We start from the raw sequence: 113534 nt of genomic DNA, 5'->3' as shown, positions 1-113534 counted from the left end.
AAGCCGCAGGTGTTGACCACCACCACGTCGGCATCGTCGTAGCTGTTGACCAGGTCGTAGCCTTCGACCCGCAGCTGGGTGAGGATGCGCTCGGAGTCGACCAGCGCCTTGGGGCAACCAAGGCTGACGAAGCCGACCTTGGGTCCGGCGGCGGCGGGATTCTGTCGGGGCATGGCAAGCGATCCGCGCAAGGGCCGCGGATTATAAGCCGCCGCAGGCGCCGGCCCCGGCGTAGGATGGCGTGGGAGGTACGCCATGGGCGATTGGATCCAGCTCGATACCGCCGCCGGCCCGGTGCGCGCCTGGCGGGCAAGCCCGCGGGCGCCTGCGCGCGGCGCCGTGGTCGTGCTGCAGGAGATCTTCGGGGTCAATCCGCACATCCGTTCGGTGGCGGATGGATTCGCGGACGAGGGCTACCTGGCGCTGGCCCCGGCGCTGTTCGATCCGGTGGAGGCCGGGGTGGAACTGGGCTACGACCAAGCGGGGACCGAACGCGGCGTGGCGCTGCGCAACGCCGTGGGCTTCGAACGCGCGGTGCAGGTCGTCGACGCCGCCGCAACCTTGCTGCATCGCGGAGGGTTGCGGGTGGCCGTGGTCGGCTACTGCTGGGGCGGCAGCGTCGCCTTCCTCGCCAATACGCGACTCGGGCTTCCCGCCGTCAGCTACTACGGCGCCCGGACGACCCCTTTCCTGGACGAGGCCGCGCACCCATGATGTTCCATTTCGGGGCGGACGACGCCAGCATCCCGCCCGAGGCGATCGCGCTGCACCGGGAACGCCAACCCTCGGCGCAGGTCCACGTGTACGCAGGCGCCGGCCACGCGTTCAACCGCCAGACCGATCCAGCGCACCATGATCCAGGCAACGCGGCGCTGGCACGCACCCGGACCCTCGCCTTCCTCGCGGAGCACGCGGCATGACTCCCTGGCAACTGCACCCCCAACTGGCGAACGACACGGTGCCGGTGGTCGAACTGCCGCTGTGCGAAGTGCGGCTGATGGACGATGCCAACCATCCTTGGCTGGTGCTGGTGCCGCGGGTGGCCGGCATGGTCGAGATCATCGACCTCGACCCGGTTCAGCGCACGCAGCTGGCCAGCGACATCGATGCCGCCAGCCGTGCGCTGAAGGCGCTGTTCAAGCCCGACAAGCTCAACGTGGCCGCGCTCGGCAACCTGGTGCCGCAACTGCACGTGCACGTGATCGCGCGCTACCGCGACGACATCGCCTGGCCGCGCCCCGTCTGGGGCGCCGCCGACGCGCGGCCCTACCCGCCCGAGTCGCTGGTGGAACGGGTGGCCGCCTTGCGCGCCTTGCTGCCGGGCTGACCCGGCCACGGATGGATCAGCCGCGCACCACGCGGGTGCCCGCGATCAGGTCGTGCCCGCAGCGACGATCCGCGCGGAAGATCAGCAGGACATTGACGATGCCGAGCAAAGGGCCGATGAAGGGGATATTGCCCACCAACTGCACCGGGAAGTAGCGCATGCCCAGGATCCGGCCGATCGGCGGCTTGTTGCCGGCCATGTCGACGATGCGGATCTTGAGGAATTTCTTGCCCCAGGTCTGGCCGGTCGCGTTCAGCGGCACGAACTGCACGGCGGCGAACACACCGAAGCCCACCAGGGCCCACATGAGGGTCGTGCCGAAGCCGACTTGCCCGCCGTTTTCGAGCGCCGCCCGCCAGTAGCCGCCCACGAACATCAGCGGCACCAGGATGGCGAGCATGATGAGGCCATCGATGATGGCGGCGCCGAGCCGCGTCCCGCGATCCGCCAACTCGCCATCGGCGATCTCGGCGACAACGGCGTCCGGCGTGCGATACGGATTCTGGTCTTCCATGCTGCCCTCCCCAAGTGTGGATGATGTGGGCCCGGTGCGGGCCGCGGCACGGACGACCTCCCCGGCCCTCCACGCGCGCGATCGAGTCTGTCAGGTTTCCCGCGCGCCTGCAGGGATGTGGATCTTGAACAGCAGGCGGACCGTGCCGGAATCGGCTAGGCTGGAACCCGTGCGCCGGGGGGCGCACCGGACCATCGACTCCACTCTCGCAAGGCGGGCCTGCATGCTGTTGCGCCGCTTCGTCGCCCATGCTCGCAAGCAGGACTGGATGGCCATCGCCATCGAGTTCGTGCTGCTGGTGCTGGGCGTGTTCCTGGGCATCCAGGTCTCCAACTGGAATACCGAACGCGAGAACCGACAGAAGGCCGCCATTTTCACCGAGCGCCTCAAGGCCGACCTGCGCGGGGAGGACTGGACCTACCAGTTCCTGCTCGCCTACTACCGGGAGGTGCTGGCCAACGCCAACCGCGCGGCCCAGGCACTGGAGGGCCGGACGACGCTGTCCGACGAGGCCTTGTTGATCAGCGCCTACCGTGCCACCCAATACCGCAACCGCAACCAACGCGGTTCCACCTTCGACGAGCTGATCTCGACCGGCAACATCGACCTGATCCGCGACCGCACCCTGCGCGACACGGCCATCCGCCTCTACAACCTGTCCGTCTTCGACAACCTGGTGCAGGAAGGCATGCGCTCGCGCTATCGCGAGGCCTTCCGCATGCGCCTGCCGAACGACGTGCAACGTGCGTTGGGCGCGCAGTGCGGCGATCGCGTCAGCATCCCCGGCGACTACACGACCATCCACGCCAAGCTCGACTATCCCTGCCGCACGGGGCTGCCCGCCGGGGTCATCGCCGATGCCGCGCGAGCGCTGCGTTCGGATCCGGACATGCTGCGATTCCTGCGCTTGCGCATCGCCGACACCGAAACACGGATCTTCGACCTGACCCGCAACAACCGCAGCGTCATGGACAACCTGCGCACGATCGCCGGGGAGACGCCATGAGCGGACCGGACACGGAACCTGCAGGCGCCACGCACCGCGCGCGCTGGCGGCGCTTCTCGCCCTCGATGGGCTGGCGCGCGTTCTGGAGCGAGATCGTGATCGTGGTGCTGGGCGTGGTGATCGCGCTGGCGGCCAACGAGGCGGTGCAGGAATGGAACTGGCGGCAGAAGGTTGCCGACGCCGAAACGCGCCTGCAGGGCGACATCGCCTGGGCCTTCCTGTGGGGCGCGGAAGCCTACGTGAGCCAGCCGTGCATCGACGCGCAGCTGGCCGCGCTGAGCCGCAACGTGCTGGAGAGCGGCGACACCCTGGTGCCGCAACCGGTGATCACGGCGAACACCTCGCTGCAATACGTGGTGCGCATGCCCAACCGCCCGCATCGATTCCCGGTGTGGGACACGCTGGTGGCCGACGGCACCGCCTCCCACTTCGCGCCGCGGCGCCAGGCCTACCTGGGCCGCATCAGCAGCGAGTTGGCGCTGGCCCGCGACGGTACGGCGGAGGCCCGCCACCTCAATGGGCGCTTGATGGTGATGCGCGACCCGATCCCGCTCGACCCTGCGGTGCGGTCGGGCCTGCTCGCCACCATCAACGAGCTGCGTTTCATCGGCAGGTACGAAGCGGTCGCCGCGCAGCAACGCCTGCGCAGGATCGCCGATGCCGGCGACGCGCCGCCAGCCGCCATCGTCGAACGGTTCCTCAACGCCTCCGGCAAGTATCCTTCGGGTTCCGACTATTCCGGCATGGCCGGGTTCTGCACGGCGCGCGGCCTGCCGATCGCGGATTGGCGCGATTACCGGAAGATCTCGGTCGCCATCGGTCCTCCCGGCATGGCGATCGGCAAATGAAGACGCCGGGGACATCGCCATGAGCCCGCGCCGCCTCGCCCAATCGCTGCGCGAGCAGAACTGGACCACGATCCTGGTCGAGTTCGTCCTGCTCATCGCCGGCGTGTTCCTGGGCATCCAGGCCGCGAACTGGAACGAGGACCGCCAGCTGGAGGTGCGCCGGGGCGCGGCGCTCACCCGCCTGCATGCGGAGAGCGAAGCCGCGATCGCCTACCTCGAACGCCGGATGGGCGTGATGGCCGGCGAGGCCGAACTGCGGACCGAGGCATTGCGCCGCCTGTCGGACAACGATTGGGCCGGCGCGGATTCCGCGCTGATGGCCCGGGCGCTGGACTCGCTGCAGTACGCACCGGCCGTGTCGCCGCCACGCGGGGTGTACGACGAGCTGATCAGCACCGGGCTGTACTCCGAACTCGGCGACCCGCGCCTGCGCAAGGCGGTGTCGGACTACATCGCGCAGCTCGCCTACCTCGAGCGACAGGTCGACTTCATCCGCGCACGCCTGGTGGCGCGCAACGACGGCCGCATGTTCGATGGCGCGACGCCGACGTTCGATCCCGGCGAGCGCCGGCAGATCCGCACGGCCTACGACTTCCCCGCCCTGTCCGCGAATCCGGCGTTCGTGGCCAACACCGTCGAAAACAACGCCGCCACCATCGCCCAGGTGGACTGGACCCGCGACCTGCTCGACAAGGCCCGGGTGATGTGCGCGGAGATCGCGCGCATCGAACGCAAGCCCTGCACCACGGGCAAGGAGCCTCGAAAGTGATCCTGCGCCGTTTCTCGCAATCACTGAAGGAACAGAACTGGACCACGATCCTGGTCGAGTTCGTCCTGCTCATCGCCGGCGTGTTCCTGGGCATCCAGGCCGCGAACTGGAACGAAGACAGCACCGAGCGCGCCTTGGTACGCGGCCACTTGACCGAGATCGCCTCGGACCTGCGCACGCACGAGACCATCGACGAGGCGCTTGCCGAGCCATGATCCCCCTCCTGCGCAACGCCCGCCACCGCCTGCTGGCCGAGAACCGCTTGACCCGCTACCTGGCCTACGCGGTGGGCGAAATCGTGCTGGTGGTGGTCGGCATCCTCATCGCGCTGCAGATCAACAACTGGAGCGACACGCGCAAGGACCGCCAGAAGGAACTCGTTCACCTGGCCAACATCCGCGCCGACCTGGTGGCCAACATCGCCGCGATGGACCGCACCCTGGAGGTCCGCACCGCGCGGATCGCGGCGGCGCGCAGGATCCTCGACCACTTCAACGGCAAGCCGATCGAGGACGCCAGCGCATTCAACGCCGACGGTATCGGCATCTACAACTGGGAACGCTTCTACCTCGGCGACAACAGCTATCAGGAACTGGTGAACTCCGGCAATTTCGCGCTGCTCCGCAACCACGCGATCAAGGACCAGTTGCTGGACATCCAGGCGCTCTACCGGAGGATGAAGGGCGAGGAGGACCACTACCGCTTCGACACCGAGACCGCGCTGTACAAGCCGCTGTACGAGACCATGGACACCGAGGCGCTGGTCGCCGACTACGAATACGCGGCATCGGGCGGCAGGTCCGGGCGCAAGGGCGCGGTGGACGCCGCGACGTTCGAGGCCTACCTGCGCAACCGCACGCTGAAGAACGGCTTCATGATGACCATCCTCGAGTACGGGACGATGAACGCGCAGATGGAAGAGTTGCGGCGACGCTGCCGCACGCTGATCGAAGCGATCGATGCGAAACCAAGCGCGGTTGAATCCGCGCCTCAGGTCTTCGGCAGGGTGACCCCGGTCTGGCCCTGGTACTTGCCGCCGCGGTCCTTGTAGCTGGTCTCGCAAACGTCGTCGGCATCGGCCTGGAAGAACAGCATCTGCGCCACGCCTTCGTTGGCGTAGATGCGCGCCGGCAGCGGCGTGGTGTTGCTGAACTCCAGCGTGACGTGCCCTTCCCACTCGGGTTCCAGCGGGGTCACGTTGACGATGATGCCGCAGCGCGCGTAGGTGCTCTTGCCGAGGCAGACCACCAGGGTGTCGCGGGGAATGCGGAAGTACTCGACAGTGCGCGCCAGCGCGAACGAATTCGGCGGGATGATGCACTCGTCGGCCACCACGTCGACGAAGCTCTTCGGGTCGAAGTGCTTGGGATCGACGATGGTGGAGTTGATGTTGGTGAACACCTTGAACTCGCGCGAGCAGCGCACGTCGTAGCCGTAGCTGGAGGTGCCGTAGCTGACGATGCGCTGGCCGTCGACCTGCTTCACCTGGCCCGGCTCGAACGGCTCCAGCATGCCGTGCTCCAGCGCCATGCGGCGGATCCAGCGATCGCTCTTGATGCTCATGCGGGTCTTCGTCGGGACGGGGCCGCCATTCTAAGCCAAGCCCCCGTCCCCGCCTCCCGGGATGGCGGGGACGCCCGCTCAGCCCAGCAATTGCGCCAGGATCCCGCCACGCAGCTTCGGGCGCTGGTCGATCTCGGCCAGCAAGGCTCGCGCGACCGCGCGATACGCCCGTGCCGCCGCCGAATCCGGCCGGGCGACCACGATCGGCGCGCCGGCATCGCCCTGCTCGCGGATGCCGATCTCCAGCGGCAACGCGCCCAACACCGGCACCCCGTGGCGCGCCGACATCCGCGCCGCGCCGCCCTCGCCGAACAGGTGCTCGGCATGGCCGCAGGCGCTGCAGACGTGGACGGCCATGTTCTCCACCAGGCCAAGCACCGGGATCGAGACCTTCTCGAACATCTTCAGCGCCTTGCCCGCGTCGAGCGTGGCCACGTCCTGCGGGGTGGTCACCACCACCGCGCCCGCGACCGGGATCTTCTGCGCCATGGTCAACTGGATGTCGCCGGTCCCGGGCGGCAGGTCGACCACCAGCACGTCGAGGTCGCCCCAGCGGGTATCGTTGAGCAGCTGGGTCAGCGCGGAGGTCGCCATCGGCCCGCGCCAGATCGTCGGCGCGTCCTGGTCCACCAGCAGGCCGATCGACATCGCCGCCACGCCATGCGCGCGCATCGGCTCGATGGTCTTGCCGTCGGGGCTCTCCGGACGCCCGGACAGGCCCAGCATCATCGGCACGCTGGGGCCGTAGATGTCGGCGTCGAGCAAGCCCACCGCCAGGCCCTCGGCGGCCAGCGCCAACGCGAGGTTGACCGCGGTGGTGGACTTGCCCACCCCGCCCTTGCCGGAGCCGACGGCGATGATGTTGCGGACGTTGGCGAGCGGCTTGAGCTCGCCCTGCACGGCGTGGGGAGGAAGGCGTGGCATCGCGGTTACTCGTGGTTCCAAGCATCGGATTTTAGCCGAGCGGCCTCCCGCTGCCCTTTGTCCTGAACCGGTTCATGCCAAAGTGGGCCGTCTTGGCTTGCGCCTTTCCATACCGCGGCGGATGGCGGTATAAAGCGGGCACGGGCGCATGCCGCGCCCCACAGCTCCCTGGGAGGGGACACCATGCGCAAGATCATCCTGGCCGGCGTGCTGGCCACCGTCGCCTTCTCCGCCAACGCGCAGAACGCCGCTTCGCCGGTCGGCAAGTGGAAGACGCTGGACGACAAGACCGGCAAGGCGATGACCGTCACCGAGGTCTACCAGGCCAAGAACGGCACCCTCGCCGCCAAGATCACCGAGAACCTGGGCCTGCCGGCCACCTGCGCCGACTGCAGCGGCGAGCACAAGGGCAAGCCGATGGTCGGCATGGTCACCCTGTGGAACCTCAAGCCGAACAAGGACGGCGGCTGGAGCGGCGATGGCTACAAGCCGTCCGAGGACCGCAAGTTCACCGCCAAGTCGGTGAAGCTGATCGACGGCGGCAAGAAGCTCGAGGTCAAGGGCTGCGTGGCCTTCATCTGCCGCACCGCCACCTGGGTCCGAGCGGACTGAGCGCACCCCGGTCCCGCATGATCGCAACGGCCCGCGCACCGGGCCGTTGTCTTGTTGCCCCCCCACGCACAGGACGCCCACCGCATGCGCCTTCGCCTCGCCGCACTCCTCGTCGCCGGACTCGCCCTGCCTGGCCTGGCGGCCGCGCAGCAATCCGCGCTCGGCCGCTGGAAGACGATCGATGACGCCACCGGCAAGCCGAAGTCGGTGGTCGAGGTCTACCAGGCCCGCGACGGCCGGCTGGCGGGCAAGGTGGTCGAGATCCTGGACCTCAAGGACGGCCCCAACCCGGCCTGCGACAAGTGCACCGGCAACAACCGCGGCAAGCCGATCAAGGGCCTGGTGATCCTCTGGGGCCTGTCCGCGGATGGCGCGGGCAAGTGGTCCGGTGGCCGGGTCATGGATCCGGAGAACGGCAAGGACTACAAGGCGCGGCTCGAACTGCTCGACGGCGGGCGCAAGCTCGGCATGTCCGGCTGCATCGCCTTCCTCTGCCGGCAGCAGGTCTGGCTGCGCGAATAGTCGCAGCTGCCACGCCACCGGCATGGCCCCGCTGCGGCGGGGCTTTTCGTGAGCAGGATCGTGGGCGTGCTCGCCCGGGCAGCGCGCCGGGCGGGGTTTGTCGCCATGCGATAATCGCCGCCCCCTCGCAAGCCCCGCGTCCATGGCCCGTCCCGCGCTCGTCACCAACGCCCTGCCCTACGCCAACGGCCCGCTGCACCTGGGCCACCTGGTCGGCTACATCCAGGCCGACGTGTGGGTGCGGGCGCGGCGCATGCGCGGCGACACGGTGCATTTCGTCTGCGCCGACGACACCCACGGCACGCCGATCATGTTGGCGGCGGAAAAGGCCGGGCAGACGCCGGAAGCCTTCATCGCCGGCATCCAGGCCGGGCACGAGCGCGACTTCGCCGCGTTCGGCGTCGCCTTCGACCACTACGACTCCACCCATTCGGCTGGCAACCGCGCGGTGACCGAGGCGATCTACGCGCGCCTGAAGGCGAACGGCCACATCGCGCGGCGTTCGGTCGCGCAGTTCTACGACCCGGCCAAGGGGATGTTCCTGCCCGACCGCTACATCAAGGGCACCTGCCCCAATTGCGGCACCGCCGACCAGTACGGCGACAACTGCGAGGCCTGCGGCGCGACCTACGCCCCCACCGAGCTGAAGGACCCGCGCTCGGTGCTCTCCGGCGCCACCCCCGAGCTGCGCGATTCCGAGCACTTCTTCTTCGAGGTCGGCCGCTTCGAGGCCTTCCTGCGCGACTGGCTGGCCGGCGACGTCGCCGTGCCCGGGGTCAAGGCCAAGCTGATGGAATGGCTGGATGCCGAGGGCGGCCTGCGCGCCTGGGACATCTCGCGCGACGCGCCTTACTTCGGCTTCGAGATCCCGGGCCAGCCCGGCAAGTACTTCTATGTGTGGCTGGACGCGCCGATCGGTTACCTCAGCAGCTTCCGCGCGCTGTGCGCGCGCATCGGCATCGACCCCGAGGCCTACCTCGCGGCGGGCAGCGAGGCCGAGCTGCACCACTTCATCGGCAAGGACATCGTCAACTTTCACGGCCTGTTCTGGCCGGCGGTGCTGCACGGTTCGGGCCATCGCGCGCCGACACGGCTGCACGTCAACGGCTACCTGACCGTCGACGGCGCGAAGATGAGCAAGTCGCGCGGCACCTTCATCATGGCCCGCACCTACCTCGACGCCGGCCTGGACCCGGAGGCGCTGCGCTATTACTACGCGGCGAAATCCTCGGGCGGCGTGGACGACCTCGACCTCAACCTGGCCGACTTCACCGCGCGGGTGAACAGCGACCTGGTCGGCAAGTTCGTGAACCTCGCCAGCCGCTGCGCCGGCTTCATCGAGAAGCGCTTCGGCGGCGCGCTCGCCGCGACCCTGCCGGAGCCGGCGCAGTACGCGCACTTCGTGGCCGCGCTCGGCCCGGTGCGCGAAGCCTACGAACGCAACGATCCCGCCGCCGCGCTGCGCGCGGTGATGGCGCTGGCCGACGAGGCGAATAAGTACATCGACGATCGCAAGCCGTGGGTGATCGCCAAGCAGGACGGCGCCGATGCCGAGCTGCAGGCGGTCTGCACCCAGGGCCTGAATCTCTTCCGCGTGCTCGCCGCGGCGCTGGCGCCGGTGCTGCCGCGCACCTCGGCGCAGGCGGCGGCCTTCCTCGGCGCGCCGGTGCTGGCCTGGGGCGACCTCGAGGCACCCCTCACCGGTCGCAACATCCAGCCTTACACCCCGCTGTTCACCCGCATCGACCCGAAGCAGATCGAAGCCATGATCGACGCCAGCAAGGACACCCTCGCCGCTCCCGCGCCTACCGAAGCCAAGCCGGCCAAGGCCGCCGACGCCGCGCCCGCGTTGGCGAACAAAGCAAGCGAGACGCCCCCACCCCAACCCGCCCCCGCAAGCGGCGGAGGGAGCAATCTGATCGGCATCGACGATTTCGCCAAACTCGACCTGCGCATCGGCAAGGTGTTGGAGTGCGGTTTCGTGGAGGGCAGCGACAAGCTGCTGCGCTTCCTGCTGGATGCCGGCGACCTCGGCCAGCGGCAGATCTTCTCGGGCATCCGCGCCAGCTACGCCGAGCCGGACCGGCTGGTCGGACGCAGCCTGGTGTTCATCGCCAACCTCGCGCCGCGCAAGATGCGCTTCGGGGTGAGCGAGGGCATGATCCTGTCGGCCGGCTTCGACGGCGGCGGCCTGTTCCTGCTGGATGCCGACGGCGGCGCGCAACCCGGCATGCCGGTGCGCTGAGGCGCTCGAATTGCTGCGTGCCGTGGCGTCCCCTCCGCTCCCGCGAATGTCCCCCGATGCCGCCCGATGGCCGGCATCTCCTCCTTGATTTCGCGGTAACGGAGGGGACGCCATGCCCGCCGCATGCCGAGCGCACGCATGACCAGCGCCGATCTCGATCGAATCATCGAACGCCTCGACCGGCTGCTGCCGCAGACGCAGTGCGGGCAATGCGGCTACCCGGGTTGCCGGCCGTATGCGGAGGCGATGGCACGCGGCGAGGCCGGCATCGACCACTGCCCCCCGGGCGGCGATGCGGGCGCACGCGCCCTGGCCGCCCTGCTCGGCGTCGCCCCGCGGCCCTACGACCGGGCCCGCGGCATCCAGGCCGCGCCGCACGCGGTGCGCGTGGTCGAGGCCGACTGCATCGGCTGCACCAAGTGCATCCAGGCCTGCCCGGTGGACGCCATCATCGGCGCCGCCAAACACATGCACGTGGTGGTCGAGCCGCTGTGCACCGGCTGCGACCTGTGCCTGCCGGCATGCCCGGTGGACTGCATCGTGGCCGTACCCGCGACGGCCTGAGCGCTCAGGGCGCCGGCGCCTCGACGCAGGCGTCGCAGATCCGCTCGACCGTGTAGCGTCCGGTCGCGCGCAATTGCTCGACCAGGCCGTCGCTGCCCAGCAGGTGCAGGCTGCCGACCACCACCAAGGTGTCCTGGCCTGCCGGCGCGTCCAGCCGGGCCTCGACCTGCGGCAGCCAGGCCTGGTTGCGCTCCACGTCGAGCAGCCGGTACGACGCCGACGTCTTCTCGGCCATCTCGGCGCGCATCTCGCCATCCAGTTTGGCGACGTCGCCGGCCCGCCACCAGGCATGCATGTCGTCCAGCTGCCTGACCGCCTTCCGCGGATCGCGCACGAAGTCGTCGAGGCTGCGGACCTGCTCCTCGCGCGGCACCGCATCCATCGCCTGCATCTGCGCGTCGATGGTCTCGAGCCCGCCGGCAGGCATGCCGGCCGCTGCCGCGCGCGCCATCAGGTGGCGGTCGAGGCCGAGGTCGGCGCGAAAGCCCATCCCCTGGCTCACCCCGAGCACCAGCCCCATGCTCACCGCCCACGGCTCCTGGTGCTCCAGCGCCTCCATCGAACCGCCGCTGGCCTTCACCAGGGTCTCGAGGCGATCGCGCGTCGGCTTCGGCAGCACCTGACTCAAGGTCAGCGCGTCCTCGCCGTAGCCCATGTAGGCCTGGATGCGCACGAAGGTCTCCGGGGCGACCATCGCCGCCGGGTCGATCTCGAACAGCACCGATTCCGCATCCTCGAAGGCGCGGTCGATCTCCGCCGGCAGCGGGTAGTCGGTGTCCTTCAGCAGGTGGAACGAGCCGAGCAGGTACACGGCGTTGTCGGCATCCGACACCTTCCACAGCAGCGGTCGCCTGGCCTCGACGGGCGTAGTCGCCGCGACCTGGGCGGCCTGGACGCTCGCCACGCAACCCGCGAGCGCGAGGGCGAGCCACGCCCTGCGACGGCGGGTCATGGCGCGGCTCCGGCGCCGGCATCCGCATGCTTCGCGTAGGTCTTCTCGCCAGCCTCGACTGCGACATCCAGGCGATTCTCCGGCGGCGCCAGCGGGCAGGTGGCGAACGGGGTGAACGCGCACGGCGGGTTGTAGGCCTCGTTGAAATCGATCACCACGCGCCCCTGCTTGTCCGGCATCGGCGCATCGATGAAGCGGCCCGCCGGGTAACTGCCATGCCCGCTGGTGCGGTCGGCGAACACGATGAACAGCGTGCCCTCGCCCTCGTCCAGCGCCTCCAGTCGCAGCGGCTTGCCGCCGAGTTCGAATTCGAGCACGCCGGGATTGGCGATCTGCTGGGTGTTGCCGAGCACGTCGAGCACCGGCAGGGTCTTGCCGGGCGGGTGCGCGACGAAGCGCGCGGGCACCTGCCAGGCCATGCCGCCGAGCCAGTAGTCGAGGCCGGCGAAATTGCGCCGGGTTTCGGCTTCCGCATGCTTCACCCGCAGGGCCAGGCGCCCGCCGCGTTCGATCACCGTGGCCAGGCCGTTGCCGCCATCGAAGCCGATCGCGCTGGCGCCCGCTGGCGACGTGTCGCTGCGCAGCGCACCGCCACGGCTCGGCTGTCCATCCACGGTCACCTCGGTGTCGGCGACGAAACTCGCCTTGCCGTCGCGCACGGTGAACACCCCGAGGTGCGCCGGCCCCATCGCCAGGCGGATGCCGTTGTCGGGATCGCTGCCGACGCGGTGCACGCCGGGATCGAGCCAGTGCAGTCCGACCAGGCTGGTCCAGCCATCCGGCCGGTTGAGGTCGATGATGCGCTTGGCGCGCCACAAGTACTGCTCGCGCGCATAGGCCTTGGCCGCCTCCTGCTGGGAGGACGCGGGCGGGGCTGTCGGCACCTGCGCCTCGCGAGCGCACGCGGCGACCGCCACCAGCAAGGCGGCCATCGACACCATCCACTTCATCGTCCGCGCAGGAACCATCGATCCATCTCCGCCAGTGAAAAGCGCGTCCAGGTCGGACGGCCGTGGTTGCATTGCCCGGAGCGCTCGGTGGCTTCCATTTCGCGCAGCAGGGCGTTCATTTCCGGCAGCGTCAGCCGCCGGTTGGCGCGGACCGCGCCATGGCAGGCCATGGTCGCCAGCAACGCATCCCGGGTGTCGTCGACGCGGCGCGTGCTGCCATGCTCGCGGAGGTCGGCGAGCACGTCGCGCAACAGCGCTTCGACATCGCCGTGCGCCAGCAGCGCGGGCACGCTGCGCAAGAGCAGCGATTGCGGCCCGCTGCGCTGCACCTCGAAGCCGAGCCGGGCCAGCGTGCCCGCCTCGCGTTCGGCGACATCGGCTTCGCGCTCGGACACCGCGAGGCTGGCCGGGACCAACAGCGGCTGCGTGCGCAAGCCGGCGCCATCGTGCGCGGCCTTGAGTTTCTCGTAGCCGATGCGTTCGTGGGCGGCGTGCATGTCGACCACGACCAGGCCGTCGGCGTTCTCGGCGAGGATGTAGACGCCGTGCAGTTGCGCGACTGCGTACCCCAGGGGCGGCATCCCGCCTAGCGCGTCCTGCGGCATCGCCGGCTGTGCCGTTGGCGGCAGCGCCCCGTCGCGCGGGGCGTACAGCGCGGCATACGCGGCGGGCGCGTCGCCGACCCGCAGGCCGATCGCCTGCTGCTGCGGTGGCGGCATCGACCAGCGCGCCTCGTTGGCGGCGGCCAGCGACGGCATCGGTGCCGCGGTGGCGCCCGCGCGGGTCTCGGCGAGCGCAGCGTGCAGGCTGCGGTAGACGAAATCGTGGACCAGGCGCGATTCGCGGAAGCGCACCTCGTGCTTGGCCGGGTGCACGTTGACGTCGACGCCGCGCGGGTCGAGTTCGAGGAACAGCACGTAGGCCGGGTGGCGGCCATGGAACAGCACGTCGCTGTAGGCCTGGCGCACCGCATGAGCGACGTTGCGGTCGCGCACGCTGCGCCCGTTGACGTACAGGTATTGCTGGTCGGTGCTGGCGCGGTTGTAGGCCGGCTGCGCGATCCAGCCATGCAGGCGCAGGCCCGCGCCGGCATGGTCGACGCGCAGCGCGTTGCGCGCGAATTCCTCGCCCAGCGCCTCGTGCAGGCGCACCTCCGAGAGCAGGTCGCCCTCGCCCTTCCAGCGCCGCGACGGCTTGCCGTTGTGGGTGACCCGCAGCTCCACGTCCGGCCGCGCCAGGGCGAGCGAGCGCAGCCACTCCTCGATGTGCGACAGCTCGGTGCGCTCGGCGCGCAGGAACTTGCGCCGCGCCGGCACGTTGTAGAACAGGTCGCGCACTTCCACCGTGGTGCCGTGCGGATGCGCCTGCGGCACCACTTCGCCGAGGCGGCCACCCTCGATCCGCAGCTCCGCGCCATGCGCCGCGTCGCGCGGGCGCGAGGCGAGCCGGAAGCGGCTCACCGAGGCGACCGACGGCAGCGCCTCGCCACGGAAACCAAGCGTGGCGACCGCCTCGAGGTCGTCGATGCTGGCGATCTTGCTGGTCGCGTGCCGGCTCACCGCCAGCGGCAGCTCCTCCGGCCCGATGCCGCCGCCATCGTCGCGGATGCGGATCAGGCGGACGCCGCCTTCCTCGAGATCGATGTCGATGCGGCGCGCGCCGGCATCCAGCGCGTTCTCGACCAGTTCCTTGACCACCGACGCGGGTCGTTCGACCACCTCGCCGGCTGCAATCTGGTTGATCAGGGTGTCGGGCAGTTGGCGGATCGTCACCCGCCCAGTCTACCGGGTCGCGTCAGGGGCTTCCCCCCGCACCGAACGCGCCCTGCGGGACACTGGAAACCGCGGTGGCGTCCTGCGCCGCCTGCGCACGCAAGGCATACAGCGTGCCCGGCGGCGGCTGGCGGGTGAAGTAGCGGTCGATGCCGTCGAGGATGGCCGAGGCCAGGGTGCGCTGGAAACCCGGGTCGGCGAGCCGCTTCTCTTCGTCGGGATTGGAGATGAAGGCGGTCTCGACCAGCATCGCCGGCATCTTGTCGGACGTGCGCAGCACGGCGAAGTTGGCGCGCTCGATATCCGGCTTGTGGTTGTTGCCGACCCGCTTGAGGCCGCCCAGCACGTGCCCGGCGGCGTCCTCCGACGCGCGCATGTTGCCGCTCTGGGTGAGGTCCAGCAGCACCGAGGCGAGGGTGTCGTCGGCCACGCGGACGCGCCCGCCGCCGATCACGTCGGCAGCATTTTCCTTGTCGGCCAGCCAGCGCGCGCGTTGCGAGGAGGCGCCGCGGGTGGACAGCACGTACACCGACGAGCCGCGCGCGTTGCGGTTTTCCGCGGCGTCGGCGTGGATCGACAGGAAGATGTCGGCCTTGTTCGCGCTGGCCTTGCGTGCGCGCTGGTTGAGCGGGATGTAGTAGTCGGACTCGCGGGTGAGGAAGGCCTTCATCCCGGGCGTGGCATTGACCTGCCGCGCCAGCTCTCGTGCGATGGCGAGGGTGACGTCCTTTTCGCGGGTCCCGTTCAGCCCGTGCGCGCCCGGATCCTGGCCGCCATGGCCGGCATCGATGGCGATCACCAGCGGGCGGGTGCCGGACGGCAGCGGCCGTGCCGGCCGCACCGGCACGTCGGTCACCGACGGCGCGGAGGTGTTGCCCAACGGCACGTCAGCCGGCTTGGGGGCCACCGGCGCCGCCTCGACCTTGGCGGGCGTGGGCTGCGGCGCGGCGTTGACCGGGGTGGCGCTTTGCGCGGGCGCGGAGGACTGCGCCGCCAACGCGGCGATCGGATCCGGTGTCGCCTGCGGCGCGGGTTCGCGCGCGGCGGTCGCGGCATCGCCATCGCCTGGCCATTCCAGCACCAGGCGCGGACCACCGACCCCATCCTCGATCCGTGGCGGCAGCGGCCGGGTCGAGGTCGCAAGGTCGAACACCACGCGGACCGTGCCGGCTTCGGGCTGTCCGGTGCGGACCGCGCGGATCGCACCGGTCGGCGTCGGCAGGCCCAGGCTGCGCCCCAGGCGGCTGCCCGGGAAATCGACGACCAGCCGCTCGGGGTTGTGCAGTTCGATGACCTTGTAGGCCCCGGGGCGGTCCAGGTGGACTTCGGCACGAGTGCCGGTGGCCCCGGCATCCACACGCAACTGCTTGATTTCAGAGGCGTTTGCAAGGTTCCAGCAGAGCGCCGCCACCAGCATGGCGGCCATCAGCAACTGCTCGACGCGGATCCCCTTGACGCGCATGGCCGGGAGTTAAGCACCAGCCAGCCGATGATGCAAGAGGTTTTCCCTTAATAATCCGTAACCTGCCGAACTTTCCTCAGCCCGGCCGCAACAAGGTGCGGCAAGCCTCAGGCCAGGTGTGCAGCGTCGATCCATCCCTCGCCGGCGGGTGAGCCCGACTCGATCCGCGCCAGCCTGCCCTCGCCCGCCACCGCCAGCTGCACCCGCAGGTCCGGCGCCGGCAGCCCCCCGGCCCCGCGCTCGGGCCACTCGACCAGCCACAAGCGCGCGGAATCCTCGTCGAGCCCGAGGAATTCCAGCTCGCCGGGATCGCCGATCCGGTACAGGTCCAGGTGCAGGGCCCGGCCGCCGCCCGGCAACGCGTACGGCTCGACCAGGGTGTAGGTCGGGCTGCGGATGGTCCCGGCCACGCCGAGCGCGCGCAGCATTGCGCGGGCGAAGGTCGACTTGCCCGCGCCGAGGTCGCCGTGGAGATGGACGACGGCACGCATCGGCAAGTGCGCGGCCAGCCGGGCCGCGAGCGCCTCGGTCGCCGCGGCATCCGCCAGCGCCAGCGTCGCCAGCACGCCATCGTCCCCGCTCAACGCCGCACCGGATTGGCCAGCCGGCGCAGCCAGGGCAACAGGTCGGAGGGCAACAGGCCGCGCTCGCCCTCGTCGCGGGCCGCGGCATCGCCCGCCGCGCCGTGCAGCAAGGCACCGGCAACCGCGGCATCATGCGGCGGCAGGCCTTGCGCGCGCAGGGCCGCGATCGCGCCGGCCAGCACGTCGCCCATGCCGCCGGTGGCCATGCCGGGATTGCCGGCGCAGACCACCGCGATCGGTGCCCCTGCCGACGCAACGAGGGTGCCCGCACCTTTCAGCACCACGGTGCAGCCGAGCCTCGCCTGCAACGCGGCGACGGCAGCGAAGCGGTCGCGCTGGACCGTCGCGGTATCGACGCCGAGCAGGCGCGCGGCCTCGCCGGGATGCGGGGTGGCGATGTCGCCTTCGGCCAGGGTCCACTGGTTGGCGGCGAGCAGGTTCAGGGCATCCGCATCGACCACGCGCGGCGTCGATTGGCCCAGTACGACCGCCAGCAGGCCGTGGCCCCAGGCCTCGCGCCCGAGGCCGGGCCCGATTGCGATCACGTCGGCCTGCGCCAGGGTCGGCAGCAGGTCGCCGACGCCCTCCACCGCATGCGCCATCACTTCCGGGCGGCGCGCCAGCACGCCCGGCACATGCACGCCGCGGGTGGCCACGCTGCCGAGCCCGGCACCGCAGCGTAGCGCGGCTTCTGCGGCCATCAGGACCGCGCCGCCACCGCCGGCATCGCCGCCGATGCAGAGCACATGGCCGTTGCGGCCCTTGTGCGAGTTGCGCGCGCGCAACGGAAAGAAAGCGGGCAAGGCATCCGCGCGCCAGGCCAGCGCGTCGGGCGCGATGCCGTCGAACACGGCCTCCGGCAGGTCGAGGCCGGCGAGTTCAAGCTCGCCCGCGTGGTCGAGCGCCGCGCCGGTGCGTAGCCCGCGATGGCGCGCGATGAACTGCAGGGTGCGGTCGGCGACGACCGCCACGCCCGGCGCATGCCCGCGATCGGCATCGACGCCGCTCGGCACGTCCAGGGCAAGGACCGGCGCCGGATGCGCATTGATCGATTCGACCAACGCTGCGCCGGCCCCGTCGGGCGCGCGCGACAAGCCGATCCCGAACAGCGCGTCGACGATGAGGTCGGCGTCGCCCAAGGCCGTGTTGCCCGGTGCGACGACGCCGCCCGCCGCGACGAATGCGTCGCGCGCATGCCGGGCGAGGTCGGTCGCGGGTTCCGATAGCACGATCACGCGCACGCTGCGGCCGGCCTCCAGCGCATGCCGCGCGAGCACGTAGCCATCGCCGCCGTTGTTGCCCGGGCCGCAGGCCACCACCAGCCGATGCGCGCGCGGCCAGTGCCGCAACACGCTGCGCCAGGCCGCCTGCCCGGCGCGCGCCATCAGGGCGAAGGCATCGCCATCGCAGGCTGCGATGCCGCGGGCTTCGAGGCGCCGCAGCGTGGCGGTGTCGTGCAGCGGGAGCGGGCTGTGCATCCGGGGATTCTAGAACGCGAACCTATACTGCACGCATGCCGATCGCCCCTCCCGACCCCGCCGCGCTGGCCGCGCGGATCCGCGCGCTCGCCACCGAGGCCGGGTTCCAGCGGGTCGGCATCGCCGGCGTCGAGCTCGGCGACGATGTGGCCCACCTGCGCGACTGGCTGGCGCAGGGCCAGCACGGGACGATGGACTGGATGGCGCGCCATGGCGAACTGCGCGAACAGCCTGCGGCCCTGGTACCGGGCACGCTGCGGGTGGTGTCGGTCGGCCTCGACTACGGCCAGGACGAGGCGGCGGCCTGGGCCAACCTGCACGACGGCGAACGCGCGTACGTGGCCCGCTATGCGTTGGGTCGCGATTACCACAAGCTGATGCGGCACCGCCTGCAACGCCTCGCGGATGCGGTGGCGGCGACCATCGGGCCGTTCGGCCACCGCGTGTTCGTCGATTCGGCGCCGGTGCTGGAACGCGCACTCGCGCGCAACGCGGGGCTGGGCTGGATCGGCAAGCACAGCTGCCTGATCGATCGCGATGGCGGCAGCTGGTTCTTCCTCGGCGAACTGTTCGTCGACCTGCCGCTGCCGGTCGACCCGCCCGCCAGCGCGCATTGCGGGACCTGCACGCGCTGCATCGACATCTGCCCGACCGGCGCCATCGTCGCGCCCTACCGGGTGGATGCGCGGCGCTGCATCAGCTACCTGACCATCGAGCACGCGGGCAGCATCGACGAAGAACTGCGCCCGCTGGTCGGCAACCGCATCTTCGGTTGCGACGATTGCCAACTGGCGTGCCCCTGGAACAAGTTCGCGCGGCGCACCGACGAAGCCGACTTCCGCGCGCGCAACGACCTCGACCGGGCCACGCTGGTCGCATTGTTCGCCTGGGACGAAGACGAGTTCCTGCGCCGCACCGAAGGCTCCGCGATCCGCCGCAGCGGGCACGAACGCTGGCTGCGCAACCTCGCAGTGGCGCTGGGCAATGCCCCGACCACGCCGGAGGTCGTCGAGGCCCTGCGCGCGCGGCGCGCGCATCCGTCGCCCATCGTGCGCGAGCACGTGGCATGGGCGCTCGAACAACACACGAAGGATCGCAGGGTGGTCGTCGAAGGGCCGGACGATCCCCCTTCACTCCGGGACACGCCGTGAATGCGTCCATGCAGGCTCATCGGCGGCATCCATGCCGCCGATGGTCCCGGCGCAAGCCGGGCCCGTCCGTCCTGCCGGTCAGCCTCGCGTACTGAATTCCCGCAACAGTTCGCGGGTCACCACGTCGCCGGCTTCGCCCTCGCCGTGCAACGCGGGCAACAGGCGGCTGGCGACCTGCTTGCCGAGTTCGACGCCGAACTGGTCGAAGGCGTTGATGCCCCACAGCACCGACTGCAGGTACACGCTGTGCTCGTACAGGGCGACCAGCATGCCCAGCGCATGCGCATCCAGGCGGTCGAGCAACAGCAGCGTGCTCGGGCGGTCGCCGGGATAGCGGCGATGCGGATCCTCGGCGTCCTGGCCGTTCGCCAGCGCCTCGGTCTGCGCCAACAGGTTCGCGAGCAGCGCCGCGTGGTTGCCCGCATGCGCATGGTCGGCCTGGAGCACGCCGATGAAGTCGGCGGGCACCACCTGCGTGCCTTGGTGCAGCGCCTGGAAGAAACTGTGCTGGGTGTCGGTGCCGGCGCCGCCCCACCACACCGGCACGGTCTGCGCCGCCAGCGGGCTGCCGTCGAGCGCCACCGACTTGCCCAGGCTCTCCATCACCAACTGCTGCAGATAGGCCGGCAGCAGCCGCAGGCGTTCGTCGTAGGGCAGCACCGCCTGCGCGGCGGCGTGCAGCCCGTTGCGGTTCCACACGGCGGTGAGGGCGTGCCACACCGCGAGGTTGTCGCGCGGGGTGGCGTCGCGCGCATGTCGGTCCATCGCCGCGGCGCCTTCCAGCAACGCCTCGAAGCGCGGCATTCCCAGCGCCAGCGCGATCGGGAAGCCGACCGCCGACCACAGCGAGTAGCGACCGCCGACCCAGTCCCACATCGGCAGGGTGCGTTCCGGCGGGATGCCGAACGCGGCGACGCGTTCGAGGTGGCTGCTGACCGCGTACAGGCGGCTGTCGTCGCCCAGCCACGCGCGGACGATGCCGCCATTGAGCAGGGTTTCCTGGGTGCCGAAGGTCTTGGAAATGACGATGGCCGCGGTGCGCGCGGGATCCAGCCCGGCGAGCACGCGCTCGGCCGCGTTGCCATCGACGTTGGAGATGAAGTGCAGGCGGAAGCGCGCGTCGCGGGTGGCCAGCGCATCGACGATCAGCCGCGGCCCGAGGTCGGAGCCGCCGATGCCGATGCTGACGATGTCGGTGACCTCGCTCGCCGCCAGCGCATCGGCCAGCCCGCGCATCCGCCATTGCGCATCGAGCGCCTGCCGGCGCGCGTCGCGCGCCGCTGGCGCATCCGAGGCATCGCCGCGCAGCGCGGTGTGCAGGGCGGCGCGGCCTTCGGTGGGGTTGACGATGTCGCCGTCCAGCAGGCGCCGCATCGCGCCCGCGAGGTCACGCGCGTCCGCCAGCGCGAACAGCGCGTCCAGCGCGAGCCGGTCGTAGCGCTGGCGCGCGAAATTGGCGTACAGCGGGCCGACCCGCAGCGAGAAATCGCGCGCGCGCCGCGGGTCGTCGTCGATCAGGTCGGGCAGGCTGGCCCCGGCGAGCCGCCGGGCGTGGGCATCGAGTCCGGCCAGCGCCGCGCTCATGCGGCCTGCTTCGGCATCGAGCGGTTGGTGTGGGTCATCGCGTTGTCGCGATCGACGTACACCAGGGTGGGCTTGAACCTGGCCGCCTCGGCTTCATCGCACTGGCCGTAGGCGCAAATGATCACGAGGTCGCCGACCTGCGCCTTGTGCGCGGCGGCGCCGTTCACCGAGATCACGCCGCTGCCTTCCTCGCCGCGGATCGCGTAGGTCGCGAAGCGCTCGCCGTTGTTCACGTTGTAGAGCTCGATCCGCTCGTATTCGCGGATGCCGGAGATGTCCAGCAGGCGGCCGTCGATCGCGCACGAGCCTTCGTAGTGCAGTTCGGCGTGGGTGACGGTGGCGCGGTGGATCTTGGCCTTGAGCAAGGTCAGCTGCATGGGTTGGCTCCGGGGGAACGATGCGGGCTGGCGCCCGGCAGCGCGCAGTATAGGCAGCGCATGGCGCGCCGCAACATCGCATGGATCCCGTTCAGCCGGCGTCGAATTCCAGGTTGTCGATCAGCCGCGTCCGCCCCAGCCGCGCGGCCACCAGCGCCACCCGCGGGCCGGCTTCGCCATCGCCGGGCAGGCTGAAATCCGGCGCCCGCACGGCTGCGTAATCGGGCTCGAAACCCGCCGCGCGCAAGGCGGCGTCGGCCTCGGCCTCGACCCGTGCGCGCGGCGTGCCGGCGCGGGTGGCGTCGCGCATCGCCAGCAGCACGCGATGGATGACCGGGGCGGTGGCGCGCTCTTCCGGCGAGAGGTACTGGTTGCGCGAGCTCATCGCCAGGCCGTCGGCCTCGCGCAGGGTGTCGCCGGCGAGCAGCTCCAGCGGGAACGCGAGGTCGCGGACCATGGTGCGGATGACCGCGAGTTGCTGGTAGTCCTTGCGTCCGAACGCGGCGACATCGGCCTGCACCTGGTTGAACAGGCGCGCGACCACCGTGGCCACACCATCGAAGTGCCCCGGGCGGTGCGCGCCCTCCAGGGTGTCGGTGACGCCGGGCACGTGCATGCGCACGCAGCGCTCCGGGCCGTAGGGATACATCGTCTCCACCGACGGCAGCCACAGCGCGTCGCAACCAGCCGCCTGCAGGCCTTCGGCATCCTGCCCGGGGGTGCGCGGATAGCGCGAGAAATCCTCGTTGGGCCCGAACTGGGTCGGGTTCACGAATACGCTGGCGACCACCCTGTCGGCGTGCCGGCGCGCGAGCGCGACCAGCGAATGATGCCCGGCGTGCAGGTTGCCCATCGTCGGCACGAAGCCGACGCGCAGGCCGGCGCGCTTCCAGTCGCCCACCTGCGCGCGCAGGGCCGCGAGTTCCCGGTGGATGGCGATCATGCGTAGCTATGCCCGGCGTCGGGGAAGCTGCCGTCACGGACGGCATCGACGTAGGCGCGCACCGCGCCGGCGATCGAGCCGCCGGTGGCCAGGAAATCGCGCACGAAGCGCGGCTTGCGATGGCCGGTATCGATGCCGAGCAGGTCGTGCAGCACCAGGACCTGGCCGTCGCAGCCGGCACCGGCGCCGATGCCGATGGTCGGGATCGGGCTGGCCGCGGTGAGCGCGGCCGCGAGCGCGGCGGGCACGCCCTCCAGCACCAGCAAGCCCGCGCCCGCCACGGCCACGGCCCGGGCATCGGCGCGCAACTGCGCGGCCGCGGCCTCCTCGCGTCCCTGCACCTTGAAGCCGCCGAAGCGCAGCACAGACTGCGGGGTCAGCCCGAGGTGCGCGCACACCGGGATCTCGCGATCGACCAGGTAGCGGATGATCTCCAGCTTGTGGCCGGCGCCCTCCAGCTTGACCATCGCCGCGCCGGCCTGGATGAAGCGCACCGCCGCGGCATGCGCCTGTTCCGGCGTGGCGTCGGCGCCGAACGGGAGGTCGGCGATCTTCAGCGCGCGCCGCGCGCCGCGCGCGACCGCGGCGACGTGGTAGGCGATGTCGCCGACCTGCACCGGCAGGGTCGAGTCGTGGCCCTGCACCACCATGCCCAGCGAATCCCCGACCAGGATGAGGTCGACGCCGTTGTCGTCGAGCACGCGCGCGAAGCTGGCGTCGTAGCAGGTGAGCATCACCAGCTTGCGCCCCGCCTCGCGCGCCTCCGAGAGCATCGGCACGGTCCAGGGCTTGCGGTCTGCACTCATCGCGGGCTCCGGTGCGTGGGGCGGCTAAGGTAACGCCTCGATGCCCTCGCCCGCCATCGCGCCGAGGCAGGCCTGCGCGCCGCCGATGCCGGGGATCACCGCATCCGGCCACGCCTCGACCAGCGGCACCAGGGCGAAGGCGCGTTCGTGCAGGCGCGGATGCGGCAGCTGCAGGCCCGGCACATCGAGCTGCGCCTCGCCATGCAGCAGCAGGTCGAGGTCGAGGGTACGCGGTCCCCAGCGTTCGCCGTCGACGCGCACGCGGCCGAAGCGGCGTTCGATCGCGAGCAAGTGTTCAAGCAACGCCATCGGCTCGAGCGTCGTCTCGACCACGGCGACCGCGTTGATGAAATCGGGCTGCGCGGTCATGCCCCAGGCCGGCGTGCGATAGAGCCGCGAGGCGCGCAGCAGGCGCGTGCCGGGCAGTGCGCCGAGGGCCTCGATGGCCTGGCGCAGGGTCGTCGCGGCGTCGCCGAGGTTGCCCCCCAGCCCGATCGCGGCACGGGTCATGCCGGGGCGTCGGCAGCCGGCTTGCGACGCCGCTTGCGGCGCTTCTTCGGGGCGGACGGATCGCCGGCATCGGCCGCGTCGCCGCCCTCCGCGTGCCCGTCGGCGTCCACTGCGGCCACGGCGGCCGCCGGATGCGCCTGCGCCTCGCGCCAGAACGCGACGTCCTCGGCATGCGATTCGGAGGCGACCAGGCGCAGCTCGAGGAAATCGAACGCGGCGCGGAAGCGCGGATGCGCCAGCAAACGGAACACGCGCTTGCGCTGGCGCTGGCCGAAGCGCGGCTGCAGCAGCCAGATCTCCTGCATCGGCAGCGAGAACCGGCGCGGCAACGCGGTGCGCGCGACCTGGTGCAGGGTGACGCGATCGGCGGCGCGGCGCTGGGCCTCGACCGCGTGCACGCCTTGTGCCTGCAACAGCGCCAGCGCGCGGCAATAGGCCGGCCACAGCAGCACCGCGTACAGGAACGCCGGCGACACCGAGTCGTCCGCGGCCACCCGTGCGTCGGTATTGCGCAAGCCCTGCACCAGCATCCGCCGCAAGGCGCCGGACTTGTTGGAGGCCAGCGCCTGCGCGGTTTCCGGCAGCAGGGCGGGCAGCAGGCCGAGCGCTTCCAGGCGCTCGAAGCTCGCCACCGCATGGCCGGACAGGAACAGCTTCAGGGTTTCCTCGAACAACCGCGCCGGCGCGGCCTCGGCCAGCAGGTGCGCCAGGCCCGGGATCGGCGCGGCGGTGCCGGGGTCGATGCTGAAATCGAGCTTGGCCGCCAACCGGGCGGCGCGCAGCATGCGCACCGGATCCTCGCGGTAGCGCGCCTCGGGATCGCCGATCAGGCGCAGGACCCGGGCCTCGACGTCGGCGAAGCCGCCGGTGTAGTCGCGCACCGAGAAGTCCTCGATCGCGTAGTACAGGGCGTTCGCGGTGAAGTCGCGGCGGATCGCGTCCTCCTCGATGGTCCCGTACACGTTGTCGCGCAGGACGCGACCGTCGGCATGGACCTCGCGATCGCCCTCGGTGTCGTCGCCGCTGGCGGCGCGGAAAGTGGCGACCTCGATGATCTCGCGGCCGTAGACCACGTGCGCCAGCCGGAAGCGGCGGCCGATCAGGCGGCAATTGCGGAACAGCGCCTTGACCTGCTCGGGCGTGGCGTCGGTGGCCACGTCGAAATCCTTGGGCGCGCCGCCGACCAGCAGGTCGCGCACCGCGCCGCCGACCAGGAACGCGCCGTAGCCGGCCTCGCGCAGCCGGTACAGCACGCGCAGCGCGCTCTGGCTCATCTGCCGGCGGGAGATGCCGTGCGCCTCGCGCGGGATCGTGCGCAGGACGGGCGTGGGCAGGGCGGGCGTCGGATCGGGCTGGGTCATGCGGGGCGGGCGGGCCGCGGGTTGGAAAGGGACGGGTGCGTTGCCAGTGGCCGACGCAGCCGCCTATACTAGCAAGCTCGGCGCGCGACCCGGTCGCCTCCGAGCCGGTCGTCCAACCGGCGCACCACCCTGCTCCCTTCGTCTAGAGGCCTAGGACGTGGCCCTCTCAAGGCTAAAACACGGGTTCGAATCCCGTAGGGAGCGCCAATTCCGGAACCCGCGCGAAAGCGCGGGTTTCTTTTTTTTGCGCGACCGCAGGGATGAGGACCCGCAGGGTTCGACTGCGATGCCTGGAGCATCGCAGGACAGCCGCAGGCTGCCCGGAGCGCAGCGAACGGGGCGGCATAGGACGTGCCGCCTCCATCCCACAGGGAGCACCAATTCCGGAACCCGCGCGAAAGCGCGGGTTTCTTTTTTGCGCGACCGGACTGACAAGGACCCGCAGGGTTCGACGGCGATGCCTGGCGCATCGCAGGACAGCCGCAGGCTGCCCGGAGCGCAGCGAAGGGGGCGGCACAGGACGTGCCGCCTCCATCCCACAGGGAGCGCCAACCGCGGAACCCCCGCGAAAGCGCGGGTTTCTTTTTTGCGCGACGACGTCGGCGCGGCATCGCCATCGATTCTCGATTCGCCGGGGCAGTGGGCGCCGGCGCTAGACTATGCGCACCGCGAAACGGATCCCCACCCGCCATGCCCTTCGTCGTCACCGAGAACTGCATCAAGTGCAAGTACACCGACTGCGTGGAAGTCTGCCCGGTCGACTGTTTCCACGAGGGCCCGAACTTCCTGGTGATCGATCCGGACGAATGCATCGACTGCACCCTCTGCGAACCGGAATGCCCGGCCAAGGCGATCTACCCGGAGGAGGACGTGCCGGCGGGCCAGGAAGGCTACGTCGCGCTGAATGCCGAGCTCTCCCGCGCCTGGCCGGTGATCAACACCCGCAAGGAACCGCTGCCGGATGCCGCCGAGTGGGATGGCAAGACCGGCAAGCTCCCGTTGCTCGAGCGCTGAGCCGCGCCGCGACGACCTCGCGATGCGAAGAAGGGCGCCTTGCGGCGCCCTTCCAGTTCCACGACCTGCGTGCCGGGCTCAGGGCGCCAGCGCGGCCTTGAGCGTGTTGATCAGCTTCACCGGCGGCTCGCCGACCGGCGGCAGGCCGCGCGGATCGACCGCGGAGATGTAGGCGCCCTCGCCCACCTTGGTCACCCGAACCAGGAAATTCGCGCCCATGTAGCTGACGTCGTAGGTCCCCAGGATCTCGGCCTTGCTGGCGATGGTCACGCCCTCGGTGGCGGCCAGCACCTGGCCGACCTTGGCGAACAGCGCGTCGCGATCGCCGGTGGCGTTGAAGCCGATCGGCGCCGCGGCGCCCGGACTGCCGGCCGCGCTGGCGACGCCGGAGGCCGTCGCGCTGCCGCCTGCCGACGGCAGCGCCATGGCACGGTCCGCGGACGGGCGGTCGAGGTCCGGCGGGACCTCCAGCGGCCGCGACTCGACGCTCTGGGTGTACAGCTCGTCCTTCTTGCCGAACCAGTGGCAACCGGACACCCCGGACGCGAGGACGACGGCGGCGATGGCCAAGGCGAGGCGCGCCGGGGCATGGGACGCGGTGCGGGTGCGGTGCATCGGTTTCTCCTGTCAGGCCGCGATGGCGCGGCAACGTTCTTCGAGCTGGGCGATGTCCGCGTGCAGGCGCTCGGCCTCGGCGGCATGCGTGGATGATAGCGGCAGCAGGGGCAGGCGCAGCCCGTGGCCGATCCCGTCCAGCGCCAGCAGGGCCTTCACCGGGATCGGGTTGGGTTCGACCCCGAGGAAATGGTAGAGCGCGTGCAGGCGGGCATCGAACTCGTCCGCGGCCCCGGCTTCGCCCGCCATGGCGAGCCCGCACAGGCGGACGAAGGCGCGCGGGACCACGTTGCTGGCCACCGAGACCACGCCGTCGGCACCGGCCAGCATCGCCCGCGCCGCGGTCGGGTCGTCGCCGCTGAGCACGCTGAAGCCGGGGCGCCGGAACGCCAGCAAGGCGTCCATGCGCTCCGGCTCCGCCCGCGCTTCCTTGATCCCGAGCACCCGCGGGTGCAAGGACAGCTCGCCGGCGGTCGCCGGCAACAGGTCGCAGCCGGTGCGCCCGGGCACGTTGTACAGCACGATCGGCAACCCGCCCTCGTCGGCCACCGCGCGGTAGTGCGCCAGCAGGCCGGCCTGGGTCGGCCGCACGTACGGCGGCGTGACGACAAGCGCGGCATCCGCGCCCAGCGTGGCGGCGCGACGGGTGGCGGCGATCGTCTTGGCGGTATTCGACAGGCCGGTGCCGGCCAGCACCGGGATGCGTCCGTCGACCTGCGCCACCGCGGCGGCGAGCAGGGTGTCGTATTCGAGGTCGTCGAGCGCGGCAGCTTCGCCGGTGGACCCCGCCACCACCACCGCATGGGTGCCGGCATCGAGTTGGCGGGCCAGCAGCCGCGCCCAGGCGTCGAGGTCGAGGGCGCCAGACGCCGTGAACGGCGTGGCCAGCGCGGTGATGCTGCCGGACAGGTGCAAGGGCGGGCTCGCAGGGAAGCGCGACGGGCGTCGCGGCGGGGGACGGGGAACACGGGACGGCCTTGATCTTACTTGCGGGCGGAAACCAGCGACAAGTATCCTGAGTCCCCGTGGCGGGCCCCTCCGGCCCGCACCACTCCTCCGTGCGGACGCCGCCTTGACCGATCCTGCTGCCCGGCCTGCGCCGAACGAAAACCACCTGCTGATCAATGCGTACAGCACGCATCCGCAGTCGCCCCTGCTCGCGGTGACGCGGCGCATCGCCGATTCCGGCTGCAACCTCGTCGACACCCGCCTGGCCACGGTCGGCCGCGACGTCTCGGTCACCGCCCTGGCGACCGGCTCCTGGGACGCGGTGGCCAAGCTCGAGACCATGCTGACCAAGCTCGAGCGCGAGGAAGGCCTGAAGCTGGTGTGGTACCGCACCGGGCCGAAGCCCGTGCAGTCCAGCCTGCTGCCCTACGTGGTCGAGGTGATCGCCTCCGACAAGCCCGGCATCCTGTTCCAGCTGGCCGACTTCTTCGATTCCCAGCACATCACCGTCGAAAGCCTGCACTGCTCGCGCTACCGGGCGATGCAGACCGGCGCCGACATGTTCTCGGCGCAACTGACCATCGGCGTGCCGGCCGACATGCACATCGCCGCGCTGCGCGACGACTTCCTCGAGTTCTGCGACCACCTGAACCTCGACGCCATCATGGATCCGATGAAATACTGAGGACGATGCTCGAACCCGGCGACCGCGTTCCCGACCTCCCGCTGGCCCTGTCCGGCGGCCGACCCGCCAGCCTCGGCGCCTACGCGGGACAGTGGCTGGTGCTGTACTTCTACCCGAAGGACTCGACCCCCGGCTGCACCACCGAGGGCCTCGACTTCAATGCCCTGTTGCCGAAGTTCAAGCGCGCCGGCGCGACCGTGCTGGGCGTCTCCCGGGACTCGCTGAAGTCGCACCAGAACTTCTGCGCGAAGCAGGGTTTCAAGTTCGAGCTGGTGAGCGATGCCGATGGCGCGGTCTGCGACGCCTTCGGCGTGGTCCAGCCGAAGAAGCTGTACGGCCGCGAATTCCTCGGCATCGTGCGCAGCACCTTCCTGGTCGATCCCGCGGGCGTGGTCCGCCGCAAGTGGCAGCCCGTGAAGGTCCCCGGCCATGCGCAGGCCGTGCTCGACGCACTGAAGGCCGAACCCGGCCAGTGACCCCCTCCGTTCCAAGACCATCCCGCCACCCCGCCCCGCGGGCCGTGGCGGCTCGCTGCTGTCCGACCACAGGGAAAGCCGAATGACCCGGAGCAAGCGCATCTACGTCCTCGACACCAACGTGCTGATGCACGACCCCACCGCGCTGTTCAAGTTCGAGGAACACGATGTGTACCTGCCGATGCAGGTGATGGAGGAGCTCGACAACGGCAAGAAGGGCACCAGCGAGGCCAGCCGCAACGCGCGCCAGGTCAGCCGCTTCCTCAACGAGCTGATCGAGGCGCACGGCAGCAGCGACGTCCATGGCGGCATCGCGCTGGTGCGCCCGCAGGGCCTGCAGCTGCGCGGCGCGGCCAGCGCCGGCCGGCTGCTGTTCCAGACCGCCGACTTCGATGCGGGCAAGCGCTTCGGCACGGTGATCCCGGACAACAACATCCTCGGCGCGATCCTGGCGCTGAAGGAATCCGACCCGGGCGCGCCGGTGGTGTTCGTGTCCAAGGACATCAACCTGCGGATCAAGGCGTCGATCGCCGGCATCGTCAGCGAGGACTACGAGAACGACCGCGCGCTGGACGACTTCAGCCTGCTCTACACCGGCGCCACCGCCCTGCCCGAGGACTTCTGGCAGCGCCACGGCAAGGACCTGAAGTCGTGGACCGACAAGGGCCGCACGTATTACGAGATCGGCCGCGGCGAGGACGACGACTGGTACCCGAACCAGTTCGTGTTCCTGCCGGGCGACGAGGACGCGGAGATGAAGGTCGCGCGCGTCGGCGACGACCGCGTGGTGCTGCAGATCGTCGACGACTTCCGCCACAGCCAGCACGCGGTGTGGGGGATCACCGCGCGCAACCGCGAGCAGAACTTCGCGCTCAACGCGCTGATGGACCCGGAGATCGACTTCGTCACCCTGCTCGGCACCGCCGGCACCGGCAAGACCCTGCTGGCGCTGGCCGCCGGCCTGGCGCAGACGATGGACGCCCAGCGCTACCGCGAGATCATCATGACCCGCGCGACGGTGAGCGTCGGCGAGGACATCGGCTTCCTGCCCGGCACCGAGGAGGAAAAGATGACGCCGTGGATGGGCGCGCTGACCGACAACCTCGAGGTGCTCACCCACAACCAGGACGGCGGCGCCTGGGGCCGTGCGGCGACCAACGACCTGCTCGCGTCGCGGATCAAGATCCGCTCGATGAACTTCATGCGCGGCCGCACCTTCCTGTCGCGCTACCTGATCCTGGACGAGGCGCAGAACCTCACCCCGAAGCAGATGAAGACGCTGGTCACCCGTGCCGGCCCCGGCACCAAGATCGTCTGCCTGGGCAACGTCGAGCAGATCGACACGCCCTACCTCACCGAGACCACCTCCGGCCTCACCTACGCGGTGGACCGCTTCAAGTCCTGGGCGCACAGCGCGCACATCACCCTGCGGCGCGGCGAGCGCTCCCGCCTGGCGGACTACGCATCCGAGGTACTGTGAGCCGTATTTGATGTTCCACATATCGACAAGCAAGCACTAGGCTTGCCTGTCGATCGCTGGAGTGCTGCAATCGCGGCATGATCTCCGCCGCCCAATTGCGCGCCGCGCGCGCCCTGCTCGGCATCGACCAGCGCACGCTGGCCGCGCTCGCCGGGGTCTCCCTGCCGACCATCCAGCGCATGGAGGCCAGCCGCGATGAACACGTGCGCGGCGTGGTGTCCACGCTCAGCAAGATCGTGGCCGCGCTGGACGCGGCCGGCGTCGAACTGATCGGCAACGAGCAGCCCAGCCAGGGGCGCGGCCGCGGCGTGCGGCTGAAGGCGGCGCGATGAACGCGACGCGGCAGGCGCCGTTCCTGCCCAAGCTGTGGACCGTCCTGCACGAGGGCTACCGGCCGGCGGATTTCCGCCACGACGCGATGGCCGGGCTGACCGTCGCGATCGTCGCCCTGCCGCTGGCGATGGCGCTGGCGATCGCCTCCGGCACCACGCCGGACAAGGGCCTGGTGACGGCGGTGGTCGCCGGCTTCCTGATCTCCGCGTTGGGCGGCTCGCGCTTCCAGATCGGCGGCCCGACCGGTGCCTTCATCCCGGTCGTCTACACGGTGATCGCGACCCACGGTTACGACGGCCTGGTGCTGGCCACGCTGATGGCCGGCGTGATGCTCATCGCCGCCGGGCTGTTGAAGACCGGGACGCTGATGCGGTTCATGCCGCAGCCGCTGGTCACCGGCTTCACCAGCGGCATCGCGGTGATCATCGCGACCAGCCAGCTGAAGGACGCGCTGGGCCTGGACGTGGCGAAGGTCCCGGCCGAGTTCCTGCCGAAGTTGCGGGTGCTCGCGGCGCACCTCGGCGAGACCGATCCCTGGGCGCTGGGCATGGCGGCCGCCAGCGTGGCGCTGATTGCCGGCCTGCGTCGCTGGGCCCCGCGCGCGCCCGGCTTCCTGCTCGCGGTGCTGGCGGCGGCGGGCGCGACCGCGCTGTGGCAGTTGCCGGTGGACACCATCGGCTCGCGCTTCGGCGGGATCCCGTCCAGCCTGCCGATGCCGCACTGGCCCGCGGTCTCGGTGGACCGCATGGTCGCGCTGCTGCCGTCCGCGCTGACCATCGCCTTCCTCGCCGGCATCGAGTCGCTGCTGTCGGCGGTGGTCGCCGACGGCATGAGCGGCGGCAAGCACCGGCCCAACACCGAACTGGTCGCGCAGGGCATCGCCAACACCGCATCCGCGCTGGTCGGCGGCCTGCCGGCCACCGGGGCGATCGCGCGCACCGCCACCAGCATCCGCAGCGGCGCGCGCACGCCGGTGGCGGGCATGCTGCATGCCTTGCTGGTGCTGGCGTTCATGCTGGTGCTGGCGCCGCTGGCGCGCTACGTCCCGTTGCCAGCGCTGGCCGGCGTGCTGCTGGTGGTCGCCTGGAACATGAGCGAGCGCGAGCACTTCCTGCACACCCTGCGCGCGCCCAAGGGCGACCGCGCGGTGCTGCTGGCCACCTTCTCCACCACCGTGCTGGTCGACCTGACCTTCGCGATCGAGGTCGGCATCGTGATCGCCGCCTTCGTGTTCATGGCGCGCATGGCCGACGTGGTGGACGTGCAGTCCGGGCTGCAACTCGCCGGCCCCGACGACGCGCCCGAGGACCTGACCCAGCGCGCGCGGGTCCCCGACGACGTGCAGGTCTACCGGATCAACGGGCCGCTGTTCTTCGGTGCAACCGGGCGCCTGGAAAGCGTGCTGGACGACGGCGGCAAGGCGCCGCGGGCCTACATCCTGCGCATGGGCCAGGTGCCGCTGGTGGACGCCAGCGGCGCGCATGCGCTGAAGACGGTGTACGAGCGCTGCCGCACGCGCGGCATCCCGCTGGTCATCTCGGGCCTGCAGGCGCAGCCGCGGCGCACGCTCTCGCGGCTGCCGCTCTCCGACCACGGCGCGGGCCTGCACCTGGTGCGCGACTTCGAGGCCGCGCTGGCGCTGGTCGACCAGCTGGCGACGGACGCCGCGCCCGCGTCCTGACGCCCGACGGTGGCTCCGGCACAATGCGTGCATGCAGACCCCCGGCATGCGCTCCGCGCTCACCATCGCCGGCTCCGATTCCGGCGGCGGCGCCGGCATCCAGGCCGACCTCAAGACCTTCGCCGCGCATCGCGTGCACGGCGTTTCCGCGATCGCCGCACTGACCGCGCAGCACACCCGCGGGGTGACCGCGGTGCACGTCCCGCCACTGGACTTCCTGCGCGCGCAACTGGCGGCCTGCTTCGACGACTTCGACATCGGCGCGGTGAAGATCGGGATGCTGGCGAATGCGGAGGTGATCCACACGGTGGCTGACTTCATCGAGGCGCAATCCCGGCCTCGCGTCGATGCAGCGGCTCAGGTTTCGCATCCAGCTTCAATTCGCCGACGCGCGGCATCCATGGCGCGCTCTGCATCGACAGCGGAGCCCGCGCTCGCGCCGGTCGTGGTCCTGGATCCAGTGATGGTGGCGACCGGCGGCGCCAAGCTGCTGGCCGACGATGCGCTGGAGGCGCTGCGCACGCGGCTGCTGCCGATGGCGGACCTGGTGACACCCAACATCCCGGAGGCGGAGCTGCTGATCGGCCGGCGCATCGCCGATGGCGACGACGCGCGGGCGGCGATCGCCCTGCTGCGGGGCATGGGCGCACGCGCGGTGCTGCTCAAGGGCGGCCACCTGGACGAAGGCGACAGCGTGGTCGACCGCTACGACGACGGCGCGGTGCAACGCGAATTCCGGCATCGCCGGCTGCCGCTGGAGGGCCACGGCACCGGTTGCACGCTGGCCTCGGCGATCGCCGCCAACCGTTGCCTCGGGCTGCCGATGCCCGCTGCGGTGGAAGCCGCCACCGACTACATCGAACGTGCGCTGCGCGGCGGCTACCGGCCGGGACGCGGCGACGTGGTGGTGCTCGACCACATCGGCGCCGGGCTCTCGTCCTGATGCGCAGCCTCGCACTGCCGGTCGAGACCGGCGACGGGCATCGCGCCGAGCTGCAGGCACGCATTCCCGACGGCGCCAGCGCCAGCCTGTTGTGGCTGCCCGGGATGGGGCTGGCCGCGCGGCATTTCCTGCCCTTCGCCGAGGCGATGGCGGCGCGCGGCATCGCGACCTTCGTGCACGAGTGGCGCGGCAACGGCAGCAGCAGCCTGCGGGCCTCGCGCGCGGTGGATTGGGGCTACCGCGAACTGCTGGCGGACATCGCCGCGAGCGAACGCGCGGTCGACGCCGCCCTGCCCGGCCTGCCGCGCCTGCTCGGCGGCCACAGCCTCGGCGGGCAACTGGCGTGCTGCCGGGTGGCGCAGGCGCCGGATGCGGCACGCGCGCTGTGGCTGGTCGGCAGCGGCTCGCCCTACTGGCGCGCGTTCCCCGCGCCGACCCGCTGGTGGCTGCCCGGCGCCTACCGGTTCCTCGACTGGCTGGCACGCCGCAATGGTGCCCTGCCCGGCAAGCGCATCGGCTTCGGCGGCAACGAGGCACGCGGGGTGATCGGCGACTGGTCGCGCAGCGCATTGTCGGGGCGCTACGCGGCGCGAGGCCTCGACCTCGACCTGGACGCGGGCATGGCCTGCTTCGGCGGCGAGGTGCGCGGCATCGTGCTGGCCGACGACTGGCTGGCGCCTACGTCCTCGCTGGCGTTCCTGCTCGGCAAGCTGCGCGGCGCGCGGGTGCGCGTGGACGTCGTGGACGCCGCGACGCTGGGCGCCGCGGCCGACCACTACGCGTGGATGAAGCATCCGGACGCGGTCGCGGCGCGCCTGCTGGCGCCCCGCTGACCAGGGCGATCAGGCCCTGCCGAACACCAGGGTCGCGTTGGTGCCGCCGAACCCGAAGCTGTTCGACATCACCGTGCGCAACGCCGCATCGCGACTCTCGCGCAGGATCGGGAAGCCCTCGCAGCGCGGATCCAGGGTCTCGATGTTGGCCGATCCGGCCATGAAGCCGTCGCGCATCATCAGCAGGCAGTAGATCGCCTCATGCACGCTGGCCGCGCCCAGCGAATGCCCGGACAGCGCCTTGGTCGAGGACAGCGGCGGCACCGCGTCGCCGAACACCTCGCGCACCGCGTTCAATTCGGTGACGTCGCCCAGCGGCGTCGAGGTGCCATGGGTGTTGAGGTAATCGATCGGGCGGTCCAGCCCTTCCAGCGCCATGCGCATGCAGCGCACCGCGCCCTCGCCGCTCGGCGCGACCATGTCGGCGCCGTCGCTGGTCACGCCGTAACCGAGCAATTCCGCATGGATGCGCGCGCCGCGCGCGACCGCGTGGTCCCAGTCCTCCAGCACCAGCATGCCGGCGCCGCCGGCGATGACGAAGCCGTCGCGGTTGGCGTCGTACGGGCGCGACGCGGTCGCCGGGGTCTCGTTGGAGCCGGTCGACAACGCCCCCATCGCGTCGAACATCACCGTCATCGTCCAGTGCAGGTCCTCGCCGCCGCCGGCGAACACGATGTCCTGCGCGCCATGGCGGATCAGGTCCGCGGCCGCGCCGATGCAGTGCGCCGAGGTCGCGCAGGCGGCCGACAGCGAATAGCTCACGCCTTTGGTCTTGAACGCGGTGGCGAGGTTGGCCGACACCGTCGAGCACATCGTGCGCGGGACCATGTACGGCCCGACCTTGCGCACGCCGCGCGCGCGCAGGATGTCCGCGGTCTCCACCTGCCATTCGCTGGACCCGCCGCCGGAACCGGCGACCAGGCCGGTGCGCGGATGGCTGACCAGGGCCTCGTCGAGGCCGGCGTCGGCGATCGCGTCGCGCATCGCCAGGTAGCTGTAGGCGGCGGCATCGCTCATGAAGCGGCGCAGCTTGCGGTCGATGGCGGCCTCCAGGTCCACGTCCACCGCGCCGCCGACCTGGCTGCGCAAGCCGTGTTCCGCGTGGTCGGGCAGGAAGCGGATGCCGGCGCGGCCGGCGCGCAGGGCGGCCGAGACGGTGTCGAGGTCGTTGCCCAGGCAGGAGGCGATGCCCATGCCGGTGATCGCGATCCGGCGCATGTCAGAAACCCTCGGTGGAGGTGAACAGGCCCACGCGCAGGTCGCGCGCGGTGTAGATCTCGCGGCCGTCGACCAGGGTGCGGGCATCGGCCTGCGCCATCACCAGCTTGCGGTTGATGAGGCGGGTGATCTCGACCTCGTAGGTCACCGTCTTCGCGGTGGGCAGCACCTGGCCGGTGAACTTCACCTCGCCGCAGCCCAGCGCGCGGCCGCGGCCCTGCGCGCCCAGCCAGGTGAGGAAGAAGCCGGTGAGCTGCCACATCGCGTCGAGTCCCAGGCAGCCCGGCATCACCGGGTCGCCGATGAAATGGCAGTCGAAGAACCAGAGGTCCGGTCGGATGTCGAGTTCGGCGCGGATGAAGCCCTTGCCGTGCGCGCCGCCATCGTCGTTGATCTCGGTGATGCGGTCGAACATCAGCATCGGGGGCGCAGGCAGGCGCGCATTGTCGGCACCGAACAGGTCGCCGCGGGCGCAGGCCAGCAGTTGCGCATGGTCGAGGGAAGAAGGACGGGTCATCGGGGGCACGTCTGGAGTAAAGACTCGATTCTAGGGCCGCACCCCGCGACATACCTACGCGTATGCGACCTGGGGCGTTGCCGGGCGGTTCACCCGGATGAAAACCAATACAGCGCCGGGGAGCGCCAATCCCGGCGCGGATCGCCCTTAAACTCGCGTTGACGTGACCCCGGACCCCCTCGTGACGCAGCCCGTGCCCGCTTCCCTGTTGACCATCTTCGGCGCCACCGGCGACCTCGCCCGGCGCATGCTCCTGCCCTCGCTGTACAGCCTGCAGGCCGAACGCCTGCTGCCGGACGGCATGCGCATCCTCGGCACCGCGCGCAGCGAGCTCGACCGCGAGACCTTCGTCGCGGAGGTCGAAGCCAGCATCTGCGAGCGCATCCCCGCCCACGAGCGCGATGCGGGCGCGTTGCGCGGCCTGCTCGAACGGCTCGACTACCAGGCCGCCGGGGTCGACGACGACGCCTCGATGGCGGCGCTGGCCGCGCGCGTGCAGGCCCTGCGCGACGGCGACGTGCTCTACCACCTGAGCACCGCCCCGCGCTTCTACGGCCCGGCCTGCCAGGCGCTGGCCGCGCACGGTGCCGCCGGCCCGGGCACCCGGGTGATGCTGGAGAAGCCGATCGGCAAGGACCTGGCCAGCGCGGTGGCGATCAACGACAGCGTCGCCCGTGCCTTCGACGAGGACCGCATCTACCGGGTCGACCATTACCTCGGCAAGGAAGGCGTGCAGAACCTGATCGCGCTGCGCTTCGGCAACGCGTTGTTCGAGCCGCTGTGGAACGCGCGCCACATCGAGCAGGTGCAGATCACCGTGGGCGAGACGGTCGGCGTGGAAGGCCGCGGCGACTACTACGACGATTCCGGCGCGATGCGCGACATGCTGCAGAACCACCTGCTGCAGCTGCTGTGCCTGGTCGCGATGGAGCCGCCCGCGCGCTTCGAACCCACCGCGGTGCGCAACGAGAAGATCAAGGTGCTGCGTTCGCTGCGCGCGATCGGCGCGCACGAGGTCGCGGCGGAATCCGTGGCCGGCCAGTACGGCGCCGGCGCGATCGACGGCGTCGCGGTCCCCGGCTACGCCCAGGAACTGGGGCGCGAGAGCCGCACCGAGACCTTCGTCGCCCTGCGCGCGCACATCGACAACTGGCGCTGGTCGGGGGTGCCGTTCTACCTGCGCACCGGCAAGCGCCTGCCCTCGCGCAGCACCGAAATCTACATCCAGTTCCGCAAGGTGCCGTACTCGATCTTCGGCGGCCGCACCGCCGCCGACATGCGCCCGAACGGGCTGGTGATCAAGCTGCAGCCCGAGGAGCGCATCGAGCTCGACCTGATGAGCAAGACGCCCGGGCTGGACCGCCAGGGCCTGCGCCTGTCGCAGGTGGGGCTGGACCTCGACTTCCACGAGGAATTCGCCAGCGCGCGCAAGCGCATCGCCTACGAACGCCTGTACCTGGATGCGATCGAGGGCAACGGCACGCTGTTCGTGCGGCGCGACGAAACCGAAACCGCCTGGGCCTGGGTGGATGCCATCCTCGACGGCTGGCGCAGCCAGGGGCTGGCGCCGCGGCCCTACCCCGCCGGCACCTGGGGCCCGGCCGCCGCGGTCTCGCTGATCGAGCGCCACGGCCACAGCTGGCGTGAGTGAGGCGCGCGCGATGGGCTGGATCGAGCACGACCATGCCGACGCGCCCGCGCTGGTCGCGCACGTCGCCGCCGCGCTGGAAGCCGCCTGCCGCGCGGCGATCGCCGCACGCGGCGTTGCCTATCTGTCGCTCGCCGGCGGGCGTACCCCGCTGCCGATCTACGCCCACCTCGCCGCCAGCGCACTGGGCGGCCGCGTGCTCGCCCTGCCCGGCGACGAGCGCTGCGTCCCCCACGACCACCCCGCCTGCAACCTCGGCCACCTGCGCGCCGCCTTCGCGGCCGACCCGGCGATCGAGGTGCATCCGCTGACCAGCACGGACGGCGATCCACGGGCCTCGCTGGCGCACGCGCGCCGCTTCCTCGCCGCCCATCCGCACGCGTTCGACGTGGTGCTGCTCGGCATGGGCGCCGATGGTCACGTCGCCTCGCTGTTCCCCGGCGCCAGCAACCTGGCCGAGGGTTTGGACCTCGCGGCACCCGAAGACGCGATCGGCGTGCTGCCCGACCCGCTGCCGCCGGAAGCGCCGTATCCGCGGATCAGCCTGACCCTGCCGCGACTGTTGCGTGCACGCGAAATCCATCTTGTCGTCACCGGCGACGACAAGCGCCGCGTCCTGCGCGACGCGCAGCGCCAGGACGCCGGCACCGGCCTGCCGGTCGCCGCCCTGCTGCATGCGCGCGCCGACGCGCCCATCCGGATCCACTGGAGTCCCTGATGCCCCTGCACCCCGTGGTCGAACGCGTCACCGCCCGCATCGCCGACCGTAGCCGCGCGACGCGCGCGACCTACCTCGCGCGCATGGAAGCGCAGCGCACGGACGGACCGGCGCGGCGGGCGCTCGCCTGCGGCAACCTCGCCCATGGCTTCGCCGCGGCGGGCACGGACAAGGCGGGCCTGCGCGCCGGCGCGGGCGGCAACATCGGCATCGTCACCGCCTACAACGACATGCTCTCGGCGCACCAGCCGATGGAGCAGTACCCGACCCTGGTCCGCATGGCCGCGCGCAACGCCGGCGGCAGCGCACAAGTCGCCGGCGGGGTGCCTGCGATGTGCGATGGCGTCACCCAGGGCCGCACCGGGATGGAGCTGTCGCTGTTCTCCCGCGATGCCATCGCGATGGCGACGGCGGTGTCGCTCTCGCACGAGATGTTCGATGCCGCGCTGATGCTGGGCGTCTGCGACAAGATCGTGCCCGGCCTGCTGATCGGCGCGCTGAGCTTCGGCCACCTGCCGGTGGTGTTCGTGCCGGCGGGGCCGATGCCTTCCGGCATCCCCAACAAGCAGAAGGCCGAGGTGCGCCAGCGCTACGCGCTCGGCCAGGCCAGCCGCGAGGAACTGCTGGACGCCGAGGCCGCCTCCTACCACGCGCCCGGCACCTGCACGTTCTACGGCACCGCCAACTCCAACCAGATGCTGATGGAAGTGATGGGCCTGCACCTGCCGGGCAGCGCCTTCGTGCCGCCGAACACGCCGCTGCGCGATGCGTTGACCGTGGCCGCGGCGGAGCAGGCGCTGCGCATCACCGCGCTCGGCGAGGACTATCGCCCGCTGGCGCGCACCGTCGACGAGAAGGCCATCGTCAACGCAATGGTCGGGCTGGCCGCCACCGGCGGTTCCACCAACCATGCCCTGCACCTGGTGGCGATCGCCCGCGCCGCCGGCCTGCGCATCGACTGGGACGACCTCGACGAACTCTCGCAGGCCACGCCGCTGCTGGCGCGCGTGTATCCGAACGGCAGCGCCGACGTGAACCAGTTCCAGGCGGCGGGCGGCCTCGGCCTGGTGATCCGCGAACTGATCGACGCCGGCCTGCTGCATCCCGACATCGCCTGCGTGCACGGCGGCGACCTGCGCCAGCAGGCGCTGGAGCCCTGGCTCGACGACCTCGCGCTGCGCTGGCGCGAACCGCCCACGCAGTCGCGCGATGCCGACATCGTCCGCGGCGTCGCCGATCCGTTCGACCGCGAGGGCGGGCTGCGGCGCCTGCAGGGCAACCTGGGCCGCGCGGTGGTCAAGGTGTCCGCGGTTGCGCCGGAATTCCGCCGCATCGAGGCGCCCGCGCGGGTGTTCGATTCGCAGGACGCCTTGCTGGCCGCGTTCAAGGCCGACCAGTTGGCCGGCGACTTCGTCGCGGTGGTGCGCTGGCAGGGCCCGCGCGCGAACGGCATGCCCGAGCTGCACAAGCTGACGCCCACCCTGGCCGCACTGCAGGACCGCGGGCAGCGCGTCGCCCTGCTCACCGACGGACGCATGTCCGGCGCCTCCGGCAAGGTGCTGGCCGCCATCCATGTCAGCCCCGAAGCCGCGAGCGGCGGCGCGCTGGCCAAGCTCCGCGACGGCGACCGCGTGCGCATCGACGCCGAGGCCGGGACCATGGATGCGCTGGTCGCCGAGGCCGAGTGGCAGGCGCGCACGCCGGACCAGGCCGACCTGTCGGGCAACCGCAGCGGGCATGGGCGCGAGTTGTTCGCGGTGATGCGCGCGCAGGTCGGTCCCGCCGAACAGGGCGCCTGCGCGCTGTTCGTGGACGAGGACACGCCGTGAGCCGGCCGCTCGCGCTGGTCGCCGACATCGGCGGCACCAACGCGCGCTTCGCGCTGACCGACCTCGCGGCGCCGACCGTCGAGCTGCAGCACGCGCGCGCGCTGCGCAACGCCGATTTCGCCAGCGTGCAGCACGCGGTCGAGCACTACATCGCCGAGGTCGGGATCCGCCCGGATCGCGCCGCGCTGGCGGTCGCCAGCCCGGTCGGGCAGGACGAGATCCGCCTGACCAACCGCGCCTGGTCGTTCAGCCGCAGCGAACTGCAGGCGACGCTGGGCCTCGACGAGTTGCGCATGCTCAACGACTTCGGCGCGATCGCGTGGGCGGTGCCCTCGCTCGACGCCGATGCACGGGTCACCCTGCATGGCGACGCCGACGCGCCCCTGCAGGGGCCGGTCAGCGTGCTCGGGCCCGGCACCGGGCTGGGCGTGGCGCTGCTGGTCGGCTCGCATGCGCATGGCTGGCACGCGGTGGAGACCGAGGGCGGGCACGTGAGCTTCGCGCCGCTGGGCGACGAGGAACGCGCCATCGATGCCTGGCTGACCGCGCAGCACGGCCGCACCTCCAACGAGCGCCTGCTGTGCGGCAAGGGGCTGTCGGAGATCGACCTGGTCCTGCGCGGCGCGGCCAGCGTTGCGCCCGCCGCCAACCTGCTGCCGGGCGAAAGCAGCCTGCAACGCCCGGCGATGCGCGACCCCGCCGCGATCGTGGCGGCCGCGCTGGACGGCCACGACCTGCCCGCGCGGCGCACGCTCGCGCGCTTCTGCGCGGTACTCGGCAGCGTCGCCGGCGACTGCGCGCTGGTGCACGGCGCGCGCACGGTGGTCATCGCCGGCGGTATCGTGCCGCGCTTCGTGCCGTTCCTGCGCAGCAGCGCCTTCCGCGAACGCTTCCTCGCCAAGGGCCGCTTCGCGCCATTGCTGGAACGCGTCGCCATCCACGTGATCACCCACCCGCAACCCGGTTTGCTCGGCGCCGCCACCGCGCTGCGCGCCAAGGACCTCTGAGGACGCCATGTTCGACAGCACTCGCCACGCCCAGCAGGTCGACGCGGTCTTCGCGCTGGCGCCGGTGATCCCGGTGATCACCATCGCCGCGCTGGAGGACGCGGTGCCGCTGGCGCGCGCCTTGGCCGGCAATGGCCTGCCGGTGCTGGAAGTGACCCTGCGCACCGACTGCGCGCTGGAGGCCATCGCGCGCATCGCCGCCGAGGTGTCCGAGGCCTGCGTCGGCGCCGGCACCGTGTTGTCCGCCGCCGACCTCGCCGCGGTCGAACGCGCCGGCGCGCGCTTCGCGATCTCGCCCGGGGTCACCGAGGCCCTGTACGACGCGGGCGCGGCCAGCGGGATCCCGCTGATCCCGGGCATCGCCACCGCCGGCGAGCTCATGCGCGGGCTGGAACGCGGCTGGCGCCGCTTCAAGTTCTTCCCCGCCGAGTCCAGCGGCGGCATCGGCGCGCTCAAGGGCTTCGCCGGCCCGCTGCCGATGGCGCGCTTCTGCCCGACCGGCGGCATCGACGCGGCGAAGGCGCCGGCCTACCTCGCGTTGCCGAACGTCGCCTGCGTCGGCGGTTCGTGGATGCTGCCCGCCGACGCGCTCGCGGCCCGCGACTGGGCGCGGATCGGCGACCTCGCCCGCGAGGCCGCCGCGCTCCTACGCTGAATCAGGCGTCGGCGCTCGCCGCCGGCGCGCCCATCGCGCGGCTCAACCCGACCGCGACCAGCACGGTCGCGACCAGGGTGATGAACATCAGGTGCAGGTAGTGCAGCGGCGTCCACGCGAAAGTGAACACCGCGTACAGCGCCACCCCGAACACCAGCGCGATGCGGATGGCCCTGGCATTCGCGCCGCGCACGAAGATCGCCACGAAGAAGCTGGCGAGCACCGGCATCGAATACAGGCCGTTCAGCTGCTGCAGCGTGCCGATGATGCTTTTCGCGTTCTGGTATAGCGGCACCAGCGCCAGCGAGGCCAGCATGAAGACCACCTGCACGACCTGGCCGACGCGCTTGCCGTCCGCCTTCGGGTTCACCATCGGCAGGTGGATGTCGACCGTGTACAGCGCGGCCGCGGAGTTCAGGCCGGCGTTGTAGCTCGACAGCACCGCGCCGGTGATCGCCGCCGCGAACGCGCCCGAGAGCCACGCCGGCAGCACGTCGCCGACCAGCCGCCCATAGGCGTTGTCGTCGATGTCGCCGTACAGCTTGAACGCGATGATGCCCGGCAGGATCACGATCAGCGGGGTGAGGAACTTCAGCAGCGCGGCGGCGTAGATGCCCTTTTGCGCCTCGCGGATATCCTTCGCCGCCAACGCGCGCTGGGCGATCAGCATGTTGGTGCCCCAATAGAAGATGTGCGCGAACACCATGCCGGTGAGCAACGTCGACCACGGGATGTCGGAATCCGGCGCGCCCCACAGGGTCAGGCGCTCCGCCGGGATGCCGGAGAAGTCCCAGCCGATGCGCTCCAGCGCGAACCAGGTCACCAGCCCACCCATCACCAGCAGCACCACGCCCATGTAGGTGTCGGAGATGGCGATGGCGCGCAGGCCGCCCAGCGCCGCGTAGGCCAGGCCCGCCAGCGCGAACAGCACCGCGATCGCGAGGATCGGCAGGTCCGGCTGGAACAGCGACTTCATGAAGCGCGCGCCGGTGTACAGCACCATCGGCAGCAGGATGAACATGTAGCCCAGCAGGAACAGTACCGAGACGGTGCGTCGCAGCGAGGCCCCGTTCGGCAGCCGCTTCTCGAGCAGCTCGGTGGTCGTGGTGCAGTCGTACTTGTAGTACATCGGCACCAGCACCTTGGCCAGCACCAGCAGGCCCGCGGCGGCGCCGAACTCCCACCACACCTGCAGCATGTTCTGCGCGCCGTTCATGCCCACGATCTGCTCGGCGCTGATGTTGGTCAGCAGCAGGCTGCCCGCGATGAACGGCCAGCTCAGGTGCTTGCCGGCCAGGAAGAAGTCCTGCGCGGAATCCGCGCTGTGGGCTTCCTTGCGGTAGCGCCACCAGGTGGCCAGCGCCACCAGCAGGGTCAGGCCCAGGAACACCGCCAGTTGCACGACATTGGTTTGCATCGCGTTGTTGCCCCCTCGCGCCGACGATGCGCGAAAAAAAGCCCCTGCCTGTGCGGGACAGGCAGGGGCGTGGTCACTTCATCCGATCGCGGGGATCAGAACTTGTAGCTCGCGCCCAGCAGCAGGGTACGACCCCACTTGATGGTTTCCAGCGGACGATCCTTCACTTCCGCATAGGTCCGGTAGGACTCGTCGGTCAGGTTGCTGGCCTGCAGGAGGAGGCTGAGGCCCTTCAGGCTGCTGCCTTCGCCGAAGGTGTAGCTGACTTGCGCGTCGGTGATGTTCTCGCCGACCACATAGCGCAGCGTGCGATTGCCCGCGAAGTTGCCGATTTCACCGATGAAGTCGGAGCGGCGACGGTTGTTGATGCGGAACTCGAAGCCGTTGCGCTCGTAGTAAGCGGTGAAGTTGTAGACGCGGTCGGACAGGCCCGGAAGGGTGATGTCACCGCTACCCACGCTGCTGGCGCTCTCGGGATCGCGGATCTGGATGTTGCTGTCATTGAACGTGGCGCTGGCGATCAAGCCGAAGCCCTCGAGCGGCTTCCACAGCATGTCCAACGGCAACGATGCCGACAGCTCCAGGCCCTGCAGGGTGCCGCCACCGCCATTGAACGGCGCGGTCATGGTCCCCGTCGTCTGCACGGGTGCGGCGCCTGCCGGCGGCACGTAACCCACCAGCAGGTCGGTAAAGTCGTAGCCGTCGCGGGTCTGGGTGTAGATGTAGGAACGCAGGTCCTTGTAGAAGTACGCGGCTGCCACGTAGGCCTTGGACCCGAAGTACTTCTCCCACGAGATATCGAACGCATTCGCGCGCCACGGATCCAGCAGCGGATTGCCGCCGCTGGCGCCGGGCTTGCCGGTACCGAAGTCCACGCCGAACTCGACCGAGGCGCGCATCTGGTCGACACGGGCGCGGGCGACCTGGCGGGCCAGCGCCACGCGCACGGTCTGGTCGTCGGCGACCGAGAACGCCAGATTGAGGCTGGGCAGCACGTCGGTGTAGCGCTTGCCGTTCTCGTACGGGCGGATCTCGCTGCCGGCGGGCTGCGAGCTGTCCCACACGCGCGAGGCCGAGGACTGGTCGGTGTGCTGCACCTGCAGGCCGATGTTGCCGCGCACCGGGACCGAACCCCACGTGGTGTCGATGTTCGCCCGCAGGTAGGTGGTGGTGATCTGCTCCGACACCGACCAGGCCTTCGGGATCAGGTAGGCCGCGGTATCGTCGGTCGGGTTGAAGGTCATGTAGCGGTCCACCGCGCCGGGCACGTTCCACGACGGGATGTAGCCGAGCCCGGCGAAGCCCAGGTCGACCAGGCCGTACTGCAGATCCGAGGCGATGGTGGTATCGCCCTGGCTGCCGACGTTGATGTTCCCTTCCGGCTGCTCCTTGTCCTTCTGGCGATCGGCGTAGTTGAAGCCGACGTCGATGCCGGAGAAGACATCGGACAGCGCCGAAGGCGCCGCGAAGGCCGCATCCAGGCGGAAGCTCTTGAGTTCGTCCTCGACCTTCGGCACCTTGCCGTAGCCAGAGCCGTAGATGGTGTTGCGCAGATAGAGCTTGGTCGCATCTGAGTAATCGCGGCCTGGCGTCAGCTGCGGGAACGGGCTGTTGCCGTAGTCGATGGTCAGCGTGTCGAGCTGCTTGGCGGGCACCAGCTGGGTGTTGTTCTCCAGGTTGATCTCGTCGCGCTTGGCCTTCGACCAGCTGGCATCCGCGGTCAGCTTGACCGACTCGAGGAAGAACTCGTTGCGCCAGCCGAACGCGCTGATGTCGTCGTTGCGCTTGTTGTACATGCCGCGCACCAGCGGGTACACGTTGATCACCTTGCCGGTGCTGAGGCTGTCGTTGCCGGTGGTGGTGACGTCGGTCCAGCTGCAGGCCGGGCTGCAGGGATAATCGCCGTTGTAGTACAGGTGCGATTCGAACTGGTTGGCGGTGTCTTCCTGGGTCGCTTCGGAGTGGAACGCATCCAGGGTGCTGATCCAGGACTCGGAAGGCCGGAATTCGAGGGTGGCCATCACGCCATCTCGCTTAGTGGAGCCCGTCCGGCGCAGCGCCTTGATGCCATCCGAGAACCAGGTACCGGCGGCAATGCCGGGGCGCCAGCCTGCACCCGTCTCGAACCAGGGCTCGTACAGGCCGACCTGCTCTTCCTGGATCGGGGTGTCGGAATGGGAGTAGCCGATCGAAAAGCCGACCTTGCGATCCGCCGACTGGCCGATGTAGCTGACGTTGAAGCGATTGCCGTCCGCATCCGCGTTGGCGGCGGAACCCAGCGAATTGCGCTGCCAGCGACCGCTCACGGCGATCACCGGCGCATCGTAGTCGAGCGGACGCACGGTGCGCATGTCGATGGTGCCGGACAGGCCCTGACCGACCAGTGCCGCATCCGGGGTCTTGTACAGGGTGACGCCGGCCATCAGTTCGGACGGGTACTGGTCGAACTCGACGCTGCGGTTGTCGCCGGTGCTGACGAGTTCGCGGCCGTTGAGCAGCGTGGTCGCGAAGTCGGGCGACAGGCCACGGACGCTGATCACCTGGGCACGACCGGCGACCCGTTGCGCCGCGATGCCGGGCAGTCGGGCCAGCGACTCGGCGATGCTCACGTCGGGCAGCTTGCCGATGTCCTCGGCGGAAATGGCTTCCACGATCGAGGTGGCGTCCTTCTTGATGTCGATCGCACGCTCGATGCCGCCGCGGATGCCGGTGACCGTGACCTTGTCGAGGGTCTTGGCGTCTTCCGCCTTCTTCTTCGCCGCGCTTTCCTCGGTCTGCGCCGTGTCCGTCGCGGACTGCGCATGCGCATGGGCCGCCATCATCATCGTCGCCGACGCCAGCGCGACGCTCAGCAGGTTTCGCTTCAACTGCACCATCTTCCCCTCCAGGAGTCGTTGTATGGACGAATGGTCATCGCCACTCGTTCCGGTGTCTCCGCGCCGCACTCGATCGGCAGCGTGGGCGGACTGGATGGTAGTCGGGCGATTTCGCAACGCACGAAGCTGCATACGTATTCATCGCATTCACTCCGGGAAAACCGCTTCCTGCACGCCCCGGACGGGGTTTTGTCTGGCCGCGTCCCGTCAATCGCGCCTACCAAGCCGGCCATTCAAGGCGTGTTGCGGCAGTGCAGCACGCAACAGCGCAAGCCGTACTCAGCCCCCGAGCGGCACGAAGCGCACCGCCGCGCCGCCGCCGCCGGCCAGCCACAGCGACAGCACGTCGCCGCGGGCCACGGTCTTCTGCTCGCGCACGAAGCGGAAGCGCGCGTCGCCGCGCCAGTCCGCGCCCTCGCCGTCGCGGTAGACCTCGGCACGGTAGCGCTGGCCGGGAGCCAGGAAGTCCAGCGCCAGCGACAGCGTGCGCGGGTGGCGGTCGTTCATCGCGCCGAGGAACCATTCACCCGCCCCGCGGGCCTTGCGCGCGATGGCGACGTATTCGCCGACCTCGCCCGCCAGCACGCGGCTCTCGTCCCAGTCGACGGCGACATCCTTGATGAACTGGAAGGCATCCGGATGCGCCGCGTAGTGTTCGGGCAGGTCGGCCGCCATCTGGATCGGGCTGTAGATGCCGACGTACAGCGCGAGCTGGCGCGCCAGCGTGCTGCCGATCTCCTGCCCGCCCTTGCCGGTCAGGCTGAGCACGCCCGGCGTGTAGTCCATCGGCCCGGCCAGCAGACGGGTGAACACCAGGGTGACCTCGTGCTCCGGCGGGTTCGGCGGCTGGCCCCAGGCGTTGAACTCCATGCCGCGCGCCCCTTCGCGGGAGATCCAGTTGGGATAGGTGCGGCGCAGGCCGGTGTCCTTGATCGGCTCGTGCGCATTGATCGCGACATGGTGCCGCGCCGCGTCCTTGACCACGCGCAGGTGGTGGTTGCTCATCCACTGGCCCTCGTGCCACTCGCGCAGCACCGGCCCGCCGGCGACGTCCTGGCGTTCGATCTGCCCGGCATCGCAGACGTAGCCGGTCTTGATCGCGTCGATCCCGAGCCGCGCCGACAGCGCGAAGGCCTGGTCCATCTGCCGCTCGTAATGGCTGACCGCGCAGCCGGTCTCGTGGTGGCCGATCAGGTGCACGCCCTTCGACCCGGCATACGCCGACAGGCCCGCGAGGTCGTAGTCCGGCGTCGGCTTGCGGAACTCGAAGCCCCAGCCGTTGGCGAACCAGTCGCCATCCCAGCCCGGGTTCCAGCCTTCCACCAGCACCCCCCGGAAGCCGTTCGCCGCGGCGAAGTCGATATACCGCTTGGTATTCGCGGTGGTCGCGCCATGCCGCGGGCCGGTGGCCCAGGTCTCCTGGTCGAGGTGCAGCGACCACCACACGCCGACGTACTTGGCCGGCTTGAACCAGGACACGTCGCCCAACGCGTTCGGTTCGTTGAGGTTGAGGATCAGGTCGGATTCGACCAGGCCGCCCGCCTTGTCGGCAATGACGATCGTGCGCCACGGCGTCGCGAACGGGGTGGTGCGCACCACCGGCGCCGGGCTGCCGGGCGTGAGCATCGCGCGCAGCGCCCCGCTGTCACCACGCATCAGGTTCATGCCGGCGTAATCGACCAGCGCGGCTTCGTGGATGCTGAGGTGCAGGCCATCGTCGGTGCGCAGGGTGATCGGGGTCTGCGCGACGCCGACCTCGGCCAGCGGCGTGCGGTGGTAGAGGTATTCCTCGCGGTTCCACTCCAGTGCCGGGATCCACCACGCGGTGGCCGGCCGCGCCACTGCGAACTCGGTGAGTTCCTGCACGATCTCCGCGGTGCGCAGCGTGGGCTGCGCGGGCACGTCGTAGCGGAAGCCGACGCCATCGTCGAACACCCGGAACACCACGTCGAAGCGGCGGCGGTCGTGGTCCTTCTCGACGAAGCTCGCGCGCAGTTCGTTGTAGCGGTCGCGCACGAAGCGACGCTCGCCCCACGGCTGTTCCCACGTCGTGTCGGCACTGCGCGTGGCCTGTCCGTCCAGGGCCAGGTTGCGCAGCAACTGGCGGCCGTTGCGGAAGATGAAGCCCAGCCGCGAATCCGCGACCACCGGCTTGCCGTCGCGGGACACCCGGTAGGCCAGGCGTCCCTCGCCATTGAGGTCGAGCTCGACCACGATGCGCCCGTCCGGCGAACGCGCCTGCGCCACCTCTCCCGCCTGCGCCACCACCGGCATCGCCAAGGCCAGCAACACCATCCATTGCATCCGCTTCATCGCGTCCCCTCGCCTGTCTTGACCACGAACACCACCACGCTGCGACCGGGCACCTCGAAGCGGCCTGTCGCGGCCTCGTAACGCGCCTGCCGCGGCCGCGCATCGACGGCCGCGGGGGCCGCCTGCACCGGATGCAGCACGTAGCGCTTGCCGGCCTCTTCCGGCAACGCCAGCACGCGCGCATCGGGCGCCACGTTGAGCAGGTACAGCACCTCGTCGAAACCCGCGTCCACGCCGCGCCCATCGAGATGGCCCGCGATCACCGCGGGATCCTGGCCCGGGCCGGTGTTGCGGAATGCCAGCCGCGCGCGCACGTCCTGCGCGCTGCGCAGGCGGAACAGCGGCGTGCTGGCGCGGATGCGCAGGAGGTCGCGGAAGGCATCGCGCATCCACGCGATGTCGGCCGGCGACGGCCTGGCATCCGGGTTGCGCAGCACGGGACGCAACAGGTTCCAGTCCTTGCCGTTGTCCTGCGCCGGCGGCAGGCCGGCACCGAAGCGGTTGTCGGTGTAGGTCCAGTCGAGGCGGTTGAACCAGTCGCCGGAATCGAAGCTGTTGCGGTCCAGCGACTTGCTGCGCAGCACGTCGGTGCCGGCATGGAAGTACGCTACGCCCTGGCTCAGGGCGACGAAGGCGGCGCCGAGCAATTGCACCCGCGCGCGTTCCGCCGCGCTCGTGGACTGCGGCAGCTTGAGGGCGTTGATGTCCCACAGCGTCGGGTTGTCGTGGTTCTCGACGTAGTTCACCACCTCGCCGGGCTGGCTGGCGTAGCCGGCCTCCATGCCCTTGTAGTCGAGCGCGGACAACGGGCCGACGCGGCCGTCGGCGAACGCCATCGTGTAGTCGCGGAGCGTGCCTGCGAGGCCCGCGCGCGCAAGGTCGGCGGCATGCCGCAGCTCGGCGCCGCGGGGCTGGCCACGGCTGCGCGCATTCGGCGCGGATGCCAGCCCGTTCAGCAGCCCCTGCCGCGCGATGAGGTCGGGGCCGCTGTCGCAGCAGCCGCCGCCGCGCAGCGCATCGCGTGCACGGTCGCTGAAGGTCGCGATGCCGGTCCCGTTCAACATCCCCTGCGCGGCCTGCGGGAAGCGCGCGCCATCGGCGATCTCGCCGAAGTTCCAGCCCTCGCCGATCAACGGGACCCGGCGCCCGGCCGCCGCGTCCGCCGCGCGTTGCACCGCCAGCATCGCCGCGCGCGGCTGGTGGCCCATCAGGTCGAAGCGGAACGAGTCGATGCGGTAGGCGCGCGACCACGTCGCCACCGAGTCGCGCATCAGCCGCGCCATCATCCGGTGCTCGGTCGCGGTGTTGGCGCAGCAGGTCGACGTCGCTACGCGACCCTGCGCGTCCAGGCGCTGGTAATACCCCGGCACGATCCGGTCCAGCACCGAATGGGCGGCCTGGCCCGCGGCGCTGGTGTGGTTGTAGACCACGTCCATGCCCACCCGCAGGCCGATCGCGTGCAGCGCCTGCACCATCGCGCGGAACTCGCGGATGCGCACCGCGCCATCGGCGGCGTCGCTGGCGTAGCTGCCATCGGGCGCCGTGTAGTGGAACGGGTCGTAACCCCAGTTGAAGCAGTCGCGCGCTGCCACCGCCATCGCCGCGGCCTGCTGCGCATCGCTGTCGGGCGCGGCGTCCGGGATCGCCGGCGCGACGCAACCCGACTCGGGGATGGTCGCGATGTCGAACACCGGCAGCAGGTGCAGGTCGGTGATGCCGGCCTCGGCCAGCGCGCGCAGGTGGCGCATGCCGTTCGAGCCGAGGTCGGTGAACGCGAGGTACTTGCCGCGATGCACCGCCGGCACGCTGGCGTCGCCGACCGAGAAATCGCGCACGTGCAGCTCGTAGATCGCCATGTCCGTGTTGGAAGCCGCGGCATCCGGGCGCGGCGCCGCATCCCAGCCCGGCGGCTTGAGCGCGGGGTCGTCGAGGTCGGCGATGTAGCTGCGCGTGGAATCGGTGGACAGGCTGGTCGCGTACGGATCGCTCACGCGGTTGCGCACGATGCCGACGCCGGGCACGTACACCTCGACCAGCCAGGCGTAGTAACCGCCGCGCAGGTCGCGCGGGAGCGCATTGAGCCAGGTGCCGGTGCGCGCATCGCGCGCCAGCACGACCTGCTCGCTGGCCGGCGCGGTGCCATCGCGGTACAGGCAGGCAGAGGCGGCCGACGCGGTGGGCGCCCACACCCGGAACCAGGTGCTGCCGTCGCCCGGCGTCGCGCCTAGCGGGCCGCGATCGGTGTCGGCCGCGGCGTACAGCACGTCCAGCGCACCCGGGTGCTGCACGTGGGTCGCGTCCACCACGCGCCCGCCTGCGTCCTCCTGCACCAGCAGCAATTGTCCTTGCAGCAGGTGCGGGAGTGCGCCGCGATCCTGCGCTGGCACTTGCAGTTCGACGCCGGGGCCGGTGAACCGGAAGCGGGCCTCGATGTCCGCCGCCAGCGCGCCCGCGGGCGCGAGCGCCAGCGCCTCGTCGATGCCCGAGGCCACCGTCCCCGGCGAGGTGCGCAAGGCCGCGTCCGCCGAGGCCAGCAACCGGTAGCGGCCGTCTACCGGCTTGCCGGGCCAGCGCAAGCTGCCGGCATCCAGCCAGTAAGCACGCGCGTCCGCCGTGGCCTGCGCCGCCGGGTGCAGGACCACCGCATCGGGGCCGTCGCAGGCGGCTTCGACTGCCGAAGCGCTGGCGGAGCATGACAGCAGCAACGCCGCGCAGGCCATGCGTGCGCGGCATTGCATCGATTTCATCCGAGCATCGCGCAGGCGCCGCCGCGCGCCGGGAAGCGCAGGCAGTCGCCATCGACTTGCGCGGCGTCCACCCCCGGCATCGGCAGCACCGTCGCCGGCATCGGCAAGCTCCACTCCACCGCCGCCGCGGACAGGTTGAACGCGACCAGCAAGCGCTGGCCGGCGTGTTCGCGCACGAATGCGAGCACCTGCGGCGGCGCGTCGACGAAGCGGATCGCGCCTTCCACCAGCGCGGGCTGCTTCTTGCGCCAGGCGAGGAAGGCACGCGCGGCGTTGAGCACGGAACCGGGGTCGCGCGCCTGCGCCTCGGCGTTGCGCGTGCGGTGCGCCTGCGGCACCGGCAACCAGGGCGCACCGCTGCTGAAGCCGGCGTCCGGCGCATCGGTCCACGGCATCGGCGTGCGGCAACCGTCGCGGCCCTTGAAGTTCGGCCAGAACGCCTTGCCGTAGGGATCCTGCAGCGCCTCGAACGGCACCTCCGCCTCGGGCAGGCCAAGCTCCTCGCCCTGGTACAGGCAGACCGAGCCGCGCAGCGAGCACACCAGGGCGACCAGCTGCCGCGCCAGCGCGTCGTCGTCGGCAACGCCGCCCCAGCGGGTGACCGCGCGCTGCACGTCGTGGTTGGAGATCGCCCAGCACGGCCAGCCTTCGGTCATCTTCGCTTCCAGCGCTTCCACCGTGGCGCGGATGTAGGCGGGGCTGCTGTCCTCGGTGAGCAGCTCGAAGCTGTAGCCCATGTGCAGGCGGTTGGGCGTGCAGTACTCGGCGGTGGTCGCCAGCGAATCCTCCGAGGAAATCTCGCCGAGCGCGCCGATCTCCGGGTAACGGTCGAGCAACGCGCGCAGGTCCTCGAGGAAACCGAGGTTCTCGGGCTGGGTGTTGTTGTGCCAGTGGTATTGGAACGCGTACGGGTTGTCCGGGCTGAAGCCGCGGCCGGTGCGCAGTTCCGCCGGCTTGGCCGGGTTGTCGCGCAATCGCGCGTCGTGGAAGCAGAAGTTGATCGCGTCCAGGCGCAGGCCGTCGACGCCGCGGTCCAGCCAGAAGCGCACGTTCGCCAGCTGCGCCGCGCGCACGTCCGGGTGGTGGAAGTTGAGGTCGGGCTGCGACGGCAGGAAGTTGTGCAGGTAGTACTGGCCGCGCCGCGGCTCCCACTGCCAGGCCACGCCGCCGAACAGCGACAGCCAGTTGTTCGGCGGGCTGCCGTCCGGCCTGGCATCGGCCCACACGAACCAGTCGGCCTTGGGGTTGTCGCGGCTCTCGCGGCTCTCGCGGAACCACGCGTGCTGGTCCGAGCAGTGGCTCAGCACCTGGTCGATCATCACCTTCAGGCCGAGCGCGTGCGCCTTCTCCAGCAGGCGGTCGAAGTCGTCGAGGGTGCCGAACAACGGATCGACGTCGCGGTAATCGGCGATGTCGTAGCCGAAGTCGGCCATCGGCGACTTGAAGAACGGCGAGATCCAGATCGCATCGACGCCGAGCGCGGCGATGTAGTCGAGGCGCGCGAGGATCCCCGGCAGGTCGCCCACGCCGTCGCCGTCGGTGTCGAGGAAGCTGCGCGGGTAGACCTGGTAGATCACCGCGCCACGCCACCAGTGTCGTTCCGTCATCCCCGCCCCGCGTGCCTGCGACAGGCGCGGACTATGCCGCCTGCCGGCGCGGCTGCGCGCGCGTCGTGGGTCATGCCCGGCTTGAATACGTTTACATGCACGAAGGGGGCCGCAACCCCCCCGGATATGCGGCGCTGCATCACGACGCGCAGGGATCGCCACTGCACACTGCGGCACCCTGGCACCGCACTGGACGACCGATGGCATCGCACGCGACGGGCAACAAGCCGCAGCTTTCGTTCTGGCAGATCTGGAACATGTGCTTCGGCTTCCTCGGCATCCAGTTCGGGTTCGCGCTGCAGAACGCCAACGTCAGCCGCATCTTCCAGACGCTGGGCGCCAGCATGGACGCGATCCCGGTGCTGTGGGTCGCGGCGCCGCTCACCGGCCTGCTGGTGCAGCCGGTCATCGGCTACCTCTCCGACCGCACCTGGACCGGGCTGGGCCGCCGCCGTCCCTACTTCGTGGCCGGCGCGGTGCTGGCCTCGCTGGCCCTGTTCGCCTTCCCCAACGTGCCCGCGCTGTGGATCGCGGCCGGCATGCTGTGGATCCTCGACGCCTCGATCAACGTGGCGATGGAGCCGTTCCGCGCCTTCGTCGGCGACCAGCTGCCGCCGGCCCAGCGACCCAAGGGCTTCGCGATGCAGAGCTTCTTCATCGGCGTCGGCTCGGTGGTCGCGAGCATGCTGCCGTTCCTGCTGGAGCGGATGGGCGTGGCGAACACCGCGCCCGAGGGGCAGGTCCCGGACACCGTGCGCTACGCCTTCTACGCCGGCGGCGCGGTGTTGCTGGGCGCGATCGGCTGGACCGTGCTGCGCACCCGCGAGTACCCGCCGGAGGCCTTGCACGCCTTCGACGAGGCGCCGCCGCTGGCGGCACGGCGCGGCAACGACGCCACCATCCGCACGCTGGGCATCGCGGCCCTGCTGGCAGGCGCCGCCCTTGCCTGGGTGGTCGCCAGCCGCGGCCTCGACAAGGCGCTGTACATCCTCGCCGGGTTGTCGGCGGGTTTCGGCCTGGCCTTCCTGCTGCGCACCTGGCTGGCCGCGGACAACGCGTTCACCCGCATCATCGACGACATCCGCGACATGCCCGGCACGATGGCGCGGCTCGCGGTGGTGCAATTCTTCTCCTGGTTCGCGCTGTTCGCGATGTGGATCTACACCACCGCCGCGGTCACCGAGGTGCATTTCGGCAGCACCGACGCCACCTCCGCCGCCTACAACGAAGGCGCCAACTGGGTCGGCGTGCTGTTCGCGGCCTACAACGGGTTCGCCGCGCTGGCCGCGATCGCCATCCCGTGGATGGTCCGGCGGATCGGCCTGCGCGCCAGCCACCTCGTGAATTCGGTGCTCGGCGGGCTCGGGCTGCTGTCGATGCTGTGGATCCGCGACCCGCACTGGCTGTTGCTGTCGATGGCCGGCGTCGGCTTCGCCTGGGCGTCGATCCTGTCGCTGCCCTATGCGCTGCTGTCCGACAGCGTGCCCGCCGCGAAGATGGGCGTGTACATGGGCATCTTCAATTTCTTCATCGTCATCCCGCAGCTGGTCGCCGCCAGCCTGCTGGGTTTCCTGCTGAACACCCTGCTCGGTGGCCATGCGATCAACGCCCTCGCGATCGGCGGCGTCAGCATGATCGTCGCCGGCCTGTGCGTGCTGCTGGTGCGCGCACCCCACGACCGTACCGCCTGAGGACCCGCCGATGCGCCTTCGCCCGACCCTGTCCGCCCTCGCCATCGGCCTGCTGGCCGCCTGCTCCGCGCCGCAGCCCCCGGCCGCGCCCACCGCATCGCAACCCTCCGCCAAGGCGCCCGATTACTACGGCACGCTGGAGCCGTTCGCGCGCAACGCGGTGTACTTCGTGGTCACCGACCGCTTCGTCAACGGCGACACCGGCAACGACCACCGCGACCAGGGCGGCAAGTACCGCACCTTCGACATCCCGCTGCCGCCCTGCGACGGCGTGGCCGGCAACATCGGCTACCTCGGCGGCGACTTCAAGGGGCTCGTCGACCACCTCGACTACATCCGCGAGATGGGCTTCTCCGCGGTGTGGATCACGCCGGTCGTCGACAACCCCGACGAGCATTTCACCGGCGGCAGCCAACCGGGTTGCGGCATGATCCTCAGCGACCGCGGCAAGGCCGGCTACCACGGCTACTGGGGCGTCGACTTCTACCGCGTGGACGAGCACCTGCCCAGCCCGGGCCTGGACTTCAAGGGCCTCGCCGATGCCTTGCACGCGAAGGACATGAAGCTGGTGCTCGACATCGTGGGCAACCACGGCTCGCCGGCCTGGACCATGGCCTTCGACCAGCCCAAGTTCGGCAAGGTCTACGGCAAGGACGGCACGCTGCTCGCCGACCACCAGAACCTGCCGCCCGACAAGCTGAACCCGGCGCAGAATCCGCTGCACCGCTTCTACAACACCACCGGTCCGGTGGATGGCGCCAAGGGCTCGATCTACGACGGCAACCTGGCCCAACTGGGCGACTTCGATGCGGCCAATCCCGCGGTGCTCGACTACCTCGCGGGCGCCTACGAACACTGGATCGAGCAAGGCGCCGACGCCTTCCGCATCGACACCATCGCGTGGATGCCGACCTCGTTCTGGCAGTCGTTCACCCAGCGCATCCGCGCCAGGCACCCGGGCTTCTACATGTTCGGCGAGGCCTTCGACTACGACGCCGCCAAGATCGCGGTGCACACGCTGCCCGGCAAGGGCGAGACCTCGGTGCTCGACTTCCCGATGAAGCAGGCGATGGAAGAGGTGTTCGGCCACAAGCAGGCCGGCTTCGAGCGGCTGGCGCCGGCGCTGCAGCTCACCGGCGGCCCTTACGCGAATCCCTACGACCTCACCACGTTCTACGACAACCACGACATGCCCCGGCTCGACGCCAGCGATGCCGGCTTCATCGACGCGCACAACTGGCTGTTCACCGCGCGCGGCATCCCGGTGGTCTACTACGGCTCGGAGATGGGCTTCATGCGCGGCCGCGCGGAGCACGCCGGCAACCGCAACTACTTCGGCACCGAGGGCATCGCCGCCGCGCGGCAGAGTCCGATCCGCGCCGCGCTGGCCAGGATCGCCAAGGTGCGCGAGGCCTCGCCGGCGCTGCAGCGTGGCGTGCAGCTCGACATCGAACTGCAGGGCGAGCGCGCCGCGTTCTACCGGGTGTTCCAGCATGCCGGCCAACACCAGATCGCGCTGGTCCTGCTCAACAAGGGCGAGGCGCCGGCCGCGTTCAAGGTCGGCAAGCTGCTGCAGGCAGGCACGTGGCGGTCCGCGCTGGATGGCGGCACGGTCGAGGTGGCGGCGGGTGGCAGCCTGGCGGCCGAGGTGCCCGCGCATGGCGTGCAGGTCTACCTGCTGGATGCCGCGCCGTCGCGGCCCGACCTGGTGGCCGCGCTGGATGCCGCGATGCAGGACGCCAGGCGCCCGCGCTGAGGCTCAGCCGCCGCTGGAGGCGCGGACCTCGAGGGTCGGCGCGAGGGTGACGCTCTCCGCCGGCTGGTCGCGGACCATGCGCAGCAGGGTCTCCACCAGCAGTTCGCCGGCGCGCGCGGTGTCCTGCACCACGGTGGTCAGCGGTGGATTCGCGAAGCGGCCCATCGGCGTGCCGTCGAAGCCGACCACGGCGACATCCTCCGGCACGCGCAGGCCGGCCTCGCGCAGCGCGTGCAGCGCGCCGATCGCGATCAGGTCGCTGGCCGCGAACACCGCATCGAACGGGAGGCCGCGCGCAAGCAGGGTGCGGGCGGCTTCGTAGCCGGCCTGCTCGGTGCTGGCCGCATCCACCTGCAACGCCGGGTTCATGCGCAGCCCGGCCTCGCGCAGCGCGGCATCGCAACCGCAGTAGCGCGCGAAGAATTCCGGGAAGTGGGTCGATGCGTCGCCGAGGAAGGCGATCTTCTTGCGCCCGCGCGCCAGCAGGTGGCGGCCGGCGAGCGCGCCGCCCTCGGCGTTGTCGCAGCCGATCGACACGCCGGGCTGGCCGGGCAGCACCGGCCCCCAGCGCACGAAATGCGTGCCCTGCTCCACCAGGCGGGCCAGCTTGCTCTCGTAGGCCAGGTAGTCGCCGTAGCCGAGGAGGATCAGGCCATCGGCCTTCATGCTGTCCTCGTAGTCGGCATGCCAGTCGTCCGACAGCTGCTGGAACGAGACCAGCAGGTCGTGGCCCTGGCGCGCGCAGGCGCGCGTGATCGAACCCAGCATCGCCAGGAAGAACGGGTTGATGTGCGACTCGTCCGGGGTCGGATCCTCGAACAGCAGCAGGGCCAGCGTGCCCGCGCGTTGCGTGCGCAGGCTGGAGGCGTGGCGGTCGACCTTGTAGTTGAGCTCGCGGACCGCGTCCTCGACCCGCTTGCGGGTCTCCGCGTTGACCAGCGGGCTGCCGCGCAGCACGCGCGACACCGTGGCCTGGGACACGCCGGCGCGATGGGCGATGTCCATCGAGGTGGCGCGGGTCTTCTTGCGGTTGCGACGCGGTTCCTGCATCGCCGGAGTGTAGCAACGCCGGACGCGCGGGCGCTCAACCGCCGCGGCGCGGGAGCACCCAGTCGGGCCGCGGCCAGTGGCAGGTGTAGCCGGTCGGATGGCGCTGCAGGTAGTCCTGGTGCTCGGGTTCGGCTTCCCAGAAGTCGCCGGCGGGTTCCACCTGCGTCACCACCCTGCCGGGCCACAGTCCCGAGGCCTCGACGTCGGCGATGGTGTCCAGCGCAACCTGGCGCTGGGCCTCGCTGGAGTAGTAGATCGCCGAGCGATACGACGCGCCGCGGTCGTTGCCTTGCCGGTCCGGCGTGGTGGGGTCGTGGATCTGGAAGAAGAATTCCAGCAGCTCGCGGTAGGACATGCGGGCCGGGTCGAACACGACCTCCACCGCCTCGGCATGCGTGCCATGGTGGCGGTAGGTGGCGTTGGCGACGTCGCCGCCGCTGTAGCCGACGCGCGTGGACAGGACGCCCGGGCGCCGGCGCAGCAATTCCTGCATGCCCCAGAAGCAGCCGCCGGCGAGGATCGCGGTTTCGGTGGTCATGGTGCCTCCGGTCGGGTCGTGGTCAGGCGAGCTTGCGCAGGGCAAGCGCGTTGATGCAGTAGCGCAGGCCGGTCGGCGCCGGCCCATCCGGGAACACATGCCCGAGATGCCCGTCGCAGACCTGGCAGGTGGCCTCGATGCGCGTCATGCCATGGCTGTGGTCGGCGTGGTAACCGACCAGTCCGGCTGCCACCGGCGCGGTGAAGCTGGGCCATCCCGAATGGCTGTCGTATTTGCTGGCCGCGTCGAACAACAGCGTCCCGCAGCCCGCGCAGGCGTAGCGGCCGGGTTCGAACAGGCTGCACATCGGCGAGCTGTGCGGCGCCTCGGTGCCCTTGCCGCGCAGCACCCGGAACGCCTCGGGTTCGAGCGCGGCGCGCCAGGCGTCCTCGTCGCGCGCGTCGCGCCGCGGCGGCGGCGGATTACCCTCGCGCGCCCAGTGCAGCACGTCGCGCCAGGTGGGCTCGGTGGTCGGGGAAGTACGCATCTCCATCGGCGGGCTCCATCGAAGGCGTCCCGTTGACATGGCGTCCGCCGGGCATCGATTCAAGCGCCGTACGAGCCGCGCAAAACGAAAACGCCGGCACGAGGCCGGCGTTTCGATGGTGGCGCCCGGAAGGGTGAGCCTCCTCCGCCTGCGAAGCGCAGCTTCGCGGGGAGGCGAACGCCCGACGCCATACGTGCGGCGGGCGGGCAATCCGACGGGCGCAACACGAAAACGCCGGCACGAGGCCGGGGTTTCGATGGTGGCGCGCCCGGAAGGGTGAGCTTCCTCCGCCTGCGAAGCGCAGCTTCGCGGGGGAGGCGAACGCCCGACGCCATACGTGCGGCGGGCGGGCAATCCGACGGGCGCAAAAACGAAAACGCCGGCACGTGGCCGGCGTTTCGATGGTGGCGCGCCCGGAAGGATTCGAACCTCCGACCCCCAAGTTCGTAGCCTGGTGCTCTATCCAACTGAGCTACGGGCGCAGAAGCGGAATTATGCGTTTCGACCGCATCCCGCGTCAACTTGCGTCGCGCGGATTTCGTGATTTCGCCAAGCTGGCGGAGACTGAGGGATTCGAACCCTCGATGGAGCTTTTGACCCCATACTCCCTTAGCAGGGGAGCCCCTTCGGCCTCTCGGGCAAGTCTCCGTGAGGCGAAATCGCGAGCGGCGAAGGATACAGGCTGCATCGCGATCCGGCAAACATCAGGTGCCGTCGTCGGCGCCCTTGCCGCCATCATCGCCCTGGATGCGCTGGTAGATCTCCTCGCGGTGCACCGCCACGTCCTTCGGCGCGGTGATGCCGATGCGGACCTGGTTCCCTTTCACGCCTAGCACGGTCACGGTGATCGCATCCCCGATCATCAGGGTTTCGCCCACTCGCCGGGTCAGGATCAACATGCTGCAACTCCCCTGTCGCTTGCGGCGATCCCGACGCGAGCACCTCCCGCCGTCGCCTGCATCCCATCGCCCCGATCATACGGGGCTTCGTTCAGCTTGGACAAGCCGCGCGCTCACGTGGCCTGCATACGCTCCCGTACCCACTGTGCGACATCGTCCAGCGCCGCCGCCAGTGCCGGGCCATCCTCGCCGCCGCCCTGGGCCATGTCCGGACGACCGCCGCCCTTGCCATTGATGCGACCAGCGACCTGCCCGAGGAGTTCCCCGGCCTTGACACGGCCCAGCGCCGCGCCGCTGACCCCGGCCACCAGCGCGGCCTTGCCGCCCTCGGTGCCCGCAAGGACCACGACCGCGTCGCCGAGCTGCTGCTTCAGCCGATCCATCGCATCGCGCAGCGCCTTGGCGTCGAAGCCCTCCAGGCGCGCCGCGAGGACCTTGATGCCCGCGATGTCGCGGGCCTGGCCCGCCAGGTCGCTGGTCGCGCCCGAGGCCGCCTTCGCCTTCAGCTGCTCAAGCTCGCGCTCCAGCTTCTTCTGCCGCTCCAGCAGCGTGCGCAGCTTGTCGGCGGCCTCCGCCGGGGTGCTGCCCAGCAGACTGGCGACGCCCTGCAGGCGCTGCTCCTCCGCGGCCACATGGTCCAGCGCGCCCTGCCCGGTCACCGCCTCGATCCGGCGCACGCCGGCGGACACGCCGCCCTCGGACACGATCTTGAACAGGCCGATGTCGCCGGTGCGGCCGACATGGGTGCCGCCGCACAGCTCGGTGGACGTCGGGCCGAAGCGCAGCACGCGCACTTCTTCGCCGTACTTCTCGCCGAACAGTGCCAGCGCGCCGAAGTCCAGCGCCTCCTGCATGCCCATCTGGCGCACCTCGCCCGCATGGTTCGCGCGGACTTCGGCATTCACCCGGCGCTCGATCTCGGCCAGTTCGGCATCGGTCACCGGCTGGAAGTGCGAGAAGTCGAAGCGCAGGCGGTCGGGCGCGACCAGCGAGCCCTTCTGCTGGACGTGGGTGCCGAGGACGCCGCGCAACGCCGCATGCAGCAGGTGCGTGGCGGAATGGTTGAGCACGGTGGCCGCGCGGCGGCCGGCATCGACGGCGCCCGACACCCGGTCGCCCTTGGCGAGGCGCCCGGATTCGAGCGTGCCCACGTGCCCGTGGAACTGGCCGGCCAGCTTCAGCGTGTCGACCACGGCCAAGCGCGCACCCGCGTCCGCCAATACGCCCTGGTCACCGACCTGGCCACCGGATTCGGCGTAGAACGGGGTGGCGTCGAGGATCACGAGGGCCTCGTCGCCGGCCTCGATCGCATTTACCGGCTTGCCGTCCTTCAGCAGGGCGACCACCACCAGGTCGTCGGCACCGAGGCTGTCGTAACCAAGGAACCGGGTCGGCGCGAGCGTGGCGACGAGGTCGGCCGGCAGCTGCACGCCGCCACCGAACTTGCCGGCGGCGCGCGCGGTCTCCTTCTGCTGCGCCATCGCGGCGTCGAAGCCGGCGACGTCCACCGTCATCCCGCGTTCGCGCGCCATGTCCTGGGTCAGGTCCAGCGGGAAGCCGTAGGTGTCGTAGAGGCGGAAGGCATCGCCACCGGGGATGACGCCATCGGACACCTTGGCCGCGACGTCATTGAAGATGCGCATGCCGGCATCGAGGGTTTCGGCGAAGCGCTCCTCCTCGGCCAGCAGCGCGCGCTCGGCGGTGGCGCGACCCGCGCGCAGCACCAGATAGGCATCGCCCATCAGCGCATCCAGGGTGTCGACCAGCCGATGGAAGAACGGCGTGCGCACGCCCAGCATCCAGCCATGCCGCAGCGCGCGGCGGATGATCCGGCGCAGCACGTAGCCGCGGCCCTCGTTCGACGGCAGCACGCCATCGACGATCAGGAAGGCGCAGGCGCGGATGTGGTCGGCGATCACCCGCAGCGACTTGTTCTCGAGGTCTGCCGTGCCGGTCAGCTCGGCCGCGCGCTTGATCAGCGCCTGGAACAGGTCGATCTCGTAGTTGGAATGCACGCCCTGCAGGATCGCGGTGATGCGCTCCAGGCCCATGCCGGTGTCGACGCAAGGCGCGGGCAATGGCGTCAGCGTGCCGTCCGCGGCGCGGTCGAACTGCATGAAGACGTTGTTCCAGATCTCGATCCAGCGGTCGCCGTCCTCGTCCGGCGAGCCCGGCGGGCCACCGGCGATGTGCGCGCCATGGTCGTAGAAGATCTCGGTGCAGGGACCGCAGGGGCCGGTATCGGCCATCTGCCAGAAGTTGTCGGAGGCGAACGGCGCGCCCTTGTTGTCACCGATGCGAACGATGCGCTCGGGCGGCAGGCCGATGTCGTTGCGCCAGATGTCATAGGCCTCGTCATCGGTGTGGTAGACCGTCGCGAGCAGGCGCTCCTTCGGCAGCTTCCAGACCTCGGTCAGCAGCTCCCAGGCCCAGGCGATCGCGTCCTTCTTGAAGTAGTCGCCGAAGGACCAGTTGCCGAGCATCTCGAAGAAGGTGTGGTGGCGCGCGGTGTAGCCCACCGAATCGAGGTCGTTGTGCTTGCCGCCGGCGCGCAGGCAGCGCTGGACGTCGGCCGCGCGCACGTAGCTGCGCTTTTCTGCGCCCAGGAACACGTCCTTGAACTGCACCATGCCGGAGTTGGTGAACAGCAGGGTCGGGTCGTTGCCCGGCACCAGCGGCGCGGACGGCACGATGGTGTGGCCCTTGGAGGCGAAGAATTCGAGGAAATCGCGGCGGACGTCGGACGTACTGATCTTGGAGGGCGCGTTCATGCAGGCATCTGTGTGGGGCGGGCGCCGTGGTGCGACGCGATCCCGTCACGATGCGGGCGCGGACCCGGGTTGGCAAGCCGATCCGCATAGTTTACAGGCCGCCGGGCTCAGTCCGACCACACCCCGTCGTCCCCGAGCGCCGCGCGGACCTGTTCCATCCGGAATCCGCGCCGGACCAGCAACTCCCCGGCCTTGCGCCGCGCTGCGGGGTCCATCGGTCCGGTCGGCCCGCACCGACGCCTGACCAAGCCACGGGCATTGGCCATCCAGTCGCCCTCGTAAGCGGCAAGCGCGGCGGCCACCGCATCCGCGCCCAAGCCATGCGTGCCCAGTTCCGCGCGGATGAACGCAGGACCGTAGCCCGCTTCGGCACGCGAGCGCACCAGCGACTCGGCGAAGCGCCGATCATCCTGCCAGCCCGCATCGGCCAGGCGCGCGATGGCCTCGCTGGCCTCGTCGGCCGGGACGCCGCGCACCAGCAGCTTGCGGGCCAGCTCGCGCTTCGAATGCTCGCGACGGGTCAGCAGGGAAAGCGCCCGCTGGGTGGGCGATGGTTCCGGGCGGCGACGGCGCTTCCGCGCTGACGAGGACGCATCGTCGCCATCGCCGCCCGGCCGCATCATGCGTCGTCGTCCGCGCCGTCAGCCTCGCCGCGCGGCATCTCCTCCGGCACGAACTTCTCGCGCAGGGCGGCCTCCAGCTTCAGCGCGGCGGCGGGGTTTTCCTTGAGGTACTGGCGGGCGTTCTCCTTGCCCTGGCCGATGCGCTCGCCGTCGTAGCTGTACCAGGCGCCGGCCTTCTCGACCAGCTTGGCGTCCACGCCCATGTCGATCAGCTCGCCTTCGCGGCTGATGCCCTCGCCGTACAGGATTTCGGTGACGACCTGCTTGAACGGCGGCGCCAGCTTGTTCTTGACCACCTTGATGCGGGTCTGGTTGCCGATGATCTCGTCGCCCTTCTTGATGCTGCCGATGCGGCGAATGTCCAGGCGGACCGAGGCATAGAACTTCAGCGCGTTGCCGCCGGTGGTCACTTCCGGGCTCTGGCCCGGCATCATCACGCCGATCTTCATGCGCAACTGGTTGATGAAGATCACCAGGCAGTTGCTGCGCTTGATGTTGCCGGTCAGCTTGCGCAACGCCTGGCTCATCAGGCGGGCCTGCAGGCCGGGCAACTGGTCGCCCATCTCGCCCTCGATCTCGGCCTTCGGCGTGAGCGCGGCCACCGAGTCCACCACGACCATGTCGACCGCGTTGGAGCGCACCAGCATGTCGGCGATCTCCAGCGCCTGTTCGCCGGTATCCGGCTGCGACAGGTAGAGCTCGTCGAGGTTGACGCCGAGCTTCTGCGCGTAGATCGGGTCCAGCGCATGCTCGGCGTCGATGAAGGCGCAGGTGCCGCCGGCCTTCTGGCACTGGGCGATGGCCTGCAGGGTCAGGGTGGTCTTGCCGGAGGATTCCGGACCGTAGACCTCGACCACGCGACCCTTGGGCAGGCCGCCGATGCCCAGGGCGATGTCCAGCATCAGCGACCCGGTGCCGATGGTCTCCACCGCTTCGACCGTGCGGTCGCCCATGCGCATCACCGAGCCCTTGCCGAACTGGCGTTCGATCTGGCCCAGGGCCGCCGCAAGCGCGCGCTTCTTGTTCTCGTCCATCGTGCTGGTCCTCAAAGTGGTGGATTCCGTGGATGTGCTCAGGTTAGGCGGGCGGCATCGCAAAAGCTGCGACGCGACGGGCCGTGGACAGACGATGCGCCCGGGCCGGCGCCGACGGCATCGGGGAAACCCGCAGGCGCGGCTGGGAAACGGGCGCGCGGCGGGCGCCGGGTTCACGCATTGGGGCGCACCAGTCCGCAATACAAGCCCTCGATCGCGAAGTCCTGGCCGGGCTGCACCTCGATCGGCGCGTAGTCCGGGTTGCGCGGCAGCAGGCGGATCCGGCCCTGCCCCATCTTCAGCAGCTTCACGGTGATCTCGTCGTCGATGCGGGCGATCACCACCTGGCCGTTGCGCGCTTCGCTGGTGCGGTGAACGCCGATCAGGTCGCCATCGAAGATGCCCTCGTCGCGCATCGAATCGCCCTTGACCTTGAGCAGGTAGTCCGGCGCGGGGGAAAAGAAGGTGCGATCCATCAGCACCACCTGCTCCGAGCCGATGTCGGCCCCGATCGGCGCACCGGCGGCGACCTGGCCCAGCACCGGCAGGCGCAACACGTCGTCATCGGCGGGCAAGTCGAGCTGGCGCGGGCCATCCGGCCACTGCAGCAAGCGCAGGCTGCGCGCCCGCCCGGGGCTGCGCTCGAGCACACCGGCGGCTTCCAGCGCTTCGAGGTGGTACTGCGCGGCGCGGACGCCCTTGAAGCCGAAGGCGCGGGCGATCTCGGCCTGCGAGGGGGCGAAGCCATCGGCTTCGATGCGTTCGGCGAGGAAGCCGTGGATGGCGCGCTGGGTATCGGTCAGGTCCATGGTTAGTAGTAATACTACTAACAATCCCGCGCGGTCAAGGCCCCAAGCTCAGGGCAATGGCGGCTCCGCCATGGCCACGCGCTGGCGTGCCTGCTCGATGCGTCCGGGCAGGCCCGTGCAGTAGCCCGACCGCTGCTCCGGGGTCAGCGTCGCGAGGCGTGCCCGCTCCTCCTCTTCCTTGTGCGGCGTGGAAAGCCCGGCCTGCAGGAACGGAAGGGCGTATTCGATGTCGGCCAGCTCCGATTGTTCGCTGGGATACAGGGCCTTGCCGGCATCGCGGTGCGCGCGCAAGCGATCGGCGCGACCACGCTTGGCCGCCACGACCTCGCCGAGGAAGGTCCCGATCGCCGCGTCCAGCCCCGCGCCGCACGCCGCGCTCCCGGCGCGCATCCGGGCGACATCGGTCAAGACGCCGTCGGCCAGCCGGGAGCGGAACCGGTATCCGGCTTCCACGGGTTCGCAACGGCAGGCATCGCCCAGCCCGCTGCCGATCCCCCACCGCTCGAACACGGTGCAACCGCCATCGCGGGTCGCGACCAGGTTGATCGTGATCCGTCGTTCCACCGGCGTGCTGGCCGGATCCGCGCCGCGCGGGACCTCGATGTAGCGCGAGGCGGCGAGGAAATGATCCGGCGGCAGCGCCAGCGCATATTGCTCGCGCAATTCCGGTGGCGGCGCGTTCGCGAGGAGGCGTTGCGCGCGCTCCTGCACGATCGCCCGGCAGGTGGCATCGGGGGCCACCAGGCGCCCGAGCGGTTCGTTGTCGCGGGCTTCCAGCCAGGCGCGGGCCTCGGCCACGTGGATGCTGCCGGGATGGTCGAGGAGGAAGCGGACATAGCGATCCGGTGGTTCGCCGCCCTGCAGGAAGCGCCAGCGCTCCTCCGCGGACAGCAGGTCGCCGGCGATGGCACCGGCGGCGGCGATGGCCAGGAGCAAGCCGGCAGCAGGACCCGAGCGGCGCATGCGCATGCCCACCGGGTCAGCCCAGGAGGCCGTCGACGCCGCGCAGGGCGGCGGCCACGGTCTGCCGGCGCACCGCGTCGCGGTCGCCATCGAAATGGAACAGTTCCGCCCTGGCGTAGCCGCCGCGCCGCTTCCAGCCGATCCACACGGTGCCCACCGGCTTGTCCGCGCTGCCGCCACCGGGACCGGCGATCCCGGTCACCGCCACCGCGACGCTGGCGCCGGAGTGCACCAGCGCGCCGCTCACCATCTCCACCACCGTCTCCCGGCTCACCGCGCCATAGGCCTCCAGGGTCTGCGGTCGCACGCCCAGCAGGGCCTGCTTGGCTTCGTAGCTGTAGGCGGCCATGCCGCAGTCGAACCAGGCCGACGACCCGGCGACGTCGGTCATGCATTTGGCGATCCAGCCGCCGGTGCAGCTCTCCGCGGTCACCAGCATGTGCCGGGTGGCCAGCAGGCGTTCGCCGAGGGCATGCGCGAGGCGGTCGAGTGCGTCGTCGTCGGGGGCAGGCATGGCGGGCGCCGCAAAGGGGGACCAGCGCGTTGTACCCGATGCCCGGGCAAAACAAAACCGGCCCGCGAGGGGCCGGTTTCGTGGTCGACCACGGCATCCCGTCGGGGTGGACGCCGCCTGGCTCAGTAACGCCAGCGCAGGGTCACGCCGTAGGTCCGCGGCTGGCCGAGGAACGCATTCCAGGACCCGGTCTGCAGCGGCGCATCGAACGCCACCTGCATGTACTCGGCGTCGGTCAGGTTCTGCGCCCACAACTCGACCGCCCAGTGTCCGTCGCGGCCGCCGAGGCTGGCCCGCGCGTTGACCGTGGTGTAGCCGGACTGCAGCTTCTGCGGATCCAAGTCGGAGCCGGTGTTGTACTCGCTCATGTACTTGGCGCCGACGTGCATGCGCGCGACCAGGTTCTTGCCGAGGTCGAACTCGTAGCCCACCGAACCGGTCGCCGACCACTTCGGCGCGAAGCTCGCGGTGCTCCCCGGCAGCAGCACCAGGTCCGCGTCCGGCAGCAGGTCGTCGCCATACTTGGTCTTGGCGTAGGTCAGGCCGCCTTGCACGAACAACCCGCCGTTCTGGTACAGCACCTCGGCGTCGAAGCCGCGCGAGGTCACGGTCGGGATCGAGCGCACCACGAAACTGGTGCCGAGGAAGCTGTTGAGCTGGAAGTCGCTGTACGTCTGGTGGAACAACGTGGCGTTGAGCAGCAGGTTGCCGCCGAGCCAGGTGGTCTTGGCGCCCAGCTCGTAGCTGTCGACGAATTCCGCGGGGAAGGACGTGTCGTCGACCGGCACGATGCCGCTCACGCCACTGGACAGGCCGGTGTTGGACTGCACGCGGTCGAGGTTGAAGCCGCCGCCCTTGTAGCCGCGCGCCGCCGAGGCATACGTCATCACGTGGTCGTTCCAACGGTAGGCCGCCTTCAGGGTGCCGGACCACTCGCCTTCGGACATGTCCTGCTCGGTATGGCGCCCATTGTGGCGCACGTTGGTCCACGGCAGGCAGGAGAAGCCGACCACCTGCGGGGCCGCCGCCGAGGCCTGGGCCACGGTCAGCCCGCGCGCGACCAGCGCGGCGACCACCTGGGCCGGGTTGGCCAGCATCGACGCGCAACCCAGCCCGCCGTTGGGGTTGGTGTAACGGGACGACAGCGACTTGTCCTCGCTGGTGTAGCGCAGGCCCAGGGTCAGGTCGAGGGCATCGCTGGCATGCCAGGTGTTGTTGGTGAACAGGGCGAAGCTCTTGGCGTTCTGCTCGTAGGTATCGGCGGCGGCATGGCCCAGGAACACGGTGCCGAACGGCCGGCCGGAGGCCTGCGACAGGAACAGCGGCGCGGTCGGGCTGGCGGCCAGCGCCGGGTTGATGCGGCCGAGGATCGCGACCGACAGGTAGGGCTCGTAGGCGGCGCCGACGCGGTAGGCCTCGTTGCGGTCCAGGTCTTCGTTGGAGTAGAAGGCGCCCACCAGCCAGTCCACGGTATCGGTGGACCCGGTCAGGCGGAACTCCTGGCTGAAAGTGTCGAAGGCGCTGTAGTTGTCGTCTTCGGTGGGGTTGCGGTACAGCAGGTCGGCGGTGCTGAAGTCGAAGTCGAGGCCGTTGGCCGAGCTCCACTTGCGCTTGGCGGTGACCGAGGTCAGCGTCGCCCCGCCGAACCACGGCGTGGTCCAGTCGGCCTGCAGCGAGAGGCCCTTGTCCTTGATGTGCTGGCCGGTGCTGCGGTTGCTCCAGGCCTCGCGCGCGTACGGGTCCGCGATCGGCGCCACGCCCCTGTCGCCCGGCATCGGGGTGAGCGCGTCGAGGATCGAGGCAGTCGACCCGCGGATGATGGTCACGCCGGTGCAGCAATCCTCGGTGCGGTTGGTGACGTCCGCGGCCAGGTTCAGGGTCAGGGTGTCGCTGGGATCCCAGCGGAACTGCGCGCGCACCGTGCCGAAATCCTGGTTGAAGTCGTCGGTCTCGGTGCGGGGGCCGGCGCCGATATGCACGTCGATGTAGCCGTCGCGGGCGCGCTGGGCGGCGTAGATGCGGAACGCCGAGTTGTCGCCGATCGGCAGGTTCAGGCTGCCGGCGATGCCCATCGCGGCGTAGTTGCCGCCGGTCAGCTCGACCTCGGCCGAAGGCTCGAAGCCGGGGCGCTTGGTGACCACGTTGATCACGCCGGCCGAGGTGTTCTTGCCGAACAGGGTGCCCTGCGGCCCCTTCAGCACCTCGATGCGCTCGAGCTCGCCGAGGTCGCCGAAGCCCACGCCGTTGCGCGGGCGGTACACGCCATCGATGACCACGCCCACCGAGGATTCCAGGCCGGCGTTGTCGCCCACCGTGCCGATGCCGCGGATGCGGGCGGTGGTCAGCGCCTCGCTCTGGGTGCTGGTCACGGTCAGGCCGGGCACTAGTACCTGCAGGTCCTTCACGTCGCGGACGCCGGTGTCCTTGAGGATTTCCTCGGACAGCGCGGTCACCACGACCGGCACGTCCTGCAGGGCTTCCTCGCGCTTCTGCGCGGTGACCACCAGCTTGTCGAGCGTCTTGGCTTCTTGCTGGGCGGGCGCCTGGGCGGCGTCCTGCGCCATGGCAGGCAGGGCAGGCGAGGTCGCCAGCGCGGCCACCACGGCCAAGGCGAGGCGACGGCGCTTGGGTTGCGTATCGAACATGAGATCCCCCGGTAGGAATGCTGGTTTGTTTGGACGCCGCAAGCGACCACCGCCACGGGTGCGGCGGGAGTCGGGTTCGGCGCGGCCACGTGGGGGAATGGACGCGCAGCGGGATGGAACACATCCCGTAACGGAACGCTAACACAACCAGATCAGGGCGCGAACTCCCCTGAAAACGGCGACCAAGCTTCTCCTTGGGCACCTTCCTGTCGCCCCGACGTGGCCACCCGCGACCACGCCCGGATGGGATCAAGGTCCCATTTCGCCGTTCCCCTGCGCGCTCCTAGCCTTGCATCCGCCGGGGAGCAGTCCCTGCGCGATCCATTGCCGGGAACGTCGAGGGAACCACCATGAAACTCCGTCGTATTTTTTCGTTGCTCGCCGGCATCGGCTTGCTGGTAGGCGTCGGCCTGGCCGGCGAGGCCGCGGCCAAGACCCCGGCGAAGCAACCGAACATCGTCTACATCATCGCCGACGACCAGGGCTGGGCGGACGTGGGCTACCACGGCTCCGACATCAAGACCCCGAACATCGACGCGCTCGCCAGCGGCGGCATGCGCCTGGAGCAGTTCCATGCCCAGCCGCTGTGCACCCAGACGCGATCCGCGCTGATGACCGGCCGCTATCCGTATCGCACCGGCATGCAGTCGGCGGTCATCCCCTCGAACGGCACCTACGGGCTCGACACCGACGAGCGCACGCTGCCGCAGGCGCTGAAGGATGCCGGCTACTACACCGCGATGGTGGGCAAGTGGCACATCGGCCATGCGGACCAGAAGTACTGGCCCCGCCAGCGCGGCTTCGACTACCACTTCGGCGCGGTGCTGGGCGAGATCGACTATTTCACCCATTCCGCTCACGGCAAGACCGACTGGTACCGCGACAACGAACTCGTGCGCGAGGACGGCTACGCCACCGACCTGCTCGGCGATGACGCCGTCCGCCTGATCCGCGAATACGACGGCAAGAAGCCGATGTTCCTGTACCTCGCCTTCACCGCCCCGCATTCGCCCTTCCAGGCGCCGGAGCATTACCAGGCGCGCAACCCGCGGATCACCGAGCCGACCCGCCGCGCCTACGCCGGCATGATCACCGCGCTGGACGACCAGGTCGGGCGCGTGGTCGCCGAGCTCAAGAAGCGCGGCATGCTCGAGGACACGTTGATCGTCTACCAGAGCGACAACGGCGGCGTGCGTTCCTCCAAGTTCGCGGGCGAGGCCGACGTCTCCAAGCTCGTGCTGCCGGCCAGCAATGGCCCGTACCGCGACGGCAAGGGCACCCTGTACGAGGGCGGCACCCGGGTGATCGCGCTGGCCAACTGGAAGGGCCACATCAAGCCCGGCACGGTGAACAACGGCCAGATGCACGTGGTCGACGTCTACCCGACCCTCATCAAGCTCGCCGGCGGTTCGCTGGAGCAGCCCAAGCCGATCGACGGCATCGACATGGGTCCGATGCTGACCAAGGGCGTGCCCTCGCCGCGCACCACCACGATCTACTCGGTGGAACCGCAGCAGGCCGCGGTCCTCAAGGACGGCTGGAAGCTGGTGTGGCGCACCACCCTGCCGAGCAGCGTGGAACTGTTCGAACTCGCGAAGGATCCCTACGAGCAGAACAACCTCGCCGCCGCCAACCCGGCCAAGGTCGCCGAGCTGCAGCAGCTGGTCGAAGCCGAGGCCAAGACCGCCGCGCCGTCGAAGTTCATCGCCAATGCCTTCGGCGCAATGATGCCGATCCTGTTCGGCGCGACCAACCTGCCGGGGCAGGAAGGCGCCGACGAACACGACATCGACGCAATCCCCTGACCCCCGAACCCGCACAGGACCCACCATGACCACGCATACCCGCTTCCGCCCGCTTGCGCTGGCGATGTCCTCCGCCCTGCTCCTCGGCTTCTCCACCCTGGCGGCCGCGCAGGAAGCCCCGCGCGGCCCGGCCGCCGCGCCCGCGGTCACCCCGCGCGCGCAGGCCGTGCTCGACCGCATGACGAACTACCTGCGCAGCCTGCAGGCGTTCTCGATCTCCGCCGACTCCAGCCGCGACGAAGTCCTCGCCGAGGGCTACAAGCTGCAGCACAACGAGCACTCCGAACTCACCGTGCAGCGCCCCAACAAGCTGCGCGCTGAGCTGCAGGGCGACCTGCGCACCCGCACCATCGTGTACGACGGCGAGAAGCTCTCGATGTACTCGCCGGACGACGCCGCCTACGTCCGCGTCGCCACCGTCAGCAACCTCGCCGAGCTGATCGGCAGCCTGCTCGATGCCGGCGTGGAGATGCCGATGATCGACGTCCTCTACCAGGGCGCGGTCGGCAACCTGACCCAGAACGTCAGCGGCGGCGCGGTGGTCGGCGAATCGGTCATCGACGGCGTGGCCTGTGACCACCTGGCCTTCCGCCAGTCGAACGTGGACTGGCAGCTGTGGGTGCAGAGGGGCGAGCAGGCGCTGCCGCGCAAGATCGTCATCACCACCCGCTTCGAGGTCGGCGACCCGCAGTACCAGGTGACGATGCACTGGAACCTCAAGCCGAAGGTCTCCGACGCGACCTTCAAGTTCACCGCACCCGCCAACGCGAGCGAAGTCTCGCTGATGGCCGGCGACACCTCGAAGTAAGGAGCCCCGCATGACGACCAAGGCAAGCTTCCGCACCACCGGCCTGGCGGCCCTCGTGATCGCCGGTGGCCTCGCGCTCGCCGGCATGGATGCCAGCGCCGCCTCCGGCCCCGGCGGCGCACGCCCCGCCGCGAACGGGCGCATGGCCCAGAGTTCGGTCGCCGGCGCCAACCGCTCGGCGAACCGCAACAACAACGTGAACCGCAACACCAACATCAACCGCAACAACAACGTCAACATCGACCGCGACGTCGACATCGACGTGGACGTGGACCATCGCTACGGCTGGGGTCCGCGCTACCCGGTCGCCGCCGGCGTGGTCATCGGCGCGGTCGCGGTGACCCACGCCGCGGTGGTGGGTTCGTACTACTACTCGCTGCCGCCGAGCGGCTGCACCACCGTCATCAAGAACGGGATCAGCTACTACTACTGCGGCTCGGTGTACTACCAGCGCAGCTGGTACGGCAACGACGTCGTGTACGTGGTGGTGAATCCCTGAGTGCCCGCCCTGCCGCGCCCGGCGACGGGCGCCGGCGGGGCCCCTTTCCTGCAAGGAGCAATGCCATGGCGAAAGCCAACTTCCTGGCCGGCACCCTCGCCGCGCTGCTGCTCGCCGGCCTGCCGGTGGCGGCCCAGGCCGACGAAACCGCCGACAGCGACTGGAGCTGGCGGGTCGCCCCCATGTACCTGTGGGCGCCGAGCATCAAGACCGACCTCAAGTTCGACCAGCCGCCGGTGCCCAGCACCAGCCGCTTCGGCGACATCATCAGCAAGGTCGACATCGTGTTGACCGGCCACGCCGAGACCCAGAACGACCACTTCGGCGTGATGGCCGACGTGAGCTACCTCGCGCTGTCGGACGAAACCTCGTACGGCAACGGCCTGGGCACCGAGGCGTCGCTCGACCTCACGGTGTTCGAGCTGGCCGGCGTGTGGAGCCCGGGCGACGACCGCTTCTCCGGCTTCGAGGCCTTCGCCGGGCTGCGCTACATCAAGCCGAAGATCGACGCCAAGCTGGAGACCGACAGCCCGTCGGTGCCGGACGCGCGCCTGATCCTCGACAAGGCGTTCAGCGACTTCATGGTCGGCGCGCGCTACACCGCCAAGACCTCCGCCCGCACCGAAGTGACCCTGCGCGCCGACGCCTCGCTCGGCGAGACCGGCGGCACCGAGAACTTCAGCGCGATGCTGCGCTGGAACCGCACGGAGAAAGGCGCGTGGGTGCTCGGCTACCGGCTGATGAACGTCAAGCTGGACACGCCCGGCACCGGCGTGAAGGTGACACAATACGGGCCCGTCGTGGGTTACGAGATGAAGTTCTGATCCGATGAGGCAGTGGCCGACCCTCGCGCTGCTGGGGCTGGCCGCCGTCCTCGGACTGCTGGGCCTGCTGGCCTGGCACCATGGCGCCCCCGGTTCCCCGGGGGCGTCGTCGCTTGCGGCGCCGCCCGCGCCCCGCTTCGTCGGCGCCGAGACCTGCGCCGGCTGCCATGCCGCCGAGACCGGCGCCTGGCGCGGTTCGCAACACGCCCAATCGATGCAGCACGCCACCGCCACCACCGTGCTCGGCGACTTCGGCGATGCGCGCTTCGAGCAGCGCGGCACGTCCGCCCGCTTCCTGCGTCGCGGCGGCGACTTCGTGGTGCGCACCGCCGGCGCCGACGGCAAGGTCGCCGACTTCAAGGTCAGCCACACCTTCGGCGTCTTCCCGCTGCAGCAGTACCTGGTGGCCTTCCCCGATGGCCGCCTGCAGGCGCTGCCGTTCGCCTGGGACAGCCGGCCCGCCAGCGAGGGCGGCGGCCGCTGGTTCCACCTGTACCCGGACGAGGACATCAAGCCCGGCGACCCCCTGCACTGGACCCGCCTCAACCAGAACTGGAACTGGATGTGCGCGGATTGCCACAGCACCGACCTGCAACGGAACTACGACGCGGCCACCGATCGCTACCAGACCACCTTCGCCGAAATGAACGTGGCCTGCGAGGCCTGTCACGGGCCGGGCTCGAACCACGTCGCATGGGCGCGCAACCCGACGCCGCCTACCGCCACCGATCCGCACCATGGCCTGGTGGTGGCACTGGACGAGCGCAAGGGCGCGGCATGGATCCCGGTGCCGGAAACCGGCAATGCGCGACGCAGCCCGTCCCTGGCGGGACACCGCACGCTGGCGGCCTGCGCGCAATGCCATGCGCGCCGCGCGCCGCTGGTCGCGGGGATGGACCACCAGCGCGACCTGTTCGACACGCATGAACTCTCGCTGCTCGAGGCCGGCCGCTATTTCGACGATGGCCAGCAACGGGAGGAGGTCTACAACGTCGGCTCGTTCCTGCAGAGCAGGATGCATGCCGCCGGAGTGACCTGCACCGACTGCCACGACCCCCATTCGGGCAAGTTGCGCCTGGCCGGCAACCAGGTCTGCAGCCAGTGCCACGCCCCCGCCAAGTACGACCAGCCGCGGCACACCCTGCACCCGGCCGGGACCGCGGGCGCGGCATGCGCGTCCTGCCACATGCCGACCCGCGCCTACATGGTCATCGACCAGCGCCACGACCACTCCTTCCGCATCCCGCGGCCGGACTTGGGCGCCGCGCTCGGTACGCCAGACGCCTGCACCAGCTGCCACCGCGAGCGCGACCAGGCCTGGGCCGCAGCCGTGATCGAACGGGCGTTCGGGCCGAACCGCAAGGGCTTCCAGACCTTCGCGCCCGCGCTGCATGCCGCGCGCACCGGCGCCGCCGACGCCCCGGCGCGCCTCGCCGAACTGGTCGCGGACCCGGGCGTGCCGGCGATCGCCCGCGCCACCGCCCTGCGCGAGATGCGCAACGTGCTGCGCCCGGGCCTGCTGGCCTCGATCGAGCGCGGCCTGGGCGATCGTGATCCGCTGGTCCGCGCCGCCGCGGTGGATGCGCTGCAGGCAGCGCCGGTCGGCGAACGCCTGCGCCTCGCGTTGCCGCTGGCCGAAGACCCGGCCTACCCGGTGCGGGTCAAGGTCGGGGCGGTGCTGGCGCCGGTCGACCTCGCCACGCAGGACGCCGCCACCCAGGCGCGCCTGCAGCAGGTCTTCGACGCGTACGTGCGCGCCCAGGAAGCCAACATCGACCGTCCCGAGTCGCGCTACAACCTCGGGCTGTTCCACGCCGAACGCGGCGACATCGCGCGCGCGACCGCGGACTACCGCGGCGCGCTCGCGTTGCAGCCGGATTTCGCGCCGGCCTATGCCAACCTTGCCGAGCTCTATCGCCAGACCGGCCAGGACAACCTCGCCGACGCCACCCTGTCCGAAGGCCTTGCCAAGGTGCCGGGCGACCCGGCGCTGCTGCACGCGCAAGGCCTGCTGCGGGTCCGCCAGAAGCGTCTGCCGGAGGCGCTGGACCTGCTTGCCCGCGCGGCCCGCGGCGATCCTGCGAACCCGCGCTACGTCTACATCCTCGCAGTGGCGCTGCATGATGGCGGACGCCGTGCCGAGGCGCTGCAGGCACTGCAGCGCGCACGCGCCCGCTTCCCCGGCGATACCGACATCGCCAACGCGTTCGAGGCCTACCGTCGCGAGTGACCGCGCGCGGCGGCGGATCGGCCCAAGGTCCCATAGCTCCGCGCGATGCGGCATCCGACCATCGCGGACGCTGCCGGTGCACCGCGCCCGGCGTTCCCGCAACCTTCCGAGATCCAGGAGCCCCGAGCATGACCAGGAAACTGCCCGTCGCGCTGATCGCAGCCGCGCTCGCCTGCACCACGTTCACCGCCGCGTCCCAGACGTCCGCCGCGCCGAAGACCAAGGGCCAGGCCAATGCCGCCTGGACCGAGGAAGGCCTGGAGAAGCGCACGGTCAAGGGACTCGACGCCGTCTATGCGCGTCCCGGCGCCACCCTCGCCGCCTACAAGAAGGTCCGCCTCGGGCCGATCTCGGTGGCCTTCCGCAAGAACTGGGAGCGACAAGTGCCCGGCACGATGCGCGTGCGCGCCGACCAGCAGCAGCGGATCAAGGACCAGCTGGCCACGCTGATCCGCGAGGAGATGACCAAGCAGCTCAAGCAGGGCGGCTACGAGGTGGTCACCGCCGCCGGCAATGACGTGCTCGACGTCAACCTGTCGATCGTCGACCTGTACGTCACCGCGCCCGACCTGCCGACCGCCGGCCGCGTCGACGTGTACGCGATCTCGGCCGGCGAGATGACCATGATCGCGGAGCTGCGGGATTCCGCCAGCAACGACATCGTCATGCGCGTCTACGACCACGCCGAAGCCGACGAGAGCTTCCGTCCGAAGCGCATCACCAACATCGACAACAAGCAGGAAGCGCGAGCCGCCGCGGCCGCCTGGGCCAAGATCCTGCGCACCCAGCTGGATACCGCGCGCGGCGTGCAGGGGGGGAAGCGCTGATGGCCGCCCCGACCCAGCTCAACCGCGCACTCGCCGCCCTGCTGGTGGGCGCCGTGCTCGCCCTGCCCGCGGGACAGGCATTCGCGGGCGACGTGCAGGAAGAACGCACCGAGATCCGCGAACAGTCCGACCGCGCCCTCGCCAACCTCTACAAGATGGATCCGGGCGCCCGCAAGGCGGTCGAATCCGCCGCGGGCTACGCCACCTTCTCCAACAAGGGCATCAAGATCGGGGTCGCCGGCGGCGGCACCGGGCGCGGCCTGGCGGTGGAAGCCGGCACCGGCAAGGCGACCTACATGCGCTTCGTCGAAGTCCAGGCCGGCGTCGGCATGGGCATCAAGAAGTACGACCTGATCTTCGTGTTCAAGACCCGCAAGGCGCTGGACGCGTTCATCCATGACGGCTGGCAGTACAGCGGGCAGAGCACCGTCGCGCTGAAGCACGGCGACGAAGGCACGGCGCTGGCCGGCGCGGTCTCGATCTCGCCCGACGTCTGGCTGTACCAGGTGACCTCGTCCGGCCTGTCGGCCGACCTGACCGTGAAGGGCAGCAAGTACTTCCCGGACAAGGAACTCAACCAGGCCGACGCCAAGTAAGCGGCCGGGCCACGCCATGACGCCCCAGCACGACGCCACCCCGCCCGACGCCGCCAACGCCTTCTCGTTGGTGGACGCCGGCCCGCTGTTCCGCCTGCTGCAACGACTCGGGCTGGCCGACCGGGAGCTGGAAGGCTGGGGCCGCCGCGGGCTCTGGGTGGTGGCCCTGGCCTGGGTGCCGCTGGCGGTGATCTCGGGCGTGGAAGGTCGCCTGTGGGACGGGTGCGAGGTGCCGCTGCTGCGCGACATCGATGCCTACACCCGGTTCCTGCTGGCGCTGCCGATGCTGCTCGCGGCGGAGCGCCTGGTGCAGATGCGCATGCGCCCCGCGTTCGCGAAGTTCATCGACCGCCGCATCGTGGTGGGTGCGGACATCCCGCGTTTCCAGGCGATCCTCGCCTCCACCCGGCGCTGGCTGGACGCGTGGTGGCCTGAGATGCTGATCCTGGTGTTCGTGTACACGCTGGGCGCGGGCGGCCTGTGGGAACCGGCGATCGACACCGACCTCAGCGCCTGGTACGGCGTCCGCCGCGGCGGCGAGATGGAAGCCAGCATGGCCGGGCACTGGCTGAATCTTGTCAGCGTGCCGATGTTCCAGTTCTTCCTGCTGCGCTGGTACTACCGGCTGCTGGTCTGGTGGGCGCTGATGTGGCGGCTGTCGCGCCTGGACCTGCAGTTGCAGCCCCTGCACCCCGACCATGCGGGCGGCCTCGGGTTCCTCTCGCAGCTGTCGCGCGCGTTCGCGCCGTTGCTGGTGGCGCAGGGCATCCTCGCCGCCGGCTGGATCGCCGACCAGATCTTCTTCTCCGATGCCCGCCTGCTCGACTTCAAGCTGGAGCTGGCGGCGGTGGTGGCGGTCACCGTGGCCGCGATCGTCGCGCCGCTGCTGATGTTCAGCCCGGCCCTCGCCGACGCCCGCCAACGCGGCCTGGGCAGCTACGGCAACCTGTCGATGCGCTACGCCGCCGAGTTCAACCGGCGCTGGCTGGGCGCCGGCGCGCCGGCCACCGACGAGCCCCTGCTCGGCACCGCCGACATCCAGTCGCTGGCCGACCTCGGCAACGCCTACGCCAACCTCAAGCAGATGCGCCTGGTGGTGTTCGACCGCAGCGCGCTGACCGCGCTGGCCATCGCCCTGCTGCTGCCGGTCACCCCGCTGGTCCTGACCATGTTTTCGGTCGACGAGTTGATGAACAAACTGGTGTCGATCCTGCTCTGACCCCCTCGCCCGCGCCGGCATCGGCGATATGATCCCTGCCCTGCGCAGGGAGCCGATGCATGGGAGCCGCGATGGGAAGCGACGCCAGCGTGTACGTGGTCGACGACGACGACGACGTGCGCACCGGGCTGTGCCGGCTGCTGCGTTCGGCCGGCTGGGACGTGCTGGACTTCGCCTCCGCGCCCGCCTTCCTCGAGGCCTACGACCCCGAGCGCGTCAGCTGCCTGCTGCTCGACGTGAGCATGCCGGAGATGACCGGCCCCGAACTCCACGAGACCCTCGGCGAACGCGGGATCGACATCCCGGTGGTGTTCCTGACCGGCAAGGGCGACGTCGGCACCAGCGTGCGCGCCCTCAAGCGTGGTGCGCTCGACTTCCTGGAGAAGCCGGTGGACGCCGAGGTCCTGCTCGACGCCATCGGCACCGCAGTGGAGCGCAGCCGCGAGGCCCGCGCGCAGCGCGGCCAGCAGGACGCAGCCGCCGAGCGCTACGCCCAGTTGTCTGCGCGCGAGCGGGAGGTCATGGCGCACGTGATCCGCGGCCGCCTGAACAAGCAGATCGCCTACGACATGGGCATCGCGCTGAAGACCGTGAAGGTCCACCGCGGCCGGGTGATGGCGAAGATGCAGGTGCGCTCGGTCGCGGAACTGGTCCGCCTCTGCGACCGCCTGGGCCTGCGCCCCGCCTGATGGCCCGCGCGCGCCGGCGGTGGCCGGGCGCATGGGATCAAGGTCCCATTTCGGCGCCCCGCCGCCGCCCCTAATGTCCATCACAACGGAGGCAGGCCCGTGGTGTCGTGGCCCGCCCGTCCTTCGCGTGCAACGGGTTCGGGGGAGCCCCGCGGCGCGGAACGAACCAGCCGGGGAAGCGTGTATGGCCGTGTCTGCAGGACCGGTGGTGGTGTACATCGTCGACGACGACGAAGCGGTGCGGACCGGGTTCTCCCGGCTGATCCGCTCGGCCGGCCTGCACCCGCTCACCTACGACTGCGCCGAGCGTTTCCTGGAGGAAGTGGTCGACCAGGCGCGCGCCTGCATCCTGCTCGACATCACCATGCCGCGGATGACCGGCATGCAGGTCCAGGCCTGCCTCAACGATGCCCACATCAGCCTGCCGGTGATCACGGTCTCCGCCCGCGACGACGACGAGACCCGCGCATGGGCGCGCGAACTGGGGGCGCGCATGTTCCTGCGCAAGCCGGTCGACGCGCAGGCCTTGCTGGACGCGATCAGCTGGGTCACCAGCACCGACGCCCGCCGATGACCCCCCGCCGCCCGCTCGCCGGGCCGGTGCCGGCCACCTTGCATCGCCGTTTGCGCCCGGCGGCGCTCTCCGTCGCCCTGCTGGTCGCCGGGGCGGCGCAGGCCGACACCCTGGTGCTGGCCAACGGCGACCGCCTCACCGGCACCTTGGTGTCCGCGGACGCGCACCGCATCGTGTTCCGCTCGGACCTGCTGGGCCAGGTCGAAGTCGCGGCCGGCCAGGCCCGCGTGGAACCCACGCCGCCCGCCATCGCCAGCGCATCCCCCGCACCTACCGCCGCGGATGGCGCGGCTGCACCCGCCGATCCCGCCAAACCGATCTGGCAGGGCGACCTGGGCGCCAAGCTCGCGGTGGACCGGGGCAGCCTCAAGACTCGCGAGAACGACCTCGATGCCGCGCTCACGCTGGTGCGCCGGACCGACGTCGGCGAACTGCATGCCAAGCTCGCCTACGACTACAAGCGCTCGGACGACGTGCTCAAGGACGACGACTGGGTGGCCAGCGTCAGTTACGACAAGTTCCTCGGCGCGCGCAACTTCACCGCCGGGCGCTTCCTCGCGACCACCGACCTGACTACTGAGGGCTACGACCGCACGGTCTCGTTGAGCGCCGCCTACGGCTGGCGGCTGTGGGAACGCGACGACCGCTACCTGCGCGTCGGGCCGGCGGCGGGTTACCTCGCGATCACCCGCGGCGACGAACGCTTCGACGGCCCGGCGCTGGGCTTCTACTTGCGCGCCAAGGGCCCGGTCTGGGGGCGCACGACGTTCACCAGCGAATTGCAGATGCTCGATTCGCTCGGCGACGGACGCTACGCCAACCTCGAACTGCGCCTGCGCCAGCCGCTCGGCGAACGGCTCTACCTCGGGGTGCTCTGGAACTACGACTGGAGCGACTTCGACATCGAATCGGGGATCCGCTCGGAATGGCGCTGGGAAATCGGCTGGCGCTTCGGGCAGACCGAGGCGAAGTGAGCCGGGTGCCCTGCGCCGCGGCCCGCCGCAGGGCCGGCATCGGCTATCCTCGCGCCGCGCGACGCCACGCCGTCGCAACGGGGCACGCATGAGCTGGATCGACCTGGCATGGCCATTGATGGCGGGGGTCTGCTTCACCCTCGCGCTGATCCACTTCGACATCGGGGTCCGCGGCCGCGCCAACCTGGTGCACCTGCTGTTCTCGGTGATCTGCCTCTGCGTCGGCACCATCGCGATCATGGAAGTGGTGGCGATGCGCACCCTGGTGCCTGCCGACTTCGCGCGGATCCTGCGCTGGGGCCACGCCGCCATGTGCGTGCTGACGGTGGGCCTGGTCTGGTTCGTGCGGATGTCGTTCAGGGCCGGCAGCGTGCGCCTGGGCGTGGCGATCTCGGCCTTCTACCTCATCGGCCTGGTCGCCAACTTCACCACCGGCGACAACCTGCACTTCAGCCACACGACCGGACTCGCGCGGATCCGCATGTGGGGCGGCGAGGTGATCTCCACGCCGGAGGGCATCGCCAACCCGTGGATGACCGCGGTGCAGGCCAGCCTGCTGCTGATGGTGGTCTACCTCGGCCAGGTGATCGTCGAGGTCTGGCGGCGTGGCGACGTCCGCGAACGCGCGCGGGTGGTGGCGGTCTGCGGGAGCCTCCAGTTCTTCATGCTGGTCGCCGCGGTGGAGGCGATCGCCACCGTCTGGTTCGGCAAGCACGTGCCGATCTCGATCAATCCGGGCTTCGTGCCGGTCTTGTTCGTGATGAGCATGGACCTGGGCGGCGACATCCTGCGCGCGGCGCAGCTGGCGCAACGCCTGAAGGCTTCCGACGACAGCCTGCGCCTGAGCCAGTTGCGCACCTCGCTGGCGGTGCGCGCCGCCGACATCGGCCTGTGGGGCTGGGATGCCGACCATGGTGAACGCTGGATGTCGGATGTCACCCTGCGCATGCTCGGCCTGCGCCACCCGGATGCGTTCCGCCTGCGCGGCCTGCTGCGCCGCGTGCATCCGGAGGACCGCACCCCGATGCTGGCGGCGCTGGCCGATGCACTGCGCCACCAGGGCGAATTCAAGGCCGAGTTCCGCATCGACGCCAACCGGCAAGCGATGCGCTGGCTCGGCATCCGCGGGCATGTCGAGACCTCGCCGTCGGGCGGGCGCCCGCGCTTCAGCGGTGTGCTGGTCGACATCACCGAGCGCAAGGCCGCCGACCTGCGCTTCCAGCAGGTCGTCGAGGCAGCGCCGGTGGCGATGCTGATGGCCAACCGCGAGGGCCACGTGGTGCTGGCCAACCTCAAGGCGCAATCCGTGTTCGGGCAGGACCGCGGCCGCCTGGTGCACGCCGAGCTCGGCCGCCTGTTGCCGCCGCCGGCGGGCGGCGATGCGCCGGACGGCGATCCGCTGGCGGATTGGCTGCGCACCGGCGACCTGGCGACCGCACCGGACCAGCCACGCATGGCGCGCCGCGCCGATGGCCGCGAATTGCCGGTCGAAGTCGCTGCCAGCCCCGTCTGGATCGCCGGCGAATCGTTCGTGCTGGTGTCGGTCACCGACATCAGCGAGCGCCAGCGGATGGAACGGGATGCATCGCTGCAACGCGACGAACTCGCCCATCTCTCGCGGGTGGCGCTGCTCGCGGAACTGTCGGGCTCGCTCGCGCACGAGCTCAACCAGCCGCTGACCGCGATCCTCAGCAATGCGCAGGCTGGCCTGCGCTTCATGGCGCACACCCCGCCCGATCTCGAGGAGGTCACGCGCAGCCTGATCAACATCGTCGAGAACGACAAGCGCGCCGGCGAGGTGATCCGCCGCCTGCGCGCGATGCTGCGCAAGGACCCGGCCGACCATCGCCCGCTCGAGGTCAACGAGGTGGTGCAGGACGTGCTGCGCATCATCCGCAGCGACCTGCTGAACCGCAGCATCGAACTGGTGCTCGACCTCACCCCCGGCCTGCCGCTGGTCGACGGCGACCGGGTGCAGCTGCAGCAGGTACTGCTCAACCTGGTGATGAACGGCAGCGACGCGATGGAAGGCATGCGCAAGGGACGCCGGCTCACCGTGCGTACCCGCCTGCTCGCGCCGGGCCAGGTGGAAGTCGCGGTCAGCGACATCGGCACCGGCATCCCGGAAGAGGACCTGGAGCGGATCTTCAGCCCGTTCGTGACCAGCAAGGCCGAGGGCATGGGCCTGGGCCTCGCGGTCTGCACCACCATCGTGCAATCGCACGGCGGCAAGCTCTGGGCCAGCAACAACCCGGACGGCGGCGCCACCCTCAGCCTGTCCCTGCCGGCGCATCGCTGAAGCGACGGGCTGCGACCTAGGCCCAATTGCCCGCCACCCGCGCGCGTGGTCTCGTGCGCCCGAGCCAGCCATGCCCGGGATGCCGCCGATGCCCCTGCCCACCCTCCGACACCGCACGATGCTGCCGACCGCCTGCGGCCTCCTGCTGGCGGGCAGCATCGCGGCCTCGCCCGATGCGCGCGCGCAGGATGCTGCGGAGGACGCGGAAGGGAAGGCCGACGAGGATCGCTTCCTGGTGGTGCCCTACCCGATCACCGAGCCGGCGATCGGCTCCGGCGTGTTCGCCGGCCCGGTCTGGATGCGCGCCGGCCCCGCCGCCGGCAGTGGCCCCAGCAAGCCGCAGGCGTACGGCATCGGGGCGTTGTGGACCAGCGGCGGATCGCGCGGGGTGGCGGCCTTCGACCATCGCGCCTGGGCCGATGGGCGCTGGCGCACCACCGCGGTGGCGGGCAAGGCGGACATCCGCCTGCAGTACGCCGGCCTCTCGCCGCGGGACGACCAGGACCTCGGCTTCGACCTGGCCATGCTCGGCTTCAGCGTGCAGGCACAACGCAGCCTGGGCCACGGGCCCGACAGCCTGGGCGTGCGCGTGTTCGCCGCGCGCAGCGAAGTCGGGTTCGACCTCGGCCTGCCGCCGGAACTTGCGGGCGAGGCCAGGAAGGCCGACATCGCCGGCCTCGGGCTGAGCTGGACGCGCGACACCCGCGACGACGTGTTCACCCCGTCGCGCGGCCAGTCGCTCACCCTGGGCCTGACCGTGCATGCGCCCGCGCTGGGCGCCAGCTTCGCGCAGCAGTCGCTGAAGCTCGACTGGGCCGGCTACCGCGCCGGGCCCGGCAAGGCGACGCTGGGCATGCGCACCATCGCCGAGGCGAGCGCCGGCGATGCGCCGTTCTACCTGCGGCCCTATGTCGCGCTGCGCGGCGTCGCCAAGATGCGCTATGCCGGCGAGCGCGCGGCGTCGGCGGAACTGGAACTGCGCCACCCCGCCGGCAAGCGCTGGGACGTGCTCGGGTTTGCCGGGGCCGGCCGCGCCTGTTCCACCCGCGATGGCAACCGCGGCTGCAAGTCGGTGACCGCCGGTGGCGTGGGCGTGCGGTTCAAGGCCATGAAGCTGTTCGGACTGACCTTCGGGGTGGACGTCGCCCGCGGCCCGGACGGCACCGCCGGCTACATCCAGATCGGCAACGCCTGGGCGCGTTGAGCGTCCTCCTCCGGCTGACCGCCACCGCGCGATGCCGGCATAATGCCCGGCGATCCCCGCCCGCAGGCCGCTTGCGCCCGCGGCATGCCCGCCCGGCATCGACCTGCCGAGGGCGCGGCCCGACCCACCGTGCCACGTGAAGGAACACGCAGCGGCGTGAAGCAGCAAGACCACACTCCGTTGATGAAGCAGTTCTTCGCGGCCAAGGCCGAGCACCCGGACGTGCTGCTGTTCTTCCGGATGGGCGACTTCTACGAGCTGTTCTACGACGACGCACGCAAGGCCGCGCGCCTGCTCGACATCACCCTGACCCAACGCGGCAATTCCGCCGGCCAGCCGATCCCGATGGCGGGCGTGCCGCACCACGCGTACGAGGGCTACCTGGCGCGCCTGGTGGCGTTGGGCGAGTCGGTGGCGATCTGCGAACAGATCGGCGACCCGGCGCTGGCCAAGGGGCTGGTCGAACGCAAGGTGGTGCGCATCGTCACCCCGGGCACGGTCACCGACGAAGCCTTGCTGGACGAACGCCGCGACACCCTGCTGCTGGCGATCAGCCGCGGCAAGGGCGGCTACGGGCTGGCCTGGGCCGACCTCGCCAGCGGCCGCCTGCGCGCCAACGAAGTCGAGGGCGACGATGCGCTGGACGCCGAGCTGGCCCGCTTGCAGGCCGCAGAGATCCTGGTCGCCGACGAGGACGGCTGGCCGCCGGCGGTGCTGGAAGCGCGCGGGTTGCGACGCCGCCCGCCGTGGGTGTTCGACGCCGACAGTGGCCGCCGCCAGCTGCTGCAGTTCTTCGGCGTGCACGACCTCGGTGCGTTCGGCCTGGAGGGCAAGCCACGCGCGGTCGCCGCGGCCGCGGCCCTGCTCGGCTACGTCGAGGAAACCCAGAAGCAGCGGCTGCCGCACCTGCGCAGCATCGCGCTGGAAACCAGCGACGACGCGGTGGCGATGAACGCGGCGACGCGCCGCCACCTCGAACTGGATTCGCGGGTCGACGGCGACCTCAAGGCCACCCTGCTCGGCGTGCTGGATTCGACCGTCTCGCCGATGGGCGGGCGCCTGCTGCGGCGCTGGCTGCATCGCCCGCTGCGCGATCGCAATGTGGTCGGCCAGCGCCACCACGCGGTGCAGGCGCTGATCGAGCACCACGCCGACGAGTTGCTGCGCGAGGCCTTCCGCGGCCTCGGCGACATGGAACGGATCCTGTCGCGGGTGGCCCTGCGCAGCGCGCGCCCGCGCGACCTGTCCACCCTGCGCGACGGTCTGTCGATGCTGCCGCCGATCCGCACGATCCTGGCCCCGCTGGACTCGCCGCGCCTGCAGACCCTCCGCGACGAACTCGGCGAACACGAAGCCACCGCGCGCGTCCTGCGCGCCGCGATCGTGGCGCAGCCGCCGCTGCTGGCCCGCGACGGTGGCGTCATCGCCGAGGGCTACGACGCCGAGCTGGACGAATTGCGCGTGCTCAGCACGAACGCCGACCAGTTCCTGGTCGACCTGGAGGCGCGCGAACGCGAGGCCACCGGCATCGCCAACCTCAAGGTCGGCTACAACCGCGTGCATGGCTACTTCATCGAGATCAGCAAGGGCCAGAGCGACAAGGCGCCCGTGCACTACACCCGCCGGCAGACCCTGACCGGCGCGGAGCGCTACATCACCGAGGAACTGAAGGCGTTCGAGGACAAGGTGCTGTCGGCGCGCGAGCGTGCGCTGGCGCGCGAGAAACTGCTGTACGAGGGCGTGCTCGACCTGCTCAACGAGGTGCTGGAACCGCTGCGCCGCTGCGCGCTCGCACTCAGCGAGCTGGACGTGCTGGCCGGCTTCGCCGAACGCGCGCAGGCGCTCGACTGGACGCGTCCGCTGCTGCGCGACGCGCCCGGCATCGTCATCGAGCGCGGGCGCCACCCGGTGGTCGAGGCGCTGCGCGACGCGCCGTTCGAACCGAACGACCTGGTGTTCGACGGCGACACCCGGATGTACGTGATCACCGGCCCGAACATGGGCGGCAAGAGCACCTTCATGCGCCAGAACGCGCTGATCGTGCTGCTGGCCTGCATCGGCAGCTTCGTGCCGGCGGCCAGGGCCGAGCTCGGCCCGATCGACCGCATCCTGACCCGCATCGGCGCCGGCGACGACCTCGCGCGCGGGCAGTCGACCTTCATGGTCGAGATGAGCGAGACCGCCTACATCCTCCACCACGCCACCGAGCACTCGCTGGTGCTGATGGACGAGATCGGGCGCGGCACGTCCACGTACGACGGCCTCGCGCTGGCGGATGCGGTGGCGCGGCAGCTTGCCTCGGCGAACCGCAGCTACACCCTGTTCGCGACGCACTACTTCGAGCTCACCGCGCTGGCCGAACCCGGGAGCGGCATCGCCAACCTGCATCTGGATGCGGTCGAGCACGGCGACGCGCTGGTGTTCATGCACGCGGTGCGGCCGGGGCCGGCGAACCGCAGCTTCGGGCTGCAGGTGGCGGCCCTCGCCGGCTTGCCCAAGGCCGCCCTGCAGCAGGCGCGCGCGCGGCTGGCGGAACTGGAAGCGCAAGGCCGCGATGCACCGACGGTGCCGATGAGCGCGCCCGCGCTGGACCAGCCGCAGCAGTTCGGCCTGTTCGCGCCCGCCAGTGCCGCGATCGAAGCCCTGGCCGCGCTGGACCCGGACGACCTCACGCCCAAGCAGGCGCTGGAAGCGCTGTACCGGTTGAAAGCGCTGGCCTGAGCTAGGGCGATCCGGCGCCGGCCGGGCGATTGGCCGCCACCCTGCTAACGTGGTGGTTCCGGGCCTCGCCCGACCCCGAGGAAGACGCCATGACCAGCCTGACCGACGACCTGTTCTCCCAACTTTCGGGCCCGGCCCTGCAGCAGATCGCCGGCCAACTCGGCGCCGGGCAGGCGCAAACGGCGGGGGCAGTGGCCGCCGCGCTGCCGATGATCCTCGGGGCGATGGGCCGCAACACCGCGCAGCCGCAGGGCGCCGAGGCGCTGCTGGGCGCGCTCGGGCGCGACCATGCCGGCGCCGGCGGCCTGGGCGACATCCTCGGGGCTGTCCTCGGCGGCCAGCAGGATCGCCAGACCGACGGACTCGGGCAACTCGGCCACATCTTCGGCGGCCAGTTGCCGCGCGCGCAGGCGGGGCTTGGACAGGCGACCGGCCTGGGCGACGACAAGGCACAGCTGCTGCTCAAGATCCTCGCGCCGATCGTGATGGCCTACCTCGCCAAGCGCATGTTCGGCGGCGACGGCGAAGCGTCCCCGCAGGCGCTCGGCGACCTGCTCGGGCAGGAACATGCACAGGTGCGGCAGGCCGGTGGACTCGGCGGCGGCTTGCTGGGCGCGGTGCTCGACCAGGACGGGGATGGCGCGCTTGGCTTGGGCGACGTGCTGAAACTCGGCAGTTCCTGGCTGGGCGGTGGCCGCTGATCGCCAAGCGATAGCCTATTGCTATCAATCGGTTCGGATCATTCGATTTTCACTTTCGATCATCGCTACCTAGAGTGACGGAACCCCAGTGCTCGAGGTCCCCGCGATGTCCACCGAAGCGAAATGCCCGTTCCATAGCGCCGCCGGCGGCGGTACCAGCAACAAGGACTGGTGGCCCCACCAGTTGCGGTTGGACCTGCTCAACCAGCACTCGGAGCGGTCGAATCCGCTCGGGGCGAGCTTCAACTACGCGGAAGCGTTCAAGACCCTGGATTACCAGGCGTTGAAGCGCGACCTCGCGGCGCTGATGACCGATTCGCAGGACTGGTGGCCGGCCGATTTCGGCCACTACGGCGGCCTGTTCGTGCGCATGGCCTGGCACAGCGCCGGCACCTACCGCGTCGGCGACGGTCGCGGCGGCGGCGGTCGTGGCCAGCAACGCTTCGCCCCGCTCAATAGCTGGCCGGACAACGTCAGCCTGGACAAGGCCCGGCGCCTGCTGTGGCCGATCAAGCAGAAGTACGGGCAGAAGATCTCCTGGGCCGACCTGATGATCCTGGCCGGCAATGTCGCGCTGGAGACCATGGGCTTCAAGACCTTCGGCTTCGCCGGCGGTCGCGAGGACACCTGGGAACCCGACCTCGACGTCTACTGGGGCCGCGAGACCAAGTGGCTGGGCGGCGACGAACGTTATTCCCGCGGCTCGCCCGGCGTGCCGGACGCCCATGGCGTGCTGGTCAAGGACGACGACAGCCAGGTGCCGCATACCCGCGACCTCGAGAACCCGCTGGCCGCGGTGCAGATGGGCCTGATCTACGTGAACCCGGAAGGCCCGGACGGCAACCCGGACCCGGTCGCCGCGGCCCGGGACATCCGCGAGACCTTCGCCCGCATGGCGATGGACGACGAGGAAACCGTGGCGCTGATCGCCGGCGGCCACAGCATGGGCAAGTGCCACGGCGCGGCGCCGGCGGACAACGTCGGCGCGGAGCCCGAAGCGGCCGACCTCGAATTGCAGGGCTTCGGCTGGCACAACCGGCACGGCAGCGGCAAGGGCGGCGACGCCATCACCAGCGGCCTGGAGGTCACCTGGACCAAGACCCCGACGCAGTGGAGCAACAACTTCTTCGAGAACCTGTTCGGCTTCGAGTGGGAACTCACCAAGAGCCCGGCCGGCGCCCACCAGTGGGTGGCGAAGGATGCCGAGGCGATCATCCCGGACGCCTTCGATCCCGCGAAGAAGCATCGCCCGACGATGCTGACCACCGACCTGTCGCTGCGCTTCGATCCCGCCTACGAGAAGATCTCGCGGCGCTTCCTCGCTGATTTCGACGCCTTCAGCGATGCCTACGCGCGGGCCTGGTTCAAACTCACCCACCGCGACATGGGGCCGAAGGCGCGCTACCTCGGGCCCGAGGTGCCGGCGGAAGACCTGGCCTGGCAGGATCCGCTGCCGGAGCCCACCGGCACCCCGATCGACGCCGCGGACATCGCGGCGCTCAAGGCCACGATCCTCGACAGCGGCGCATCGGTCCCCGACCTGGTGTTCGCGGCCTGGGCCTCGGCCTCGACCTTCCGCGGCGGCGACAAGCGCGGCGGCGCCAACGGCGCGCGCGTGCGCCTCGCACCGCAGAAGGACTGGGCGGCGAACGACCCGGCGCGGCTGGCGAAGGTGCTCGCCGTGCTCGAAGGCGTGCAGGCCGGCTTCAACGGCAGCGCCGGCGGCAAGCACGTGTCGCTGGCGGACCTGATCGTGCTGGGCGGCACCGCCGCGGTGGAGAAGGCCGCGGCCGACGCCGGCATCCACCTCGACGTGCCCTTCCATCCGGGCCGCACCGATGCCACGCAGGCACAGACCGACGTGGCCTCGTTCGCGCCGATGGAACCCTTCGCCGACGGCTTCCGCAACTTCCTCAAGGGACCGTCCGACATCCCGGCGGAACACCTGCTGGTCGACCGCGCGCAACTGCTCACCCTCACCGCGCCGGAAATGACCGCACTGGTCGGCGGCCTGCGCGTGCTCGGCGCGAACACCGGCGGCTCGTCGGATGGCGTGTTCACCGACCGGGTCGGCGTGCTCGGCAACGACTTCTTCGTGAACCTGCTGGACATGTCCACCGAGTGGACGCCGACTGGGCGCAACCGCTACGCCGGCCGCTGTCGCAGGACCGGCGCGCAGAAGTGGACCGCGACCCGCGTCGACCTGGTGTTCGGTTCCAACTCGGTGCTGCGTGCCCTCGCCGAGGTTTACGCCGCCGACGACGGGCGCGAGAAGTTCGCGCGCGACTTCGCCGCGGCCTGGGCCAAGGTGATGGACCTGGATCGCTTCGACCTCGCGTAAGCCCCTGGGCTCCACCGGGCGAACGGCCGCTGCTGCGGCCGTTCGTTTGTCCGCGCTCGCCGGCTTCAGTTCGGGATCAACAGGTACTCCAGCGACGCCACCGCGCGGAAGGTGCCGTCGCGCAGGATCACCGGGTTGGCGAAGCTGCCGTACACCGCGCCGCGTCCGGGCGGCCACGGATCGTGGATGCGCACCATCGTGCCCTGCCCCGAGGGATCGCCATCGCTGTAGACCCCGCTGAGCACCACCGCATGGCGGCCGCTGGCATGCTGCAAGCCGATCCAGAGCGGCGATGCGACCAGCATCCCGACCAGTTCGCGCACGTCGGGGGAGTGGTCCGGCATCCGCCAGCCGAGGGCGCGGCCGAAGGCCTCGATGTTGTCGTGATCGGCATCCAGCCCGCCGGTCGGACCGAGGGTCGCGCCACCGGTGCCGACACTCATGTTGCGGCCCAGGATCATCGTCGCCGCCGCCGACCAGCAACTCATGCCGGTTGGCTGCCCGTAGCGCTGGATCGGGTGCTCGCGATGGCTGCGCAAGCCCAGCGCGCTCCAGGTCTGCGGCCCGACGATGCCGTCCACGACCAGTCCCGCGTGCCGGCGCTGGAACAGCCGGATCGCGCGATCGCACTCCTCGTCGAACCGGCCACTGCTGCCGAAGTACGGGGCGTCGGCGTGCTCGCGCACGTCCGCGCGCACCAGCAGGCGTTGCATGAACTCGACATCGATGCCGCGGCTTCCGCGGCGCAGCGTACGCATGCGCGCTCCAGGCGTTTCGTGCTGCGCCAGTGTCGGCAGGCGCCGATGGACCGGCAATCGGCCGTCCGGGATAGGCCGGACGTTGCTAAAGCGCGTCGATGTCGCCCAGCGCGCGGATCAGTCGGCGCGCGCGCTTGTCGGGCTTGCTGTCCGGCGGGCGGAAGCCGGCGCGTTCCGCCGCACGCAGTGCCCGCGCCTGCTCACGCGCCAGTTTCGATGCCTCGGATTCGCGATACAGCGCTTGCGCGACGCTCGCCGGCCCGCGCATGTCGCTCAGCGCGACCGCTTCCAGCTCGAAGCGCTCCTCGCCACGCTGCACCACCAGCAGGTCGCCGATGCGCACGCTGCGCGATGGCTTGGCGCGCTGCCCGCCGATCTCCACCTTGCCGGTCTCGATCGCGTGCTTGGCCAGCGCGCGCGTCTTGAAGAAGCGCGCCGCCCACAACCACAGGTCAAGGCGCACGCCGGCGGCGGCTGTCGCGTCGATCGTCATCCCGATCCCTCCAAACGCAGACGGCCGCCCGGGGGCGGCCGTCCAGCGTGCAAAGCGCGAGCGCCTTACTCGGCGGCGTCGTCGGATGCCGCAGCGGCAGCGGCGGCCGCAGCGGCCTTGGCCTTGGCGTTGCCGGCCAGGTCTTCCTTGATGCGCGCCTTCTTGCCTTCCAGGCCGCGCAGGTAGTACAGCTTGCTGGCGCGCACGTCGCCGCGGCGCTTCACCTGCACCGAGTCGATGCCGGCGCTGTGGGTCTGGAACACGCGCTCGACGCCGAAGCCGTGCGAGATCTTGCGGACCGTGAACGAGGAGTTCAGGCCGGCGTTCTTCTTGCCGATGACCACGCCCTCGTAGGCCTGGACGCGCTCGCGGTTGCCTTCCTTCACCTTCACGTTGACGATGACGGTGTCGCCGGGGCCGAAGTCGGGCAGCTGGCGCGAAACCTGGGCGGCTTCGAATTCCTGGAGCAGGGTGTGGATCGAGGGCTTGTTCATGGGATCAACCTTGGAGTCGTGTGCGTGCCTGTGGCGCGCGCCTGTTGGTGTCGTTGTTGCGCGAGTGCACGTGGACCCGCGTCATGGCATCGGTGGAACGGGTGCAACAGCCCGGATGGGCCAGCTCGCCATTATGACGCGTTTTTCCCTTGTTCGCTAGGGAGTTAGCCGCAGGTGCCCGGCGACCCGGCGGGCCCGCTCAGGCGTCGCCGTCCGGCTCGTCCAGGGCCTGCAGGTAGCGCGTCTTGAAGTCGGCCAGCAGGCTGCGGTCGGCCTTGGACAACGCCGCCTCGTCCAGCAGGTCCGGCCGCCGCAGCCAAGTCCGGCCCAGCGACTGCTGGCGGCGCCAGCGGGCGATCCCGGCATGGTTGCCGGAGAGCAGGACCGACGGCACCGGACCCAGGGCATGTTCGACCGGCCGGGTGTAATGCGGGCAGTCCAGCAGGCCATCGCCCTCGAAGCTGTCCTGCACCGCCGATTCGGCATCGCCGAGCGCACCGTCGAGCAGCCGGGCCACGGCATCGACCACCACCGCGGCGGCCAGCTCGCCGCCGGACAGCACGTAGTCGCCGATCGACAGCTCCTCGTCGACCTCCGCCTGCAGCAGGCGCTCGTCGACCCCTTCGTAGCGGCCGCACAGCAGCAACAGCCGCGGCAACGCCGCCAGCTCGCGGACCTTGGCCTGGGTCAGGCGCGCGCCCTGCGGGCTGAGGTAGATCGTGCGCACCGGCGCCGGGTCCGCGGCGCGGGCGGCCTGCAAGGCGGCCTGGAGCGGGTCGATCAGCATCACCATGCCCGGTCCGCCGCCGAACGGACGATCGTCCACTCGGCGATAGCCACCCTCCGCATGGTCGCGGGGGTTCCAGCCATGGATGGACAGCAGGCCGCGCTCGCCGGCGCGCCCCACCACCCCGTGGGCGGCGAGCTGGGCGACGAAATCCGGGAACAGGCTGACGATGTCGAAGCGCATCGCCCGGCTCAGAAATCCGCGTCCCAATCGACCGTGACCACGCCAGCGTCGAAATCGACCGCGCGCACCACGTCGGGCTGCACGAACGGCAGCATGCGCTCGCGCTCGCCCTGCACCACCAGCACGTCATTGGCGCCGGTCGCGAACAGGTGCGACACGCGGCCGAAGTCCACGCCCTCGGCGTTCACCACGCGCAGGCCCTCGAGGTCGACCCAGTAGTACTCGCCCGGCGCGGGCGGCGGCAGCGCCGAGCGCGGCACCAGCACTTCGGTCCCGCGCAAGGCGTCGGCGGCGTCCTTGTCCGCGATCCCGGGCAGGGTCGCGATCAGGCCCTTGCCGCCGGCGCGGACCTTGGCGCCCTCGCAGGCGCGCTCGCCGCCGCGCGCATCGCGCAGCACCCACGGCTGGTAGCGGGCGATCGCCTGCAGCGGGTCGGTGAAGCTTTCAAGCTTCACTTCCCCACGAACGCCGAACGCACCGTGCAACCTGCCCACGGCGATCATCCGTTGGCGGGCGTCCGGTGCGTTCATGCAAGCAGCGCCACCCGGTTCACGGGCGGCTGCGGCATCAGGCAGCCTTCGCGGCGGCCTTGTACAGGTCGGCGACCTTGTCGGTCAGCTGCGCGCCGTTGTCGACCCAGTACTTCACGCGCTCGACGTCCAGCTCCACGCGCTTCTCGGCGCCCTGCGCGACCGGGTTGTAGAACCCCACGCGCTCGATGTTGCGGCCGTCGCGCGCGCTGCGGCTGTCGGTGACGATGATGTGGTAGAAGGGGCGCTTCTTGGCGCCGCCACGGGTAAGGCGGATCTTGACCATTGCGGTTTCTCGGTGGTGCCCAGCGGCCGGAATGGCCGGGTAAGCCGGCAAGTATAACGCCTTGAATGGGCGAAGGAAACTCGGGCCGAGTCGGCGCCGCCGAGTCGCGCGCCGGTCAGCGCATCGGCGGCATCATCCCGCCGCGACCGCCCATCATCCCGCTCAGCCCGCGCATCATGCCCTTCATGCCGCCGCGGCCCAGCTTGCCCATCATCTTCTCCATCTGCTGGTACTGCTTGAGCACCTTGTTGACGTCGGCCGGGGTCAGGCCGGCGCCACGGGCCACCCGCGCGCGCCGCGAGCCGTTCAGCAGGTCGGGGTTACGGCGTTCCTTCTTGGTCATCGAATTGATGATCGCGATCATCCGCGGCACCTCGCGGCCGGTGACCTGCTGCTTCACCGCCTCCGGCAGCTGGCCGACGCCGGGCAGTTTGTCCATCAGGCCATGCAGGCCGCCCATGGCCTGCATCTGCTCGAGCTGGTCGCGCATGTCGTTGAGGTCGAACTTCTTGCCCTTGGCGACCTTCTCGGCGAGCTTCTGCGCCTTGTCCTTGTCGACCTGGGCCTCGACCTGCTCGACAAGGGACAGCACGTCGCCCATGTCGAGGATGCGGCCGGCGGCGCGCTCCGGATGGAACACGTCCAGGCCATCGGGCTTCTCGCCCACGCCGACGAACTTGATCGGCTTGCCGGTGATGTAGCGCACCGACAGCGCCGCGCCGCCGCGGGCGTCGCCATCGGTCTTGGTCAGCACCACGCCGGTCAGCGGCAACGCCTCGCCGAAGTGCTTGGCGGTCACCGCGGCGTCCTGGCCGGTCATCGAGTCGACCACGAACAGGGTCTCGACCGGGTCCACCGCGCCGTGCAGCGCCTTGATCTCGGCCATCATCGCGTCGTCGATGCTGGTGCGGCCGGCGGTGTCGACGATCAGCACGTCGACGAAGGTCTTGCGCGCCTCGGCGATTGCCGCCTTGACGATCGCCTCGGGCTTCTGCGCGGCGTCGGACGGGAAGAACACGGCCCCGACCTGCCCGGCCAGGGTCTGCAGCTGCTCGATCGCGGCCGGCCGGTAGACGTCGGCCGAGACCACCATGACCTTCTTCTTGCGCTTGTCCTTCAGGTGCTTGGCGAGCTTGCCCACGGTGGTGGTCTTGCCCGCGCCCTGCAGGCCGGCCATCAGGATCACCGCCGGCGCCGGCACGTTGAGGTTGAGGTCGGAGGCCTGCGCGCCCATCACCGCCGCGAGCTCGTCGCGCACGATGCGCACCAGCACCTGGCCCGGGCTCAGCGAGCGCATGACCTCCTGGCCCACCGCGCGCACCTTGATGCGCTGGACCAGCGCCTGCACCACCGGCAGCGCCACGTCGGCCTCCAGCAGCGCGATCCGCACCTCGCGCACCGCCTCGCTGATGTTGGACTCGGTCAGCCGGCCGCGCCCGCGCAGGCGCTCGATGGTGCCGGACAGGCGCTGGGTCAGGGATTCGAACATGGCGGGGCGGCGTGGGGACGAGGGCCGCGCAGTATACCGGCCGCGCCGCGCGCACCGGCTGTGCGACACTTCCGCGGATGCTGATGCCCGCGATCGCGATCGTCCTGTACCTCGCCGCCACCGCCCTGCTGTGGCGCGGTGCCGCCGCGGGTTCGCACGGCCGCGGCTGGATCCCGGTGTCGCTGCTGGCGGTGCTGTTCCATGCCGAAACGCACGTCGAGGCATGGCGCCTGCTGCAGGGCCCGGACATGCATTTCTTCGCCGCGCTGTCGCTGACCGGCATCGGCATGGCAGCGTTGACGGCGGCGTTCGGGGCATCGGGGCGGATGCCGGCGCTGGGCATCGTGGTGTTCCCGCTCGCGGCGCTCAGCCTGCTGGGCTACGCCGCATACGGGCATGCCGACACCGCCAGCACCCTGGACTGGCGCCTGCAACTGCATGCGTGGCTGGCCTTGCTTGCGTACGCGACGCTCGCGCTGGCCGCGGTGCTGGCCCTGTTCCTGATGCTGCAGGAACGCGCCCTTCGCCGGCGCGAATTCCATCGCTGGCTGGCGGCCCTGCCGCCGCTGACCGAGCTGGAAAGCCTCCTGTTCCGCAGCATCGCGGTCGGGTTCGCGCTGCTGACCGCGACCCTGCTCACCGGCGTGCTGTTCGTCGAAAACCTGTTCGCGCAGCACCTGGTGCACAAGACCGTGCTCAGCCTGCTGTCGTGGCTGGCCTTCGGTGCGTTGCTGCTCGGGCGCTGGCGCCGCGGTTGGCGCGGCGCGACCGCGGTGCGCTGGACCCTGGGCGCGATGGCCCTGCTGGTGCTGGCCTTCTTCGGCAGCAAGTTCGTGCTGGAACTGGTCCTGCAGCGCCCCGGCTGACGGAATACGTTTGCAACGGCGATATTTGCATTGACAAATATTGCATGGGCTCGCAATATGCCGGCCCATGATCACCCACGCCACCCCTGCCGAAGCCTGCACCGGCTCCGCCCTCGGCCTGCTGTTCCGCCAGGCCCGCGACGCCATGTGGGCACGGATGGAACGCGAGCTCGCCGCCGCCGGGCATGAGCTCAACTTCAGCCAGTTCATCACCCTGAAGCGGCTGTCGGCCGGCCCGGCCGGCGTGACCGACCTCGCCCGCGCCGCCGACCTCAACCCGGGAGCGATGACCCGCCTGCTCGACAAGCTCGAAGCGCGCGGGATCCTGGCGCGACTCGCCGACCCGGCCGACCGTCGCGCGGTCCACATCCACCTCACCGACGCCGGCACCGCGATGTGGCGCGACATCGACCAATGCGGGCAACGGGTCCGCGCCCGTGCGCTGCGTGGGATGGACGACGCCACGCGCGCCCAGCTGACCCGCCTGGTCGAACAAGTGCGCGACAACCTCTTGTCCGAGGACTGAGCCATGTCCCCTCGCCTCCCGCGTGCCAGCCTGCTGGCCGCCGCAGTGTTCCTGGCCGGTTGCGCCTCCACCGCCGGGATCGCACCGCAATCGACGCCGCGCGAGGCCGCCAGCCTGCAGGCTGCGACCTCCCTTGCCGAGGCGTCGGTCTCCGCGACCGCATGGCCGGACCAGCGCTGGTGGACCGCGTTCGGCGATCCGCAACTGGATGCGCTGGTCGACGAGGCGCTCGCCGGCGCGCCCTCGCTCGCCGCGGCCGATGCGCGTGCACGCAAGGCCTCCGCGCAGGCCGGCGTCGCCGATGCTGCGCGCAAGCCGACCCTCGGCGCCGGTGCGCAGGTGCTGGGCCTGCAACTGCCGGAGTCGCTGGCGGGTCCGGACCTCGGCGGCCACTTCAGCGTGGCCGACCTGCTGACCCTGAGCTTCGCCTGGAATCCCGACATCTGGGGCGCCTCGCGTTCACGCTGGGAAGCCGCGGTCGGCAACGCCCGCGCCGCCGAGGTGGACGCGCAGGCCGCACGCGTCGCGCTCGCCGCCAACGTCGTCCGCACCTACGTCGCCCTGGCGCAGGCGCACGACGCGCTGGCCGCCGCCGAGGCCGATGCCGCGCGCGCCGACGCGCTGGTCGCCCTCAACCAGCAGCGCATCCGCGCCGGCCTGGACAACACCATCGCGCTCAACCAGAACCGCAGCGCCGCGCAGGCCGCGCGCCAGCAGGCGGAGGCCGCGCGCCAGCAGATCGATGCGCTGGGCAATGCGCTCGCCGCGCTCGCCGGCGCCGGCCCGGATCGCGCCCGTGCGCTCGTGCCGCCGCGCCTGGCCACGCCGGACCTCGCGATCCCGTCCACGCTGCCCAGCGACCTGCTCGCACGCCGCGCCGACATCGTCGCCGCACGCTGGCGGGTGGAGGCTGCGCGCCACGGCATCGACGCCAGCAAGGCCGCGTTCTACCCGACCATCAACCTGGCGGCGATGGCGGGACTGGCCGCCGGCAACCTCGGCGACCTGTTCTCCAGCCAGTCGCTGCTGCTGAACGGCGGGCCGGCCCTGAGCCTGCCGATCTTCGAGGGCGGTCGCCTGCAGGCGCAGCTGCGCGCCAGCGACGCCGACTACGACCTCGCGGTGGCCAGTTACGACCAGGCCCTGCTGGACGCCATCCACCAGGTCGCCGATGCGGTGCAGGCCGGGCGCGCGCTGGACGCGCAGATCGCCAGCACGCAGGCGGCACGCGCCAGTGCCGCGCAAGCGCATGCGCTGGTGATGCAGCGGCAGCGCGCCGGCCTGGCCACCCAGCTCGAGGTGCTTGCCGCGCAGAAGCCGCTGCTGCAACTCGACCAGCAACTGGCCGCCCTCGTGGCGCAGCGGCGGATTGCCGCCGTCGACCTTGAACAAGCCCTGGGCGGGGGCATTGACCTCGCCCCCGGCACTCCCCTCGCCTCCCGGTAATCGCCCCCATGACGTCCGAAACCACGCCCCAGGCCTCGTCCGGAACCGCCGCGCCGCTGCCCCCCGCGCCCGCGGCCAAGCCCGCCAACGGCAAGCGCAAGCGCGCCTTGCTGGTGGTCGCCGCGCTCGTCGTGCTCGCCGGCATCGGCTGGCTCGCCTATTACCTGATGGTCGCGCGCTGGCACGAGCAGACCGACGATGCCTACGCGCAGGGCAACATCGTCAACATCACGCCGCAGACCGCCGGCACGGTGGTCGCCATCAGCGTCGAGGACGGCATGCGCGTGCAGGCCGGCCAGGTGCTGGTGCAGCTCGACCCCAACGACGCCGAAGTCGCCTACCAGCAGGCGGTCGCCAACCTCGCCAACACCGTGCGCCAGGTGCGCGGCCTGTACAGCAGCGTGGAGGCCGCGCAGGCCGACATCGCCGCCCGCCAGGTCGCGGTGGCGCAGGCCCGCGCCGACGTCGCCCGCCGCAGCGGCCTGGTCGCCACCGGCGCGGTCTCGGCGGAAGAGCTGGCCCACGCGCGCACCCAGTTGCAGGCCGCGGAAGCCGCCTTGTCCGCCTCGCGCGGGCAACTGTCGCGCAACCGTGCGCTGGTCGATGCCACCACCGTCGCCAACCAGCCGCAGGTGCAGGCGGCCGCCGCGCAGCTGCGCCAGGCCTACCTGGCCGTGCAGCGGTCCGCGATCGTTTCGCCGATCGACGGCTACGTCGGCGAGCGCAGCGTGCAGCTCGGCCAGCGCGTGCAACCCGGCGCCGCGCTGATGACGGTCATCCCGCTGCACGAGGTGTGGGTCGAGGCGAACTTCAAGGAAACCCAGCTGCACGACATGCGGCTGGGCCAGCCGGTCACGCTCACCGCCGACGTCTACGGCGACGACGTGGTGTACGACGGCAAGCTGGTCAGCCTGGGCCTGGGCACCGGCAGCGCGTTCTCCCTGCTGCCGGCGCAGAACGCCAGCGGCAACTGGATCAAGATCGTGCAGCGCATCCCCACCCGGATCGCGCTGGACCCGAAGCAGCTCGCCGCGCACCCGCTGCGCCTGGGCATGAGCATGTCGGTGGACGTGGACGTGCACGACCAGTCCGGCGCGGTGCTGCCCGCGGCGGTCGCCGGCAAGCCGGTGCTGTCCACCAGCGCCTACGACCGCCAGTTGCACGATGCCGATACCCTGATCGAGAAGACGATCCGGGACAACCTCGCGCGCGCCGCCGGCGCGTAACCCCTCGCAGGAGTCGCGCGGGCGGGAGCGGTCCCTGGATCCCCTCCCCTCGTTCGCGGGCCGTCCCCGCCTCGCGCTGGCAGTGCCCCACTGCCCCTGCCCCTCTCCCCCCCGCCGAGCCGCATGACCACCATCGCCCGACAGGAAGACGCACCCGGCGCGACGCCGCGCAGCGGCGCCAGCGCGGCGCCCGGCGAATTCCGCCCTCCGAACGTCGCCCTGACCACGCTCGGGCTGGCGCTCGCCAGCTTCATGCAGGTGCTCGACACCACGATCGCCAACGTCTCGCTGCCGACCATCTCCGGCAACCTCGGCGGCAGCGCCAACCAGGCCACCTGGGTCATCACCTCGTTCGCGGTCAGCACCGCCATCGCGCTGCCGCTGACCGGCTGGCTGGCGCGCCGCTTCGGCGAGCGCAAGTTGTTCGTGTGGTCGACGATGGCCTTCGTGGTCGCCTCGTTCCTGTGCGGCATCGCCAACAGCATGGGCTTGCTGGTCCTCGCCCGCGCGCTGCAGGGCTTCGTCGCCGGGCCGATGTACCCGATCACCCAGGCCCTGCTGCTGTCGATCTATCCGCCGGCGCGGCGCGGCCAGGCGATCGCCCTGCTGGCGATGGTCACCGTGGTCGCGCCGATCGCCGGCCCGATCCTCGGCGGCTGGATCACCGACAACTACAGCTGGGAGTGGATCTTCTTCGTCAACGTGCCGATCGGCATCTTCGCCAGCCTGGTGGTGGGTCGCCAGCTCAAGGGCCGCCCGGAGCGCCTGGAGAAGCCGAAGATGGACTACATCGGCCTGGCCACGCTGGTGCTCGGCGTGGGCGCGCTGCAGATCCTGCTGGACCTGGGCAACGACGAAGACTGGTTCCACTCCACCACCATCGTGGTGCTGGCGATCGTTGCGGCGATCTCGTTGCTGGTGTTCGTGATCTGGGAACTCACCGACAAGGACCCGATCGTCAACCTGCGCCTGTTCCGCCACCGCAACTTCGCCGCGGGCACGCTGGCGATGGTGGTGGCCTACTCGGCGTTCTTCAGCGTCGGCATCCTGGTGCCGCTGTGGCTGCAACGGAACCTCGGCTACACCGCGATCTGGGCAGGCTTCGCGACCGCGCCGATCGGCATCCTGCCGGTCCTGCTCACGCCGTTCGTCGGCAAGTACGCCAACCGCTTCGACCTGCGCATGCTGGCCAGCGTCGCCTTCGTGGCGATGTCACTGACCAGCTTCGCGCGCTCGCACTTCAACCTCGACGTGGACTTCCAGCACGTCGCACTGGTGCAGCTGTTCCAGGGCATCGGCGTCGCGCTGTTCTTCATGCCGGTGCTGCAGATCCTGCTGTCCGACCTCGAGCCGCACGAGATCGCGGCGGGTTCGGGCCTGGCCACCTTCGTGCGCACCCTGGGCGGCAGCTTCGCGGCTTCGCTGACCACCTACGCCTGGACCGAGCGCGGCGCGGTCCACCACGCCCACCTCGCCGAGAAGATCTCCGCGCACGATGCGGCCACCCTGCAGACCGTGACCCAGCTCGGCGCCGGCGACCTGCAGCGCGGCGCGTTCGTGCTCGACCGGATGATCGCCAACCAGGCCGCGCAGATCGGCTTCAACGAAATCTTCCACCTGCTCGGGATCATCTTCCTGGCGGTGATCCTGTTCGTCTGGCTCGCCAAGCCGCCGTTCGCCGCCAAGATGGGCGGCGCCGCGGCCGGCGGCCACTGACCGCATCCAATGGAGACCAAGCCCATGCGCAGCGCCATCCACCATGAACTCGGCGATCCCACCCAGGTCCTCGCGCTGGACGATGCGCCCATGCCGGAACCGAGGGCGGGCGAGGTCCGCATCCGCACCCTGCTCGCGCCGATCCACAACCACGACCTGCTCACCGTGCGCGGGCAATACGGCTACAAGCCAACGTTGCCGGCGATCGGCGGCAGCGAAGCGGTGGGCATCGTCGACGCGCTGGGCGAAGGCGTCGAGGGCGTGTCCATCGGCGCGCGCGTGGCCTCGTCGTCGGGCCGCGGCACCTGGGCCGAATACTTCACCACCCCGGCGCGGATGCTCGTGCCGATGCCGGACGGCATTCCGGACGAAACCGCCGCGCAGCTGATGGCGATGCCGCTCAGCGCGCTGATGCTGCTGGACTCGCTGGCGCTGCCGCCCGGCGCATGGATCGTGCAGAACGCGGCCAATGGCGCGGTCGGCAAGGCGCTGGCCATGCTCGGCGAGGCGCGCGGCCTGCACGTGGTGAACGTGGTCCGCCGCGACGACGGCATCGCCGAGCTCGCCGCGCTCGGGATTCCCCACGTGGTGTCCAGCGCGCAGCCCGACTGGATGCAGCAGGTGCGCGACCTCACCGGCCCGGGCCTGGCGCAGGCGGCGATCGACTCGGTCGGCGGCAAGGCCAGCGGCGCGATGCTGTCGCTGGTCGGCAACGGCGGCACCCTGGTGTCGTTCGGCGCACTGACCGGCGAGGCGATGCAGCTCTCGCCGGCCGACCTGATCTTCAAGCAGGCGATCGTGAAGGGCTTCTGGGGCAGCAAGGCCAGCCAGGCGATGTCCACCGAGGACAAGCGACGCCTCGTCGGCGAGCTGCTGCAACGCACGCTGGCCGGCGAGCTGCGCCTGCCGGTGGACGCGATCCACGACCTCGCCGACATCGGCCAGGCAGCGGCCGCGAGCCTACGACCCGCCCGTGCCGGCAAGGTCCTGTTGCGCCCCTGAGGCGACCGCTCAGGCGTGCTCGAGCGCGTCGGCGAGGCGCTCGACCGCGATCACCTCGAGGCCCTTGTAGCTGCCGGACTTCGGCGCGTTGGCCTTCGGCACGATGGCGCGCCTGAAGCCGTGGGTGGCGGCCTCGTTCAGGCGTTCCTCGCCGTTCGGCACCGGGCGGATCTCGCCGCTCAGCCCGACTTCGCCGAACGCAATGGTCTTCTCCGCCAGCGGGACGTCGCGCAGCGACGACAGCACCGCCAGCAGCACCGGCAGGTCCGCCGCGGTTTCCTGCACGCGGATGCCGCCGACCACGTTCACGAACACGTCCTGGTCGCCGACCATCACCCCGCCGTGGCGATGCAGCACCGCCAGCAGCATCGCCAGCCGGTTGCCTTCCAGCCCCACCACCACCCGGCGCGGGTTGGACAGCGGCGACGCATCGACCAGCGCCTGCACCTCGACCAGCAGCGGACGCGTGCCCTCGCGGGTCACCATTACGCAGCTGCCGGGCTGCGGCCCGCCGCTGCCGGACAGGAAGATCGCCGAGGGATTCGACACCTCGCGCAGGCCGCCATCCGACATCGCGAACACGCCGAGCTCGTTGACCGCGCCGAAGCGGTTCTTGAAGGCGCGCAACACGCGGAAGCGGCTGCCGGCATCGCCCTCGAAATACAGCACCGCGTCGACCATGTGCTCGAGCACGCGCGGCCCGGCGATGCCGCCCTCCTTGGTCACATGCCCGACCAGGAACACCGCGGTGCCGGTCTCCTTGGCGTAGCGCACCAGCCGCGCCGCGGCCTCGCGCACCTGCGACACCGAGCCCGGGGCCGCGGTCAGCGATTCGGTCCACAGGGTCTGGATCGAGTCGGCGACGATCAGCTTCGGGCGCGCCGCGACGGCGTGCTCCAGGATGCGCTCCACGCAGGTCTCGGCCAGCGCCAGCAACCCCTCCAGCGGCAGCCCGAGCCGCTGCGCGCGGCCGGCCACCTGCGCCAGCGACTCCTCGCCGGTCACGTACAGGCCGGGCAGCGCAGGCGCCATCCGGGCAAGCGCCTGCAGCAGCAACGTCGACTTGCCGATCCCGGGATCGCCGCCGACCAGCACCACCGCGCCTTCGGCCAGGCCACCGCCGAGCACGCGGTCGAACTCGCCGATGCCGGTCGACGCGCGCGCCTGCGCATCCACCCGGACTTCGGCCAACGGGGTGATCCGCGGCGCATCGACCTTGCCCGCCCAACCGGCCCGGCGCGACGCCGGGGACTTCGCCTGCGACGCGGCCTCCAGCGCGATCTCGGCCAGCGTGTTCCAGGCCCCGCAGGCCTCGCACTGGCCCTGCCACTTGGCGTGCTCGGCCCCGCACTCGGTGCAGACATGCGCGGTGCGCGGCTTGGCGGAGAGCTTGCTCATCGGGGTCCGGGATGCGGGGCGGGAATGCCGCATCCTAGCCCGGCGCGGTCGCAACGGCGGGGACGCAAAAAGCAGAAGCCCGCCGAAGCGGGCTTCCCTTGGAGACTGGTGCCGGAAACAGGAGTCGAACCTGCGACCTACGCATTACGAATGCGCCGCTCTACCAACTGAGCTATTCCGGCGAGGGACGCGATTCTAGCGGCTGCGCGGCCCGGGCACCAGACAGCCGCGATGCCCGGATCAGGCCCGCGGACTTCGGCGGCGCGGCCCGAGCAGGGCATTCGCGAGTTCCAGCACGAGTTGCTGCGAGCGCCTCGGCAGGCCGCGCCAGGCCGCGAGCAGCGCGCGCTCGTCGTCGGCATCCACCAGTTCGGCATCGGCGGCCGGGATGTCGGCCAGCGCCTCGGGGTCGTCCGCCATTCCGCCACGACCGGTGCCCAGCCATTCCAGCGACACCTTGCAGGCGCGCGCGATGGCGATGAGGTTGGTCATCGAGGGCTGCACCTCGCTGGCGGATTCCCAGTTCGAGACCGCGCTGCGTCGTACCTTGATCCGCTCCGCCAGCGTAGCCTGCGAGTACCCCGCCTTGCGACGCGCGCGACGAATCCGTTCCTGCATCTTCAGCACGATGCCACCATGACAGTGAATCTGTCAGACATTCAAACTGTCATCATTATGTACAGGATTGCTGTCATACAGCAATCATTGCTTTTCACCGCGTCATTCATGAACTGGAATGACAGCGATCATGGCGTTTTTGGCGAGTGCAATCCTGCGCCTGTTGGCGCAGGATGAATTGCACGGGCGACACGGATGTTGCCCGCTTCTCCCCCCGGGGCGCCGGCACGGGGCGCATGCCGCCCAGGCAAGACCAGGCCGCCCCGCTTTCTTCCCAGCGACCAGCGACGCCGACGGCGTCGACTGGCCGTGTCAGTCGACCAGCCTGACGCGCAGTTCCTTCGGCAGGGCGAACACCATGTCTTCCGGCTCACCGTGCAACTCGCGCACGGCTACGGCGCCCAGCGCGCGCAGGCGCGCCAGCACGCCCTCCACCAGCACATCTGGCGCCGAAGCGCCCGCAGTGACGCCGACCCGCGTGCGGCCGACCAGCCAGTCCGGGTCGATCTCGTCGGCGCCGTCGATCAACCATGCCGGCACGCCCTCGCGCTCGGCCAGCTCGCGCAGGCGGTTCGAGTTGGAGCTGTTGGGCGACCCGACCACCAGCACCGCGTCGCAGCCTTCGGCCACCAGGTCGCGCACCGCGTCCTGGCGATTCTGGGTGGCATAGCAGATGTCGTCGTTCTTCGGTCCCTCGATCGCCGGGAAGCGCGCGCGCAGCGCGGCGATGATGTCGCGGGTGTCGTCGACGCTGAGCGTGGTCTGGGTGGTGTAGGAACAGTTGGCCGGCTGCGCGAGCGCGAGGGTGGCGACATCGTCGATGTCCTCCACAAGGTGGATCGCGCCGCTGCCGCCTTCGCGGCTCCACTGCCCCATCGTGCCTTCCACCTCGGGGTGCCCGGCGTGCCCGATCAGCACCATGTCGCGGCCGCTGCGGCATTGCCGCGCCACTTCCAGGTGCACCTTGGTCACCAGCGGGCAGGTGGCGTCGAAGACCTTGAGCCCGCGCCGCGCGGCATCGTGCCGCACCGCCTGCGAGACGCCGTGCGCGCTGAAGATCACGGTCGCGCCATCCGGGACTTCGTCGAGCTCCTCCACGAACACCGCGCCGCGCGCCTTCAGGTCGCCGACCACGAACTTGTTATGGACGACTTCGTGGCGCACGTAGATCGGGGCGCCCAGCGTCTCGATGGCGCGCTTCACGATCTCGATGGCGCGGTCGACGCCTGCGCAAAAGCCGCGAGGGTTGGCGAGCAGGATGTCCATGGCGCGATTATCCCGCCGCCGGCTTGGACTTGCCGCTGAACAGCCCGAACAGGCCGATGCCGATCGCGCCGCCGACCACTGCCGCGTCGGCGATATTGAACGCCGGCCAGTAATGGTCCTTCACGTACCACTGGATGAAATCCACCACGTGGCCGTGCACCAGCCGATCGACGACGTTGCCGATCGCACCGCCGATCACCAGCGCCAGCGGCAGCGCCTGCCGCCAGTCGCGGCGCGGCGTGCGCGCCAGCATCCACGCCATCAGGCCGCTGATCGCGAAGGCGAGCACCATGAAGAAGTACTTCTGCCACCCGCCGGCATCGGCGAGGAAGCTGAAGGCGGCGCCGGTGTTGTAGGTGCGGTACCAGTTCCAGAAGCCGTCGATCACCGGGACCGCGGTGTACTCCGGCAGCGAGGACAGCACCCAGGCCTTGCTCCACTGGTCCAGCACGAACACCAGCAGGGAGACGCCCAGCCAGGGCAAGGCATTCGGTTTCACACGCACCATCAGAAATACGTCCTCGTTTCGCCCGGGCCTTCGATATTCGACACGCAGCGGCCGCACAGCTGCGGGTGCGCCGGATGCGCGCCGACGTCCGCCCGGTGGTGCCAGCAACGCACGCACTTGGCCTTGCCGGTCGGCTGCGCCAACACCCGGATGCCACGCGCGCCGTCGTCCTGCACCACCCGCACGTCGCCGCTGATGAACAGGAAGCGCAACTCGTCGGCCAGCGGCTCCAGCCGGTTCAGGTCGGCGACGCCGCAGCGCAACTCGATCTCGGCTTCCAGCGCCGCGCCGATCTCGCCGGCCGCGCGCATCGGTTCCAGCACCTTCGCCACCTGTTCGCGCAGGGCGAGCAGGCCGTCGATGTCGCCGGCCGACAGCACCGCATCCTCCGGCAACGGCGCAAGGCCGTCGTGCCAAGTCGCGAACAGCACGTTGCCGGCGCGCTCGCCCGGCAGGTGGCCCCACATCTCGTCCGCGGTGAAGCTGAGGATCGGCGCGATCCAGCGCGCGAAGGCATCGGCGATCCGGAACATCGCCGACTGCGCGCTGCGTCGGCCGCGCGAATCCTCGCGCATCGTGTAAAGCCGGTCCTTGGTGACGTCGAGGTAGAGCGAACCGAGATCGACGCTGCAGAAGTTCATCAGCGCCTGCACCACGGCGGCGAAGTCGTAGCGGGCGTAGGCGTCGGCGATCTCCTGCTGCACCTGCCAGGCGCGATGCACCGCCCAGCGATCCAGCGCCACCATCTCCGCCGGTGCGCACAGGTCGCGTGCCGGGTCGAAGCCGTGCAGGTTGCCCAGCAGGAAGCGCGCGGTGTTGCGGATGCGGCGATAGGCGTCGGCGTTGCGCTTGAGGATCTCCTGGGACAGCGACATCTCGTTGCTGTAGTCGGCGGACGCGATCCACAGGCGCAGGATGTCGGCGCCCAGCGTCTTCATGATGTCCTGCGGCTCGATGCCGTTGCCCAGCGACTTCGACATCTTGCGGCCGTGCTCGTCCACGGTGAAGCCGTGGGTCAGGCATTGCCGGTACGGCGCCGCCTTGTCGATGGCGACGCCGGTCAGCAACGAGGACTGGAACCAGCCGCGATGCTGGTCCGAGCCCTCCAGGTACAGGTCCGCCGGCTTGCCCAGCCCGCGCGCCAGCAACACCGCCTCGTGGGTGACGCCTGAATCGAACCAGACGTCGAGGATGTCGGTGATGCGGTCGTAGTGCGCGGCCTCGTCGCCGAGCAGTTCGGCGGGATCCAGCGCGTACCAGGCATCCACGCCGGCGCGCTCCACGCGGTCGGCCACCTGGTGCATCAGCGCCACGCTGCGCGGATGCGGTTCGCCGGTCTCGCGGTGCACGAACAGCGCGATCGGCACGCCCCAGGTGCGCTGTCGCGAGATGGTCCAGTCCGGGCGGCCTTCGACCATGCCCGCGATGCGGGCTTCGCCCCACTCCGGATACCACGTCACGCCCTTGATCGCGGCCAGCGCATCGCGGCGCAGGTGCGCCTGGTCCATCGAGATGAACCATTGCGGGGTGGCGCGGAACGCGACCGGGGTCTTGTGCCGCCAGCAGTGCGGGTAGCTGTGGGTGAGCTTCGAGAACGCGAGCAGGCGACCGCTGGCGCGCAGCACGTCGACCAGCACGTCGTTGGCCTTCCACACGTGCAGGCCGGCCAGTTCGACGTCCCCCGCCGCCGGCGTCGACGGCAGGTAGACGCCGCGTCCGTCCACCGGGTTCAGTTGCGCGGCGGAATAGCGGCCGACGAGGCCGTACTTCTGCGACACCGCGAAGTCTTCCTGGCCGTGGCCGGGCGCGGTATGCACGGCGCCGGTGCCGTCCTCGGCCGACACATGGTCGCCGAGCAGGATCGGGATGTCGCGCTCGGCGTAGAACGGATGCGCGAACAGCATGCCCTCCAGCGCGTCGCCGGTGGCGCGGCCAAGCACGACCACCGCGTCCACGCCGTAGCGCTTCAGCGCCTTCTCCGCCAACGCCTCGGCCAGCACCAGCCAACGGCGCGAACCATCGCCCTTGGCCGGGCCCTCCACCAGCACGTAGTCCAGCGCCGGGCCCATCGAGATCGCCAGCGACGCCGGCAGGGTCCACGGCGTGGTGGTCCAGATCGGCACCGCGACTTCGACGCCTTCCGGCAGCTCGCTGCCGAACGCGCGGCTGACCTGCTGCGGGTTGCGCGCGGCATAGGCCACGTCGACCGCGGGCGACACCTTGTCCTGGTACTCGATCTCCGCCTCGGCCAGCGCGCTGCCGCAGTCGAAGCACCAGTACACCGGCTTCACCCCGCGCAGCAGGTGGCCGTTCTCGACCACCTTCGCCAGCGCGCGGATCTCGTCGGCCTCGAACTTGAAGTCCAGCGTGCGGTACGGATTGTCCCAGTCGCCGAGCACGCCCAGCCGCTTGAAGTCGCGGCGCTGCACGTCGATCTGCTCGGTGGCGTACTCGCGGCACTTCTGCCGGAACGCGGCGGCGTCGAGCTTGGTCCCGACCTTGCCCCACTTCTTCTCGACCGCGATCTCGATCGGCAGGCCGTGGCAGTCCCAGCCCGGGACGTAGGGCGCATCGAAGCCGGCCATCGTCTTCGACTTGACGATGATGTCCTTGAGGATCTTGTTGACCGCATGGCCCAGGTGGATCGCGCCGTTGGCGTACGGCGGGCCGTCGTGCAGCACGAAGCGCGGGCGCCCGGCGCCGTTGGCGCGCAGCTGCGCGTAGAGGCCTTCCGCCTCCCAGCGCGCCAGCGTCTCGGGCTCGCGCTTGGGCAGGTCGCCGCGCATCGGGAACGCGGTCTCCGGCAGCAGGATGGTGGCCTTGTACGGATTCTCTTGCTTGTCGCTCACGCGGAGGCTCGCTGTGGGGCTTGGTCCATGAGGATGGCCCGGGCACGTTCGTCGTCGCGCCGGATCTGCGCGACCATCGTGGCCAGGTCGGGGAATTTCTCTTCGTCGCGCAGGTGGGCGACGAATTCGACCTCGATGCGGCGGCCGTACAGGTCGCCATCGAAGTCGAACAGGTGGGCTTCCAGCAGCGGCTCCACGCCGTCCACGGTGGGGCGCGTGCCGAAGCTGGACACCGAAGGCCATGGATGCGCGGCCACGCCATGCGCCCAGGTGGCGTAGATCCCGCGCAGCGCGGGCGTCTTGCCGCCGTAGCGCAGGTTGGCGGTGGGATAGCCGAGCGTGCGCCCGAGCTGCTGCCCACGCACGACGTGCCCGCCGATCGCATACGGCCGGCCCAGCAGGCGCGCGGCAAGCGCGAAATCGCCGGCCACCAGCGCGGCGCGGATGCGGGTGCTGGACACCCGTTCGCCCTCCAGCAACACCGGCGCGATCTCGTCGGCGGTGAAGCCATGCGCGGCGCCCGCGGCCTGCAGCAGGGCGAGGTCGCCCTCGCGGCCCCTGCCGAACCGGAACCCCGGGCCGACCCAGACCTCACGCACGCCAAGGCGCCCGACCAGCACGCGCTCGATGAACTGCGCGGCCGGCATCGCCGCCAGTGCGGCGTCGAAGCGCAGCAGGCCCACGCGGTCGCAGCCCAAGCCCAGCAGGCCCGCGAGACGCGCGCGCGGCAGCATCAGGCGCGGCGGCTTGGCCTCCCTGGCGAAGAACTCGCGGGGCAAGGGCTCGAAGCTCAGCGCGACCGCCGGCACGCCCAGCGCGCGGGCACGCGCGACCGCGCGGCCGACCAGCGCCCGGTGGCCTAGGTGCAGGCCGTCGAAGGCACCGATGCAGGCCACGCTGCCTTGCGGGCACAGGGGCCCGCCGATGGCATCGCGGAACAGGCGGTTCATGGTGACCCGGGAGTATAGCTGCGGCGCAACATCCGGACCGTGGTCGCCGGCATCAGTGTTCGCGGAAATCGCGCAGGCGGAAGCCAAGCACGAGCATGGCCACCGCATAGACCAGCGCGCCGCCGCCGACCAGCGCGCCCAGCCAGCCGATGCGCTGCCACTTGTCGACCACGGTGAAGTCGGGCGCGACCTGCAACCCGAACCACAGCGCCAGGCCCATCGCCAGGTTGGCCAGCAGCAGGCGCACCAGGAAACGCGTCCATCCCGGCTGCAGGTCGAACACGTCGGCGCGGCGCAGCCAACGCCACAGCAGGACCAGGTTGAGGTAGCTGCTCAGCGCGCTGGCGATGCCGAGTGCGAAGTGCAGCCCGGGCACCCGTGCCAGGGTCGCCATCACCCCGTCCTGGCGCGCCTCCTCCGGGACCCAGAGCGCCACCAGCAGGGCCAGCAGGGCGACGTTGAACACCATGTTGGCGACCATCGACGCAAGCCCCGCCCGCACCGGCGTCCTGGTGTCCTGGCGCGCGTAGAACGCCGGCAACACCGTCTTGACCAGTGCGAACGCGGGCAGGCCGAAGCTGAGGCCGAACACCGACAGCGCGGTCATGCGGGCGGCCTCGGCCGTGAACTTGCCGTACTGGAAGATCGTGCTCACCAGAGGCAGCGCCAGCAGCATCAGGCCCAGCATCGCCGGCAGGATGATGATCAGGGTCGCGCGCAGGCCCCAGTCCAGCGACTTCGAGAACCCCGCGCGATCGGTGTTGACGTGGTGGCGGGCCAGGGTCGGCAGGATCACCGTGCCCAGCGCGATGCCGAACACCCCGAGCGGAAACTCGAGGAAGCGGTCGGCGGTGGACAGCCAGCTCTGCGAGCCGTGCACCAGCATCGCGGCGATGAAGGTGTCGAACAGCAGGTTGACCTGCGCCACCGACGACCCGAGCAGGGTCGGCACCATCAACCGCATCACCTTGCGCACGTCCGGATGCCGCCAGCCCCAGCGCGGCAGCGCCAGCAGGTCCAGCTTGGCCAGCGCCGGCATCAGGAACAGCAGCTGGAGGACGCCGGCGGCGAGGATCGCCCAGCCCATCGCGAGGATTGGCGGGTCGGTGAACTTCGACCCCCACAACGTGCCGGCGATCATGCACAGGTTCAGGATGATCGGGGCGAACGCGGGCAGCCCGAAGCGGTGGTAGCTGTTGAGCGCGCCGGCGGCCAGCGCGGTCAGCGAGACGCACAGCAGGAACGGGAAGGTCAGGCGCAGCAGGTCGGTGATCAGCGCGGCCTGGCCGGGAGCCGGCGCGGCCTGGGTGAACCCGGTGGCCAACTGCGGGGCGAACAGCATGCCCAGCGCGGTGACCACCAGCAGGACGCCACCGAGGGTGCCGGCCGCGCGCGCCATCAGCGCCTTCAGGTCGGCGTGGGTGCGGGTTTCCTTGATTTCGGTGAAGACCGGCACGAAGGCGGTGGAAAACGAGCCCTCCGCGAACAGCCGGCGCATGAAGTTCGGGATGCGGAACGCGACCCAGAACGCATCGGTCATCCAGTTCGCGCCGAAGGTGGTGTTGAACACCTGGTCGCGGACCAGCCCGAAGACCCGGCTCAACAGGGTCATGCCGCCGAACGACAGCACCCCCCGGGTCATGCTGCGCGGCTTGCCCGCGCGCGCCGGCCCTTGCCCCGCGCTCACGCCGGCACCGCCTGCCGGAGGCCGTGGCAGTTGACCCAAGCCATTGAATCGCCCATAATTTCCAGTCTTCCCGAATCCCTCGTCCGTCGGCAAGCCTGCCGGCGCACGATCTCCACCGCCCAAACAGACTCCCCAGGATTTCCCACGTGGCCAACATCAAGTCCGCCAAGAAGCGCGCCAAGCAGACCGTCGTGCGCAATGCCCGCAACGTCGCCCAGCGCTCGCAGCTGCGCACCGCCGTCAAGAAGGTGATCAAGGCGCTCGACGCCAACGACGCCGCCGGCGCCACCGAAGCCTTCGCCACCGCGCAGCCGCTGCTGGACCGCTTCGCCGCGCGCGGCCTGATCCACAAGAACAAGGCCGCCCGCCACAAGGCCCGCCTGACCGCGCGCATCAAGGCGCTGCAGGCCGCCTGATCCCAGGCGATCGGATTCGGAACGAAACCCGGCTTCGGCCGGGTTTTTGTTTGCGCGCGATTCGGCCGCTCGGCGGGACGGCGCGCGCATCACGGCAGGCTCAGGCATCCGCCTGCGCCCGCGCCTCGAGCTCGTCCTCGCGCAGGCGATCGAAGAACGCCTGCACCGCCAGCATGATCGGCCAGGTGCCCTCGCGCCCGAGCGCCGAGACCAGGTACCAGGGGCCGGTCCAGCCGAGTTCGGCCACGATCGCCTCGGCGGCGGCCTTCGCCTCCTCCTCGAACATCAGGTCGGCCTTGTTCAGCACCAGCCAGCGCGGCTTCTCCAGCATCGCCGGGTCGTACTTGCGCAGCTCGGCCTCGATCGCACGGACCTGGTCGGCCGGCGACACCGCGCTGCCCTCGTAGTCCATCGGCGCGACGTCAACCAGGTGCAGCAGCAGGCGGGTGCGCTGCACGTGCCGCAGGAACAGGCTGCCGAGGCCGGCGCCATCCGCGGCGCCCTCGATCAGTCCCGGGATGTCGGCGATCACGAAGCTGCGGCCGGGCTCCACGCTCACCACGCCCAGGTTCGGGTACAGGGTGGTGAACGGGTAGTCCGCGACCTTCGGCGTCGCCGCGGACACCGCGCGGATGAAGGTCGACTTGCCGGCATTGGGGAAGCCCAGCAGGCCGACGTCGGCCAGCAGCTTCAGCTCCAGCCGCAGGCTGCGAACCTCGCCCTCGGTGCCCGGCGTGGCCCGCCGCGGGGTGCGGTTGACCGAGCTCTTGAAGTGCATGTTGCCGAGGCCGCCCTTGCCGCCCTTGGCGACCAGCAGGCGCTGGCCGTGCGCGGTCATGTCGCCGATCACCTCGTCGGTGTCGACGTTGTGGACCACGGTGCCGACCGGCACCACGATCACCTTGTCCTCGCCGGCCTTGCCGTACATCTGGCTGCCCATGCCGTTCTCGCCGCGTTGCGCCTTGAAGCGCGTCTCGTGGCGGAAGTCGACCAGGGTGTTGAGGTTCTCGTCGGCCTGCAGCCAGACGTCGCCGCCGTCGCCGCCGTCGCCGCCGTTCGGGCCGCCCAGCGGGATGAACTTCTCGCGACGGAACGCGATGCAGCCGTTCCCGCCGTTGCCGGCGGCGACCGTGATTTCAGCTTCGTCGACGAGTTTCATGCGGTGATTGTGCCGTGTTCGCTGGAGCGGGTGGGCGAGTTGCCTGCAGAAACGAAAAACCCCGCCGAAGCGGGGTCCTTCGCGATGCGTCGGCGGAGATTACTCCGCGGCGACGATACTGACCGTGCGGCGCTTCTTCGGGCCCTTGGTCGAGAACTCGACCGTGCCGTCGACCAGCGCGAACAGGGTGTGGTCGCGGCCCAGGCCGACGCCGCTGCCCGGGTGGAACTGGGTGCCGCGCTGGCGGACGATGATGTTGCCGGCCTCGATGGCCTGGCCGCCGTAGATCTTGACGCCGAGGTACTTCGGGTTGGAATCGCGGCCGTTGCGCGAGGAACCTACGCCCTTTTTGTGTGCCATGGCTGCGTCTCCTTACTTCTTGTCGCCGGCGCCGATGCCGGTGATCTCGATTTCGGTGTAGTGCTGCCGGTGGCCCATCTGCTTGCGATGGTGCTTGCGGCGGCGGAACTTGACGATGCGGACCTTGTCGGCGCGGCCGTGGCCGACGACCTTGGCCGCCACGGTGGCGCCCTTCAGGGCGTCGCCGAGCTTGATGCCGTCGGCATCGCCGAGCATCAGGATGTTGTCGAACTTGATCTCGCTGCCGGCTTCGGCCTCGAGCTTCTCGACGCGGAGCGTTTCGCCCTGCATCACGCGGTATTGCTTACCGCCGGTGACCAGTACTGCGTACATGGTGGGTTTCCTTTTGGACGGGTTTCTGTAGTTCTTCTTGGTCGTGCCCGAGGGCACGCTGCCTGCCATCGAGGGCGGACAGAAGCGGAATTGTAGGGGATTCAGCGGGTTAGGGTCAACCAACCCCGGATCGCGTCCCCAAGGGGTGGCGGCGTGGCCCCGCCGCTCCCGCGGGCCATCGACGGCCCGGGCCGTGCCCGTCGAATCAATCCCGGATGACCAGGCGAAGCGGCGAGGCAATCCCGCGGCGGCATGGTGCCCTGCGTCGCAACCCGGGAGACGCCCCTCGCCGAGGCTGGCAATCCCGCGATTTGCCCCCAAATCAGCGCCTCGGTAGGCTGCCTGATTGCCCGCCGCATCGCCCCGGCCTCCCCACCCCCAGGACCCCCATCCATGGCGCTGGACTACATCCGCATCCGCGGCGCACGGACGCACAACCTCAAGAACATCGACCTCGACCTGCCGCGCGACAAGCTGATCGTGATCACCGGCCTGTCCGGCTCCGGCAAGTCGTCGCTGGCGTTCGACACCATCTACGCCGAAGGCCAGCGCCGCTACGTCGAGTCGCTGTCGGCCTACGCGCGGCAGTTCCTCAGCGTGATGGACAAGCCCGACCTCGACCACATCGAGGGCCTCAGCCCGGCCATCTCGATCGAGCAGAAGTCGACCAGCCACAACCCGCGCTCGACGGTCGGCACGATCACCGAGATCCACGACTACCTGCGCCTGCTGTACGCCCGCGTCGGCAGCCCGCGCTGCCCCGACCACCATTTCCCGCTGGAAGCGCAGACGGTCAGCCAGATGGTCGACCAGGTGCTGGCGATGGAGGCCGACGAGGTGCTGGCCGGCCAGCGCTGGATGCTGCTGGCCCCGGTGGTGCGAGAGCGCAAGGGCGAGCACCAGCAGGTGTTCGACCAGCTGCGCGCGCAGGGCTACACCCGGGTGCGGGTGGACGGCGCCCTGCACGAGATCGACGCGGTGCCGCCGCTGGCGCTGCGCCAGAAGCACACCATCGAAGCGGTGATCGACCGCTTCAAGCCGCGCGCCGACATCAAGCAGCGGCTGGCGGAATCGTTCGAGACCGCGCTCAAGCTGGGCGACGGCATGGCGATCGTGCAGTCGATGGACCAGACCGACCGCGAGCCGCTGCTGTTCTCCTCCAAGTACTCCTGCCCGGTCTGCGACTACTCGCTGCCCGAGCTCGAGCCGCGCCTGTTCTCCTTCAATTCGCCGGTGGGCGCCTGCCCCACCTGCGATGGCCTGGGCGTGGCCCAGTTCTTCGACCCGGCACGCGTCGTCGCGCACCCCGAGCTGTCGCTCGCGGCCGGCGCGATGCGCGGCTGGGACCGTCGCAACGCCTACTACTTCTCGATGATCACCTCGCTCGCGAAGCACTACCGCTTCGACGTCGACCTGCCGTGGCAGTTGCTGCCCGAGGACATCCGCGAGGTGATCCTGCACGGCAGCGGCAAGGAAGCGATCAACCTGGTCTACGTCGGCGAGAACGGCAACAAGTACCAGCGCAAGCACCCGTTCGAGGGCATCCTGCCCAACCTGGAGCGGCGCTACCGCGAAACCGAGTCGGCGGCGGTGCGCGAGGAACTCGCCAAGTACATCAGCGAACGGCCGTGCCCGGACTGCGGCGGGGCGCGCCTGAACCGCTCGGCGCGCAACGTGTTCGTGGCCGACAAGCCGCTGCACCAGCTCGCGGTC

The 113534-nt window shown here is 70.5% G+C and carries 103 protein-coding genes, 4 tRNA genes and 1 pseudogene (2 of these 108 running past the window's edge); 52 read left to right on the top strand and 56 right to left on the bottom strand.

Going from position 1 to position 113534, the window contains the following annotated elements:
- Positions 1 to 173: the 5' portion of a 30S ribosomal protein S12 methylthiotransferase RimO gene (gene rimO, locus ON759_RS00850; protein WP_271678464.1), read on the bottom strand. Its footprint begins 1174 nt before the window's first position; 173 of the gene's 1347 nt are visible here — the first part of the coding sequence; it begins with the start codon at positions 171 to 173; its stop codon lies beyond the left edge, outside the window.
- Between the two features lie 82 nt (positions 174 to 255).
- On the opposite strand from rimO, the pseudogene ON759_RS00845 reads away from it, so the two are divergent.
- Positions 256 to 920: pseudogene (locus ON759_RS00845) on the top strand (dienelactone hydrolase family protein).
- Positions 917 to 1327 carry an HIT domain-containing protein gene (locus ON759_RS00840; protein ID WP_271678463.1) on the top strand — a complete coding sequence of 137 codons (411 nt, stop codon included), beginning with the start codon at positions 917 to 919 and terminating at the stop codon, positions 1325 to 1327. Before ON759_RS00845 ends, ON759_RS00840 begins: the two are co-directional and overlap by 4 nt.
- 16 nt (positions 1328 to 1343) lie before the next feature.
- Here ON759_RS00840 and ON759_RS00835 read toward each other — a convergent pair whose 3' ends face one another.
- Positions 1344 to 1841 carry an RDD family protein gene (locus tag ON759_RS00835; protein ID WP_271678462.1) on the bottom strand — a complete coding sequence of 166 codons (498 nt, stop codon included), beginning with the start codon at positions 1839 to 1841 and terminating at the stop codon, positions 1344 to 1346.
- A gap of 223 nt (positions 1842 to 2064) precedes the next feature.
- On the opposite strand from ON759_RS00835, the gene ON759_RS00830 reads away from it, so the two are divergent.
- The 5 genes from ON759_RS00830 to ON759_RS00810 are packed head-to-tail and all read left to right on the top strand — an operon-like array spanning position 2065 to position 5515.
- Positions 2065 to 2847, top strand: coding sequence for a DUF6090 family protein (locus ON759_RS00830; protein WP_271678461.1), 783 nt, complete (start codon positions 2065 to 2067; stop codon positions 2845 to 2847).
- Positions 2844 to 3695 carry a hypothetical protein gene (locus ON759_RS00825; RefSeq protein ID WP_271678460.1) on the top strand — a complete coding sequence of 284 codons (852 nt, stop codon included), beginning with the start codon at positions 2844 to 2846 and terminating at the stop codon, positions 3693 to 3695. The genes ON759_RS00830 and ON759_RS00825 overlap by 4 nt, the downstream gene beginning before the upstream one ends.
- 19 nt (positions 3696 to 3714) lie before the next feature.
- Positions 3715 to 4464, top strand: coding sequence for a hypothetical protein (locus tag ON759_RS00820; RefSeq protein WP_271678459.1), 750 nt, complete (start codon positions 3715 to 3717; stop codon positions 4462 to 4464).
- Positions 4461 to 4679, top strand: coding sequence for a hypothetical protein (locus ON759_RS00815; protein WP_271678458.1), 219 nt, complete (start codon positions 4461 to 4463; stop codon positions 4677 to 4679). The genes ON759_RS00820 and ON759_RS00815 overlap by 4 nt, the downstream gene beginning before the upstream one ends.
- Positions 4676 to 5515 carry a DUF6090 family protein gene (locus ON759_RS00810; protein WP_271678457.1) on the top strand — a complete coding sequence of 280 codons (840 nt, stop codon included), beginning with the start codon at positions 4676 to 4678 and terminating at the stop codon, positions 5513 to 5515. Before ON759_RS00815 ends, ON759_RS00810 begins: the two co-directional genes overlap by 4 nt.
- Here ON759_RS00810 and dcd read toward each other — a convergent pair.
- Positions 5455 to 6027 carry a dCTP deaminase gene (gene dcd / locus ON759_RS00805; protein WP_271678456.1) on the bottom strand — a complete coding sequence of 191 codons (573 nt, stop codon included), beginning with the start codon at positions 6025 to 6027 and terminating at the stop codon, positions 5455 to 5457. The genes ON759_RS00810 and dcd overlap by 61 nt on opposite strands.
- A 78-nt stretch (positions 6028 to 6105) precedes the next feature.
- Positions 6106 to 6951, bottom strand: a complete 846-nt coding sequence (apbC, locus tag ON759_RS00800) for an iron-sulfur cluster carrier protein ApbC (RefSeq protein WP_271678455.1) — start codon at positions 6949 to 6951, stop codon at positions 6106 to 6108.
- Positions 6952 to 7134: 183 nt separating this feature from the next.
- Here apbC and ON759_RS00795 point away from each other — a divergent pair, with 183 nt between their 5' ends.
- The 4 genes from ON759_RS00795 to rnfB all read left to right on the top strand — a co-directional run bounded on the left by ON759_RS00795 (position 7135) and on the right by rnfB (position 10894).
- A complete protein-coding gene (locus ON759_RS00795) occupies positions 7135 to 7563 on the top strand; it encodes a DUF2147 domain-containing protein (RefSeq protein ID WP_271678454.1) in 429 nt (142 codons plus the stop codon).
- A gap of 84 nt (positions 7564 to 7647) precedes the next feature.
- Positions 7648 to 8085, top strand: a complete 438-nt coding sequence (locus tag ON759_RS00790) for a DUF2147 domain-containing protein (RefSeq protein ID WP_271678453.1) — start codon at positions 7648 to 7650, stop codon at positions 8083 to 8085.
- Between the two features lie 142 nt (positions 8086 to 8227).
- Complete coding sequence (metG, locus tag ON759_RS00785; protein WP_271678452.1) at positions 8228 to 10330, top strand: methionine--tRNA ligase; 2103 nt, start codon at positions 8228 to 8230, stop codon at positions 10328 to 10330.
- Positions 10331 to 10468: 138 nt separating this feature from the next.
- A complete protein-coding gene (rnfB, locus tag ON759_RS00780) occupies positions 10469 to 10894 on the top strand; it encodes an Rnf electron transport complex subunit RnfB (protein ID WP_271678451.1) in 426 nt (141 codons plus the stop codon).
- Positions 10895 to 10898: 4 nt separating this feature from the next.
- On the opposite strand, the gene ON759_RS00775 is transcribed toward rnfB, so the two are convergent.
- The 6 genes from ON759_RS00775 to ON759_RS00750 form a co-directional block, all read right to left on the bottom strand.
- Positions 10899 to 11846 carry a TraB/GumN family protein gene (locus tag ON759_RS00775; RefSeq protein WP_271678450.1) on the bottom strand — a complete coding sequence of 316 codons (948 nt, stop codon included), beginning with the start codon at positions 11844 to 11846 and terminating at the stop codon, positions 10899 to 10901.
- A complete protein-coding gene (locus tag ON759_RS00770; RefSeq protein WP_271678449.1) occupies positions 11843 to 12796 on the bottom strand; it encodes a DUF1684 domain-containing protein in 954 nt (317 codons plus the stop codon). Before ON759_RS00770 ends, ON759_RS00775 begins: the two co-directional genes overlap by 4 nt.
- Entirely contained in the window at positions 12793 to 14568 is a 1776-nt protein-coding gene (gene mutL, locus ON759_RS00765; protein ID WP_271678448.1) for a DNA mismatch repair endonuclease MutL, read from the bottom strand. The genes ON759_RS00770 and mutL overlap by 4 nt, the downstream gene beginning before the upstream one ends.
- 22 nt (positions 14569 to 14590) lie before the next feature.
- Positions 14591 to 15994: an N-acetylmuramoyl-L-alanine amidase gene (locus ON759_RS00760; protein WP_271679000.1), complete on the bottom strand. Its 1404-nt coding sequence runs from the start codon at positions 15992 to 15994 to the stop codon at positions 14591 to 14593.
- 143 nt (positions 15995 to 16137) lie between these two features.
- Entirely contained in the window at positions 16138 to 16593 is a 456-nt protein-coding gene (tsaE, locus tag ON759_RS00755; protein ID WP_271678999.1) for a tRNA (adenosine(37)-N6)-threonylcarbamoyltransferase complex ATPase subunit type 1 TsaE, read from the bottom strand.
- Positions 16594 to 16610: 17 nt separating this feature from the next.
- Positions 16611 to 18092 carry an NAD(P)H-hydrate dehydratase gene (locus ON759_RS00750; RefSeq protein ID WP_271678447.1) on the bottom strand — a complete coding sequence of 494 codons (1482 nt, stop codon included), beginning with the start codon at positions 18090 to 18092 and terminating at the stop codon, positions 16611 to 16613.
- 35 nt (positions 18093 to 18127) lie between these two features.
- Between ON759_RS00750 and queG the strand changes: the two genes are divergently transcribed.
- On the top strand, positions 18128 to 19243 hold the full coding sequence (gene queG / locus ON759_RS00745; protein WP_271678446.1) for a tRNA epoxyqueuosine(34) reductase QueG: 1116 nt from the start codon (positions 18128 to 18130) through the stop codon (positions 19241 to 19243).
- 78 nt (positions 19244 to 19321) lie between these two features.
- Here the strand turns inward: queG and pgi are convergent, their stop codons facing one another.
- The 6 genes from pgi to pcnB form a co-directional block, all read right to left on the bottom strand.
- Positions 19322 to 20827: a glucose-6-phosphate isomerase gene (gene pgi / locus ON759_RS00740; protein WP_271678445.1), complete on the bottom strand. Its 1506-nt coding sequence runs from the start codon at positions 20825 to 20827 to the stop codon at positions 19322 to 19324.
- Positions 20824 to 21204 (bottom strand): aspartate 1-decarboxylase, encoded by a 381-nt coding sequence (panD, locus tag ON759_RS00735; protein ID WP_271678444.1) that lies wholly within the window; start codon positions 21202 to 21204, stop codon positions 20824 to 20826. The genes pgi and panD overlap by 4 nt, the downstream gene beginning before the upstream one ends.
- 91 nt (positions 21205 to 21295) lie before the next feature.
- Positions 21296 to 22147, bottom strand: a complete 852-nt coding sequence (panC, locus tag ON759_RS00730; protein WP_271678443.1) for a pantoate--beta-alanine ligase — start codon at positions 22145 to 22147, stop codon at positions 21296 to 21298.
- Entirely contained in the window at positions 22144 to 22953 is an 810-nt protein-coding gene (gene panB, locus ON759_RS00725; RefSeq protein WP_271678442.1) for a 3-methyl-2-oxobutanoate hydroxymethyltransferase, read from the bottom strand. The genes panC and panB overlap by 4 nt, the downstream gene beginning before the upstream one ends.
- A gap of 24 nt (positions 22954 to 22977) precedes the next feature.
- On the bottom strand, positions 22978 to 23463 hold the full coding sequence (gene folK, locus ON759_RS00720) for a 2-amino-4-hydroxy-6-hydroxymethyldihydropteridine diphosphokinase (RefSeq protein ID WP_271678441.1): 486 nt from the start codon (positions 23461 to 23463) through the stop codon (positions 22978 to 22980).
- Entirely contained in the window at positions 23460 to 24824 is a 1365-nt protein-coding gene (pcnB, locus tag ON759_RS00715; RefSeq protein ID WP_271678440.1) for a polynucleotide adenylyltransferase PcnB, read from the bottom strand. The genes folK and pcnB overlap by 4 nt, the downstream gene beginning before the upstream one ends.
- A gap of 131 nt (positions 24825 to 24955) precedes the next feature.
- On the opposite strand from pcnB, the gene ON759_RS00710 reads away from it, so the two are divergent.
- Positions 24956 to 25031: transfer RNA gene (locus ON759_RS00710), tRNA-Glu, on the top strand.
- A 483-nt stretch (positions 25032 to 25514) separates the two neighbouring features.
- Positions 25515 to 25838 carry a ferredoxin FdxA gene (gene fdxA / locus ON759_RS00705; protein ID WP_271678439.1) on the top strand — a complete coding sequence of 108 codons (324 nt, stop codon included), beginning with the start codon at positions 25515 to 25517 and terminating at the stop codon, positions 25836 to 25838.
- 78 nt (positions 25839 to 25916) lie between these two features.
- Here the strand turns inward: fdxA and ON759_RS00700 are convergent, their stop codons facing one another.
- Both ON759_RS00700 and dapA read right to left on the bottom strand, forming a co-directional pair.
- A complete protein-coding gene (locus ON759_RS00700; RefSeq protein ID WP_271678438.1) occupies positions 25917 to 26453 on the bottom strand; it encodes a hypothetical protein in 537 nt (178 codons plus the stop codon).
- Between the two features lie 12 nt (positions 26454 to 26465).
- The gene (gene dapA, locus ON759_RS00695; RefSeq protein WP_271678437.1) at positions 26466 to 27368 is read right to left on the bottom strand and encodes a 4-hydroxy-tetrahydrodipicolinate synthase; all 903 of its coding nucleotides are present in this window, start codon (positions 27366 to 27368) and stop codon (positions 26466 to 26468) included.
- A 97-nt stretch (positions 27369 to 27465) separates the two neighbouring features.
- On the opposite strand from dapA, the gene ON759_RS00690 reads away from it, so the two are divergent.
- The 7 genes from ON759_RS00690 to ON759_RS00660 all read left to right on the top strand — a co-directional run bounded on the left by ON759_RS00690 (position 27466) and on the right by ON759_RS00660 (position 33832).
- Entirely contained in the window at positions 27466 to 28086 is a 621-nt protein-coding gene (locus tag ON759_RS00690; protein WP_425608435.1) for a glycine cleavage system transcriptional repressor, read from the top strand.
- 5 nt (positions 28087 to 28091) lie between these two features.
- The gene (locus ON759_RS00685; RefSeq protein ID WP_271678435.1) at positions 28092 to 28562 is read left to right on the top strand and encodes a peroxiredoxin; all 471 of its coding nucleotides are present in this window, start codon (positions 28092 to 28094) and stop codon (positions 28560 to 28562) included.
- A gap of 82 nt (positions 28563 to 28644) precedes the next feature.
- Positions 28645 to 30042, top strand: coding sequence for a PhoH family protein (locus tag ON759_RS00680; RefSeq protein ID WP_271678434.1), 1398 nt, complete (start codon positions 28645 to 28647; stop codon positions 30040 to 30042).
- 77 nt (positions 30043 to 30119) lie between these two features.
- Positions 30120 to 30374, top strand: a complete 255-nt coding sequence (locus tag ON759_RS00675; RefSeq protein WP_271678433.1) for a helix-turn-helix domain-containing protein — start codon at positions 30120 to 30122, stop codon at positions 30372 to 30374.
- Positions 30371 to 32056, top strand: a complete 1686-nt coding sequence (locus ON759_RS00670; protein WP_271678432.1) for a SulP family inorganic anion transporter — start codon at positions 30371 to 30373, stop codon at positions 32054 to 32056. Before ON759_RS00675 ends, ON759_RS00670 begins: the two co-directional genes overlap by 4 nt.
- Positions 32057 to 32087: 31 nt before the next feature.
- Entirely contained in the window at positions 32088 to 32999 is a 912-nt protein-coding gene (locus ON759_RS00665; RefSeq protein WP_271678431.1) for a bifunctional hydroxymethylpyrimidine kinase/phosphomethylpyrimidine kinase, read from the top strand.
- Positions 32999 to 33832, top strand: coding sequence for an alpha/beta hydrolase family protein (locus ON759_RS00660; RefSeq protein WP_271678430.1), 834 nt, complete (start codon positions 32999 to 33001; stop codon positions 33830 to 33832). The genes ON759_RS00665 and ON759_RS00660 overlap by 1 nt, the downstream gene beginning before the upstream one ends.
- 9 nt (positions 33833 to 33841) lie before the next feature.
- Here ON759_RS00660 and fabB read toward each other — a convergent pair whose 3' ends face one another.
- Both fabB and fabA read right to left on the bottom strand, forming a co-directional pair.
- Positions 33842 to 35050, bottom strand: coding sequence for a beta-ketoacyl-ACP synthase I (fabB, locus tag ON759_RS00655; RefSeq protein ID WP_271678429.1), 1209 nt, complete (start codon positions 35048 to 35050; stop codon positions 33842 to 33844).
- Position 35051: 1 nt separating this feature from the next.
- On the bottom strand, positions 35052 to 35567 hold the full coding sequence (gene fabA, locus ON759_RS00650) for a 3-hydroxyacyl-[acyl-carrier-protein] dehydratase FabA (RefSeq protein WP_271678428.1): 516 nt from the start codon (positions 35565 to 35567) through the stop codon (positions 35052 to 35054).
- A gap of 181 nt (positions 35568 to 35748) precedes the next feature.
- On the opposite strand from fabA, the gene zwf reads away from it, so the two are divergent.
- From zwf to ON759_RS00625, 5 genes are read left to right on the top strand one after another with little or no spacing between them, the layout of a single operon-like run.
- Positions 35749 to 37218, top strand: a complete 1470-nt coding sequence (gene zwf / locus ON759_RS00645; RefSeq protein WP_271678427.1) for a glucose-6-phosphate dehydrogenase — start codon at positions 35749 to 35751, stop codon at positions 37216 to 37218.
- On the top strand, positions 37211 to 37933 hold the full coding sequence (gene pgl, locus ON759_RS00640) for a 6-phosphogluconolactonase (protein ID WP_271678426.1): 723 nt from the start codon (positions 37211 to 37213) through the stop codon (positions 37931 to 37933). The genes zwf and pgl overlap by 8 nt, the downstream gene beginning before the upstream one ends.
- Positions 37933 to 39762 (top strand): phosphogluconate dehydratase, encoded by a 1830-nt coding sequence (gene edd, locus ON759_RS00635; protein WP_271678425.1) that lies wholly within the window; start codon positions 37933 to 37935, stop codon positions 39760 to 39762. The genes pgl and edd overlap by 1 nt, the downstream gene beginning before the upstream one ends.
- Complete coding sequence (glk, locus tag ON759_RS00630) at positions 39759 to 40769, top strand: glucokinase (protein ID WP_271678424.1); 1011 nt, start codon at positions 39759 to 39761, stop codon at positions 40767 to 40769. Before edd ends, glk begins: the two co-directional genes overlap by 4 nt.
- Before the next feature lie 7 nt (positions 40770 to 40776).
- A complete protein-coding gene (locus tag ON759_RS00625) occupies positions 40777 to 41424 on the top strand; it encodes a bifunctional 4-hydroxy-2-oxoglutarate aldolase/2-dehydro-3-deoxy-phosphogluconate aldolase (protein ID WP_271678423.1) in 648 nt (215 codons plus the stop codon).
- Between the two features lies 1 nt (position 41425).
- Here the strand turns inward: ON759_RS00625 and ON759_RS00620 are convergent, their stop codons facing one another.
- The 5 genes from ON759_RS00620 to ON759_RS00600 all read right to left on the bottom strand — a co-directional run bounded on the left by ON759_RS00620 (position 41426) and on the right by ON759_RS00600 (position 52384).
- The gene (locus ON759_RS00620) at positions 41426 to 42841 is read right to left on the bottom strand and encodes a solute:sodium symporter family transporter (protein WP_271678422.1); all 1416 of its coding nucleotides are present in this window, start codon (positions 42839 to 42841) and stop codon (positions 41426 to 41428) included.
- 95 nt (positions 42842 to 42936) lie between these two features.
- A complete protein-coding gene (locus ON759_RS00615) occupies positions 42937 to 45717 on the bottom strand; it encodes a TonB-dependent receptor (protein ID WP_271678421.1) in 2781 nt (926 codons plus the stop codon).
- A gap of 279 nt (positions 45718 to 45996) precedes the next feature.
- Entirely contained in the window at positions 45997 to 48030 is a 2034-nt protein-coding gene (locus tag ON759_RS00610) for a glycoside hydrolase family 97 protein (RefSeq protein WP_271678420.1), read from the bottom strand.
- Complete coding sequence (locus tag ON759_RS00605; protein ID WP_271678419.1) at positions 48027 to 50777, bottom strand: alpha-1,6-glucosidase domain-containing protein; 2751 nt, start codon at positions 50775 to 50777, stop codon at positions 48027 to 48029. The genes ON759_RS00610 and ON759_RS00605 overlap by 4 nt, the downstream gene beginning before the upstream one ends.
- Positions 50774 to 52384 carry an alpha-glucosidase family protein gene (locus tag ON759_RS00600; RefSeq protein ID WP_271678418.1) on the bottom strand — a complete coding sequence of 537 codons (1611 nt, stop codon included), beginning with the start codon at positions 52382 to 52384 and terminating at the stop codon, positions 50774 to 50776. The genes ON759_RS00605 and ON759_RS00600 overlap by 4 nt, the downstream gene beginning before the upstream one ends.
- A gap of 200 nt (positions 52385 to 52584) precedes the next feature.
- Between ON759_RS00600 and ON759_RS00595 the strand changes: the two genes are divergently transcribed.
- On the top strand, positions 52585 to 54075 hold the full coding sequence (locus ON759_RS00595) for an MFS transporter (protein WP_271678417.1): 1491 nt from the start codon (positions 52585 to 52587) through the stop codon (positions 54073 to 54075).
- 10 nt (positions 54076 to 54085) lie between these two features.
- A complete protein-coding gene (locus tag ON759_RS00590; protein WP_271678416.1) occupies positions 54086 to 55831 on the top strand; it encodes an alpha-amylase family glycosyl hydrolase in 1746 nt (581 codons plus the stop codon).
- Between the two features lie 3 nt (positions 55832 to 55834).
- Here the strand turns inward: ON759_RS00590 and ON759_RS00585 are convergent, their stop codons facing one another.
- The 13 genes from ON759_RS00585 to ON759_RS00525 all read right to left on the bottom strand — a co-directional run bounded on the left by ON759_RS00585 (position 55835) and on the right by ON759_RS00525 (position 68164).
- Positions 55835 to 56881, bottom strand: a complete 1047-nt coding sequence (locus tag ON759_RS00585; protein ID WP_271678415.1) for a LacI family DNA-binding transcriptional regulator — start codon at positions 56879 to 56881, stop codon at positions 55835 to 55837.
- A gap of 34 nt (positions 56882 to 56915) precedes the next feature.
- Positions 56916 to 57419: a peptide-methionine (S)-S-oxide reductase MsrA gene (msrA, locus tag ON759_RS00580; RefSeq protein WP_271678414.1), complete on the bottom strand. Its 504-nt coding sequence runs from the start codon at positions 57417 to 57419 to the stop codon at positions 56916 to 56918.
- A gap of 22 nt (positions 57420 to 57441) precedes the next feature.
- Positions 57442 to 57912, bottom strand: a complete 471-nt coding sequence (gene msrB, locus ON759_RS00575; RefSeq protein WP_271678413.1) for a peptide-methionine (R)-S-oxide reductase MsrB — start codon at positions 57910 to 57912, stop codon at positions 57442 to 57444.
- Between the two features lie 399 nt (positions 57913 to 58311).
- Positions 58312 to 58388 (bottom strand) — tRNA-Arg (locus tag ON759_RS00570).
- A gap of 73 nt (positions 58389 to 58461) precedes the next feature.
- Positions 58462 to 58554: transfer RNA gene (locus ON759_RS00565), tRNA-Ser, on the bottom strand.
- 56 nt (positions 58555 to 58610) lie between these two features.
- Complete coding sequence (csrA, locus tag ON759_RS00560) at positions 58611 to 58805, bottom strand: carbon storage regulator CsrA (protein WP_271678412.1); 195 nt, start codon at positions 58803 to 58805, stop codon at positions 58611 to 58613.
- Between the two features lie 113 nt (positions 58806 to 58918).
- Positions 58919 to 61576: an alanine--tRNA ligase gene (gene alaS, locus ON759_RS00555; protein ID WP_271678411.1), complete on the bottom strand. Its 2658-nt coding sequence runs from the start codon at positions 61574 to 61576 to the stop codon at positions 58919 to 58921.
- A gap of 107 nt (positions 61577 to 61683) precedes the next feature.
- Positions 61684 to 62196: a regulatory protein RecX gene (locus ON759_RS00550; protein ID WP_271678998.1), complete on the bottom strand. Its 513-nt coding sequence runs from the start codon at positions 62194 to 62196 to the stop codon at positions 61684 to 61686.
- Positions 62196 to 63233, bottom strand: a complete 1038-nt coding sequence (recA, locus tag ON759_RS00545) for a recombinase RecA (protein WP_271678410.1) — start codon at positions 63231 to 63233, stop codon at positions 62196 to 62198. The genes ON759_RS00550 and recA overlap by 1 nt, the downstream gene beginning before the upstream one ends.
- A gap of 173 nt (positions 63234 to 63406) precedes the next feature.
- Complete coding sequence (gene lexA / locus ON759_RS00540) at positions 63407 to 64042, bottom strand: transcriptional repressor LexA (protein ID WP_271678409.1); 636 nt, start codon at positions 64040 to 64042, stop codon at positions 63407 to 63409.
- 48 nt (positions 64043 to 64090) lie between these two features.
- A complete protein-coding gene (locus tag ON759_RS00535) occupies positions 64091 to 64978 on the bottom strand; it encodes a hypothetical protein (protein WP_271678408.1) in 888 nt (295 codons plus the stop codon).
- Between the two features lie 43 nt (positions 64979 to 65021).
- Positions 65022 to 65519 (bottom strand): CinA family protein, encoded by a 498-nt coding sequence (locus tag ON759_RS00530; RefSeq protein ID WP_271678407.1) that lies wholly within the window; start codon positions 65517 to 65519, stop codon positions 65022 to 65024.
- Between the two features lie 122 nt (positions 65520 to 65641).
- Positions 65642 to 68164 (bottom strand): TonB-dependent receptor, encoded by a 2523-nt coding sequence (locus ON759_RS00525; protein WP_271678406.1) that lies wholly within the window; start codon positions 68162 to 68164, stop codon positions 65642 to 65644.
- Positions 68165 to 68514: 350 nt separating this feature from the next.
- Here ON759_RS00525 and ON759_RS00520 point away from each other — a divergent pair, with 350 nt between their 5' ends.
- The 16 genes from ON759_RS00520 to katG all read left to right on the top strand — a co-directional run bounded on the left by ON759_RS00520 (position 68515) and on the right by katG (position 88475).
- Positions 68515 to 69969 (top strand): arylsulfatase B, encoded by a 1455-nt coding sequence (locus ON759_RS00520; protein ID WP_271678405.1) that lies wholly within the window; start codon positions 68515 to 68517, stop codon positions 69967 to 69969.
- A gap of 25 nt (positions 69970 to 69994) precedes the next feature.
- Positions 69995 to 70777, top strand: a complete 783-nt coding sequence (locus tag ON759_RS00515; RefSeq protein WP_271678404.1) for a DUF2092 domain-containing protein — start codon at positions 69995 to 69997, stop codon at positions 70775 to 70777.
- 10 nt (positions 70778 to 70787) lie between these two features.
- Entirely contained in the window at positions 70788 to 71276 is a 489-nt protein-coding gene (locus tag ON759_RS00510) for a hypothetical protein (protein WP_271678403.1), read from the top strand.
- Positions 71277 to 71341: 65 nt separating this feature from the next.
- Positions 71342 to 72100, top strand: a complete 759-nt coding sequence (locus ON759_RS00505; protein WP_271678402.1) for a hypothetical protein — start codon at positions 71342 to 71344, stop codon at positions 72098 to 72100.
- Between the two features lie 4 nt (positions 72101 to 72104).
- Positions 72105 to 74330: a tetratricopeptide repeat protein gene (locus ON759_RS00500; protein WP_271678401.1), complete on the top strand. Its 2226-nt coding sequence runs from the start codon at positions 72105 to 72107 to the stop codon at positions 74328 to 74330.
- Between the two features lie 128 nt (positions 74331 to 74458).
- Positions 74459 to 75157, top strand: a complete 699-nt coding sequence (locus tag ON759_RS00495) for a DUF3313 family protein (RefSeq protein ID WP_271678400.1) — start codon at positions 74459 to 74461, stop codon at positions 75155 to 75157.
- Positions 75157 to 75753, top strand: a complete 597-nt coding sequence (locus ON759_RS00490; protein ID WP_271678399.1) for a lipid-binding SYLF domain-containing protein — start codon at positions 75157 to 75159, stop codon at positions 75751 to 75753. Before ON759_RS00495 ends, ON759_RS00490 begins: the two co-directional genes overlap by 1 nt.
- Positions 75754 to 75769: 16 nt before the next feature.
- A complete protein-coding gene (locus ON759_RS00485; protein ID WP_271678398.1) occupies positions 75770 to 76972 on the top strand; it encodes a hypothetical protein in 1203 nt (400 codons plus the stop codon).
- A 71-nt stretch (positions 76973 to 77043) separates the two neighbouring features.
- Complete coding sequence (locus ON759_RS00480; RefSeq protein ID WP_271678397.1) at positions 77044 to 77661, top strand: response regulator transcription factor; 618 nt, start codon at positions 77044 to 77046, stop codon at positions 77659 to 77661.
- A gap of 184 nt (positions 77662 to 77845) precedes the next feature.
- Entirely contained in the window at positions 77846 to 78235 is a 390-nt protein-coding gene (locus ON759_RS00475; RefSeq protein ID WP_271678396.1) for a response regulator transcription factor, read from the top strand.
- The gene (locus ON759_RS00470) at positions 78232 to 79209 is read left to right on the top strand and encodes a DUF481 domain-containing protein (protein ID WP_271678395.1); all 978 of its coding nucleotides are present in this window, start codon (positions 78232 to 78234) and stop codon (positions 79207 to 79209) included. The genes ON759_RS00475 and ON759_RS00470 overlap by 4 nt, the downstream gene beginning before the upstream one ends.
- 88 nt (positions 79210 to 79297) lie before the next feature.
- A complete protein-coding gene (locus ON759_RS00465; RefSeq protein WP_271678394.1) occupies positions 79298 to 81508 on the top strand; it encodes a PAS domain-containing sensor histidine kinase in 2211 nt (736 codons plus the stop codon).
- An 88-nt stretch (positions 81509 to 81596) separates the two neighbouring features.
- Positions 81597 to 82712, top strand: coding sequence for a BamA/TamA family outer membrane protein (locus ON759_RS00460; RefSeq protein WP_271678393.1), 1116 nt, complete (start codon positions 81597 to 81599; stop codon positions 82710 to 82712).
- 183 nt (positions 82713 to 82895) lie between these two features.
- On the top strand, positions 82896 to 85433 hold the full coding sequence (gene mutS / locus ON759_RS00455) for a DNA mismatch repair protein MutS (RefSeq protein ID WP_271678392.1): 2538 nt from the start codon (positions 82896 to 82898) through the stop codon (positions 85431 to 85433).
- Positions 85434 to 85522: 89 nt separating this feature from the next.
- On the top strand, positions 85523 to 86134 hold the full coding sequence (locus ON759_RS00450) for a DUF937 domain-containing protein (protein ID WP_271678391.1): 612 nt from the start codon (positions 85523 to 85525) through the stop codon (positions 86132 to 86134).
- Positions 86135 to 86240: 106 nt separating this feature from the next.
- A complete protein-coding gene (katG, locus tag ON759_RS00445; RefSeq protein WP_271678997.1) occupies positions 86241 to 88475 on the top strand; it encodes a catalase/peroxidase HPI in 2235 nt (744 codons plus the stop codon).
- 65 nt (positions 88476 to 88540) lie between these two features.
- Here katG and ON759_RS00440 read toward each other — a convergent pair whose 3' ends face one another.
- The 7 genes from ON759_RS00440 to ffh form a co-directional block, all read right to left on the bottom strand.
- A complete protein-coding gene (locus ON759_RS00440) occupies positions 88541 to 89233 on the bottom strand; it encodes a peptidoglycan-binding protein (RefSeq protein WP_271678390.1) in 693 nt (230 codons plus the stop codon).
- Positions 89234 to 89318: 85 nt separating this feature from the next.
- A complete protein-coding gene (locus ON759_RS00435) occupies positions 89319 to 89726 on the bottom strand; it encodes an RNA-binding S4 domain-containing protein (RefSeq protein WP_271678389.1) in 408 nt (135 codons plus the stop codon).
- 65 nt (positions 89727 to 89791) lie between these two features.
- The gene (gene rplS / locus ON759_RS00430; protein ID WP_271678388.1) at positions 89792 to 90220 is read right to left on the bottom strand and encodes a 50S ribosomal protein L19; all 429 of its coding nucleotides are present in this window, start codon (positions 90218 to 90220) and stop codon (positions 89792 to 89794) included.
- Positions 90221 to 90419: 199 nt separating this feature from the next.
- A complete protein-coding gene (gene trmD, locus ON759_RS00425; RefSeq protein ID WP_271678387.1) occupies positions 90420 to 91190 on the bottom strand; it encodes a tRNA (guanosine(37)-N1)-methyltransferase TrmD in 771 nt (256 codons plus the stop codon).
- Between the two features lie 8 nt (positions 91191 to 91198).
- Positions 91199 to 91720, bottom strand: coding sequence for a ribosome maturation factor RimM (rimM, locus tag ON759_RS00420; protein WP_271678386.1), 522 nt, complete (start codon positions 91718 to 91720; stop codon positions 91199 to 91201).
- A 37-nt stretch (positions 91721 to 91757) separates the two neighbouring features.
- Positions 91758 to 92006: a 30S ribosomal protein S16 gene (rpsP, locus tag ON759_RS00415; RefSeq protein WP_271678385.1), complete on the bottom strand. Its 249-nt coding sequence runs from the start codon at positions 92004 to 92006 to the stop codon at positions 91758 to 91760.
- 115 nt (positions 92007 to 92121) lie between these two features.
- Positions 92122 to 93495: a signal recognition particle protein gene (gene ffh, locus ON759_RS00410; protein WP_271678384.1), complete on the bottom strand. Its 1374-nt coding sequence runs from the start codon at positions 93493 to 93495 to the stop codon at positions 92122 to 92124.
- Positions 93496 to 93572: 77 nt separating this feature from the next.
- Here ffh and ON759_RS00405 point away from each other — a divergent pair, with 77 nt between their 5' ends.
- The 6 genes from ON759_RS00405 (at position 93573) to ON759_RS00380 (ending at position 100277) form a co-directional block, all read left to right on the top strand.
- Positions 93573 to 94361, top strand: coding sequence for a cytochrome C assembly family protein (locus ON759_RS00405; RefSeq protein ID WP_271678383.1), 789 nt, complete (start codon positions 93573 to 93575; stop codon positions 94359 to 94361).
- A gap of 67 nt (positions 94362 to 94428) precedes the next feature.
- A complete protein-coding gene (locus ON759_RS00400) occupies positions 94429 to 94887 on the top strand; it encodes a MarR family winged helix-turn-helix transcriptional regulator (protein WP_271678382.1) in 459 nt (152 codons plus the stop codon).
- Between the two features lie 3 nt (positions 94888 to 94890).
- Complete coding sequence (locus ON759_RS00395) at positions 94891 to 96333, top strand: efflux transporter outer membrane subunit (protein WP_271678381.1); 1443 nt, start codon at positions 94891 to 94893, stop codon at positions 96331 to 96333.
- 8 nt (positions 96334 to 96341) lie between these two features.
- Positions 96342 to 97559, top strand: coding sequence for an HlyD/EmrA/EmrK family protein (locus ON759_RS00390; RefSeq protein WP_271678380.1), 1218 nt, complete (start codon positions 96342 to 96344; stop codon positions 97557 to 97559).
- A 123-nt stretch (positions 97560 to 97682) separates the two neighbouring features.
- Positions 97683 to 99275, top strand: coding sequence for a DHA2 family efflux MFS transporter permease subunit (locus ON759_RS00385; protein ID WP_271678379.1), 1593 nt, complete (start codon positions 97683 to 97685; stop codon positions 99273 to 99275).
- 24 nt (positions 99276 to 99299) lie between these two features.
- Positions 99300 to 100277: a zinc-binding dehydrogenase gene (locus tag ON759_RS00380; protein WP_271678378.1), complete on the top strand. Its 978-nt coding sequence runs from the start codon at positions 99300 to 99302 to the stop codon at positions 100275 to 100277.
- Between the two features lie 9 nt (positions 100278 to 100286).
- On the opposite strand, the gene radA is transcribed toward ON759_RS00380, so the two are convergent.
- From radA to murJ, 8 genes are all read right to left on the bottom strand, one after another.
- On the bottom strand, positions 100287 to 101675 hold the full coding sequence (gene radA, locus ON759_RS00375) for a DNA repair protein RadA (protein ID WP_271678377.1): 1389 nt from the start codon (positions 101673 to 101675) through the stop codon (positions 100287 to 100289).
- Positions 101676 to 101781: 106 nt separating this feature from the next.
- Positions 101782 to 101857 (bottom strand) — tRNA-Thr (locus tag ON759_RS00370).
- A gap of 58 nt (positions 101858 to 101915) precedes the next feature.
- Positions 101916 to 102293: a helix-turn-helix transcriptional regulator gene (locus tag ON759_RS00365; RefSeq protein ID WP_271678996.1), complete on the bottom strand. Its 378-nt coding sequence runs from the start codon at positions 102291 to 102293 to the stop codon at positions 101916 to 101918.
- Positions 102294 to 102605: 312 nt separating this feature from the next.
- Complete coding sequence (ispH, locus tag ON759_RS00360) at positions 102606 to 103559, bottom strand: 4-hydroxy-3-methylbut-2-enyl diphosphate reductase (protein ID WP_271678376.1); 954 nt, start codon at positions 103557 to 103559, stop codon at positions 102606 to 102608.
- A 7-nt stretch (positions 103560 to 103566) separates the two neighbouring features.
- The gene (gene lspA / locus ON759_RS00355; protein WP_425608434.1) at positions 103567 to 104070 is read right to left on the bottom strand and encodes a signal peptidase II; all 504 of its coding nucleotides are present in this window, start codon (positions 104068 to 104070) and stop codon (positions 103567 to 103569) included.
- Positions 104067 to 106853 (bottom strand): isoleucine--tRNA ligase, encoded by a 2787-nt coding sequence (gene ileS / locus ON759_RS00350; RefSeq protein WP_271678995.1) that lies wholly within the window; start codon positions 106851 to 106853, stop codon positions 104067 to 104069. Before ileS ends, lspA begins: the two co-directional genes overlap by 4 nt.
- Before the next feature lie 59 nt (positions 106854 to 106912).
- A complete protein-coding gene (locus ON759_RS00345) occupies positions 106913 to 107866 on the bottom strand; it encodes a bifunctional riboflavin kinase/FAD synthetase (protein WP_271678374.1) in 954 nt (317 codons plus the stop codon).
- Between the two features lie 52 nt (positions 107867 to 107918).
- Entirely contained in the window at positions 107919 to 109508 is a 1590-nt protein-coding gene (murJ, locus tag ON759_RS00340) for a murein biosynthesis integral membrane protein MurJ (RefSeq protein ID WP_271678994.1), read from the bottom strand.
- Positions 109509 to 109699: 191 nt separating this feature from the next.
- Here murJ and rpsT point away from each other — a divergent pair, with 191 nt between their 5' ends.
- Positions 109700 to 109969 carry a 30S ribosomal protein S20 gene (gene rpsT / locus ON759_RS00335; protein WP_271678373.1) on the top strand — a complete coding sequence of 90 codons (270 nt, stop codon included), beginning with the start codon at positions 109700 to 109702 and terminating at the stop codon, positions 109967 to 109969.
- Positions 109970 to 110069: 100 nt separating this feature from the next.
- Here the strand turns inward: rpsT and obgE are convergent, their stop codons facing one another.
- The 3 genes from obgE to rplU form a co-directional block, all read right to left on the bottom strand.
- Positions 110070 to 111128: a GTPase ObgE gene (obgE, locus tag ON759_RS00330; protein WP_271678372.1), complete on the bottom strand. Its 1059-nt coding sequence runs from the start codon at positions 111126 to 111128 to the stop codon at positions 110070 to 110072.
- Positions 111129 to 111227: 99 nt separating this feature from the next.
- On the bottom strand, positions 111228 to 111488 hold the full coding sequence (gene rpmA / locus ON759_RS00325) for a 50S ribosomal protein L27 (protein ID WP_271678371.1): 261 nt from the start codon (positions 111486 to 111488) through the stop codon (positions 111228 to 111230).
- 12 nt (positions 111489 to 111500) lie between these two features.
- Positions 111501 to 111821: a 50S ribosomal protein L21 gene (gene rplU, locus ON759_RS00320; RefSeq protein ID WP_271678370.1), complete on the bottom strand. Its 321-nt coding sequence runs from the start codon at positions 111819 to 111821 to the stop codon at positions 111501 to 111503.
- 393 nt (positions 111822 to 112214) lie between these two features.
- Here rplU and uvrA point away from each other — a divergent pair, with 393 nt between their 5' ends.
- A protein-coding gene (gene uvrA, locus ON759_RS00315) for an excinuclease ABC subunit UvrA (protein ID WP_425608421.1) crosses the window boundary here: on the top strand, positions 112215 to 113534 show its start. 1575 nt of this gene lie beyond the right edge of the window; the window shows 1320 of its 2895 coding nt (coding positions 1–1320); its start codon is at positions 112215 to 112217; its stop codon lies beyond the right edge, outside the window.

It is taken from the genome of Thermomonas mangrovi (genome assembly GCF_028201335.1).
In the GTDB taxonomy this organism is placed as follows: Bacteria; Pseudomonadota; Gammaproteobacteria; order Xanthomonadales; family Xanthomonadaceae; genus Thermomonas; species Thermomonas mangrovi.
Note: the sequence above shows the minus strand (reverse complement) of the source record. Positions and strands in the feature narration are given on the sequence as shown.

Bases quoted from the DNA above. Each gene is read 5' to 3' on its own strand.
- trmD (WP_271678387.1), bottom strand. From the start codon at position 91,190: ATGCGCTTCGACATCGTCAGCCTGTTCCCGGATTTCGTCGCCCAGCTC.
- fabA (WP_271678428.1), bottom strand. From the start codon at position 35,567: ATGACCCGTCCTTCTTCCCTCGACCATGCGCAACTGCTGGCCTGCGCC.
- ON759_RS00380 (WP_271678378.1), top strand. From the start codon at position 99,300: ATGCGCAGCGCCATCCACCATGAACTCGGCGATCCCACCCAGGTCCTC.
- edd (WP_271678425.1), top strand. From the start codon at position 37,933: ATGCCCCTGCACCCCGTGGTCGAACGCGTCACCGCCCGCATCGCCGAC.
- ON759_RS00510 (WP_271678403.1), top strand. From the start codon at position 70,788: ATGACGACCAAGGCAAGCTTCCGCACCACCGGCCTGGCGGCCCTCGTG.
- ON759_RS00605 (WP_271678419.1), bottom strand. From the start codon at position 50,777: ATGAAATCGATGCAATGCCGCGCACGCATGGCCTGCGCGGCGTTGCTG.
- ON759_RS00625 (WP_271678423.1), top strand. From the start codon at position 40,777: ATGTTCGACAGCACTCGCCACGCCCAGCAGGTCGACGCGGTCTTCGCG.
- ON759_RS00460 (WP_271678393.1), top strand. From the start codon at position 81,597: ATGCCCCTGCCCACCCTCCGACACCGCACGATGCTGCCGACCGCCTGC.
- ON759_RS00475 (WP_271678396.1), top strand. From the start codon at position 77,846: ATGGCCGTGTCTGCAGGACCGGTGGTGGTGTACATCGTCGACGACGAC.
- ON759_RS00485 (WP_271678398.1), top strand. From the start codon at position 75,770: ATGACGCCCCAGCACGACGCCACCCCGCCCGACGCCGCCAACGCCTTC.
- ON759_RS00835 (WP_271678462.1), bottom strand. From the start codon at position 1,841: ATGGAAGACCAGAATCCGTATCGCACGCCGGACGCCGTTGTCGCCGAG.
- ON759_RS00450 (WP_271678391.1), top strand. From the start codon at position 85,523: ATGACCAGCCTGACCGACGACCTGTTCTCCCAACTTTCGGGCCCGGCC.
- ON759_RS00680 (WP_271678434.1), top strand. From the start codon at position 28,645: ATGACCCGGAGCAAGCGCATCTACGTCCTCGACACCAACGTGCTGATG.
- msrA (WP_271678414.1), bottom strand. From the start codon at position 57,419: ATGACCACCGAAACCGCGATCCTCGCCGGCGGCTGCTTCTGGGGCATG.
- mutS (WP_271678392.1), top strand. From the start codon at position 82,896: ATGAAGCAGTTCTTCGCGGCCAAGGCCGAGCACCCGGACGTGCTGCTG.
- rplU (WP_271678370.1), bottom strand. From the start codon at position 111,821: ATGTACGCAGTACTGGTCACCGGCGGTAAGCAATACCGCGTGATGCAG.
- rnfB (WP_271678451.1), top strand. From the start codon at position 10,469: ATGACCAGCGCCGATCTCGATCGAATCATCGAACGCCTCGACCGGCTG.
- lexA (WP_271678409.1), bottom strand. From the start codon at position 64,042: ATGGACCTGACCGATACCCAGCGCGCCATCCACGGCTTCCTCGCCGAA.
- rpsP (WP_271678385.1), bottom strand. From the start codon at position 92,006: ATGGTCAAGATCCGCCTTACCCGTGGCGGCGCCAAGAAGCGCCCCTTC.
- rimM (WP_271678386.1), bottom strand. From the start codon at position 91,720: ATGAACGCACCGGACGCCCGCCAACGGATGATCGCCGTGGGCAGGTTG.
- ON759_RS00840 (WP_271678463.1), top strand. From the start codon at position 917: ATGACTCCCTGGCAACTGCACCCCCAACTGGCGAACGACACGGTGCCG.
- ON759_RS00770 (WP_271678449.1), bottom strand. From the start codon at position 12,796: ATGAAGTGGATGGTGTCGATGGCCGCCTTGCTGGTGGCGGTCGCCGCG.
- ON759_RS00470 (WP_271678395.1), top strand. From the start codon at position 78,232: ATGACCCCCCGCCGCCCGCTCGCCGGGCCGGTGCCGGCCACCTTGCAT.
- rplS (WP_271678388.1), bottom strand. From the start codon at position 90,220: ATGAACAAGCCCTCGATCCACACCCTGCTCCAGGAATTCGAAGCCGCC.
- pgi (WP_271678445.1), bottom strand. From the start codon at position 20,827: ATGAGCGCGGCGCTGGCCGGACTCGATGCCCACGCCCGGCGGCTCGCC.
- ON759_RS00825 (WP_271678460.1), top strand. From the start codon at position 2,844: ATGAGCGGACCGGACACGGAACCTGCAGGCGCCACGCACCGCGCGCGC.
- ON759_RS00810 (WP_271678457.1), top strand. From the start codon at position 4,676: ATGATCCCCCTCCTGCGCAACGCCCGCCACCGCCTGCTGGCCGAGAAC.
- ON759_RS00675 (WP_271678433.1), top strand. From the start codon at position 30,120: ATGATCTCCGCCGCCCAATTGCGCGCCGCGCGCGCCCTGCTCGGCATC.
- ON759_RS00750 (WP_271678447.1), bottom strand. From the start codon at position 18,092: ATGCACAGCCCGCTCCCGCTGCACGACACCGCCACGCTGCGGCGCCTC.
- csrA (WP_271678412.1), bottom strand. From the start codon at position 58,805: ATGTTGATCCTGACCCGGCGAGTGGGCGAAACCCTGATGATCGGGGAT.
- ON759_RS00585 (WP_271678415.1), bottom strand. From the start codon at position 56,881: ATGCAGGAACCGCGTCGCAACCGCAAGAAGACCCGCGCCACCTCGATG.
- ON759_RS00760 (WP_271679000.1), bottom strand. From the start codon at position 15,994: ATGGCCGCCATGCTGGTGGCGGCGCTCTGCTGGAACCTTGCAAACGCC.
- radA (WP_271678377.1), bottom strand. From the start codon at position 101,675: ATGAGCAAGCTCTCCGCCAAGCCGCGCACCGCGCATGTCTGCACCGAG.
- ileS (WP_271678995.1), bottom strand. From the start codon at position 106,853: ATGCGCGGCGACCTGCCCAAGCGCGAGCCCGAGACGCTGGCGCGCTGG.
- ON759_RS00600 (WP_271678418.1), bottom strand. From the start codon at position 52,384: ATGACGGAACGACACTGGTGGCGTGGCGCGGTGATCTACCAGGTCTAC.
- apbC (WP_271678455.1), bottom strand. From the start codon at position 6,951: ATGCCACGCCTTCCTCCCCACGCCGTGCAGGGCGAGCTCAAGCCGCTC.
- ON759_RS00465 (WP_271678394.1), top strand. From the start codon at position 79,298: ATGAGCTGGATCGACCTGGCATGGCCATTGATGGCGGGGGTCTGCTTC.
- ON759_RS00480 (WP_271678397.1), top strand. From the start codon at position 77,044: ATGGGAAGCGACGCCAGCGTGTACGTGGTCGACGACGACGACGACGTG.
- metG (WP_271678452.1), top strand. From the start codon at position 8,228: ATGGCCCGTCCCGCGCTCGTCACCAACGCCCTGCCCTACGCCAACGGC.
- ON759_RS00365 (WP_271678996.1), bottom strand. From the start codon at position 102,293: ATGCAGGAACGGATTCGTCGCGCGCGTCGCAAGGCGGGGTACTCGCAG.
- ON759_RS00665 (WP_271678431.1), top strand. From the start codon at position 32,088: ATGCAGACCCCCGGCATGCGCTCCGCGCTCACCATCGCCGGCTCCGAT.
- panB (WP_271678442.1), bottom strand. From the start codon at position 22,953: ATGAGTGCAGACCGCAAGCCCTGGACCGTGCCGATGCTCTCGGAGGCG.
- ON759_RS00820 (WP_271678459.1), top strand. From the start codon at position 3,715: ATGAGCCCGCGCCGCCTCGCCCAATCGCTGCGCGAGCAGAACTGGACC.
- pcnB (WP_271678440.1), bottom strand. From the start codon at position 24,824: ATGACCCAGCCCGATCCGACGCCCGCCCTGCCCACGCCCGTCCTGCGC.
- ON759_RS00660 (WP_271678430.1), top strand. From the start codon at position 32,999: ATGCGCAGCCTCGCACTGCCGGTCGAGACCGGCGACGGGCATCGCGCC.
- ON759_RS00610 (WP_271678420.1), bottom strand. From the start codon at position 48,030: ATGAAGCGGATGCAATGGATGGTGTTGCTGGCCTTGGCGATGCCGGTG.
- folK (WP_271678441.1), bottom strand. From the start codon at position 23,463: ATGACCCGTGCCGCGATCGGGCTGGGGGGCAACCTCGGCGACGCCGCG.
- ON759_RS00670 (WP_271678432.1), top strand. From the start codon at position 30,371: ATGAACGCGACGCGGCAGGCGCCGTTCCTGCCCAAGCTGTGGACCGTC.
- msrB (WP_271678413.1), bottom strand. From the start codon at position 57,912: ATGGAGATGCGTACTTCCCCGACCACCGAGCCCACCTGGCGCGACGTG.
- ON759_RS00520 (WP_271678405.1), top strand. From the start codon at position 68,515: ATGAAACTCCGTCGTATTTTTTCGTTGCTCGCCGGCATCGGCTTGCTG.
- dcd (WP_271678456.1), bottom strand. From the start codon at position 6,027: ATGAGCATCAAGAGCGATCGCTGGATCCGCCGCATGGCGCTGGAGCAC.
- ON759_RS00345 (WP_271678374.1), bottom strand. From the start codon at position 107,866: ATGAACCGCCTGTTCCGCGATGCCATCGGCGGGCCCCTGTGCCCGCAA.
- ON759_RS00685 (WP_271678435.1), top strand. From the start codon at position 28,092: ATGCTCGAACCCGGCGACCGCGTTCCCGACCTCCCGCTGGCCCTGTCC.
- ON759_RS00590 (WP_271678416.1), top strand. From the start codon at position 54,086: ATGCGCCTTCGCCCGACCCTGTCCGCCCTCGCCATCGGCCTGCTGGCC.
- katG (WP_271678997.1), top strand. From the start codon at position 86,241: ATGTCCACCGAAGCGAAATGCCCGTTCCATAGCGCCGCCGGCGGCGGT.
- ON759_RS00700 (WP_271678438.1), bottom strand. From the start codon at position 26,453: ATGCACCGCACCCGCACCGCGTCCCATGCCCCGGCGCGCCTCGCCTTG.
- ON759_RS00405 (WP_271678383.1), top strand. From the start codon at position 93,573: ATGCTGATGCCCGCGATCGCGATCGTCCTGTACCTCGCCGCCACCGCC.
- ON759_RS00620 (WP_271678422.1), bottom strand. From the start codon at position 42,841: ATGCAAACCAATGTCGTGCAACTGGCGGTGTTCCTGGGCCTGACCCTG.
- ON759_RS00495 (WP_271678400.1), top strand. From the start codon at position 74,459: ATGACCAGGAAACTGCCCGTCGCGCTGATCGCAGCCGCGCTCGCCTGC.
- ON759_RS00515 (WP_271678404.1), top strand. From the start codon at position 69,995: ATGACCACGCATACCCGCTTCCGCCCGCTTGCGCTGGCGATGTCCTCC.
- ON759_RS00440 (WP_271678390.1), bottom strand. From the start codon at position 89,233: ATGCGTACGCTGCGCCGCGGAAGCCGCGGCATCGATGTCGAGTTCATG.
- obgE (WP_271678372.1), bottom strand. From the start codon at position 111,128: ATGAAACTCGTCGACGAAGCTGAAATCACGGTCGCCGCCGGCAACGGC.
- fdxA (WP_271678439.1), top strand. From the start codon at position 25,515: ATGCCCTTCGTCGTCACCGAGAACTGCATCAAGTGCAAGTACACCGAC.
- ON759_RS00500 (WP_271678401.1), top strand. From the start codon at position 72,105: ATGAGGCAGTGGCCGACCCTCGCGCTGCTGGGGCTGGCCGCCGTCCTC.
- ON759_RS00390 (WP_271678380.1), top strand. From the start codon at position 96,342: ATGACGTCCGAAACCACGCCCCAGGCCTCGTCCGGAACCGCCGCGCCG.
- queG (WP_271678446.1), top strand. From the start codon at position 18,128: ATGCCGATCGCCCCTCCCGACCCCGCCGCGCTGGCCGCGCGGATCCGC.
- panC (WP_271678443.1), bottom strand. From the start codon at position 22,147: ATGATCGCCATCCACCGGGAACTCGCGGCCCTGCGCGCGCAGGTGGGC.
- fabB (WP_271678429.1), bottom strand. From the start codon at position 35,050: ATGCGCCGGATCGCGATCACCGGCATGGGCATCGCCTCCTGCCTGGGC.
- ON759_RS00795 (WP_271678454.1), top strand. From the start codon at position 7,135: ATGCGCAAGATCATCCTGGCCGGCGTGCTGGCCACCGTCGCCTTCTCC.
- ON759_RS00400 (WP_271678382.1), top strand. From the start codon at position 94,429: ATGATCACCCACGCCACCCCTGCCGAAGCCTGCACCGGCTCCGCCCTC.
- rpmA (WP_271678371.1), bottom strand. From the start codon at position 111,488: ATGGCACACAAAAAGGGCGTAGGTTCCTCGCGCAACGGCCGCGATTCC.
- ON759_RS00505 (WP_271678402.1), top strand. From the start codon at position 71,342: ATGGCGAAAGCCAACTTCCTGGCCGGCACCCTCGCCGCGCTGCTGCTC.
- ispH (WP_271678376.1), bottom strand. From the start codon at position 103,559: ATGGACATCCTGCTCGCCAACCCTCGCGGCTTTTGCGCAGGCGTCGAC.
- panD (WP_271678444.1), bottom strand. From the start codon at position 21,204: ATGCAGCTGACCTTGCTCAAGGCCAAGATCCACCGCGCCACCGTCACC.
- ON759_RS00385 (WP_271678379.1), top strand. From the start codon at position 97,683: ATGACCACCATCGCCCGACAGGAAGACGCACCCGGCGCGACGCCGCGC.
- ON759_RS00395 (WP_271678381.1), top strand. From the start codon at position 94,891: ATGTCCCCTCGCCTCCCGCGTGCCAGCCTGCTGGCCGCCGCAGTGTTC.
- ON759_RS00615 (WP_271678421.1), bottom strand. From the start codon at position 45,717: ATGGTGCAGTTGAAGCGAAACCTGCTGAGCGTCGCGCTGGCGTCGGCG.
- ON759_RS00550 (WP_271678998.1), bottom strand. From the start codon at position 62,196: ATGCGGCCGGGCGGCGATGGCGACGATGCGTCCTCGTCAGCGCGGAAG.
- ON759_RS00525 (WP_271678406.1), bottom strand. From the start codon at position 68,164: ATGTTCGATACGCAACCCAAGCGCCGTCGCCTCGCCTTGGCCGTGGTG.
- ON759_RS00775 (WP_271678450.1), bottom strand. From the start codon at position 11,846: ATGACCCGCCGTCGCAGGGCGTGGCTCGCCCTCGCGCTCGCGGGTTGC.
- ON759_RS00790 (WP_271678453.1), top strand. From the start codon at position 7,648: ATGCGCCTTCGCCTCGCCGCACTCCTCGTCGCCGGACTCGCCCTGCCT.
- murJ (WP_271678994.1), bottom strand. From the start codon at position 109,508: ATGACCCGGGGGGTGCTGTCGTTCGGCGGCATGACCCTGTTGAGCCGG.
- ON759_RS00595 (WP_271678417.1), top strand. From the start codon at position 52,585: ATGGCATCGCACGCGACGGGCAACAAGCCGCAGCTTTCGTTCTGGCAG.
- ON759_RS00530 (WP_271678407.1), bottom strand. From the start codon at position 65,519: ATGCCTGCCCCCGACGACGACGCACTCGACCGCCTCGCGCATGCCCTC.
- alaS (WP_271678411.1), bottom strand. From the start codon at position 61,576: ATGAACGCGCCCTCCAAGATCAGTACGTCCGACGTCCGCCGCGATTTC.
- recA (WP_271678410.1), bottom strand. From the start codon at position 63,233: ATGGACGAGAACAAGAAGCGCGCGCTTGCGGCGGCCCTGGGCCAGATC.
- ON759_RS00830 (WP_271678461.1), top strand. From the start codon at position 2,065: ATGCTGTTGCGCCGCTTCGTCGCCCATGCTCGCAAGCAGGACTGGATG.
- ON759_RS00435 (WP_271678389.1), bottom strand. From the start codon at position 89,726: ATGACGATCGACGCGACAGCCGCCGCCGGCGTGCGCCTTGACCTGTGG.
- ffh (WP_271678384.1), bottom strand. From the start codon at position 93,495: ATGTTCGAATCCCTGACCCAGCGCCTGTCCGGCACCATCGAGCGCCTG.
- ON759_RS00490 (WP_271678399.1), top strand. From the start codon at position 75,157: ATGGCCGCCCCGACCCAGCTCAACCGCGCACTCGCCGCCCTGCTGGTG.